The sequence below is a fragment of the Enterobacter sp. fkY84-1 genome (assembly GCF_052974705.1).
On sequence record NZ_CP169393.1, the window covers coordinates 1,996,738 to 2,110,602 of the forward strand.

Annotated in this window: 111 protein-coding genes and 1 pseudogene (1 of these 112 only partly in view); 40 read left to right on the forward strand and 72 right to left on the reverse strand. The window is 57.0% G+C overall.

Translation table 11 applies throughout. The annotated features are described in order from the left end of the window. Positions 1-25: 25 nt before the first annotated feature. The 10 genes from nth to blr all read right to left on the reverse strand — a co-directional run bounded on the left by nth (position 26) and on the right by blr (position 7,380). On the reverse strand, positions 26-661 hold the full coding sequence (gene nth / locus ACEPLT_RS09540) for an endonuclease III (protein WP_008500570.1): 636 nt from the start codon (positions 659-661) through the stop codon (positions 26-28). Next, on the reverse strand, positions 658-1,344 hold the full coding sequence (locus ACEPLT_RS09545; protein ID WP_008500569.1) for an electron transport complex subunit E: 687 nt from the start codon (positions 1,342-1,344) through the stop codon (positions 658-660). Before ACEPLT_RS09545 ends, nth begins: the two co-directional genes overlap by 4 nt. Positions 1,345-1,346: 2 nt before the next feature. Then, positions 1,347-1,967 (reverse strand): electron transport complex subunit RsxG, encoded by a 621-nt coding sequence (gene rsxG / locus ACEPLT_RS09550; protein WP_008500568.1) that lies wholly within the window; start codon positions 1,965-1,967, stop codon positions 1,347-1,349. 10 nt (positions 1,968-1,977) lie between these two features. Continuing rightward, on the reverse strand, positions 1,978-3,030 hold the full coding sequence (gene rsxD, locus ACEPLT_RS09555) for an electron transport complex subunit RsxD (RefSeq protein WP_008500567.1): 1,053 nt from the start codon (positions 3,028-3,030) through the stop codon (positions 1,978-1,980). Continuing rightward, positions 3,031-5,052, reverse strand: a complete 2,022-nt coding sequence (gene rsxC / locus ACEPLT_RS09560; protein ID WP_447088371.1) for an electron transport complex subunit RsxC — start codon at positions 5,050-5,052, stop codon at positions 3,031-3,033. Beyond that, positions 5,045-5,623 (reverse strand): electron transport complex subunit RsxB, encoded by a 579-nt coding sequence (rsxB, locus tag ACEPLT_RS09565; protein WP_008500565.1) that lies wholly within the window; start codon positions 5,621-5,623, stop codon positions 5,045-5,047. Before rsxB ends, rsxC begins: the two co-directional genes overlap by 8 nt. Next, complete coding sequence (gene rsxA / locus ACEPLT_RS09570; protein ID WP_063616302.1) at positions 5,623-6,204, reverse strand: electron transport complex subunit RsxA; 582 nt, start codon at positions 6,202-6,204, stop codon at positions 5,623-5,625. Before rsxA ends, rsxB begins: the two co-directional genes overlap by 1 nt. Before the next feature lie 76 nt (positions 6,205-6,280). Beyond that, on the reverse strand, positions 6,281-6,721 hold the full coding sequence (locus ACEPLT_RS09575; protein WP_008500563.1) for a DUF2569 domain-containing protein: 441 nt from the start codon (positions 6,719-6,721) through the stop codon (positions 6,281-6,283). A gap of 86 nt (positions 6,722-6,807) precedes the next feature. Then, positions 6,808-7,023 (reverse strand): transcription modulator YdgT, encoded by a 216-nt coding sequence (gene ydgT / locus ACEPLT_RS09580; protein ID WP_006174966.1) that lies wholly within the window; start codon positions 7,021-7,023, stop codon positions 6,808-6,810. Between the two features lie 231 nt (positions 7,024-7,254). Continuing rightward, positions 7,255-7,380, reverse strand: coding sequence for a division septum protein Blr (gene blr, locus ACEPLT_RS09585; protein ID WP_168112406.1), 126 nt, complete (start codon positions 7,378-7,380; stop codon positions 7,255-7,257). Positions 7,381-7,623: 243 nt separating this feature from the next. On the opposite strand from blr, the gene ACEPLT_RS09590 reads away from it, so the two are divergent. Beyond that, a complete protein-coding gene (locus ACEPLT_RS09590) occupies positions 7,624-8,664 on the forward strand; it encodes an oxidoreductase (RefSeq protein WP_032651618.1) in 1,041 nt (346 codons plus the stop codon). A gap of 53 nt (positions 8,665-8,717) precedes the next feature. Here ACEPLT_RS09590 and add read toward each other — a convergent pair whose 3' ends face one another. The 3 genes from add to malX all read right to left on the reverse strand — a co-directional run bounded on the left by add (position 8,718) and on the right by malX (position 12,629). Continuing rightward, on the reverse strand, positions 8,718-9,719 hold the full coding sequence (add, locus tag ACEPLT_RS09595; RefSeq protein ID WP_023327220.1) for an adenosine deaminase: 1,002 nt from the start codon (positions 9,717-9,719) through the stop codon (positions 8,718-8,720). A 96-nt stretch (positions 9,720-9,815) separates the two neighbouring features. Beyond that, complete coding sequence (locus ACEPLT_RS09600) at positions 9,816-10,988, reverse strand: MalY/PatB family protein (RefSeq protein ID WP_232928787.1); 1,173 nt, start codon at positions 10,986-10,988, stop codon at positions 9,816-9,818. A gap of 48 nt (positions 10,989-11,036) precedes the next feature. Continuing rightward, positions 11,037-12,629, reverse strand: a complete 1,593-nt coding sequence (gene malX / locus ACEPLT_RS09605; RefSeq protein WP_023343984.1) for a maltose/glucose-specific PTS transporter subunit IIBC — start codon at positions 12,627-12,629, stop codon at positions 11,037-11,039. Positions 12,630-12,808: 179 nt separating this feature from the next. Here malX and ACEPLT_RS09610 point away from each other — a divergent pair, with 179 nt between their 5' ends. Further along, a complete protein-coding gene (locus tag ACEPLT_RS09610) occupies positions 12,809-13,837 on the forward strand; it encodes a Mal regulon transcriptional regulator MalI (RefSeq protein WP_021241148.1) in 1,029 nt (342 codons plus the stop codon). Between the two features lie 114 nt (positions 13,838-13,951). Here ACEPLT_RS09610 and ACEPLT_RS09615 read toward each other — a convergent pair whose 3' ends face one another. Beyond that, positions 13,952-15,484 (reverse strand): YdgA family protein, encoded by a 1,533-nt coding sequence (locus tag ACEPLT_RS09615; protein ID WP_008500557.1) that lies wholly within the window; start codon positions 15,482-15,484, stop codon positions 13,952-13,954. Positions 15,485-15,583: 99 nt separating this feature from the next. Further along, the gene (gene manA / locus ACEPLT_RS09620; protein WP_248213820.1) at positions 15,584-16,759 is read right to left on the reverse strand and encodes a mannose-6-phosphate isomerase; all 1,176 of its coding nucleotides are present in this window, start codon (positions 16,757-16,759) and stop codon (positions 15,584-15,586) included. A gap of 199 nt (positions 16,760-16,958) precedes the next feature. Between manA and fumA the strand changes: the two genes are divergently transcribed. After that, complete coding sequence (fumA, locus tag ACEPLT_RS09625) at positions 16,959-18,605, forward strand: class I fumarate hydratase FumA (protein ID WP_025911544.1); 1,647 nt, start codon at positions 16,959-16,961, stop codon at positions 18,603-18,605. Positions 18,606-18,788: 183 nt separating this feature from the next. Continuing rightward, positions 18,789-20,183: a class II fumarate hydratase gene (gene fumC / locus ACEPLT_RS09630; RefSeq protein WP_025911542.1), complete on the forward strand. Its 1,395-nt coding sequence runs from the start codon at positions 18,789-18,791 to the stop codon at positions 20,181-20,183. On the opposite strand, the gene tus is transcribed toward fumC, so the two are convergent. The 4 genes from tus to rstA all read right to left on the reverse strand — a co-directional run bounded on the left by tus (position 20,184) and on the right by rstA (position 23,781). Further along, positions 20,184-21,113, reverse strand: a complete 930-nt coding sequence (tus, locus tag ACEPLT_RS09635) for a DNA replication terminus site-binding protein (RefSeq protein ID WP_232928791.1) — start codon at positions 21,111-21,113, stop codon at positions 20,184-20,186. Between the two features lie 72 nt (positions 21,114-21,185). Next, a complete protein-coding gene (gene rstB, locus ACEPLT_RS09640) occupies positions 21,186-22,484 on the reverse strand; it encodes a two-component system sensor histidine kinase RstB (protein WP_447088372.1) in 1,299 nt (432 codons plus the stop codon). A 75-nt stretch (positions 22,485-22,559) separates the two neighbouring features. Beyond that, positions 22,560-22,820 (reverse strand): hypothetical protein, encoded by a 261-nt coding sequence (locus ACEPLT_RS09645; RefSeq protein WP_008500551.1) that lies wholly within the window; start codon positions 22,818-22,820, stop codon positions 22,560-22,562. Between the two features lie 244 nt (positions 22,821-23,064). Beyond that, positions 23,065-23,781: a two-component system response regulator RstA gene (gene rstA, locus ACEPLT_RS09650; RefSeq protein ID WP_021241154.1), complete on the reverse strand. Its 717-nt coding sequence runs from the start codon at positions 23,779-23,781 to the stop codon at positions 23,065-23,067. Between the two features lie 128 nt (positions 23,782-23,909). On the opposite strand from rstA, the gene ACEPLT_RS09655 reads away from it, so the two are divergent. Beyond that, positions 23,910-24,245 carry a GlpM family protein gene (locus ACEPLT_RS09655; protein WP_021241155.1) on the forward strand — a complete coding sequence of 112 codons (336 nt, stop codon included), beginning with the start codon at positions 23,910-23,912 and terminating at the stop codon, positions 24,243-24,245. Here the strand turns inward: ACEPLT_RS09655 and folM are convergent. The 3 genes from folM to ydgH all read right to left on the reverse strand — a co-directional run bounded on the left by folM (position 24,242) and on the right by ydgH (position 27,515). After that, positions 24,242-24,964: a dihydromonapterin reductase gene (folM, locus tag ACEPLT_RS09660; protein ID WP_032674641.1), complete on the reverse strand. Its 723-nt coding sequence runs from the start codon at positions 24,962-24,964 to the stop codon at positions 24,242-24,244. The genes ACEPLT_RS09655 and folM overlap by 4 nt on opposite strands. Positions 24,965-25,003: 39 nt before the next feature. Continuing rightward, positions 25,004-26,386, reverse strand: coding sequence for an amino acid permease (locus ACEPLT_RS09665; RefSeq protein WP_023292612.1), 1,383 nt, complete (start codon positions 26,384-26,386; stop codon positions 25,004-25,006). Between the two features lie 184 nt (positions 26,387-26,570). Then, positions 26,571-27,515 (reverse strand): DUF1471 family protein YdgH, encoded by a 945-nt coding sequence (gene ydgH / locus ACEPLT_RS09670; RefSeq protein WP_213375068.1) that lies wholly within the window; start codon positions 27,513-27,515, stop codon positions 26,571-26,573. Between the two features lie 535 nt (positions 27,516-28,050). On the opposite strand from ydgH, the gene pntA reads away from it, so the two are divergent. Further along, entirely contained in the window at positions 28,051-29,580 is a 1,530-nt protein-coding gene (pntA, locus tag ACEPLT_RS09675; protein ID WP_021241157.1) for a Re/Si-specific NAD(P)(+) transhydrogenase subunit alpha, read from the forward strand. Between the two features lie 10 nt (positions 29,581-29,590). After that, positions 29,591-30,979, forward strand: coding sequence for a Re/Si-specific NAD(P)(+) transhydrogenase subunit beta (gene pntB, locus ACEPLT_RS09680; RefSeq protein ID WP_021241158.1), 1,389 nt, complete (start codon positions 29,591-29,593; stop codon positions 30,977-30,979). A gap of 121 nt (positions 30,980-31,100) precedes the next feature. Here pntB and uspE read toward each other — a convergent pair whose 3' ends face one another. The 7 genes from uspE to ACEPLT_RS09715 all read right to left on the reverse strand — a co-directional run bounded on the left by uspE (position 31,101) and on the right by ACEPLT_RS09715 (position 38,276). After that, the gene (uspE, locus tag ACEPLT_RS09685; RefSeq protein WP_008500542.1) at positions 31,101-32,051 is read right to left on the reverse strand and encodes a universal stress protein UspE; all 951 of its coding nucleotides are present in this window, start codon (positions 32,049-32,051) and stop codon (positions 31,101-31,103) included. A 109-nt stretch (positions 32,052-32,160) separates the two neighbouring features. Beyond that, a complete protein-coding gene (locus ACEPLT_RS09690; protein WP_014883604.1) occupies positions 32,161-32,343 on the reverse strand; it encodes a hypothetical protein in 183 nt (60 codons plus the stop codon). Positions 32,344-32,490: 147 nt separating this feature from the next. After that, positions 32,491-33,243 carry a fumarate/nitrate reduction transcriptional regulator Fnr gene (fnr, locus tag ACEPLT_RS09695; protein WP_006174991.1) on the reverse strand — a complete coding sequence of 251 codons (753 nt, stop codon included), beginning with the start codon at positions 33,241-33,243 and terminating at the stop codon, positions 32,491-32,493. A 183-nt stretch (positions 33,244-33,426) separates the two neighbouring features. Next, the gene (ogt, locus tag ACEPLT_RS09700; RefSeq protein ID WP_248213824.1) at positions 33,427-33,942 is read right to left on the reverse strand and encodes a methylated-DNA--[protein]-cysteine S-methyltransferase; all 516 of its coding nucleotides are present in this window, start codon (positions 33,940-33,942) and stop codon (positions 33,427-33,429) included. A gap of 10 nt (positions 33,943-33,952) precedes the next feature. Next, on the reverse strand, positions 33,953-35,479 hold the full coding sequence (gene abgT, locus ACEPLT_RS09705) for a p-aminobenzoyl-glutamate transporter (RefSeq protein WP_063436437.1): 1,527 nt from the start codon (positions 35,477-35,479) through the stop codon (positions 33,953-33,955). 41 nt (positions 35,480-35,520) lie between these two features. Then, positions 35,521-36,966 (reverse strand): M20 family metallopeptidase, encoded by a 1,446-nt coding sequence (locus tag ACEPLT_RS09710; RefSeq protein WP_045372886.1) that lies wholly within the window; start codon positions 36,964-36,966, stop codon positions 35,521-35,523. Beyond that, on the reverse strand, positions 36,966-38,276 hold the full coding sequence (locus ACEPLT_RS09715) for a M20 family metallo-hydrolase (protein ID WP_123922510.1): 1,311 nt from the start codon (positions 38,274-38,276) through the stop codon (positions 36,966-36,968). The genes ACEPLT_RS09710 and ACEPLT_RS09715 overlap by 1 nt, the downstream gene beginning before the upstream one ends. A gap of 175 nt (positions 38,277-38,451) precedes the next feature. On the opposite strand from ACEPLT_RS09715, the gene ACEPLT_RS09720 reads away from it, so the two are divergent. Continuing rightward, the gene (locus tag ACEPLT_RS09720; protein WP_008500536.1) at positions 38,452-39,363 is read left to right on the forward strand and encodes a LysR family transcriptional regulator; all 912 of its coding nucleotides are present in this window, start codon (positions 38,452-38,454) and stop codon (positions 39,361-39,363) included. Positions 39,364-39,719: 356 nt separating this feature from the next. Beyond that, on the forward strand, positions 39,720-40,283 hold the full coding sequence (gene smrA / locus ACEPLT_RS09725; RefSeq protein ID WP_032651637.1) for a DNA endonuclease SmrA: 564 nt from the start codon (positions 39,720-39,722) through the stop codon (positions 40,281-40,283). Between the two features lie 27 nt (positions 40,284-40,310). Here smrA and tcp read toward each other — a convergent pair whose 3' ends face one another. Beyond that, positions 40,311-41,972 carry a methyl-accepting chemotaxis citrate transducer gene (gene tcp / locus ACEPLT_RS09730; RefSeq protein ID WP_025911512.1) on the reverse strand — a complete coding sequence of 554 codons (1,662 nt, stop codon included), beginning with the start codon at positions 41,970-41,972 and terminating at the stop codon, positions 40,311-40,313. Between the two features lie 143 nt (positions 41,973-42,115). Here tcp and ACEPLT_RS09735 point away from each other — a divergent pair, with 143 nt between their 5' ends. From ACEPLT_RS09735 to umuC, 3 genes are all read left to right on the forward strand, one after another. Further along, complete coding sequence (locus ACEPLT_RS09735; protein WP_021241164.1) at positions 42,116-42,982, forward strand: aldo/keto reductase family oxidoreductase; 867 nt, start codon at positions 42,116-42,118, stop codon at positions 42,980-42,982. 159 nt (positions 42,983-43,141) lie between these two features. Further along, entirely contained in the window at positions 43,142-43,576 is a 435-nt protein-coding gene (gene umuD / locus ACEPLT_RS09740) for a translesion error-prone DNA polymerase V autoproteolytic subunit (RefSeq protein ID WP_008500532.1), read from the forward strand. After that, positions 43,560-44,822: a translesion error-prone DNA polymerase V subunit UmuC gene (umuC, locus tag ACEPLT_RS09745; protein WP_008500531.1), complete on the forward strand. Its 1,263-nt coding sequence runs from the start codon at positions 43,560-43,562 to the stop codon at positions 44,820-44,822. Before umuD ends, umuC begins: the two co-directional genes overlap by 17 nt. A 7-nt stretch (positions 44,823-44,829) precedes the next feature. On the opposite strand, the gene ACEPLT_RS09750 is transcribed toward umuC, so the two are convergent. Next, positions 44,830-45,726, reverse strand: a complete 897-nt coding sequence (locus ACEPLT_RS09750) for a LysR family transcriptional regulator (RefSeq protein ID WP_232928806.1) — start codon at positions 45,724-45,726, stop codon at positions 44,830-44,832. A 97-nt stretch (positions 45,727-45,823) separates the two neighbouring features. Here ACEPLT_RS09750 and ACEPLT_RS09755 point away from each other — a divergent pair, with 97 nt between their 5' ends. Beyond that, positions 45,824-46,879 (forward strand): SDR family oxidoreductase, encoded by a 1,056-nt coding sequence (locus ACEPLT_RS09755; protein WP_232928812.1) that lies wholly within the window; start codon positions 45,824-45,826, stop codon positions 46,877-46,879. Between the two features lie 75 nt (positions 46,880-46,954). Then, a complete protein-coding gene (locus ACEPLT_RS09760) occupies positions 46,955-47,401 on the forward strand; it encodes a hypothetical protein (protein ID WP_008500528.1) in 447 nt (148 codons plus the stop codon). A gap of 66 nt (positions 47,402-47,467) precedes the next feature. Here ACEPLT_RS09760 and ACEPLT_RS09765 read toward each other — a convergent pair whose 3' ends face one another. Then, positions 47,468-48,448 carry an NAD(P)H-dependent flavin oxidoreductase gene (locus ACEPLT_RS09765; RefSeq protein ID WP_126306802.1) on the reverse strand — a complete coding sequence of 327 codons (981 nt, stop codon included), beginning with the start codon at positions 48,446-48,448 and terminating at the stop codon, positions 47,468-47,470. 134 nt (positions 48,449-48,582) lie between these two features. On the opposite strand from ACEPLT_RS09765, the gene ACEPLT_RS09770 reads away from it, so the two are divergent. Then, positions 48,583-49,467 (forward strand): LysR family transcriptional regulator, encoded by an 885-nt coding sequence (locus tag ACEPLT_RS09770; protein ID WP_023327303.1) that lies wholly within the window; start codon positions 48,583-48,585, stop codon positions 49,465-49,467. On the opposite strand, the gene ACEPLT_RS09775 is transcribed toward ACEPLT_RS09770, so the two are convergent. After that, positions 49,439-50,884 (reverse strand): aminotransferase-like domain-containing protein, encoded by a 1,446-nt coding sequence (locus ACEPLT_RS09775; protein WP_232928814.1) that lies wholly within the window; start codon positions 50,882-50,884, stop codon positions 49,439-49,441. The genes ACEPLT_RS09770 and ACEPLT_RS09775 overlap by 29 nt on opposite strands. Positions 50,885-50,980: 96 nt before the next feature. Here ACEPLT_RS09775 and ACEPLT_RS09780 point away from each other — a divergent pair, with 96 nt between their 5' ends. Beyond that, positions 50,981-51,748, forward strand: a complete 768-nt coding sequence (locus ACEPLT_RS09780; RefSeq protein WP_232928816.1) for an arylamine N-acetyltransferase family protein — start codon at positions 50,981-50,983, stop codon at positions 51,746-51,748. A gap of 18 nt (positions 51,749-51,766) precedes the next feature. Here ACEPLT_RS09780 and ACEPLT_RS09785 read toward each other — a convergent pair whose 3' ends face one another. The 4 genes from ACEPLT_RS09785 to ACEPLT_RS09800 all read right to left on the reverse strand — a co-directional run bounded on the left by ACEPLT_RS09785 (position 51,767) and on the right by ACEPLT_RS09800 (position 57,956). Next, the gene (locus ACEPLT_RS09785; RefSeq protein WP_232928818.1) at positions 51,767-54,844 is read right to left on the reverse strand and encodes an efflux RND transporter permease subunit; all 3,078 of its coding nucleotides are present in this window, start codon (positions 54,842-54,844) and stop codon (positions 51,767-51,769) included. Further along, a complete protein-coding gene (locus tag ACEPLT_RS09790; protein WP_232928820.1) occupies positions 54,841-55,989 on the reverse strand; it encodes an efflux RND transporter periplasmic adaptor subunit in 1,149 nt (382 codons plus the stop codon). Before ACEPLT_RS09790 ends, ACEPLT_RS09785 begins: the two co-directional genes overlap by 4 nt. A 78-nt stretch (positions 55,990-56,067) precedes the next feature. After that, complete coding sequence (locus ACEPLT_RS09795; RefSeq protein ID WP_232928822.1) at positions 56,068-57,264, reverse strand: sensor histidine kinase; 1,197 nt, start codon at positions 57,262-57,264, stop codon at positions 56,068-56,070. Beyond that, the gene (locus ACEPLT_RS09800) at positions 57,261-57,956 is read right to left on the reverse strand and encodes a response regulator (protein ID WP_008500520.1); all 696 of its coding nucleotides are present in this window, start codon (positions 57,954-57,956) and stop codon (positions 57,261-57,263) included. Before ACEPLT_RS09800 ends, ACEPLT_RS09795 begins: the two co-directional genes overlap by 4 nt. 124 nt (positions 57,957-58,080) lie before the next feature. Here ACEPLT_RS09800 and ACEPLT_RS09805 point away from each other — a divergent pair, with 124 nt between their 5' ends. Then, positions 58,081-58,866 carry a MipA/OmpV family protein gene (locus tag ACEPLT_RS09805; RefSeq protein ID WP_232928824.1) on the forward strand — a complete coding sequence of 262 codons (786 nt, stop codon included), beginning with the start codon at positions 58,081-58,083 and terminating at the stop codon, positions 58,864-58,866. Positions 58,867-58,903: 37 nt separating this feature from the next. On the opposite strand, the gene yajD is transcribed toward ACEPLT_RS09805, so the two are convergent. Then, complete coding sequence (gene yajD / locus ACEPLT_RS09810; protein WP_003857471.1) at positions 58,904-59,251, reverse strand: HNH nuclease YajD; 348 nt, start codon at positions 59,249-59,251, stop codon at positions 58,904-58,906. A gap of 178 nt (positions 59,252-59,429) precedes the next feature. Between yajD and ACEPLT_RS09815 the strand changes: the two genes are divergently transcribed. Together ACEPLT_RS09815 and ACEPLT_RS09820 are read left to right on the forward strand one after the other, a co-directional pair. Next, a complete protein-coding gene (locus ACEPLT_RS09815) occupies positions 59,430-60,455 on the forward strand; it encodes an LLM class flavin-dependent oxidoreductase (RefSeq protein WP_008500518.1) in 1,026 nt (341 codons plus the stop codon). Between the two features lie 25 nt (positions 60,456-60,480). Beyond that, positions 60,481-61,428 (forward strand): zinc-dependent alcohol dehydrogenase family protein, encoded by a 948-nt coding sequence (locus ACEPLT_RS09820; RefSeq protein WP_232928826.1) that lies wholly within the window; start codon positions 60,481-60,483, stop codon positions 61,426-61,428. 3 nt (positions 61,429-61,431) lie between these two features. Here the strand turns inward: ACEPLT_RS09820 and ACEPLT_RS09825 are convergent, their stop codons facing one another. After that, a complete protein-coding gene (locus ACEPLT_RS09825) occupies positions 61,432-62,466 on the reverse strand; it encodes an AI-2E family transporter (RefSeq protein ID WP_032674659.1) in 1,035 nt (344 codons plus the stop codon). Positions 62,467-62,599: 133 nt separating this feature from the next. On the opposite strand from ACEPLT_RS09825, the gene ACEPLT_RS09830 reads away from it, so the two are divergent. The 5 genes and pseudogenes from ACEPLT_RS09830 to ACEPLT_RS09850 all read left to right on the forward strand — a co-directional run bounded on the left by ACEPLT_RS09830 (position 62,600) and on the right by ACEPLT_RS09850 (position 64,672). Then, positions 62,600-62,770: a protein YdgV gene (locus tag ACEPLT_RS09830; protein ID WP_085930315.1), complete on the forward strand. Its 171-nt coding sequence runs from the start codon at positions 62,600-62,602 to the stop codon at positions 62,768-62,770. A gap of 117 nt (positions 62,771-62,887) precedes the next feature. After that, positions 62,888-63,250 (forward strand): multidrug/spermidine efflux SMR transporter subunit MdtJ, encoded by a 363-nt coding sequence (gene mdtJ / locus ACEPLT_RS09835; protein ID WP_008502463.1) that lies wholly within the window; start codon positions 62,888-62,890, stop codon positions 63,248-63,250. Then, positions 63,237-63,566, forward strand: coding sequence for a multidrug/spermidine efflux SMR transporter subunit MdtI (gene mdtI / locus ACEPLT_RS09840; RefSeq protein WP_008502462.1), 330 nt, complete (start codon positions 63,237-63,239; stop codon positions 63,564-63,566). Before mdtJ ends, mdtI begins: the two co-directional genes overlap by 14 nt. 84 nt (positions 63,567-63,650) lie before the next feature. Next, positions 63,651-64,496: pseudogene (locus tag ACEPLT_RS09845) on the forward strand (CHASE4 domain-containing protein); the annotation flags it as partial. 68 nt (positions 64,497-64,564) lie between these two features. Continuing rightward, a complete protein-coding gene (locus ACEPLT_RS09850) occupies positions 64,565-64,672 on the forward strand; it encodes a hypothetical protein (protein ID WP_337059555.1) in 108 nt (35 codons plus the stop codon). Position 64,673: 1 nt separating this feature from the next. On the opposite strand, the gene ACEPLT_RS09855 is transcribed toward ACEPLT_RS09850, so the two are convergent. The 9 genes from ACEPLT_RS09855 to puuD form a co-directional block, all read right to left on the reverse strand. Next, positions 64,674-65,495 (reverse strand): trypsin-like serine peptidase, encoded by an 822-nt coding sequence (locus ACEPLT_RS09855; RefSeq protein ID WP_008502460.1) that lies wholly within the window; start codon positions 65,493-65,495, stop codon positions 64,674-64,676. 280 nt (positions 65,496-65,775) lie between these two features. Then, positions 65,776-66,150 (reverse strand): acid resistance repetitive basic protein Asr, encoded by a 375-nt coding sequence (gene asr / locus ACEPLT_RS09860; RefSeq protein ID WP_021241183.1) that lies wholly within the window; start codon positions 66,148-66,150, stop codon positions 65,776-65,778. 174 nt (positions 66,151-66,324) lie between these two features. Beyond that, on the reverse strand, positions 66,325-66,864 hold the full coding sequence (locus ACEPLT_RS09865; RefSeq protein WP_008502459.1) for a thioredoxin fold domain-containing protein: 540 nt from the start codon (positions 66,862-66,864) through the stop codon (positions 66,325-66,327). 156 nt (positions 66,865-67,020) lie between these two features. Continuing rightward, positions 67,021-68,508 (reverse strand): carboxypeptidase M32, encoded by a 1,488-nt coding sequence (locus tag ACEPLT_RS09870; protein ID WP_232928828.1) that lies wholly within the window; start codon positions 68,506-68,508, stop codon positions 67,021-67,023. Positions 68,509-68,658: 150 nt separating this feature from the next. After that, positions 68,659-69,930, reverse strand: coding sequence for a 4-aminobutyrate transaminase (gene puuE, locus ACEPLT_RS09875; RefSeq protein ID WP_021241186.1), 1,272 nt, complete (start codon positions 69,928-69,930; stop codon positions 68,659-68,661). Positions 69,931-69,955: 25 nt separating this feature from the next. Then, positions 69,956-71,236, reverse strand: a complete 1,281-nt coding sequence (locus tag ACEPLT_RS09880; protein ID WP_025911468.1) for an NAD(P)/FAD-dependent oxidoreductase — start codon at positions 71,234-71,236, stop codon at positions 69,956-69,958. Next, positions 71,233-72,726, reverse strand: a complete 1,494-nt coding sequence (puuC, locus tag ACEPLT_RS09885) for an aldehyde dehydrogenase PuuC (RefSeq protein ID WP_232928830.1) — start codon at positions 72,724-72,726, stop codon at positions 71,233-71,235. The genes ACEPLT_RS09880 and puuC overlap by 4 nt, the downstream gene beginning before the upstream one ends. Before the next feature lie 157 nt (positions 72,727-72,883). Continuing rightward, positions 72,884-73,441, reverse strand: a complete 558-nt coding sequence (gene puuR / locus ACEPLT_RS09890; RefSeq protein WP_008502454.1) for an HTH-type transcriptional regulator PuuR — start codon at positions 73,439-73,441, stop codon at positions 72,884-72,886. A 25-nt stretch (positions 73,442-73,466) separates the two neighbouring features. Further along, positions 73,467-74,231 (reverse strand): gamma-glutamyl-gamma-aminobutyrate hydrolase, encoded by a 765-nt coding sequence (gene puuD, locus ACEPLT_RS09895; protein WP_232928832.1) that lies wholly within the window; start codon positions 74,229-74,231, stop codon positions 73,467-73,469. Positions 74,232-74,445: 214 nt separating this feature from the next. Between puuD and ACEPLT_RS09900 the strand changes: the two genes are divergently transcribed. The 3 genes from ACEPLT_RS09900 to ACEPLT_RS09910 all read left to right on the forward strand — a co-directional run bounded on the left by ACEPLT_RS09900 (position 74,446) and on the right by ACEPLT_RS09910 (position 77,612). Then, complete coding sequence (locus ACEPLT_RS09900) at positions 74,446-75,864, forward strand: glutamine synthetase family protein (protein WP_047075214.1); 1,419 nt, start codon at positions 74,446-74,448, stop codon at positions 75,862-75,864. 181 nt (positions 75,865-76,045) lie between these two features. After that, positions 76,046-76,231: a YmjE family protein gene (locus tag ACEPLT_RS09905; protein WP_418251760.1), complete on the forward strand. Its 186-nt coding sequence runs from the start codon at positions 76,046-76,048 to the stop codon at positions 76,229-76,231. Continuing rightward, on the forward strand, positions 76,221-77,612 hold the full coding sequence (locus ACEPLT_RS09910; protein WP_008502450.1) for an APC family permease: 1,392 nt from the start codon (positions 76,221-76,223) through the stop codon (positions 77,610-77,612). Before ACEPLT_RS09905 ends, ACEPLT_RS09910 begins: the two co-directional genes overlap by 11 nt. 64 nt (positions 77,613-77,676) lie before the next feature. Here ACEPLT_RS09910 and ACEPLT_RS09915 read toward each other — a convergent pair whose 3' ends face one another. After that, the gene (locus ACEPLT_RS09915) at positions 77,677-78,930 is read right to left on the reverse strand and encodes an MFS transporter (protein WP_232928834.1); all 1,254 of its coding nucleotides are present in this window, start codon (positions 78,928-78,930) and stop codon (positions 77,677-77,679) included. A 121-nt stretch (positions 78,931-79,051) separates the two neighbouring features. Between ACEPLT_RS09915 and ACEPLT_RS09920 the strand changes: the two genes are divergently transcribed. From ACEPLT_RS09920 to bioD, 3 genes are all read left to right on the forward strand, one after another. Further along, positions 79,052-79,984: a LysR family transcriptional regulator gene (locus tag ACEPLT_RS09920; RefSeq protein WP_023292581.1), complete on the forward strand. Its 933-nt coding sequence runs from the start codon at positions 79,052-79,054 to the stop codon at positions 79,982-79,984. 94 nt (positions 79,985-80,078) lie between these two features. Next, positions 80,079-81,299, forward strand: coding sequence for a sugar metabolism global transcriptional regulator Mlc (gene mlc, locus ACEPLT_RS09925; RefSeq protein WP_008502447.1), 1,221 nt, complete (start codon positions 80,079-80,081; stop codon positions 81,297-81,299). Positions 81,300-81,429: 130 nt separating this feature from the next. Beyond that, positions 81,430-82,125, forward strand: a complete 696-nt coding sequence (gene bioD, locus ACEPLT_RS09930) for a dethiobiotin synthase (protein ID WP_008502446.1) — start codon at positions 81,430-81,432, stop codon at positions 82,123-82,125. Here the strand turns inward: bioD and clcB are convergent. The 9 genes from clcB to ACEPLT_RS09975 all read right to left on the reverse strand — a co-directional run bounded on the left by clcB (position 82,060) and on the right by ACEPLT_RS09975 (position 91,148). Next, positions 82,060-83,370: a voltage-gated ClC-type chloride channel ClcB gene (gene clcB / locus ACEPLT_RS09935; RefSeq protein WP_063453369.1), complete on the reverse strand. Its 1,311-nt coding sequence runs from the start codon at positions 83,368-83,370 to the stop codon at positions 82,060-82,062. The two genes, bioD and clcB, sit on opposite strands and share 66 nt — an antisense overlap. 102 nt (positions 83,371-83,472) lie before the next feature. Continuing rightward, positions 83,473-84,621, reverse strand: coding sequence for an osmoprotectant ABC transporter ATP-binding protein OsmV (osmV, locus tag ACEPLT_RS09940; protein ID WP_008502444.1), 1,149 nt, complete (start codon positions 84,619-84,621; stop codon positions 83,473-83,475). Next, positions 84,621-85,268, reverse strand: a complete 648-nt coding sequence (gene osmW / locus ACEPLT_RS09945) for an osmoprotectant ABC transporter permease OsmW (protein WP_115465581.1) — start codon at positions 85,266-85,268, stop codon at positions 84,621-84,623. Before osmW ends, osmV begins: the two co-directional genes overlap by 1 nt. An 8-nt stretch (positions 85,269-85,276) precedes the next feature. After that, positions 85,277-86,176 carry a glycine betaine ABC transporter substrate-binding protein gene (gene osmX, locus ACEPLT_RS09950; RefSeq protein WP_232928836.1) on the reverse strand — a complete coding sequence of 300 codons (900 nt, stop codon included), beginning with the start codon at positions 86,174-86,176 and terminating at the stop codon, positions 85,277-85,279. Positions 86,177-86,194: 18 nt separating this feature from the next. Then, positions 86,195-86,905 (reverse strand): osmoprotectant ABC transporter permease OsmY, encoded by a 711-nt coding sequence (osmY, locus tag ACEPLT_RS09955; protein ID WP_232928838.1) that lies wholly within the window; start codon positions 86,903-86,905, stop codon positions 86,195-86,197. 276 nt (positions 86,906-87,181) lie between these two features. After that, a complete protein-coding gene (locus ACEPLT_RS09960) occupies positions 87,182-87,919 on the reverse strand; it encodes a YoaK family protein (protein ID WP_032651667.1) in 738 nt (245 codons plus the stop codon). Positions 87,920-88,078: 159 nt separating this feature from the next. Continuing rightward, positions 88,079-88,702, reverse strand: a complete 624-nt coding sequence (locus tag ACEPLT_RS09965) for a glutathione S-transferase family protein (protein WP_232928840.1) — start codon at positions 88,700-88,702, stop codon at positions 88,079-88,081. Between the two features lie 84 nt (positions 88,703-88,786). Continuing rightward, positions 88,787-89,971, reverse strand: coding sequence for an MFS transporter (locus tag ACEPLT_RS09970; protein ID WP_044596706.1), 1,185 nt, complete (start codon positions 89,969-89,971; stop codon positions 88,787-88,789). A gap of 49 nt (positions 89,972-90,020) precedes the next feature. Then, the gene (locus ACEPLT_RS09975) at positions 90,021-91,148 is read right to left on the reverse strand and encodes an alpha/beta hydrolase (protein WP_032637711.1); all 1,128 of its coding nucleotides are present in this window, start codon (positions 91,146-91,148) and stop codon (positions 90,021-90,023) included. A gap of 114 nt (positions 91,149-91,262) precedes the next feature. On the opposite strand from ACEPLT_RS09975, the gene ACEPLT_RS09980 reads away from it, so the two are divergent. Next, complete coding sequence (locus ACEPLT_RS09980; RefSeq protein ID WP_032663615.1) at positions 91,263-92,147, forward strand: LysR family transcriptional regulator; 885 nt, start codon at positions 91,263-91,265, stop codon at positions 92,145-92,147. A 65-nt stretch (positions 92,148-92,212) separates the two neighbouring features. On the opposite strand, the gene ACEPLT_RS09985 is transcribed toward ACEPLT_RS09980, so the two are convergent. Then, positions 92,213-92,449, reverse strand: a complete 237-nt coding sequence (locus ACEPLT_RS09985; RefSeq protein ID WP_021241201.1) for a tautomerase family protein — start codon at positions 92,447-92,449, stop codon at positions 92,213-92,215. Between the two features lie 61 nt (positions 92,450-92,510). On the opposite strand from ACEPLT_RS09985, the gene ACEPLT_RS09990 reads away from it, so the two are divergent. Both ACEPLT_RS09990 and ACEPLT_RS09995 read left to right on the forward strand, forming a co-directional pair. After that, the gene (locus tag ACEPLT_RS09990; protein ID WP_023292571.1) at positions 92,511-93,014 is read left to right on the forward strand and encodes a winged helix-turn-helix transcriptional regulator; all 504 of its coding nucleotides are present in this window, start codon (positions 92,511-92,513) and stop codon (positions 93,012-93,014) included. 398 nt (positions 93,015-93,412) lie between these two features. Then, on the forward strand, positions 93,413-93,868 hold the full coding sequence (locus ACEPLT_RS09995; RefSeq protein ID WP_232928842.1) for a hypothetical protein: 456 nt from the start codon (positions 93,413-93,415) through the stop codon (positions 93,866-93,868). A 43-nt stretch (positions 93,869-93,911) separates the two neighbouring features. Here the strand turns inward: ACEPLT_RS09995 and ACEPLT_RS10000 are convergent, their stop codons facing one another. Beyond that, entirely contained in the window at positions 93,912-94,322 is a 411-nt protein-coding gene (locus tag ACEPLT_RS10000) for a YybH family protein (protein ID WP_248213830.1), read from the reverse strand. A 249-nt stretch (positions 94,323-94,571) separates the two neighbouring features. Here ACEPLT_RS10000 and ACEPLT_RS10005 point away from each other — a divergent pair, with 249 nt between their 5' ends. Then, positions 94,572-94,943, forward strand: a complete 372-nt coding sequence (locus ACEPLT_RS10005) for a hypothetical protein (protein ID WP_248255518.1) — start codon at positions 94,572-94,574, stop codon at positions 94,941-94,943. A 138-nt stretch (positions 94,944-95,081) separates the two neighbouring features. Continuing rightward, entirely contained in the window at positions 95,082-95,792 is a 711-nt protein-coding gene (locus ACEPLT_RS10010) for a YnfC family lipoprotein (protein WP_008502431.1), read from the forward strand. Between the two features lie 199 nt (positions 95,793-95,991). Here ACEPLT_RS10010 and ACEPLT_RS10015 read toward each other — a convergent pair whose 3' ends face one another. After that, positions 95,992-96,303: a YebG family protein gene (locus tag ACEPLT_RS10015; RefSeq protein ID WP_232928848.1), complete on the reverse strand. Its 312-nt coding sequence runs from the start codon at positions 96,301-96,303 to the stop codon at positions 95,992-95,994. 70 nt (positions 96,304-96,373) lie between these two features. Beyond that, a complete protein-coding gene (locus tag ACEPLT_RS10020) occupies positions 96,374-96,727 on the reverse strand; it encodes a helix-turn-helix domain-containing protein (RefSeq protein ID WP_028015790.1) in 354 nt (117 codons plus the stop codon). Between the two features lie 337 nt (positions 96,728-97,064). Here ACEPLT_RS10020 and ACEPLT_RS10025 point away from each other — a divergent pair, with 337 nt between their 5' ends. Together ACEPLT_RS10025 and oqxB are read left to right on the forward strand one after the other, a co-directional pair. After that, a complete protein-coding gene (locus ACEPLT_RS10025; RefSeq protein ID WP_248248824.1) occupies positions 97,065-98,240 on the forward strand; it encodes an efflux RND transporter periplasmic adaptor subunit in 1,176 nt (391 codons plus the stop codon). A gap of 24 nt (positions 98,241-98,264) precedes the next feature. Then, the gene (gene oqxB / locus ACEPLT_RS10030) at positions 98,265-101,420 is read left to right on the forward strand and encodes a multidrug efflux RND transporter permease subunit OqxB (protein ID WP_023344024.1); all 3,156 of its coding nucleotides are present in this window, start codon (positions 98,265-98,267) and stop codon (positions 101,418-101,420) included. 66 nt (positions 101,421-101,486) lie between these two features. Here the strand turns inward: oqxB and ACEPLT_RS10035 are convergent, their stop codons facing one another. From ACEPLT_RS10035 to ACEPLT_RS10045, 3 genes are all read right to left on the reverse strand, one after another. Further along, a complete protein-coding gene (locus ACEPLT_RS10035) occupies positions 101,487-101,966 on the reverse strand; it encodes an RrF2 family transcriptional regulator (RefSeq protein ID WP_008502426.1) in 480 nt (159 codons plus the stop codon). Positions 101,967-102,104: 138 nt separating this feature from the next. Then, the gene (locus tag ACEPLT_RS10040; protein WP_447088373.1) at positions 102,105-103,493 is read right to left on the reverse strand and encodes a sensor histidine kinase; all 1,389 of its coding nucleotides are present in this window, start codon (positions 103,491-103,493) and stop codon (positions 102,105-102,107) included. After that, positions 103,493-104,170 (reverse strand): response regulator, encoded by a 678-nt coding sequence (locus tag ACEPLT_RS10045; protein WP_021241213.1) that lies wholly within the window; start codon positions 104,168-104,170, stop codon positions 103,493-103,495. The genes ACEPLT_RS10040 and ACEPLT_RS10045 overlap by 1 nt, the downstream gene beginning before the upstream one ends. 203 nt (positions 104,171-104,373) lie before the next feature. Here ACEPLT_RS10045 and ACEPLT_RS10050 point away from each other — a divergent pair, with 203 nt between their 5' ends. Further along, positions 104,374-105,210 carry a MipA/OmpV family protein gene (locus tag ACEPLT_RS10050; protein ID WP_232928854.1) on the forward strand — a complete coding sequence of 279 codons (837 nt, stop codon included), beginning with the start codon at positions 104,374-104,376 and terminating at the stop codon, positions 105,208-105,210. A gap of 392 nt (positions 105,211-105,602) precedes the next feature. Beyond that, complete coding sequence (locus tag ACEPLT_RS10055; RefSeq protein ID WP_032674681.1) at positions 105,603-107,324, forward strand: SulP family inorganic anion transporter; 1,722 nt, start codon at positions 105,603-105,605, stop codon at positions 107,322-107,324. Between the two features lie 134 nt (positions 107,325-107,458). Here ACEPLT_RS10055 and ACEPLT_RS10060 read toward each other — a convergent pair whose 3' ends face one another. The 5 genes from ACEPLT_RS10060 to ACEPLT_RS10080 form a co-directional block, all read right to left on the reverse strand. Next, complete coding sequence (locus tag ACEPLT_RS10060) at positions 107,459-107,683, reverse strand: hypothetical protein (protein WP_032674682.1); 225 nt, start codon at positions 107,681-107,683, stop codon at positions 107,459-107,461. A 248-nt stretch (positions 107,684-107,931) separates the two neighbouring features. Next, positions 107,932-108,501, reverse strand: a complete 570-nt coding sequence (locus tag ACEPLT_RS10065) for a hypothetical protein (RefSeq protein ID WP_032651686.1) — start codon at positions 108,499-108,501, stop codon at positions 107,932-107,934. 154 nt (positions 108,502-108,655) lie between these two features. Further along, positions 108,656-109,270, reverse strand: coding sequence for a Tat proofreading chaperone DmsD (dmsD, locus tag ACEPLT_RS10070; protein WP_008502419.1), 615 nt, complete (start codon positions 109,268-109,270; stop codon positions 108,656-108,658). Between the two features lie 93 nt (positions 109,271-109,363). Next, on the reverse strand, positions 109,364-111,805 hold the full coding sequence (gene ynfE, locus ACEPLT_RS10075) for a selenate/tellurate reductase subunit YnfE (RefSeq protein ID WP_232928857.1): 2,442 nt from the start codon (positions 111,803-111,805) through the stop codon (positions 109,364-109,366). Between the two features lie 131 nt (positions 111,806-111,936). Beyond that, a complete protein-coding gene (locus ACEPLT_RS10080) occupies positions 111,937-112,206 on the reverse strand; it encodes a DUF1161 domain-containing protein (protein ID WP_021241220.1) in 270 nt (89 codons plus the stop codon). Positions 112,207-112,304: 98 nt separating this feature from the next. On the opposite strand from ACEPLT_RS10080, the gene ACEPLT_RS10085 reads away from it, so the two are divergent. Next, positions 112,305-113,021 (forward strand): YnfC family lipoprotein, encoded by a 717-nt coding sequence (locus tag ACEPLT_RS10085; protein ID WP_008502416.1) that lies wholly within the window; start codon positions 112,305-112,307, stop codon positions 113,019-113,021. A gap of 143 nt (positions 113,022-113,164) precedes the next feature. Here the strand turns inward: ACEPLT_RS10085 and speG are convergent, their stop codons facing one another. Continuing rightward, on the reverse strand, positions 113,165-113,725 hold the full coding sequence (gene speG / locus ACEPLT_RS10090; protein WP_008502415.1) for a spermidine N1-acetyltransferase: 561 nt from the start codon (positions 113,723-113,725) through the stop codon (positions 113,165-113,167). Next, a protein-coding gene (locus tag ACEPLT_RS10095) for a DUF1283 family protein (protein WP_008502414.1) crosses the window boundary here: on the reverse strand, positions 113,725-113,865 show its 3' portion. Its footprint extends 198 nt past the window's final position; 141 of the gene's 339 nt are visible here — the last part of the coding sequence; its start codon lies off the right edge, out of view; it ends in the stop codon at positions 113,725-113,727. Before ACEPLT_RS10095 ends, speG begins: the two co-directional genes overlap by 1 nt.

Consider the following 113,865-nt stretch of genomic DNA (forward strand, 5'->3'; position numbering starts at 1 on the left):
TCTTTAATCAGGGGATTGAGATGCCTCAGGGATATACTTTTTCTTTGTATTCGCAGAGATCTTCAATAATGCAGGAGCCGCAGCGAGGCTTACGGGCAATACACGTGTAACGACCGTGCAGAATCAGCCAGTGATGGCAGTCAACCTTAAATTCCGCCGGAACCACTTTCAGCAGCTTCTCTTCGACCTGCTCGACATTTTTCCCCGGCGCGAAGTTGGTCCGGTTAGACACGCGAAAGATATGCGTATCGACGGCGATAGTGGGCCAGCCAAACGCGGTATTGAGCACCACGTTCGCCGTTTTACGCCCCACGCCCGGCAAGGCTTCCAGCGCGGCACGGTCTTCCGGCACTTCGCCTCCGTGCTGCTCCAGCAGGATCCGGCAGGTCTTGATGACGTTCTCGGCTTTGCTGTTAAACAGGCCGATGGTTTTGATATAGGACTTCACGCCTTCCACGCCCAGCTCCAGCATGGCCTTCGGCGTATTGGCGACCGGATAGAGCAGGGCGGTGGCTTTATTGACGCTCACGTCGGTAGCCTGCGCAGAGAGCAACACGGCGATCAGCAGCTCAAACGGGGAGGTAAAATTCAGCTCCGTCGTCGGGTGCGGGTTCTCGTCCCGCAGACGGGTCAGGATCGCAATGCGCTTTTCTTTATTCATGAGGCCTTCTCGGGTGTCCCTTCCAGAACGCTGCGCTCAGCCGCGCGGCGCTTACGTTTCTCGTCAATCAGGTATTTTATCGCCAGCATCATGCCAAGACCAATAAACGCGCCGGGCGGCAGCATCGCCAGCAGGAATGGCGTATCGGTGTGGAACACTTCAATACGCAGCGCTTTAGCCCAGCCGCCCAGCAGCGCATCAGCGCCGTCGAACAGCGTACCGTTGCCGAGGATCTCGCGCAGCGAGCCCAGCACGAACATGGCGCAGGTGGCACCCATGCCAATAGAAAAACCGTCCAGCGCCGACATGGCCGGACTGTTTTTCACCGCAAAGGCTTCCGCACGCCCGACCACGATACAGTTGGTGACGATAAGGGGAATGAAGATCCCGAGCGACTGGTACAGACCAAACGCGTAGGCGTTAATCAGCATCTGAACAATACTGACCACCGACGCAATGATCATGACGTAAATAGGAATACGAATTTCCGACGGCGTCCAGCGGCGCAGGGCAGAGATGGAGAGGTTGGTCAGGGTCAATACCAGCGTGGTTGCCAGACCCAGACCGAGCGCGTTGGTGGCGGTGGATGTCACCGCCAGCAGTGGGCACATGCCCAGAAGCTGAACCAGCGCGGAGTTGTTTTTCCACAACCCCTGGACAATAACCTCTTTAACCTGGCTCATGATTACTCCTCACAGGCCGGAAGATTGTTGATTTGCGCGGGCAGCGTTTCAGCGTACAGCCCGGCTCGTTTTACGGCATTCACCACCGCACGTGGGGTGATGGTCGCCCCGGTGAACTGGTCAAACTCGCCGCCATCTTTCTTCACCGCAAACGCGGTGTCATCTTCACCATGGATCACTTTACCGGCAAAGTGCAAAATCCAGTCGCTCAGACGGGTTTCAATTTTATCGCCAAGACCCGGCGTTTCATGGTGTTCCGTCACGCGGGTGCCCAGTATGGTGCCGGAGAAATCGCTGCCCACAAGCAGTTGAATGGCACCGGAATAGCCGTCAGGCGCCGTCGCTTCCATCACCGCGCCGACCGGTTTATCCCCTTTGCGGGCAATAAAGAGGCGGTGCGGCCCTTTCCCAAGCTGCGGCGCGTCTACCACAAAGCAGCTTTTTTGCAGGTCGTTATCGTAGAATTCCGCCGGGATCACCTGATCGAACAGCGCCTTTTGCTGCTTCGAGGCCTGCTCTTCGATGGTCGTTTTGGTCAGCGCATTAACCAGCGCCGTCAGCCCTGTCAGGACCGCGGCGAAGACAGCCAGCGTGACGCCGTGTTTTTGCATCGTTTTGAACATGGCGAGACCCTTAGCGATGACCGTACACGCGCGGACGCGTGTAATAGTCGATGAGCGGAACGGTAATGTTGGCAAGCAGGACGGCAAAAGCCACGCCGTCCGGGTACCCGCCAAAGCTGCGGATGAGCCAGACCAGCAGGCCTGCCAGCGCGCCGAAGATCAGGCGCCCGCGGTTAGTCGTTGAGGCCGTCACCGGATCCGTCAGGATAAAGAAGGCACCCAGCATGGTCGCGCCGGAGAGCAGGTGCAGCTGCGGGCTGGCCAGTGATTCAGGAGAGAATACCCAGCCCAGCGTGGCGCAGACCGCCAGCGTCACGAGGAAGCTGACCGGAATATGCCAGCGGATGGCTTTCTGCTGCAGCAGGAACAGGCCGCCCAGCAGATACGCCAGGTTGACCCACTGCCAGCCAGCTCCCGCCAGTACGCCGCTGTAGATGGCGGATTTCATGATCTGCTCAACGCTGTGCCCGGCATGCAGGGACGTTTTAAAGGTATCAAGCGGCGTCGCCTGGCTGATCCCGTCCACGCCCATGCGCAGCGCGTTCATATCGGCACCGAGTGCCGTATGGCCGGTAAAGATCACGTGCAGAGCATCCATGAAGCCCGGAACTGTGGCCGCAATCTCGTGCGGTGGCAGCCAGCTGGTCATCTGTACCGGGAAGGAGATCAGCAGCACCACGTAGCCAATCATCGCCGGGTTAAACGGGTTATGGCCCAGTCCACCATACAGCTGTTTGGCAATGATCACCGCAAACACGGTGCCGAGGACCACCATCCACCATGGGGCAAACGGCGGGATACTGATCGCCAGCAGCAGCCCGGTCAGCAGCGCGGAGTTATCGGCCAGAATGCGGGAGACCGCCGCCTTGCGCAGCTTAAGGACAAGGGCTTCCGCCGCTAAGGCGCTGGCACAGCCCAGGATTATCTGGAACAGGGTTCCCCAGCCGAAAAACCAGCACTGAACGGCAATGCCCGGCAGCGCCGCCAGGCAGACCAGCATCATGATGCGCGATGTCTGGCGCTGATTGTGGGTGTAAGGGGAGCTTGCGATTCTGAAAACCATTTAATCCTCGTTAACTGCTTGCTGTGCGGCTTTCTTTGCCTGAACGCGCGCAATGGCGGCGGCGACGGCGGCTTTGCGCGGGTCATCGTTGGCGGCCTGCGGCTGCTCATCCTGCTGCGCCGCTTTGCGGGCTTTAGCGCGGGCAATCGCCGCTTCAACGGCGGCTTTACGCGGATCGACCGGCGCGTCGGGTTCTGCGGTTGGCGTCTGCTGCGCCGCTTTGCGGGCTTTAGCACGGGCAATCGCTGCCTCTACGGCCGCTTTGCGAGGGTCGACCGCTTCCTGCTCAACCACCACGCTTTGCTCACCGGCTTTGCGGGCTTTAGCGCGGGCTATCGCCGCCTCAACGGCGGCTTTACGCGGGTCGATCCCCGTCTCTGCCTGGACCGTTTGCGCTTTATCAGCCTGACGGGCGCGTGCCTGAGCTTTACGCGCTTCACGCGCCGCAATCGCTTCGCTGTTGTCCGGCTTCTCGCCGGCTGGGATCACCACAGGCTGCGCCGCGGTCGCTTTTTTCTCGCGAACGCGGGCCAGTGCGGCGTTAATCGCATCCTGATCTTTCTCGCCGGGCTGAACGGCGGCCTGCTTATGGCGCTCCTGACGGGCGATCTTCTCGCGTTCCAGTCGCGCCTGGCGCGCTTCAAAGCGTGCCTTGGCTTCCGCCGCGCGTTTTTCTTCCATGGAGATGGCATAAATTTCCGCCTTCTCCTGGCGGAAATACTGCACCAGAGGAATGTTGCTAGGGCAGACCCAGGCGCAGGCGCCGCATTCGATGCAGTCGGCCAGGTTATGGGCTGTCGCCTTGTCGTGCAGCTGGCCTTTGCTGTACCAGTACAGCTGCTGTGGGAGCAGATCCGCCGGGCAGGCGTCGGCACAGGCGCTGCAGCGAATACAGCCTTTTTCTTCCTGCTCTTCACCCATCTCGGTCGGGGAAGGGGCGAGCATGCAGTTGGTGATTTTGACTACCGGCACATCGAGCCACGGCAGAGTAAAGCCCATCAGCGGGCCGCCCATGATCACCATCTGGTCGCTTGACGGGCAAAACTCAGCCTGCTCCAGCAGGTGACGCACCGGCGTACCCAGACGCGCCCAGACGTTGCCCGGACGAGAGACCGCTTCCCCGGTCAGCGTTACCACGCGTTCGGTCAGCGGCTCGCCGTCGATCACCGCGCGCTTCACGGCGTACGCGGTCCCGACGTTCTGCATCAGCACGCCGATATCTGAAGAGCGTCCGCCGTGCGGAACCTGCTTGCCGGTGAGAATTTGCGTCAGCTGTTTAGCACCGCCAGAGGGGTATTTGGTCGGGATAACGCGCAGGCTAATATCGTGATTGCCCGCCAGCACGGCGCGCAGCATTGAGATAGCCTGCGGTTTATTGTCTTCGATACCAATCAGCACTTCTCGCGGCTGCAGAATGTGCGCGAGGATGCGGATGCCTTCCACCACCTGGGCGGCGCAGTCCTGCATCAGACGATCGTCGGCGGTGATGTACGGCTCGCATTCGGCGGCGTTGATAATCAGCGTCTGAATGTTATCGCCACCGCCGCGCAGCTTGACGCCGGTCGGGAAGCCTGCGCCGCCGAGGCCAGCAACGCCGAACTGATGAATGCGCTCGATAAGCGCCTCGCGGCTGCGGGAGCGGTAGTCGCTCCAGCCATCGCGGTCGATCCAGCGGTCTTCGCCGTCGGCTTCAATAATCACGCTCAGCTCTGCGAGCGCTGACGGATGCGCCACCGTATGAGGCGCGATAGCGACCACCTTACCGGAGGTGGGGGCGTGCACCGGCAGCATACGTCCGCGACCAAAGGTCAGCGGCTGACCGCGAAGAACCGTATCGCCTTCTTTCACGCACAGCTCACCCTCAGCGCCAATGTGCTGCTTGAGCGGCATGACGAAACGGGTCGCCAGCGGTATTTGACGCAGCGGCGTGCCGTTAGACTGGGTTTTCATCTCCGGTGGGTGAATACCGCCGTCAAAGTCCCAAATCTTCTCTTTTCTGAAAGCAGAAAATAACTTAAGCATGTTGTTCCACAGGAATATTGCGAACCGGAATGGTTTGAAGATCCCATTTCCAGCTTTCGGTAGTCGTTTCAACCGGGCGCAGCTCGATACATTGCGTCGGGCAGGGGGCTACGCAGAGGTTACAGCCGGTGCACAGGTCCGCCACCACGGTGTGCATGGCGCGCGTGGCGCCAACAATGGCGTCGACCGGGCAGGCCTGAATACATTTGGTACAGCCGATGCAGTTCGCTTCGTCGATCACGGCCAGCGCGCGGACCGGCTCCTGCACGTCCGCGTCGCCATCAACCGGCTGCGGATCAACGTTAAGCAGGGCGGCAATTTTCAGCATGACTGCTTCGCCGCCGGGGGCGCAGCGGTTAATTTTTTCGCCCTGGATGCCTACCGCTTCAGCGTAAGGGCGGCAGCCCGGGTAGCCACACTGCCCGCACTGGCTTTGCGGCAGAAGCTCATCAATTTTCTCAACAACGGGATCGTCCTCTACCGCGAAACGGCGGGAGGCGTAACCCAGGATAAGGCCAAACACCAACCCCAGGACGCTGATAGAGGCGATGGCAATCCAGATAGCATTCATTACAACTTCACCAGACCACTAAAGCCCATAAAGGCCAGAGACATTAAACCGGCGGTGACCAGCGCAATCGCGTTACCGCGGAAGGGCGCAGGAATATCCGCTGCTGCCAGGCGCTCGCGAATAGAGGCAAACAGAACCATGACCAGAGAGAAACCGACAGCCGCAGAAAAACCATACAGCGCCGATTGCATAAAGTTATGACCCATGTTGATGTTCAGCAGCGCCACGCCGAGAACGGCGCAGTTAGTGGTGATCAGCGGCAGGAAGATGCCCAGCAGGCGATAGAGCGCCGGGCTGGTTTTGCGCACCACCATTTCGGTAAACTGCACCACCACCGCGATAACCAGAATAAAGGCCAGCGTACGGAGATAGGTTAACCCCAGCGGGATGAGGATCCAGGTATCAATCCACCACGCGCAGATGGACGCCAGCGTCATGACGAAGGTCGTCGCCAGCCCCATACCCATTGCCGTTTCCAGCTTTTTGGAAACGCCCATAAACGGGCACAGGCCAAGGAACTTCACCAGAACGAAGTTGTTAACCAGCACGGTGCCGACAAAGAGCAGTAAGTAATCGGTCATTATTTAGCCTGAAATAAAAAAGCCGCCTATTATCGGACAAACCCAGGCAGGCGACAACAGGTTATCTGTAGGGTTATTACGGGTTCACGAAGGTGTTTTTCACCCGCGTCGAACGCTTGAAGTAGGGCACCAGCAGCGCCGCGGCCAGCAACGGGAAAAGCAGCTGACGAACGGCCAGCGCGTCTGAAACGGGCGAAAAAGCAAACGCCTTCACCGCCAGCAGGACCGAAACCAGCAGCCAGATAATGTAGTGCTTAGGCACATTCTTACGGCGCTTAAAGAAGGCGATGGTCAGCCACAGCGTGTAGTACCACATCCCGATCGCGAAAACGAACGACACAAACCACAAAGCAATATTAGGCACGCTTTGCGACAACAGAGTCTGAATGGCGTGAGGGGTAATCAGTGCGGTGGTATAAAGCAGCAGCGCAAGTGATGCGCTTAATAAGGCAACCAGCAGCCATGCCAGTGGGGCGATTAACCAGCCTCCAATGCGTTCTCCAGGCGTTGCGGTCATGAACTCTCCCATAATCTGCGCGAAATGTTGTACAGCCAGTTGGCAGGGCGGAGAGTATATAACATTTCGCGCGGATGGCTACTTTCTTATAAAACGTAACGCCACACGGACTTTGGCACTTCGCCGACGTTGAACAAACGGCCACCGGAGACCAGCTCCGCACGGCGATGGTCAGCGGCGCGATACATATTAATGATTTCCTGATTATCCGACAGGGTGTAGTTCAGATGGTCAAACAGTTTTTCCAGGCTCTCAAGCGAATTGATCTTGCGAAATTTTAATAAATAGTCCTGAACTGTCATATTAATAAGTTTCCATATAAAAGTGAGTAATACCAGTTAAGGTAATTCGTTCGAATAATAAACGGATTAATAAAGACGTAAACAGCCCACTCAGGTAACGCGACGAAATTAGGAGTTTTCTTTGCTGAAATTCAGGCATCAGACGATGCCTGGAAGAGAAGGTTAACCGTGTTCACCAGGGCTGGCAATAAGTAACTGACATATTATGTCACTCTTTATTGCAGTAACCGGTTACTTAGGTTGAGCGACGGTGACAGGCTCCGGCGGCTGGTAGTTATCGATATGGCTGGCAACGCCCAGCAAAATGACCGACACCCCAAGGACAATCCATCCCGCTAATTCAATGATTCGATTAATAATTGACGTCATGATGTGTAATTGTACTTTATCCATAAAGACAGGGCGCAAATGTTACAGCGACGTTTCTCTGACGGCAAGGGCTTTGGGAACGGTTCCCTTAAACAAAATCAGTAGGTTAATACTATGTAACAAAAACAATCCGTATAACCTGCTATTTTACGTCATACGGCACATTATTAATCCGTGATAATGCCAGACTAGCCAGTGTGAAATAAGAACGACTTAAAAGAGGATGACACTATGAGTGATAATATCCGCGTTGGGCTTATTGGTTACGGGTACGCGAGCAAAACGTTTCATGCGCCTCTGATAGCCGGGACGCCGGGGATGGCGCTGGCGGCGGTATCCAGCAGCGACGCTGCTAAAGTCCATGCAGACTGGCCTTCTGTGCCGGTTGTCTCCGAGCCAAAACATCTTTTCAACGATCCAAACATTGATTTAATCGTCATTCCCACGCCGAACGATACCCACTTTCCGCTGGCAAAGGCCGCGCTGGAAGCCGGGAAGCATGTGGTTGTCGATAAACCCTTTACCGTGACATTGTCACAGGCTCGCGAGCTGGATGCGCTGGCAAAGAGTCTGGGCAGGCTGCTGTCGGTGTTCCATAACCGACGCTGGGACAGCGATTTTCTGACGGTAAAACGGCTTCTCAGTGAAGGTACGTTAGGGGAGATCCTCTTTTTTGAGTCTCACTTTGACCGCTTTCGCCCGCAGGTACGAAACCGCTGGCGCGAGCAGGCCGGTCCTGGCAGCGGTATCTGGTATGATTTAGCCCCGCATCTGCTGGATCAGGCCGTCAATCTCTTTGGCCTGCCGGTGAGCATGACGGTCGATCTGGCCCAGCTCAGGCCCGGTGCGCAGACGACCGATTACTTCCACGCGGTGCTCAGTTACCCGCAGCGGCGAATTGTGCTGCACGGGACGATGGTCGCGGCGGCAGAATCTGCCCGTTACATTATTCACGGCACGCGCGGCAGCTACGTGAAGTTTGGTCTCGATCCGCAGGAAGACAGGCTGAAAAACGGTGAGCGTCTGCCGCAGGAAGACTGGGGCTATGATATGCGCGACGGCGTCGTCACGCGGGTGGAAGGCGAGGAGCTGGTCGAGGAGACCTTGCTGACGATACCGGGTAACTATCCGGCGTATTATGCCGCTATCCGCGATGCGCTGAACGGCACGGGAGAGAATCCGGTTCCGGCCAGCCAGGCGATACAGATTATGGAGCTGATTGAGCTGGGGATCGAATCTGCCAAACATCGCGCGACGCTCTGTCTGGCATAGATTTTTTAATATTTTGTAGGCCGGGTAAGCGTCAGCGCCACCCGGCAACGGTGTTAACCGCGAGCCACTTTATCTTTCAGCGCCTGCTTCTCTGCAGGCGTCAGGAAGGCGATCTCCAGCCCGTTGATCTGCGCCTGACGGATCTGCTCGCGGCTCAGACCCGCCTGCGGTGCGGCGATGTTGTACTCGTGGATGATATCCACGCCCTGAACCGCCGGATCGTCCGTATTCAGCGAGGCCAGCACGCCGTGTTCAAGGAACGTTTTCAGCGGGTGCTGCGACAGTGATGCTACGGTGCTGGTCTGAATGTTAGACGTCAGGCACGACTCAATCCCGATACGCTGCTCCGCTAGGAAATCCATCAGGGCGCGGTCTTCTACCGCCTTCACGCCGTGACCGATACGTTCGGCGCCCAGCTCGCGGATGGCCTGCCAGATGCTTTCCGGGCCAGCCGCTTCACCCGCGTGCACGGTAATGTGCCAGCCGGCATCGCGCGCGCGGTTGAAGTGGGAGAGGAACAAGCTGCCCGGGAAGCCCAGCTCGTCACCGGCGAGATCGACGGCGGTGATGGCATCACGATGGGCCAGCAGCGCTTCCAGCTCCTGCAGGCAGGCGGCTTCACCGAAGGTACGGCTCATGATGCCGATCAGGCGAGCCTGAACGTCGAAGGTTTTACACCCTTCGCGGACGCCTTCAATGACGGCTTCCACGACGCCTGCAACGGGCAGGTTGTGGGTCATCGCCATGTAGCCCGGCGAGAAGCGCAGCTCGACGTAGTGCAGGCCGTTGCGGGCGGCATCTTCGATGTTCTCAAACGCCACGCGGCGGCAGGCATCCAGCGACGCCAGCATTTTCACGCCCCAGTCGAGTTTGCTCAGGAAGCTGACCAGGTCCGGTTCATTAGAGGTCACCTGTACGTGAGGGATCAGGGACTCAAGGGTCTGAGCAGGAAGCGTTAAATTGAACTGGCGGCCAAGATCGAGGATGGTTTGGGCACGAATGTTACCGTCAAGGTGACGATGAATATCAGTTAAAGGCAGGCGTGTATCAATCATGGTCGCACTCTTTTCTGGTTAAAGTGCGCCATATTATAAAAACAAAACGGGATAAAAAGCTATTTGCGCAAGGGAATATTCCCTTGCGCAAATTGATTACAGAAGCGTATTAATGCCGGCAATCAGGCGTTGAACCCCTTGCTCCAGCTTGCTGCGCGGGCAGCCCGCATTCAGGCGTACGAAGCCATTTCCCTCTTTTCCATAGGTATATCCCGGCATGATGGCGACCTTTTGCTGCTCGATCAGCACTTTTTGCAGCGCCCGATCGTCAATGTTCAGCGGACGCAGATCGATCCAGGCAAGATAGGTCGCTTCCGGCGGCTGCCAGTTGAGTTTCGGAAAAGCGCGGTTTACTTCCTGAGCGATATACAACAGATTCTCTTCCAGATAACCCCGCAGGGCATCCAGCCACGGCCCCCCTTGCTGATAGGCGGCGATATGCGCCGTTAGCGCCAGCACGGAAGGGGAAGAGAGCCCGTCCCGACCTTTTAACGCGCTGAGATAGCCGTTACGGCTCTCTTCATCGCCGATCAGGCCATAAGCCCCCGTCAGCGCCGGAATGTTAAAGCTTTTCGAGCCGGAGGTCAGAAGCGCCCATTTGCTCCGCGCCACTGCGGTCCACGGCGTGTGACGATGTTCTCCCCACACCATGTCCATATGGATTTCATCGCTGATAACCGCCACGTCATAGCGCTCGCAGAGTTCCGCTATCTGCGTCAATTCATCCCGCGTCCAGACCTTGCCGGTCGGATTCTGCGGGCTGCACAGCAGCATAATTTTGTTTTCCGGTTTCGCCAGCGCCGCTTCCAGGGCTGCCATATTGCCCTGCCAGCCAGCGGCCTGTTTTTCCATTTCAACCGCCACAACACGACGCCCGTTACCCTCTATGGCTTTGTAAAAGGCATCGTATGCCGGGGTGTGAACCACCACGCCGTCGTCGGGTTTTGACCAGAGGCGAATCAGTTCCGAGACCATGTAGATGACGGAGGGGCCATAAACCACGCTTTCGGTATCAATTCGGGTGTTAAAGCGCTGCTGGAACCAGTGTGCGACGGCGGCGAGAAACTCGTCGTTTTTCCAGCGGCTATAGCCAAACACGCCGTGATGAATGCGCTGTTGCAGCGCGTCGGTTATGCAGGGGGCGGTGGCGAAATCCATATCCGAGATGGTGAAGGGCAGCAGATCCGCCGCGCCAAAGCGGTCGGCGACATAGTCCCACTGCGTACACCAGGTGCCGTGTCGATCCACGACGGTTGAGAAATCAAACATGCTTTAATCCTTAACGTAAAACCCCCTCATGGTGAGGGGGCTGAGGCATCAGGCTTCTACTGTTCGCATCAGGGTCGCCAGCTCATCTTTCACTGACTGTACCTGCGGGCCGATAACCACCTGCAAATTGTGCTGGTTTAACTGTACCACGCCGATGGCCCGGTTGGCCTTGAGGGCGTTGGTATCCACTTTTGACATATCCGCCACCGACAAACGCAGGCGGGTAATGCAGTTATCCAGCGAGGTGATGTTATCCGCACCGCCCAGCGCCGCCAGAATGGCAGGGGTGTTATAGCCGGATTTGCCCACGGTACCGGCAACCGCCTGTTCAACGCTGGTGGCCGTATCAATATCGCGTCCTGGCGTTTTCAGGTTAAAGCGGGTGATGGCGAAGCGGAAGATCCCGTAGTACACCGCAAACCAGATTGCCGCCACGACAGGGACCAGATACCACTTAGTCGACAGGCCGTGCAGGATACCGAACACCACGAAGTCGATCACGTTACCGTCAGTGTTGCCGATGGTGACGCCCAGCACCGCCATCACGGTGAAGCCCAGACCGGTCAGCACCGCGTGAATCAGATACAGCACCGGCGCGACGAACAGGAACAGGAACTCGATAGGCTCGGTGGTACCGCCCACGACGCAGGCGATCACGCCGGAAATCAGCAGGCCTTTAATTTTATGACGGTTTTCCGGGCGCGCGCAGTGGTACATTGCCAGCGCAGCACCCGGCAGGCCGCCGAGGAAGGCAGGCATTTTACCCTGAGACAGGAAGCGGGTTGCGCTTTCGGAGAAGCCGTGTGTCGTCGGGCAGCTCAGCTGCGCCTGGAAGATAGTCAGCGCGCCGCTCACGTCGTGACCGCACACCTCCATGGTGCCGCCCGCTTCGGTGAAGCGAATCAGGGCCACCAGGATATGCTGCAGGCCAAACGGCAGCAGCAGACGCTCGCCGGTGCCGAAGATCATCGGACCAAAATCTCCCGCGCCGTTAATGATGCGGCCAATGCCGTTGATGCCCATAGCGAAAACTGGCCAAATCAGCGGAATAATCAGACCAAACAGTCCCATTACCACCAGGGTCACAATTGGGACAAAGCGGGTGCCGCCGAAGAAGGCCAGGGCATCCGGCAGGCGGATATTGTGGAAGCGCTCGTGCAGCATCCAGATAATTACCCCGGCGATCACCGCCCCGAGGATCCCGGTGTCGATGGACTGAATACCAATCACGCTCTGAATGTTGTTGGCCTTCAGCACGGCGGCGTCGGTGGTCGGCAGTATGCCTTTTGCGGTCAGCCAGAAGTTAACCGCCAGGTTCATCACCGCGTAGCCCACAAAACCGGCAAACGCCGCGACGCCTTTGTTCTCGCGGGCCAGGCCCAGCGGGATTGCAATACAGAACATCACGGGCAGGAAACTGAAGGCAAAGGAGCCGACTTTACTCATCCAGATAAAGATCGCCTGCAGCACGGGCGCGCCGAGGAAGGGGATCAGCGTGATGACGTCTTTACTGCTGAGCGAACTGCCGATCCCGAGCATGATCCCGCAGAACGAGAGAAGCGCCACGGGCAGCATAAAGGTTTTACCCAGTTGCTGGAAAAATTCCCACAGCGATATTTTTTGTGCTGCTTTCGCCGTCATAAAACGACTCCTTTATTGTTAAAATCAGTTTGTCTGCTTCAATGCTGCGAGAAGATAAAACGTTTTATCAAAGTTTAGTGCGCGCTAAATCACATTCTCAGGCTTTGACTGGTAGTATAAAGATAACGTATTGATAAAACGTTTTACCGATCTCATTTTTCAGGGAGTCACGCCAACACATGGCTGTAGCGAAAAAAGTCACCATCAACGACGTCGCGCTGGCGGCGGGGGTTTCCGTCAGCACCGTTTCTCTGGTACTGAGCGGAAAAGGACGCATCTCTCCCGCGACCGGTCAGCGGGTGAACGAGGCGGTTGAGCAGTTGGGCTTTGTGCGAAACCGCCAGGCGTCGGCGCTGCGCGGCGGGCAAAGCGGGGTGATTGGCCTGATTGTCCGTGACCTGACGTCACCTTTCTATGCGGAGCTGACCGCCGGCTTAACCGAAGCGCTTGAAGCGCAGGGGCGGATGGTCTTTCTGCTTCACGGCGGTCGCGAGGCCGATCAGCTGCTTTCCCGGCTCGATATGCTGCTGAATCAGGGGGTGGACGGGGTGATCGTCGCCGGGGCGTCGGGCGTGGGCAGCGAGCTGTGCGAGCGCGCCGCTGAAAAAGGCGTGCCGCTGGTGTTTGCTTCACGCGCCAGCTACCTCGATGAAGCCGATACGCTGCGCCCGGATAACATGCAGGCTGCGCAAATGCTGACCGAGCATCTTATTCGTCGCGGCCATCAGCGCATTGCCTGGCTGGGCGGCAAAAGCTCATCCCTGACCCGCGCTGAACGGGTCGGCGGCTACTGCGCGACGCTAATTAAATACGGCCTGCCGTTCCACAGCGAGTGGGTTGTTGAGTGTGAGTCCAGCCAGAAGATGGCGGCGGAAGCGATAGGCGCGCTGCTGCGCAGCAGTCCGACCATCAGCGCCGTCATTTGCTATAACGATGTGATCGCCATGGGCGCCTGGTTTGGCCTGATCCGCGCCGGGCGTCAGAGCGGCGAGGGCGGGGTGGAAACCTTCTTCGGCCACCAGGTGGCGCTGGGGGCGTTCGCCGACGTCGGTGAAAACGCGCTCGACGATCTGCCGATCGTCTGGGCCACGACCCCAGCGCGGGAGATGGGCTACACGCTGGCGGACAGGATCATGCAGCGCATCGACAATACGGACGTTCAGGCCGGGCACCAGATTGTGGCGGCGCGGTTAGTGACGGTGAAATAATACCGCCCGGCGGCGCTGCGCTTGCACGGGCCTACAACGGCCTGGAATCGTAGGCCGGGTAAGCGTCAGCGCCACCCGGCAATAAAAAACCCCTCATGCGAGGGGTTTTGACGTTTACTGCTGCGGTGCCGCCGGTTCGGCTGGCGCTGCCGGTTCAGCCGGTTCCGGCATCCCCAGAGCAGGCATGCCAAACATGCCGACAAAATCCTCCAGCGGCATTTTGTCGCCGTTGAGCGTGACCTGGCCGTTGGCGTACTGCAGGCTGGTGGAAATCGTGTTGTTGTCCACCTTCGTGATGCGGAACATCTGGCCCATGGCCGCCAGACCTTTCACCTGCTGGTTCGCCAGCTTGCCGGCATCTTCATCGCCGTAGCCTTCCAGCTTCGCAATCTGGGTCATAAACTCGGTCGCCATATCCATCGGGATGGTCAGCTTGCTGTCGAGCGACTTCACGCTGCGATCCACTTCCTGCGCCAGCGTCTGCGGTTCACCCGTGGCGGTGGCCGGATCCTTCAGGAACAGAGACAGGTTAAAGCTGGTTTCACCTTTGCTGTTTTTCCAGCTCAGCGGCGCAACGGTGATCACCGGCTCGCCTTTCAGCAGGATCGGCAGGTTGTTGAACAGCACTGCCATCGCCTGCTGCTGGTACACTTCCGGGTTCTGCTGCAGCGCGGCATCGGTCAGCAGCGCCTGGCTCTCTTTGCTGTATTTCTGGCTAAATTCGTGCCACGCCTGGCCGTCGATATTGCCGATCTTCAGCGACAGTTTGCCGGTGCCCAGATCCTGATTCTGCACTTTCAGGCTCTTCAGCGTGTAATCCAGCTGGGTATTGATGCTCTTACCGTCTTTGGACACGTCGGATTTGCCGTTGACGTCCATGCCTTCCAGCACGGCCATCTCTTTGCCTTCAACCGCAATGGCGACTTTATCGAGAGACAGTTTCTGATCGCCGATACGCTCTTTAAAATCGGTCATGCGGCTGTTGCCGTCGGCCTTCAGGTTGTTGAAGGTGAGCTGAACTTTTTGATTGTATTCGTTCACGGCGTTGACCAGGCCACTTTCCGCTTCACCCGTCAGGGAGAACACGTTCCCGTCGCGGTCCGCGTCAAGTTTGAAGTGACCACCGCTAAAGGCGACTTTCTCATTCTCTTTCTCGTAGTTCAGCGCTTTCAGCGCGATATCGGAACTGGTGTCACCGGCATAGCTGATGCGGGTGTCGATTTCGAAAGGTGAGGTATTTTTTGCGAGGTCGAACAGCGGTTTGGTGACGTCGTTATTCACCAGGACCGTGTGAACGGACGCCATTGACGGGATCAGGTTAAACGACTTTAGCTGCGCCAGCGGGAAGGGACCGTGGCTCACCACTTCATCCAGCACCACGCTCTGACCTGGTTTCAGCCAGCCGTTCTCCGTACCGGCAACCGGCTTCACCACTACCTGCATACGGCTGGTAAACACGCCGCGCTCATAATTTTGATAGCTCAGCTCAAGGCCCGCTTCCGGCGCGCTGCGCTTAATCTCTCCGTTAGCCTGCGCCACCATCTCAGCCAGGCGTCCTTCCAGCTGTTTCCCGGTAAACCAGGAGGCACCCGTCCAGACTACGCCTAACGCTACAATCACTCCTACCGCTACGACCGATTTTTTCATTGCGACTATCCCTAAAATGAAACCAGGCGGTAAAAACCGCCTGGAGATATTAAGCCTGCAACTAGCTTAGCAAGAGTTGTTAAAAAATTCAGTAAGTGCTTAAAGCTTATTGAAAACGCGCGCCAGTCGACCGGTGCCGCTTACGCTAACCGGAGACTCATTGGCTGCAACGAATGCTGATTCACCGGGCTTAAGCACCAGACGCTGTTCGCCTTTGTGCAGCGTCGCTTCGCCTTCCACGCAGAACAGGATCGCCGCACTTTCCTGTGCGATGGTCGTTTCTGTCTGGCTCAGGTCGTGCAGGGAGAAAGCAAAATCCTCAACCGGAATCGGGAAGTCCAGCTCTGCGCCGTTTTTCACCGGCTGAGTCAGCAGCTCCGCGGCGGGTTTCGCCACGAACTTGACGTTGGCAACCAGCTCGGGGATGTCGATGTATTTCGGCGTCAGGCCCGCGCGCAGCACGTTGTCAGAGTTGGCCATCACCTCCAGCGCCACGCCCTGCAGATAGGCGTGCGGGGTTTCCGCGAACAGGAACATTGCTTCACCCGGATTCAGCTTCACCACGTTCAGCAGCAGAGGGGAGAACAGGCCGCTGTCGTCCGGATAGAACTGCGCAATAAGACGGATGGTCTCCCACGGTTCACCTTGCTGACTCTCCAGGGCGGCTTTCAGCACCGCCAGGGCGTGGGATTTCTCTTCACCCTGCATGTTCAGCAGGCTGGCAAACAGCTGGCTTAGCGCCTCGGCATTCGGGTTTTCAAGGAAATGCGCGATAGCGTTACTGGCACCCGCGACCGGTTGCAGCAGGGAGATAATCTCTGAAAACTCGCGGAACGCGTTCATCGCCAGGAACGGCGTCAGCGCGAACACCAGCTCCGGCTTGTGGTTAGGATCTTTGTAGTTACGCTCGGCGGCGTCTAACGGAATACCCGCCGCGTTCTCTTTCGCAAAGCCGATTTCAGACGCTTGCTTGTTCGGATGAACCTGGATGGAGAGCGGCTGGTCAGCGCACAGCACTTTAAACAGGAACGGCAGTTCGCCAAAGCGCTGAGCCACCTTGTCGCCCAGCAGCACGGCTTTATCGGCGTCAATTACGTCACGCAGGCTGCGTGCCTGGCCGCTGGCGTCTTCAATTTTTGAGCTGCTCTTCGGGTGCGCCCCCATCCACAGTTCTGCCATCGGCAGGTTGTTTGGGTTCGCGATACCGTAGAGATCCGTTAACGCAGTTTTACTTCCCCAGGCGTAGTTTTGCACTGAGTTGATGAGTTTTTGCATTATCAAGCCCTGATTCAAATGTGGAATAAACTCCGGGTATTAAAGCAATAAACCACCTGGAAGTAACCTGTGGATGTAAAAAGTCGTACTAGTCTCAGTTTTTGTTAAAAAATTGTGTAGGATAAGCTGACTCGCTTTTAAGCCGGGCAGCGGAACATCTGCCCTGAATAAACAGACCGAAGCAGTAAGTGAGAGACCAATGTCGAATAAACCCTTCCATTATCAGGATCCTTTCCCCCTCAGTAAGGATCAGACCGAGTATTACCTGTTAACCCGCGATCACGTCTCCGTCTCTGAGTTTGAAGGACAAGAGATCCTCAAGGTGGATCCGCAGGCGCTGACGCTGCTGGCGCAGCACGCTTTCCACGACGCCTCGTTTATGCTCCGTCCTGCACACCAGCAGCAGGTGGCCGATATTCTGAGCGACCCGGAAGCCAGCGAAAACGACAAGTACGTTGCCCTGCAGTTCCTGCGTAACTCCGATATCGCGGCGAAAGGCATTCTGCCTACCTGCCAGGATACCGGCACGGCGATCATCGTCGGTAAAAAAGGCCAGCGCGTCTGGACCGGCGGCGGCGATGAAGCGGCGCTGGCGCACGGCGTATATAACACCTACACCGAAGACAACCTGCGCTATTCGCAAAACGCGGCGCTGGACATGTACAAAGAGGTCAACACCGGTACCAACCTGCCTGCACAGATTGACATCTACAGCGTCGACGGGGATGAGTACAAATTCCTCTGCATCGCCAAAGGCGGCGGTTCGGCCAACAAAACCTATCTCTATCAGGAGACCAAAGCGCTGCTCACCCCGGGCAAGCTGAAGAACTACCTGGTTGAGAAGATGCGCACCCTCGGCACCGCGGCGTGCCCGCCGTACCATATCGCGTTTGTGATTGGCGGTACCTCGGCGGAAAGCACGCTGAAGACCGTGAAGCTGGCCTCAACTAAATACTACGATGGCCTGCCAACCGAAGGTAACGAGCACGGCCAGGCGTTCCGCGACGTGCAGCTTGAGCAGGAGCTGCTGGAAGAAGCGCGCAATCTGGGCCTCGGCGCGCAGTTTGGCGGCAAATACTTCGCCCACGACGTGCGCGTGATCCGTCTGCCGCGTCACGGTGCATCCTGTCCGGTCGGGATGGGCGTCTCCTGCTCTGCGGATCGCAACATCAAGGCCAAGATCAACCGCGAAGGCGTGTGGATCGAAAAACTGGAAAACAACCCGGGTAAATACATTCCGGAAGCGCTGCGCAAAGCGGGCGAGGGGGAAGCGGTTCGCGTTGACCTGAACCGTCCGATGAAAGAGATCCTGGCGCAGCTGTCTCAGTATCCGGTCTCGACCCGTCTCTCCCTGAACGGCACGATTATCGTGGGCCGCGACATTGCGCACGCGAAGCTGAAAGAGCGTCTGGACAACGGCGAAGGGCTGCCGCAGTACATTAAAGATCACCCAATCTACTACGCGGGACCGGCGAAAACGCCTGAAGGTTATGCCTCTGGTTCATTAGGCCCAACCACGGCGGGCCGTATGGACTCGTACGTCGACCAGCTGCAGGCTAACGGCGGCAGCATGATCATGCTGGCGAAAGGCAACCGCAGCCAGCAGGTAACGGACGCCTGCCACAAGCACGGCGGCTTCTACCTCGGCAGCATCGGCGGCCCGGCTGCGGTGCTGGCGCAGGGCAGCATCAAGAGCCTGGAGTGCGTGGAATACCCGGAACTGGGCATGGAAGCGATCTGGAAAATTGAGGTGGAAGACTTCCCGGCGTTTATCCTCGTGGATGACAAAGGCAACGACTTCTTCAAACAGATCCAGTCTTCTCAGTGTTCGGCGTGTGTGAAGTAGTCTGAAGAAAATGCCGGGTGGCGCTGACGCTTACCCGGCCTACATTCTCGTAGGTCGGGTAAGGCGAAGCCGCCACCCGACACCAAAAAGAGCGCACAAAGCGCCATACCGTTTCTCAGAAGTCATCAATACTTATCCCTTAAGCATGTGAGCAATCCCGACAGTGTTATCAAGGAGAAAGTAATGACCACGGTACGCCATGAGAAAGACTCGATGGGCGCCATCGACGTCCCGGCCGACAAGCTATGGGGCGCGCAAACCCAGCGTTCGCTGGAGCATTTCCGTATCTCGACTGAAAAAATGCCCGTTTCGCTGATTCAGGCGCTGGCGCTCACCAAACGCGCAGCCGCGAAGGTAAACCAGGATTTGGGCCTGCTGGCGGCAGACAAGGCCACCGCCATCATAAATGCCGCTGACGAAGTGCTGGCGGGCAAGCATCCCGACGAATTTCCCCTCGCCATCTGGCAGACCGGTTCCGGCACCCAGAGCAACATGAACATGAACGAAGTGCTGGCGAACCGGGCCAGCGAACTGCTGGGCGGCGTGCGCGGCATGGAGCGCAAGGTCCACCCGAACGATGACGTCAACAAGAGCCAGAGTTCTAACGACGTCTTCCCCACGGCCATGCACGTGGCGGCGGTGATTGCTATCCGCGAGCAGCTTATCCCCCAGCTCAACGTCCTCAAATCCACGCTCAACGAGAAAGCGCAGGCCTTCCGCGACATCGTCAAAATTGGCCGTACGCACCTGCAGGACGCCACGCCGCTGACGCTCGGCCAGGAGATTTCCGGCTGGGTGGCGATGCTGGAACACAACCTGAAGCATATTGAAAACAGCCTGCCGCACCTGGCGGAGCTGGCGCTCGGCGGCACGGCGGTCGGCACCGGGTTAAACACCCATCCGGAGTATGCAGTGCGCGTGGCGGAGGAGCTTGCGGCCATAACCGGACAGCCGTTCGTCACGGCGCCCAACAAGTTCGAAGCGCTGGCGACCTGCGATGCGCTGGTCCACACCCACGGCGCGCTGAAAGGGCTGGCGGCGTCGCTAATGAAAATCGCCAACGACGTGCGCTGGCTGGCCTCGGGCCCGCGCTGCGGCATCGGTGAAATCAGCATTCCGGAAAACGAGCCGGGCAGCTCCATCATGCCGGGTAAAGTCAACCCGACCCAGTGCGAAGCCATGACTATGCTCTGCTGTCAGGTACTGGGCAACGACGTGGCCGTCAACCTGGGCGGTGCATCCGGCAACTTCGAGCTGAACGTCTATCGCCCGATGGTGATCCACAACGTTCTGCAATCGATTCGTCTGCTGGCGGACGGCATGGAGAGCTTTAACGAACACTGCGCGGTGGGGATCGAGCCAAACCGCGAGCGCATCAGCCAGCTGCTGAACGAGTCGCTGATGTTGGTGACCGCGCTCAATACCCATATCGGCTACGATAAAGCCGCCGAGATCGCCAAAAAAGCGCATAAGGAGGGGCTGACGCTGAAAGCCTCCGCCCTGGCGCTTGGCTATCTGACGGAGGCGGAGTTTGATGCCTGGGTGCGCCCTGAGGCGATGGTTGGCAGTCTGAAATAATCAACTCGCCACGTACAGGTGCAGCCGCGGAATAATGAGCTGAAGCGGCTGCGCCTGAGGTCGGTAACGGTGCTGGACATTTTCAGCATCGTAATTCAGCAACTCACCAATATCCGGCACGATAGCCCCCTGATCGGCATCATAAAGCGCAATCAGCGGCGTTGGACAGGCATACTGCACCTGTTTTTGCTGGCCGGAATACCAGACGCGGGCGATAGGCTGCACCTTCACCGGGCGCTTAATTTTGAGGCGCGTATCCGCTGGCAGCGAGGCGATGCTGTGGTACTCCTGCTCCAGGCGCTCGATCCACTGCTCACGCGACCACGGCGCGACGGTGCGCGGCGTCTTCAGGCTCTTTTCCAGCTGCGCCAGAATTTCATCCCGGGTGAAGTTTTTAATGATGTGCTTATTCGCCCAGCCGAAGCGCAGCGTGGCGGGATGGCGCAGAACCGTCAGCGTGCGATAGGCATTCAGGGTAATTAACCCCGGAAGCTGACGGTGCACCCACTCAAACCGGGCGGCGGGAGCCAGGCCCGACTCTTCGGTAACGATCTTCTCAAATGCCGCTTTCAGACTGTTGATATGGGCAATCTGGCTTTCCAGCGCCTCGCGCGCTACTGCATCGGTTTGCAGACAGATCACGCCCGGCAGCCGTACGGCCGCCTTGCTGCTGCGCTGTTCAGACTGCTGCTGGATAAAAAGATGGCGATAGTGCTTCATCGCCAGTTCCAGTGCGGCCTTGCCGATGTGCTGCTTCACGTCGATGGTGTCCAGCGGATCGTGCTCGGCCCCTTTGACTACCTCTGGCAGGGTAAAGACGCGCGCGGCCAGCAGGCGGCAGGTCTGCAAACGTTCTGTCAGGGTCAGCAGCTCGTGTTCTATTTCCCGAAACGTGCTGTTCAGCCGTTCGATAAGATCGTAGGTCGCCATAAGCCCCTCATTAGTTACAACATACTTATCATATAGCACAGCACGCCGGGTCAGGCCAGCGTGCGGTTGAAGTCAGGCAGGGACGGGAAGGGCGATGTTATGGTACACCGGCCAGCTAAAGCAGAAGCGCGCGCCGCCGAGCTCGCTCTCTTCGCAATGCACCGTGCCGCCCATCGCCTGCGCGATTGAGTAGACAATCGCCAGCCCCAGACCGCATCCGCCTGTGGCGCGATCGCGGCTGGGATCGAGGCGGACAAACGGTTCAAACACGGTTTCGCGTGCTTCCGGGGCAATCCCCGGTCCGTCATCCTCTACCGTCAGGCGGGCCTGATTGCCCTGCAGATCCAGCCCAATCTGCAGCGTACTTTCGCTGTAGCGCATGGCGTTGTTCATCAGATTGTCCAGCACGCGCTCCATCAGGCGCATATCGAGCGCGCCGTAGTCACCCGGCGTGACGCGCGTTAACAGCGTGCGCTGCGGGTTCACGCTCTGAACGTCGTCAATGTGGGTTTGCAGCCAGGCGGGCAGATCCGGCGTGATGAGGTTCAGCTCGTTTTGCGGGCGATCGAGGCGCGCGTAGGTCAGCAGCTCCTCAATCAGCGCCTCAAGCTGGCCAATGTCGCGGTTAAGCGCCTGAGACTCTGCTTCCGTCAGATTCTCGCTCATCTCCAGACGATAGCGCAGGCGTACCAGCGGCGTGCGCAGCTCGTGCGCAATTCCGTCGATCAGCTGCTTCTTGCTGGCGATAAGGGCATTGATGTTATCGGCCATCTGGTTAAAGGCCACGCCCAGACGTTCAAAGCTGGAACCGCTGTCGAAGTGAATACGCTCTGTAAAATGCCCCTCGCCAAAACGCTGCGCGGCGGATTCGAGTTTCAGCATGTCCTGCCAGTGCGGGCGCATCCAGATAAAAACCGGAAACGCGAGTGAAATGGCGATAAAGGCCATCAGCGCCATGTCCAGCAGGCGCATCTGATGCAGATAATAGAGATAGGGCACCGGCCCGACGGCCAGCACGTAATGGCTGCGCGGAATTCGCTGGATAAAGGTGTATTTCTCATCCAGCGCGACGATATCCCCGTCGCGCAGACGCTGCATGGCGGGCGGGTCCAGATCGAAATCTTTCAACGGCTCGATGCGTAAATCGAATGACAGATTGAGATCCAGCTCTTTCAGGGTTTTCGCCCAGTCGTGTGGCGGGATCTCTCTCAGCTCGCTGCGCATCAGATAGAGCGAGCTTTTCATCAGGTCATCCAGAGACTGCCTGCCCGCGCGTTCGGCGGTAAATTTATAGACCAGGCCGACCAGCATGGTCATCACCAGGAAGCAGACAAACAGTAAAAGATAAAACTGCACAAACAGCTTTTTCATTGGATCTCACCGCAAAAACGCTATGTGCAGAATATACATGAAAACCCTTCGAGTTTTTCACGTCTGTCGAGCGTGTTAGACGGCTTTCGCGCTGTTTTTTACCTTGGCGATGAATTTTTCCGTCACGGCCAGGCCTTCTGCAATGTGCGTATCAATCACATCCGTTCCGTATTCGCTGATGAGATCCAGCAGTATTTCGTAAGACTGGATGAGTTCCAGCAGGTCAAAGAGCGCTTTTTGATCGGTGCGTGAGGGGGAGGCGTGGTTCAGGGTTGCCTGATTAACAATCCACTCAAGATTGGTTTTTATCGCTTCTACCTGACCGTAGCTATACATAATTCATGAGCTTAAATCCTCATTTCAAGATTTATTGGAGAGATGTCGTGAAAGCTTCACGGCGAAAATGAGTAAAACAATCGCAAGAGCGGGGCGAGCTGAAGAAAGGAGAGTCGAGAAGGTAATTATGGAATAGTTTGCGTGCTTAGCAAGTTAATTGTTGCGCAAACGTAAAAATAAACGCGCGAAAGAAGGGCATTCTCGCGTAATGCCTTTATTTCGCGCAGGTTATCCTGTCCGGCGATCAGGTTTCCCACGCATGTGGGGCAAACAGATAGCCCTTGTTACGCACGGTTTTAATGCGGTAGGGCTCGGTGGCGTTATCCTGCAGTTTTTTGCGCAGACGCGAAATCGCCACGTCCACGCTGCGGTCCATTCCGTCATAGCTTACGCCACGCAGGTTTTTCAGCAGCGCGTCACGATCCATGATCTGCCCGGCATGCGTTGCCAGCTCCCACAGCAGGTCAAAATCTGCGGTGGAAAGGGCGATAAGCTCGCCAGAGAGCAGCACCTGACGGTTAATCGGATCAATAGACAGCGTACCGAAGCGCATCGCTTTGTGCGGCGTCAGAGACGGCGCCGGTGCTTCGCGTTCGATGCTGGCGTGCTGGCGTAAATGGAGGCGCAGGCGAGCGAGCAGGACGGCAGGCGGTGTGGTTTTCAGAATGTAATCATTGGCACCCATCTCCAGCGACAAAATATGGTTCATATCGCTGTCCAGTGAGGTGAGCAGGACGATAGGGCCCTCCCACCGGGCGCGCAGGTCGCGGCAGAGCGTCATGCCGTCTTTGCCCGGCAACATGATATCCAGCAGCACCAGATCCGGGTTTTCACGGACGACCACCTCTTCGGCACGATCGCCACGAGGTTCAACAATGACGTCCATATCATGTTTACCCAGATAGGCGGCGATCAGCTGCCCGACTTCGGGTTCGTCTTCAACATAAACAATCTTATTCATACAGCGTCTGTTTTCGTGAAAAAAGCCAACATACACCGCGAAACCTTAACCTTCCATTAATCTTTCAAAATTAACGCCGGTTCCGTTATTCTGGCCCATAGGGTGAGTTGATTATTATAAGGAAAACGATGGCTCTGGTGATCAAAGCCGCGCTGGGTGCGCTGGTGGTGTTGCTGATTGGCATTCTGGCAAAAACGAAAAACTACTATATTGCCGGGCTGATCCCTCTCTTCCCGACCTTTGCACTCATTGCCCACTATATTGTGGCGTCTGAACGCGGCACGGAAGCGTTACGCACGACCATCGTGTTTGGCATGTGGTCAATCATCCCGTATTTTCTCTACCTGCTTTCGCTGTGGTATTTCACCGGTTTTCTGCGTCTTCCCCTGGCGCTGGGCGGGGCGGTGGTCTGCTGGGGGCTCAGCGCCTGGGTGTTAATTTTCTTCTGGAGCCGCTTTCACTAGCGCAGCGGTCGGCCGCCGTCCACGGCAAAGGTTCTGCCGGTGACGTAGCAACTGGTGAGCAGGTAATCCACGAGGTCGATGACCTCTTTCTCGCCCGGGGCAATTTTCATCAGCGATTTATTCAGCGCCTGCTGGCGATACTCCGCATCATCGCTTTCGTTGAATAAGATCATTGCCGGGGCGATGGCGTTCACCTTCACCTCGGGGGCGAGCTTGCGGGCAAACGAGCGGGTCATATTATCCAGCGCGGCTTTACTGGCCGCATAGGCAATGTGCTTGTCGCTGCCGCGCTCCACCACATAATCCGTGAAGTGAATGATGTCGCCCGCAGCATGCCCGTGGCCGCGGAGCAGATCCTGCAGAGCGTGGTTAAGCAGATAAGGGGCATTGACGTGGATCTGCAGCATGGCGGAGAGCGTTTCGCTGAGTGACGTACCCGGCTTTTCGGCCTGCCATGCGCTGGCGTTATGGAGCACGGCGCGCAGCCCCGTTGTGGTGGATTTCACCTTTTCCGCAAAGGCCAGAATGCCTTCATCGGTTGAAAAATCAGCCTGAATGCAGACCGCCCCGGCTTTGCGCAGCCCTTCAATCGACGGGTATTCCGTGCGGTAGCTGACAATGACCGGATGGCGAAGGTTGAGAAAATGATGGGCGAGGGCGAGGCCGATACGGCGGCCTCCGCCGGTGATCAGTATGGGGCGAAGCGGTGCATTTCCCATCGTATTCTCCTTTACAGTTCAACAATGGGAAAGGCGATGCTATCCCACTAACATCCAGGTTGCCGGCACGGCAGCAACCAGTAACAGTCCAATTAAGGCCATCTCACGGCGTTTCAGCGCGTTCTCCAGCTGATGCGTGCGGCGGGCGTAGATGAACACCAGCAGACCCGGTGCGTACAGCACCACCGACAGCAGCAGATGCATAGGTCCGGAAGCATACAACAACCACAGGCCGTAAATACAGGCTCCGACACCCACGACATAATGCGCCGGGCGTGTGGCAATTTTTAACAGATACGCACCCACTAAGAAATAGGGTACCAGAATCATCTCCGAGGCGATGGTCAGCAGCGTGTTATAGTCTGAACCTGTGAGCCAGATCAGCACCAGACAGATCTGAACGCTGATGTTGGTCAGCCAGAGTGAGGCAGACGGCGCGCTGTTTTGGTTTTGACGCGCAAACAGGCGTGGAAACGCCTTGTGCGTCGCGGCCAGGAAAGGCACTTCAGCCGCCATGATGGTCCAGCTCAGGTAGGCTCCGCAGACGGAGATGATAAGACCCGCCGCAATCACCACATCGCCCCAGGGGCCGAGCATTTTCACCATCAGGCCCGCCATTGACGGGTTACGCATTTCAGCCAGCTCAGGACGCGCCACCACGCCCAGCGACAGCAGCGTCACCAGCAGATAGACCCCGAGCGCAGCCAGTACCGCCAGCAGCGTGGCGCGGCCCACATCGCGTTTATTTCGGGCCCGGGCGGAAACCACAACCGCGCCTTCAACACCGATGAACACCCACAGGGTAATCAGCATCGTGTTTTTCACCTGCTCCCAGACGGGGACGCCCAGCGCAACGCCGCTGAAATCGAGCGTGAACACGTCCATACGGAACGCAATGAAGGCCAGAACGATAAACAGGCCGAGCGGAACCAGTTTCGCGAGCGTCGCCACCAGGTTAATGCTGGCGGCCGTTTGTACACCACGCAGCACCAGCCAGTGGACGAACCACAGTAACACCGAGGCGCCCACAATAGACTGCCAGGTATTCCCGTCGCCAAACAGGCGCAGCTCAGGCGTATCGGTAAAGAAACTGAGGGCCGAGAAAACGATCACCAGATAGGAGACGTTGGCGATCACCGCACACAGCCAGTATCCCCAGGCGGAGCAGAAGCCAATCAGCTCGCCGAAACCTTCCCGGGCATAGGTGAAAATGCCGCCGTCCAGATCCGGGCGAATGCGCGTCAGCAGCAGCATGGCGAAGGCCAGCAGCAATATTCCGACACCCGTAATGCCCCAGCCAATGATGAGGGCAGACGGGCTGGCGACGGCCGCCATATTTTGCGGCAAACTGAATACGCCTGCACCCAGCATTGAGCTTAAAACGAGTGCAGTCAGAGCACTCAGGCCAAGTTTCTTTTCCATTGGCTTCCTGTTATGAAAGGTCAAAATCCAGAATAATTATTTCGCTCAGGCGCATAAAAATGGTGGATCACACTAAGGCGCGGGATTTTACGGAGTGTAACGAAAGCATGCAATGACGTGTGGCAGAAATTCAAAAAAAGTAACAAAAAAGGCGGCATTGCGCCGCCTTTTTTAAACGATTTTGTTACTTGTACAGGTCGGCGCTGATGGTCACGTTGTTTCCACGTTCCTGCCACTGGCGGGTGATGTGGTAGAACTTCGCCCCTTTCTTCGCCGCACGCTTCGCGACCTGGTAAGAGACTTCCGTCATGTTGCCGTAGTTGCCGGTAAATTTGATGCTGTCGAACGGCACCATCTGCGCGGCAGTGGCGTTGTTCAACTCTTCAATTTTGGTACCGTCTGGCAGCGTAACCGAATAACGGCCACCTTTCGTGGACTGCGTTTCAAAGAAACGGCCCACTTCAGCGCTTGGCGTAGCCGTCGTTGCGACGCCTGGGATTTCCACTTTCTTCGCTTCTTCGCCGCCTTTCGCTATCGCCGCGCGACCGGCTTCTGAGTTTGCCGGAATCGCATCCGGGCTCTGCAGAACACGTTTCTTCGCATCTTCTTTATAGATGAACGCGGTAATACGCTGGTTGCCGCCCTGGTTAGCATCGACCTGACGCACGATGTAGAAAGCGTAGGCCCCTTTCTCTTTCGCGGCTTTGGTGATGGCATCGTTCACTTCAGGCTGGCTGCGGTAAAAGCCCTGAACGGTGACGGTGTCGTACGGTTCCAGCGCAATTGCCTGATCTTTCGGCAGTTCAACAACACCGTTAATCACGCGGTTTTTCGGTGCGTCAGCTTTTGGCGCGTTGTCCTTATACAGCGCAATGGTCACGCGCTGGTTACCGCTGTTGCCGTTATCAGACTGGTCAACAACATAAAACGAGGCTGCCCCGTTTTTATCAGCGGCCTTTGATGCAGCGGCGACGGCGTCGCCAATAGAATTATAACGACCCACAATGACCTTATGGTCAAAAGGTTTTAACGCTGCCGCTTGCTCCGGCGTTAACTCTGTTGCGGCATTCGCAGACAGGGCGGTCGCGGAGAGAAGTGCGGACGCCAGGAGTGTGTTCTTAAGCTTCATAAAAATGATCCTTCGCCTTGCGCAAACCATGTACTGGTATTGTTGTTAATTTGAGACGGTCCCGATTATGGCATTTAAAACCCGTCGCTGTCTGCGCCATTTTTCACTGCCTGTGCTCACTGAATCACCTTATTCGATAACATTTAGTGATATGTTGAAAAAACACGCGTTTGACAAGTAAAACTGATAAAGCTTATGACTTTTACAAGTTAATTTAATGTTAATAAGTTGTTCTCTTATGGCGCTATATCATGTTTTTACCGCTTCGCTTGCGCGAATTATCGGTTCTGGCGATGAATTTAAGGTAAATATCACTGTCAGTGACGCCGATCGCTTATTTTTCACAGATAAAGTAAGAAATAGTGTTTTCTGGCGGTAGATCACGGCCGCTATTTTCAGTAGGTTATAGACAGTTTGTTACTGTTTTATTTTCCGGGGTTAATTGTGTCTCATTGCTTGCGTGATGGCGAAAAATGATACAAACCGCGGGCACTTATCGTTAAACCATCATCAAAAACCGATGGAAGGGAAAACTATGCGTATTGGGGTACCAAAAGAACGGTTAGCCAATGAAACCCGCGTAGCGGCAACACCGAAAACGGTGGAGCAACTGCTTAAGCTGGGTTTTACCGTTGCAGTTGAAAGCGGCGCGGGCAAACTGGCGAGTTTCGATGACGAGGCCTTTATTCAGGCTGGCGCGGAAGTGGTGGACAGTGCCGACGTGTGGCAGTCGCCGGTTATTCTGAAGGTCAACGCACCGGAAGAGAGTGAGATTGCGCTGCTGAATCCGGGCACCACGCTGGTGAGCTTTATCTGGCCTGCGCAAAATCCTGAGCTGATGGAAAAACTGGCCGCGCGCGGCGTCACCGTGATGGCGATGGACTCCGTGCCGCGTATTTCGCGCGCCCAGTCGCTGGACGCCTTAAGTTCGATGGCAAACATTGCGGGCTACCGCGCCATTGTTGAAGCGGCCCACGAATTTGGTCGCTTCTTTACCGGTCAGATCACCGCGGCGGGTAAAGTCCCTCCGGCGAAGGTGATGGTGATTGGCGCGGGCGTGGCGGGACTTGCAGCCATCGGTGCGGCAAACAGCCTGGGCGCTATCGTTCGCGCGTTTGATACCCGTCCTGAAGTGAAGGAACAGGTCCAGAGTATGGGGGCCGAATTCCTTGAGCTGGACTTCAAGGAAGAAGCGGGCAGCGGTGATGGTTATGCGAAGGTGATGTCCGAAGCCTTTATCAAAGCCGAAATGGAACTCTTCGCCGCGCAGGCGAAAGATGTCGACATCATTGTGACCACCGCGCTTATCCCGGGTAAACCGGCGCCGAAGCTGATTACCCGTGAGATGGTGGACTCCATGAAGCCGGGCAGCGTGATTGTCGACCTGGCCGCGCAAAACGGCGGCAACTGCGAATATACCGTAGCGAATCAGGTGACCACGACCGCAAACGGCGTGAAGGTGATCGGCTATACCGATCTGCCGGGTCGCCTGCCGACGCAATCGTCTCAGCTGTACGGCACCAACCTCGTCAACCTGCTGAAGCTGCTTTGCAAAGAAAAAGACGGCAACATCACCGTCGATTTTGACGACGTGGTGGTGCGCGGTGTGACCGTGGTGCGTGAAGGTGAAATTACCTGGCCTGCGCCACCGATTCAGGTTTCGGCCCAGCCTCAGGCAGCGCCTAAAGCGGCGCCTGAACCAAAAGAACCTGCCAAACCGGCTTCCCCGTGGCGCAAATACGCGATCATGGCGCTGGTGATTATTCTGTTCGGCTGGCTGGCTGACGTCGCGCCGAAAGAGTTCCTCGGCCATTTTACCGTCTTCGCGCTCTCCTGCGTCGTGGGCTACTACGTGGTGTGGAACGTCTCCCATGCGCTGCATACGCCGCTGATGTCGGTGACCAACGCCATCTCCGGGATCATCGTGGTGGGGGCGTTACTGCAGATTGGCCACGGCGGCTGGATCAGCTTCCTGAGCTTTATCGCGGTGCTGATCGCCAGTATCAATATTTTCGGTGGTTTCACCGTGACTCAGCGCATGCTGAAAATGTTTCGTAAAGGCTAAGGGGTAGCATATGTCTGGAGGATTAGTGACAGCCGCATACATTGTTGCTGCAATCCTGTTTATTTTCAGTCTGGCGGGGCTTTCCAAACACGAAACGTCTCAGCAGGGGAATAACTTTGGTATCGCCGGGATGGCGATTGCGCTGATTGCCACCATCTTCGGGCCGGACACCGGCAACGTGGCGTGGATCCTGGTGGCGATGATCATCGGCGGTGCGATTGGTATTCGCCTGGCGAAACGCGTTGAAATGACCGAGATGCCGGAGCTGGTGGCGATTCTGCACAGCTTTGTGGGTCTGGCCGCAGTGCTGGTGGGCTTCAACAGCTACCTGTACCACACGCCAGGTCTAGAACCGATTCTGGTGAATATTCACCTGACGGAAGTGTTCCTCGGTATCTTCATCGGTGCGGTCACCTTCACCGGTTCCATTGTCGCGTTCGGCAAGCTGCGCGGGAAGATTTCCTCTAAGCCGCTGATGCTGCCAAACCGTCATAAGCTGAACCTGGCGGCGCTGGTGGTATCGTTTGTGCTGCTGGTGGTCTTCGTGCGTACCGAAAGCGTCGGTCTGCAGGTGCTGGCGTTGCTGGTGATGACTATCATCGCGCTGGCCTTCGGCTGGCATCTGGTGGCGTCCATCGGTGGTGCGGATATGCCAGTGGTGGTCTCCATGCTGAACTCCTACTCCGGTTGGGCGGCGGCGGCGGCGGGCTTTATGCTGAGCAACGACCTGCTGATCGTCACCGGTGCGCTGGTGGGTTCTTCGGGTGCGATCCTGTCTTACATCATGTGTAAGGCGATGAACCGCTCGTTCATCAGCGTCATCGCCGGTGGCTTTGGTTCTGACGGCTCGTCTACCGGCTCCGATGAGGAAGTGGGTGAGCACCGTGAGATCAGCGCGGAAGATACCGCCGAGATGCTCAAAAACTCGCACTCGGTCATTATCACCCCGGGCTACGGCATGGCGGTGGCACAGGCGCAGTATCCGGTCGCGGAAATCACCGAGAAGCTGCGCGCGCGCGGCATCAAGGTGCGTTTTGGTATTCATCCGGTGGCGGGGCGTCTGCCAGGCCACATGAACGTGCTGCTGGCGGAAGCGAAAGTGCCTTACGACATCGTGCTGGAGATGGACGAGATCAACGATGATTTCGCCGACACCGATACCGTGCTGGTCATTGGGGCTAACGACACCGTTAACCCGGCGGCGCAGGACGATCCGCGTAGCCCAATCGCCGGGATGCCGGTTCTGGAAGTGTGGAAGGCGCAGAACGTGATCGTGTTTAAGCGCTCAATGAATACCGGCTATGCCGGGGTGCAGAACCCGCTGTTCTTCAAAGAGAACACCCACATGCTGTTTGGCGATGCCAAAGCCAGCGTGGATGCGATTCTGAAAGCGCTCTGACAGGGTAAAGCCCGGTGGCGCAAGCTTACCGGGCCTACCAAACCCGTAGGCCGGGTAAGGCGTAGCCGCCACCCGGCAAAAAAAACCGCCGGTTCGCCGACGGTTTTTTTTATCTTGCGGGTCAATCGTCTTCCGGATCGTCAAGCTCAACCGGCGTCTGGTACTCATCCGGCTTGATAACCAGCAGGTCGCAGCGCAGATGGTCGATCACCTGCTCGGCGGTGTTGCCGAGGAAGGCGGCAGAAATACCGGTACGTCCAATGGTACCCAGCACGACAATCCCCGCCTGCAGGTGTTCAGCCAGGTCCGGGATCACCTCTTCAGGCAGCCCTTTTTCCACGTGGGTCATTTTCTCATCGATGCTGAATTTCTGGCGCAGCGCTTTCATGGCCAGCAGGTGCTGACCGCGGATGGCGTCGTTATACACGCTCGGGTCAAATTCCGGCAGCTCAATGGCGATGTTAATCGGGGTAACCGGATAGGCACCTACCAGATGCACTTCGGTGTGGTTGACCTGGTCGGCAAGCTGGAGGGTCTCCTTCACCAGCTTCTCGTTCAGCGAGTTATGGTAATCCTCTTCGCTGGCGAGGTTTACCGCCACAACGGCTTTCCCGCCTTCAGGCCACGGCTGGTCTTTCACCATCCAGACCGGGCAAGGGCATTTACGCAGCAAGTGCCAGTCGGTCGGGGTGAAGATCACGGATTCCAGCTTGTCGTGCTGGTGCGCCATCTTCAGCAGCAGATCGTGCCCACCGGCAACGACTTCCTGAATGATGGCTTCGAAAGGTCGATTGTGCCAGACCACTTTGATATCAATGGGCACGCCCGCTTCCAGGTAATACTTCGCCTGTTCGCGGATCCACGCGGTACGCTGGCTGATGACGCCCTGACGCATAGCGGTGCGCTCGTCAGGCGACAGAAGGGTGGTCATCTCATACGAGAAGTCATAGATCGGCAAAAACGCTTTGATTTTGCCACCAATCCGTTGATGTAAATACACAGCACGTCGTAATGCCGGCTGATCGTCCTGATTCGGATCGATTGCTACCAGCATGTTTTGATACTTGGCCATACAGGTCTCCTTACTACTGTCACCACAGTCTGTAATTAAAAGAGTAACCTATATATCCTGAATGAAACAGAGGAGAGCTTTTGCCAGATCAATAATTCATGAAAATTTATCAGAGGAAAAGCACCGTGGTCGTTACCGCGATAAACGCAATAAACAGCAGCACCATCACCGCTATCGCAAAGGTCGTGGAGTCCTGAACGTAGGTTTTTTCCTCCCCCTTCATTGGGCCGACAAGCATGATCCAGATGAAGATAAAGGTCACTGAGGCAATCACGACTGAAACGAAAAACAAACTTTCTCTCAATTCATAACCTCAACGAGACCCTTTTGGGTGCTGTGTGGGGACGTGCTACGGTGAAAAGGGCAGATATAAGACGGGGTAACAGGCCAGACCCATAAATCAGGAGAATTTATCGGTCTGGCAGTATACGTATGGCGTTTACGCCACGTTGCGGGCGTGCCCGGCAAGAACGGCCAGCGCTTCACCGTTTTCGATAGTGATGTATTTACCCTTAACGGCCAGCATCCCGCTTTTCTGGAAACGACCCAGCAGACGGCTGATGGTTTCCACGGTCAGACCCAGGTAGTTACCGATATCGCCACGCGTCATCGTCAGACGGAATTCACGCGGCGAGAAGCCACGCTCGGCGAAGCGGCGGGAGAGGTTGTAGATAAACGCGGCCAGACGCTCTTCTGCATTCTTTTTGGAAAGCAGCAGAATCATGTCCTGATCGCCTTTGATCTCACCGCTCATCAGACGCATCATCTGCTGACGCAGGTTAGGCATCTTGCCGGACAGATCGTCCAGGGTTTCAAACGGAATTTCGCAAACCATCGAGGTTTCGAGTGCCTGAGCAAAGCTCGGGTGGTGGCCCGTACCGATGGCATCAAAGCCTACCAGGTCACCCGCCAGATGGAAGCCGGTGATCTGCTCATCGCCCTGTTCGGTAATGGTGTAGCTCTTGATGGTGCCAGAACGGATAGCATAGAGCGATTTCAGTTCGTCTCCCGCTTTAAACAGCGTCTGCCCTTTCTGAATAGGCTTTTTACGCTCGATAATATTATCAAGCTGATCGAGTTCATGCTCATTCAGGGTAAACGGGATACAGAGCTGGCTGATGCTGCAATCCTGGCAATGGATAGCACAACCGCCAGACTGAATGCGTCGTATAATTCGCTTTTCCGGGATCATAGGTTTGCTCAAGCCTTAATTGATATTGGTCAATTTTAACATCTTTTTGGTAAGTACGTAAGCCTGACAAACCCTCAATAAGGACAAGAGACGGCAATGTGTCGCCATCTTCTTGAAATTCCACAGCTTGATTATGGATTTTTAGCCTAACCGGAAGAAAATTAAGCACAAAAAGCCTGGGAACTAGAGTAAGAGATACCCTTCGTGACGCAGCAACCACTCTTTTCGCTGCACGCCACCGGCATAGCCGGTCAGGGTGCCGTTGCGGCCAATAACGCGATGGCAGGGCACCACGATGCTGACCGGATTAGAGCCGTTCGCGGCACCTACGGCGCGTGCGGCCCCAGCGCGACCTAACTGCTCCGCGAGCTGGCCGTAATGCATCACCTGCCCGCAGGGAATGGCCCGCAGCGCCTGCCACACTTCGCGCTGAAAAGGGGTGCCCGCCGTGGCGGTGGGCAGCGTGTCGATGATGCTGAGATCGCCTTCGAAGTACGCTGCAAGCTTGCCGCTCAGTCCACCCGGATTGGTGGCGCGGATACGTTCATACCCCTGGGCGCGGTAGTGAATCGCAAGCAGTTCTTCCATGCGGTCGCTGTGCTCTTCCCACTCAACGGCGCGCAGGCAAAACTGCTCGTCCGCGATCACCCACAGCGGCCCAAGCGGCGTCGCAATCTTGTCTTCGAGTAATCTCAGCATCCTCATTCCCTTAGTTCAGCCTCGGGTAGATCCCCGGCCCAATCGGCAGGCCGACAAGATACCACGCCACCAGCATCACCAGCCATACCCCTAAAAAGATAAGCGGGTAGGGTAAAACCAGCGAATAGTAGGTACCCAGTTTGGCCTCGGGTTTATAGCGCTGCAGGAAGCCTAAAAACAGCGGAACAAACGGCGAAACCGGCGCCAGCGGGATAACTGAGGAGTCCGCGATGCGGAACAGGATTTGCGCGAAAGCCGGGTGGAACCCCAGCATCATAAACATCGGCACGAAGATCGGGGCCAGAATCGACCAGATGGCGGAGCCGCTGGCGATAAACATGCACAGCAGGGATGACAGCAGCGCCAGACCGACAAACGCCGGTACGCCGCTTAGCCCGGCAGCCTCCAGCGCGTCGGTGAGGCCCACGGCCATAAACTTGCCCATGTTGCTCCAGTTAAACATCGCCACAAACTGGGCCAGCGGGAACACCATCACGATAAAGCCCGCCATCTCCTTCATCGGCTCGATCATCAGCTGCGGCAGGTCACCCTGGCGGCGGATTTTGCCGGTGGCGATACCGTAGGCGAGCGAAACAACAAAGAAGAAGAGGATAATCAGCGGCACGATGCCCTGAATAAACGGCGAGGGCAGGACCGTATGTTTAACCGGATCGCGCAATATGCCGTTTTCCGGCACCACCATCAGCGCCACCGCGGCGATAAACGCCAGCGAGACAATCCCCGCCACGCGCAGGCCGAAGTGCTGCGCTTCGCTCAGCGTCTCCAGCTTTTCATCGTTACGGCCTTCCCATTTGCCCAGGCGCGGCTCGACGATCTTATCGGTAATCAGCCCGCCGACAATCGTCAGGACAATGACCGAGCTTGCCATAAAGTACCAGTTGTCGATCACGCTGACGTGCATGGCCGCATCAATGGTTTTCGCCGCCTCCGTACTGATGCCCGAGAGCAGCACGTCGGTGGTGACGATCAGCAGGTTAGCGGTAAAACCGCAGCCCACCCCCGCAATCGCGGACAGCAGACCCGCCACGGGATGGCGCCCGACGGCGAGGAAGATCAGCGCCCCCATCGGCGGCATGATCACCAGCGCGGCGTCGGAGGAGATATGGCTGAAGAAGGCGATAAACAGCACCATGTAGCTCGCGTAGCGCGCGCTGACGTGAGAAGCCATCTTCACCATCAATGCGGGCAACAGGCCGACGCGTTCAGCCAGCCCGGCGCCCAGCACCAGCGCCAGAATGGCGCCGAGCGGGGCGAATCCGCTGAAGTTTTTAATCACGTTGGGTAAAAACCAGTGCAGCCCTTCAATGCTCAGCAGGTTTTTCACCGCCACCAGGCTGCCGTCGGCCGGGCTGCGCACGCTGACGTCAAAGGCGGAGAGCACGGCGGTGGCGACCATCAAAATCACAATCAGATAGATAAAAAGCAGGAAAGGGTGCGGCACTTTATTGCCGATCCTTTCAACCCAGCCATAGAGCTTACCGGATGGGGAATGCGAAGGTATGGATGACATACTCATGGGCGTTCCTCGGGAGTGTTGTGTTGTTGTGTTGTGTTTTTTTATTTTAAAGGTGACGGTGTCACGCCCGGTGGGATCGGACACGCGTACGGTTTTTCTTCTAGTTGTTGTTCGAACTCTTCACGGCATTTTTTCAGCAGCGCCGCGTCCTGCAGCAGATTGAGCGCGGTCGCGCCCATCACTTTCCCGGCCAGCAGCATGCCCTTGTGGGCAATAGAGGTTCGCCCCTGAGACACCAGTTGCCAGGTATGCAGCGGCGTGCCGACGGTAAAGCAGGGGCTGAAGCACTGGGCGACCGGCATTTTCCAGCTGACGTCACCCACGTCGGTTGAACCTGCCAGCACGTTGTCGGTGACGGCATAAGGCGCGACTTCATCCACCAGCAGCGTCGCCTGATGACGACGGGCAAAGGCTTTACCCGCTTCACCACCCGTGGCGGCAATATTTTTCAGGCTGTTTTGCAGATCGTTGGGCGTCAGCGTGGCGCGGATCTCGCGGGCAAACTCTCGCTCTTCGTCGGTCCACTCCGGCGTGCCGTAGTGCTGCAGGGCGCGATACATCGCCGCCTCAAGCGTGCGGTTCGGCAGGTAGCTGGAGCAGGCTTTATCAAAGCGGCACTCGACGGTCGTTTCGGTCATCATCGCCGCGCCCTGGGCGATTTTCTCGATGCGCTCGTAGATCTGCTGCGCATCCGCCATCTCCGGGGCGCGGATCAGGTACAGCACCTCGGCCTGCGCCTGCACCACGTTGGGCGAAATCCCGCCGGTGTCGGTAATGGCGTAATGGACGCGCGCTTTCTCGATGATGTGTTCGTTAAGGAAGTTGGTGCCGGTGGTCATCAGCGTCACGGCGTCCAGGGCGCTGCGTCCCAGGTGAGGAGAGTTGGCCGCGTGCGCCGCCACGCCGTGAAAACGCCAGGCGGCCTGAATATTCGCCAGCGTGCTGACGTTAAACATCCCGGCAAAGGCTTCCGGGTGCCAGGTGACGGCGGCATCGACGTCATCAAACAGCCCTTCGCGCACCATAAAGGTTTTCCCAGAGCCGCCTTCTTCACCGGGACAGCCGTAAAAACGCACCGTTCCGCTGCCGCCGTGCTGCTCCAGCCAGCTTTTCACCGCCACCGCGCCCGCAAGCGCTGCGGTGCCTAAGAGATTATGTCCGCAGCCGTGGCCGTTAGCCCCCGGCGTGGCGGTTTGCGCCGTCGCGCAGTGTGCCTGCTGGCTTAACCCGGCCAGCGCGTCGTACTCGCCCAGCAGGGCGATAACCGGTTTTCCGCTGCCGAAGCTGGCGATAAAGGCATTGGGAATACCGCCTGCCTCGCGGGTCAGCGTGAAGCCTTCTGCTTCCAGCTCGCTGGCCAGCCGTTCGGCGGACCAGAACTCTTCAAAGCGGGTTTCGGGACGATCCCAGATCGCGTCGGCAATATCGGTTAACGTCCGACATCGCGTGTCGATCGCATCGGCAATAAAAGCGTAGTTCTCCTGCATTACACACCTCGCGTCCACGGGAAATTGAGCGCAGTTCGCGCCAGCGTTTCGATGGCGATAGTCATGACCTGCTCATCGAAGTCGAATTTTTCGTTGTGATGTCCGGCGCTCAAATCCGTGCCAAACACCATATAGGACGCCATGCCGCCGTTCTGCTGTACGCGGGCCATCATCAGCGTGGCGTCTTCGGAACCCGCTGGCGCTTTCACCTTATCGATGGCATGAACAACCCCGGAAACCTGGCTCGCCTGCTCGCGCAGATAATCCACCCAGGCCGGCGTCGGCGCGCTGGAGGTGGCAGCCCCCATCAGGCGCACCTCGGCGCTCACGCCGTAGAGCGCCGCCGCGCCGGTAATGACCGCCTGCGCGCGTTCAAAGACGTACTGATTAATCGCTTCGCTTTCGCCGCGGGTTTCAACTTTGATCAGGGCATTCGCGGGCACCACGTTGCGCCCGCTGCCCGCCTGCATCACGCCGACGTTCACCCGGGATGCGCCGTCGCTGTGCGGGGCGATGCTGTGCAGGGCGAGGGCGGCCTGCGCGGCGGCGAGCAGGGCGTTACGCCCGTCCTCCGGCTTACCGCCCGCGTGTGCGGCCACGCCGGTGAAGCTCACGTCGAACTTGGTGGTGGCCATAAAGTTATCGCTGCCGCAGATCACCGTACCGGCAGGGACGCCGGTACCAATATGAATGGCCGTGAAATAGTTCACGTCATCCAGCGCCCCGGCGGCAACCATGGCGCGCGCGCCGCGCGTGCCTTCTTCAGCAGGCTGGAAGATCAGCTTAATGGTGCCGTTGAGCCGGGCTGCATTCTGCTTAAGCACCTGTGCCAGTCCCAGACCAATGGTGGTGTGGCCGTCGTGCGCGCAGGCGTGCATCATACCCGGATTGCAGGAGGCAAACCCGTCGCGGAACGGGCGATGGCTGTCGTCGAGCGCTTCGCTTAAATCAAGGGCGTCCATGTCCACGCGAAACGCCAGGGTTGGGCCAGGGCGGCCGGTATTCAGGCTGGCGACAATGCCGGTAAAGCCGCCTTCAAACGGCGCCAGCCATTTCTCAGGCGCGCCTTGCGCCCGCGCGCGGGCAAACTCTCGCGCCAGGGTTGCCTCATCGGGCAGCCCCATCCGGCTTTCGGCATCGACCACGTCACGGCCCATCGCCAGTTCGTAACCCAGCGAGTCCAGGGTCTCCGCAACTTTCGCGGCGGTACGAAACTCTACCCAGCCGGATTCCGCAAAATGGTGAAAATCGCGACGCCACGCGCTCAGCTGCGGGGTTAACGTCTGGATGTACTGCGCCAGTGTGTCCATATCTGTTCCTGTCATCATGAAAATATGTGAACTGCTTCACGCTGTGATAGTTTTTACTTATCACTAACCGATTTTTCACAGTTTTAACCGTTCAGGAATTACCCTCGCACATCCCTTTCCAGTAAAGTAGATGACAGTTTCTTTACTCTGATAAACAACGGTTATCGGTCGGGCTATGTCATTTCAGGTTAAATTCCATCATCTCCGGGCGTTTGTTGAAGTCGCTCGTCAGGGCAGCATTCGCGGTGCCAGCAGGACGCTGAATCTTTCGCAGCCGGCGCTGACCAAATCCATCAAAGAGCTGGAGGAGGGCATGGCGGCGCAGCTTTTCGTGCGCAGGAGTAAGGGCGTCGCGTTGACCGAATGCGGTGAGGGCTTTTACCAGCGCGCCCGGTTAATTCTGGAAGAGCTGCGCGCGGCGCAGGATGACATTCGTCAGCGGCAGGGGGAACAGGCCGGGCAGATCAACATCGGGATGGGGGCCAGCGTTTCGCGCAGCCTGATGCCCGCCGTTATCACCCGCTTTCATGCCCAACATCCGCAGGTCAAAGTGCGGATAATGGAAGGGCAGCTGGTGTCGATGATCAACGAATTACGGCAGGGAGAGCTGGATTTCACCATCAATACTTATTATCAGGGACCTTACGACCAGGAATTTACGTTTGAAAAACTCTTTGAGAAGCCATTTGCGGTATTTTGTCGCGAAGGGCATCCGGCAACGGGGGCAACGTCGATTAACGAACTCCTGCATTATAACTGGACAATGCCGACGCCGCGGGGAAGTTATTATAAGCAGCTAGAAGAGGTATTTAGCCATCGCTCGCAAATACCGCGAATTGGTGTGGTCTGCGAAACCTTTTCCTCCTGTATTAGCCTGGTCGCGCAAAGTGATTTTCTAAGCATATTGCCGCAGGAGTTAGGCTGTGACCCGCTGCTGGCGCACCGTCTGGTCATGCTGCCGGTTGTCGAATCGCTTCCAAAAGCAGCATATTATTTAATTCAGCGCCGTGATTCACGTCAGACGCCCCTGGCTGAATCATTAATTACGCAGTTCAGACGGGAAGCGAGAAAAATAATCGCGGCGTGAAAGTAAGATAATAAAAAAACAGGATCTGCCCGACATCAGACAGATCCTCCAGTACACACAGCAGTGCGTCCTTTCGCCAATCCTGAATATTATATCCATGAAGCAGGTATATTTAGGTATAACACCTTTTCCGCAAAAAGAAAGGATGTCGAGTGTTTGATTTTACGAAAATTTAACACAAATCACTTATTTCATCTTTGCTGAAGTTTTAGTTAACTCGTATTTAAATCCATTTTATAAATACTATATATATTCATCAGGTTAATATTTGCGGCGCATGAGGGCCTGTAACGGTGATTGAGGCCAGTCTCAGGCGCAGGTATAGTACCGTCCTCAGTTGTAGCCGGAGGATATCCATGAACCCTGACGACAAATCCTTTTTTCTTGACGCCATGGAAGATGTCCAGCCGCTGAAGCGTGGCCCGGATATTCACTGGCAGCCCAGCCGCAATACGCGGGCGCGCCAGGAGGTGGATTGTGAACAGCTGGATAACTTCCTGACGCTGGATTTTCTTGACCTTCTTCCCCTGGAAGAACCGCTGGCGTTCCAGCGCGAAGGGGTGCAGCAGGGCGTTATCGAGAAGCTGCGCTCGGGTAAATATGCCCGCCAGGCCAGCTTAAACCTCCTGCGTCAGCCCGCCGAACGCTGCCGTCAGATGCTCTATTCTTTTATTCGCCAGGCCGGACGTGACGGGTTACGCAATCTGATTATCATTCACGGAAAAGGGCGCGAGCAGAACTCGCATCCTAATGTGGTGCGCAGCTATCTGGCGCGCTGGTTAACGGAGTTCGAGGAAGTGCAGGCCTTCTGCGTGGCGCTGCCGCATCACGGCGGCAGCGGGGCATGCTACGTTTCACTGCGTAAATCCGATGAAGCAAAACAGGAGAACTGGGAGCGGCACGCCAAGCGCAGCCGCTAGCGGGCGATTTCCTCGCCCGCCGGTGATTCAGAAGGTTTCCCAGTTGCTGTCGGTGGCGGCGTTTGCGGTTGCCGGGCGCAACAGCTGAGGCGTTTTCACGCTGGCCGGACGTGGAGCTACCGCTTTTTCTTTGCCGTTCAGACGAAACGCGGCCACCGCCTGGCGCAGCTGTTCGGACTGATCTTCCAGCGCCGCTGCCGCCGTGGCGGACTCCTGCACCAGCGCGGCGTTTTGCTGCGTCACGCTGTCCATCTGCGAAACGGCCAGGCTCACCTGTTCAATGCCGCGGCTCTGCTCGTCAGAGGCAGAGGAAATCTCGCCCATGATATCGGTCACGCGGGTCACGGCGGCGACGATTTCCTTCATGGTGGTGCCTGCCTCGCTAACCTGCTCAGAACCGGTATTCACGCGGCTGACGGAGTTCTCGATAAGCCCTTTGATCTCTTTCGCCGCCTGCGCGCTGCGGCTCGCCAGGGTCCGGACTTCACCTGCAACAACCGCAAAACCACGCCCCTGTTCCCCGGCGCGTGCCGCTTCCACCGCGGCGTTAAGCGCCAGAATGTTCGTCTGGAACGCGATGCTGTCAATCACGCTGGTAATATGCGCAATTTGCTGCGAACTGTCGGCGATCTCGTTCATGGTGCGAACCACGTTATCCACGACGTGACCGCCGCGCGCGGCCGTTTCAGAGGCGTTTTTCGCCAGCAGCGTGGCCTGACGGGCGTTATCGGAGTTCTGTTTAACCGTCGCGGTCAGCTCTTCCATGCTGGCGGCGGTCTCCTCGAGCGAGGCGGCCTGCTGCTCGGTGCGGGCGGAAAGATCGTTGCTTCCTGCGGCAATTTCGCCTGCGCCGGTGTAGATGGAATCGGTACTTCCGCGTACGGCGCTGACGGTGGTCACCAGCGACTGCTGCATCTCATGCAGGCCGGCGGCCAGCTGACCCATCTCATTGCGGCCCGAGATAGCGATCTCCTGCGTCAGGTCGCCCCCTGCAATGGCGCGAATATGGTCCATAATGGAGTGGAGTGGTTTTAACAGCAGGTGCTGTAAACCCTGCCAGATGACCACCAGAACCGCGATAACGGCCAGCAGAATTGCCGCCAGCGTCCACTGCATCTGCGTGAAGCTGCTCTGATTCTCTTCGGTTGCGGCCTTCAGCAGGGTGTTGTTTTCGGCGCGCCAGCGGTTATAGACCGCTTCCATATCGTCCTGCGCCTGCTGCGCATCCAGATCGCCATAGGCCTGATAGTTGTCGGCGCGCAGATACTCAATCGATAAACGCATGACTTCGTGCATCTGGTTCCAGGATTTCTGCATCTCGTCGGTCAATGCCGCCTCCTGGCCCTTAACCTGCGGCAGTTTCTGCCACTCTTTGTTATAGGCTTCGGCTTTTGCCAGCGAGTCGCCTGCGGTGCCCAGCAGTTTATTGATCGCCGCCAGGGAAGCCGGGTCACGCTGGTTTTTCAGGTAGCGGATCGCCACGCGGGTGACGGTGACGCGCGTTTTCACCAGCGTGTTCACGCTGTCGCTCAGGCTTTCCTGCTGGGCATTGAGCACGCCGGAGTTCTGGAAGTTATGGCGATCGTTACTGACGGCAGAGTAGAACAACCCTCCCGTGACAACTTGCAGCAGGCAGAATATGGTGAGGGCAAAGATAATACCGGTAATCACGTGCAGATTTTTCAGCATAGCGGTCGTCCGTTAGAGAAGATGCAGGGTTACTTCATTACTATCGTCGTAGAGAATGTAAACTTTAATTAACTCGCGCTTAACTAAGGGGCCCTTTTGGGAACCTGTTGTAAATCCGGATCATTTTTATGAGGAAGGTCAACATGAGCAGCATTGATAAAAGCGGGACATACGCGCTCGGGACGCGGACGGTGAAACGGCTGGGCTACGGCGCGATGCAGCTGGCCGGGCCGGGCGTCTTTGGGCCGCCGAAGGATAAGCAGGCCGCGCTGGACGTGTTACGCGAGGCCGTGGCGGCGGGAGTGAACCACATTGATACCAGTGATTTTTATGGTCCTCATGTCACCAACCAGCTGATCCGCGAGGCGCTTCATCCTTACCGGGACGATCTGACGATCGTCACCAAGATTGGCGCCCGTCGCAACGACAAAGGCGCCTGGCTGCCGGCCTTTTCCGCGCAGGAGCTGACGCAGGCGGTGCATGACAACCTGCGTAATCTGCAGCTGGACGTGCTGGACGTGGTGAACCTGCGGATCATGTTTAGCGCGCACGGGCCAGCGGAAGGGTCGATTGCTGAACCGCTCTCCACCCTGGCAGAATTACAGCAGCAGGGGCTGGTGCGGCATATTGGTTTGAGCAACGTCACGGCCACCCAGGTCGCGGAAGCGCAGAAGATGGTGCAGGTGGTGTGCGTGCAGAACATGTACAACATTGTGAACCGGGGTGACGATGCGCTGGTGGATCTGCTTGCGCAGCAGGGGATTGCGTATGTGCCGTTCTTCCCACTGGGCGGCTTTACGCCGCTGCAATCGTCCGGGCTGAAGGCTGTCGCGGATTCACTGGGCGTCACGGCAATGCAGGTTGCGCTGGCATGGCTGCTGCAGCGTTCTCCGAATATCCTGCTGATCCCGGGCACCTCTTCCGTGGCGCATCTGCGGCAAAACCTCGCGGCGGGAGAACTGCAGCTTCCGCCTGACGCACTGGAAACATTGAATACGCTGATGGACTGATCGTCACAGGCGCAAAGCCCGACATGTGCTTCCGGGCTTTGCGCGTTTTAAATCTTCTGACACTTCAACGCGTTTGGGTTCGCTTCCGGAAATGACCTTGATCCCTGACCATAATCCGTAATACTGTATTTATATACAGTATATGGCGAGAAAGGCATCATGGACACTCTCTTTTCTTATCAACCAAAACAAATCATTGAACTACCTTTGTTTTTAGAACGTGTTGCCTGTGGGTTTCCCAGCCCGGCGCAGGATTATGTGGAGGATCGTCTCGATCTTAACCGGCTGGCAGTGAGGCACCCCAGTGCGACCTATTTTATCAAGGTGAGTGGAGACTCCATGATTGGCGCGGGGATTGGCGACGGCGATCTGCTGGTGGTTGACCGCTCGTTAAATGCCGAACATGGGGATATCGTCGTGGCGTCGGTCGCCGGTGAGTTTACGGTGAAAGAGCTACAGACGCGCCCGGTTCTGAGGCTGTTGCCACATAACGCCCGCTATCAGCCGATTACCTTTCAGTCCGAAGAGGAGTTGCAGATCTTCGGCGTCGTCACCCACACGCTTAAAACGCATAAACATGTTCGCGCTGGTTGATGTGAACAGCTTCTATGCCTCCTGCGAGAAGGTATTCCGCCCCGATCTGGAGGGGAAGCCCATCGTGGTGGTGTCCAACAACGACGGCTGCATAATTTCACTCTCGCGGGAAGCAAAGCAGTTCGGCATAAAAATGGGTGAGCCCTATTTTAAATTCAAAGAGAAGCTTTTTCCGGCGAGGGTTTACGTCTTCAGTTCGAACTATGCGCTGTATGCCGACCTCAGCAGTCGGGTGATGCAGACGCTGACGGATCTGGCTCCGGCCATAGAAATTTACTCGATTGACGAGGCGTTCGTGAACGTTTCAGGGATCGGTAACTGCATGTCGCTGGACGCGTTCGGACACCAGATGCGCACGCAGGTCTTTAAAAACACGGGCTTAACCGTTGGCGTCGGCATTGCCCCGACAAAAACGCTGGCGAAGCTGGCCAACTATGCGGCGAAACGCTGGGCCAGTACCGGCGGCGTGGTCGATCTGTCAGGCCGGGAGCGGCAGCGTAAACTGCTGGCAAAGGTTCCGGTAGAGGAGGTATGGGGCGTAGGGCGGCGCATCACGAAAAAACTGAACGCGATGGGGATTACCACGGCGCTGGAGCTGGCGGAGGCCTCCTCGTGGGTCATTCGCAAACATTTTAACGTGGTGCTGGAGCGTACGGCGCGCGAGCTTCGCGGCGAGCCCTGCCTTGACCTGGAAGAGTACACCCCCACGAAGCAGCAAATCATCTGTAGCCGTTCGTTTGGTCATCGCATTACGCAATATGAAGAGATGCACCAGGCGATTTGCGCCTACGCGGAACGCGCCGCAGAGAAACTGCGCGGCGAGCATCAATACTGTCGCTTTATCAGCGTGTTTGTGCGCACCAGCCCGCATGCGGACAACGAAATTTATTACGGTAATCAGGCTTCGGTCACCCTGATGACGCCCACCAATGACTCGCGGGATATCATCCGTGCCGCCACGGAGGCGCTGGGGCGGATATGGCTCGACGGGTATCGCTATATGAAGGCCGGGGTCATGCTGGCGGACTTTTTCAGCAGCGGTGTCGCTCAGCTTAATCTGTTTGACGACAATCGCCTGCGCGCCAACAGCGCGGCGCTGATGGAGATGATCGACAGCGTCAATCACTCCGGCAAAGGGAAGATATGGTTCGCCGGGCAGGGGATTGAGAAACCGTGGGCCATGAAGCGGGAAATGTTGTCACCGGCCTATACGACGCGGTACGCGGATTTACCGGTGGCGAGGTAAAAGGCGGTTATTTTGTGGCGTTGTGGGTCGCGATCTCAGGCAGTAATTGCTCAATCACGCTGACGACCTTTCTGACGCGCTGCGGAATAAAGCGGGCATCAGGATAAACGGCATAGAGGAAGCGATCGGGTAACCGCCAGTCGGGCAGCACCGGTACCAGCGTGCCCGCCTGCAGAGCCCTGGCCACGAGCGGTCGCTGCATGCCGCCGATACCCATGCCGGATTCCAGCGCCTGCAGCAGCGCGTCGCTTGTGTTGGCACGGAAAACGGTATTCACGTTGACCTCGACCGTCTCCGCGTCAGACATCAGGCGCAGGGGAGCATCCAGCGGAATGCCGCTGAACCGCACGTGTGGGAGCGTCGCCAGTTCGCTGACCGCGTGTACCGCCTGAAAGCCGGGAGCGGCAAACAGTGCAGCTTCAATACGCCCCAGCACGCGAGCCGCGTGCGCCTGCGGAGGCTCGCTGCTCAGCCGTATCGCGACATCCACGCCCTCCGCCACCAGATCGGCAAGGCGGTCATCCAGGGAAAGCATCAGCTGCAGTTCGGGATGCAGGCGCTGTAGCGCCAGCAGATGCGGCAAAATGATCTGCCCCAGGCCGCTCGGCAACTGGACATGGACGCGTCCCTGAACGCTATGATCGACAGGATGTAAACGCCTCTCCGCTTCCCCCATGGCGTCCAGCACGAGCTGCATATCACGCCGGTAGCGTTCCCCTTGTTCGGTCAGCTTCATCGTACGCGTCGTACGGTGCAGCAGTACCACACCCAGCGATTCCTCAAGCGCCGCGATCTGTTGACTGACGGCGGACTGCTTAATACCGGTCTGACGGGCAGCCGCTGAAAACGAGCCCGCTTCAGCGACGCGCAGAAAGGTAGAAATGGCATTGAGCTTATTATTCATTTAATGATTTTGCTTATAAGTGCCATCGGTTTCATGGGATATCTCCAGAAAAAATAATATATCACACTGCGTCTGTCACCCTTTCCGGAGAAATACCATGAATAATAGGCAGCAACACAACGTCGCCCTGGTCGCGGGCGCCAGCGGCATTGTCGGCAGACAGATGATCAACACGCTCCTGCACCATCAGTGGCAGGTGATCGGCCTTAGCCGCCATGCCGGGTCGCATCCTGACGGCATTCCGATGGTCAAGATCGATTTACTGGATGAAAAGGACAGCGCCCGGGCGCTGCGCTCCCTGGACGGTACCACCCATCTCTTTTACAGCGCCTGGGCGAACGCGGCGAACTGGGAAGACATGGTTGAGCCGAACGTCACCATGCTGCGTAATCTGGTCAGCATCCTCGAAAAAACGGCACCTTTGCAGACGGTAAGCCTGATGCAGGGGTACAAGGTCTACGGCGCGCATCTGGGACCGTTTAAAACCCCGGCGCGCGAAAGCGATCCCGGCGTACCGGGTGCCGAATTTAACGCCGCGCAGCTTGCGTGGCTCAGCCAGTTTCAGCGGGGAAAGCGCTGGCACTGGAATGCCATCAGGCCGGGCGTGGTAGGGAGTGCGGTACCGGGCAATGCCATGAACCTTGCGCTGAGCATTGCCCTGTACGCCTCCCTGTGCAAGGCGCTGGGTTTACCGTTGCGTTTTCCCGGTTCGGAACAGACCTGGCACAGTATCGTTGACCATACAGACGCCGGGCTGCTGGCCGACGCCACTCTGTGGGCCGCCGCGTCACCTGCGGCACAGAATCAGGCGTTCAACGTGAATAATGGCGATATCTGGCGCTGGAGCGAGCTCTGGCCGCGCATCGCACGCTGGTTTGACCTGGACTCTGCACCGCCGGTGAGGCTGTCATTTCATCAGCTGTTTACGGACTATCGCGGCGTATGGCGCGAGCTTGCCGGAGAGCGGCTGGTGGAAGCGGATATTCTGCAGCTGAGCGACGGGCGGTTTGCCGATTTTGTCTTTAGCTGGAATTACGACATGTTTGGTGACGGGAGCAAGCTGCGCAGGGCGGGCTTTACGCAAATGCAGGCGACGGATGAGATGTTTTTCCACCTGTTCGCGCAGTTGAGAGCCGCGCGGATTATTCCCTGACCGTAAGGGTTGTTGTCATCAACGATCGGCGCGTTATACTCACGCGTTAAAATGAATGTATTGTGGGGCAGGGATATGCACGAAAGTCTAAAAATGATATCAGTCGCTCTGCCCCTCATTGCGCTTCTCATTCTGTTAAGCTTTTTGGTCAGACGCATTCGCCAGGCAAAACGTATCATTTCAGACCGTAACGGGATGAAAAAGATCTCTGCCAGTCCCTCAATATTTGGCGGAAATGCAGGTAAAACCTGGTTTTATGATGACCAGTTTTTATATGAAGTTAAAAACAACGCCACCCGTAAAATTGCGCTGGCTAACATCATTAAAATCAGACCGGGGAATACCGAGATAAACAGCAGACGGGTCTGGATTGTTATTTACCGCGACGGTGTTAATGAAAAACAGGTGCAGTTTTATAACAATCTTACCCTCTGGAATCATAACTTCACGGCTTTTCTGGTAGCGGTAAAACGTGCCAATCCTGACGCTGTGGTTAAAGAACGCGCAATCCTCAATGTGTGAAAAAGAACCGCAGACGGTTTGCGGACGCTGCTCCTGTGCAGCGTCCATAGCATCAGGGTTAAGGGCTTACTCAACCGTTAACGCATCGACAACCTCGGCCACGCTTTTCACGCTGCGGATATTCCCGATCCCCGTGCCGAGCGCGATATACCCTTCATCGGTATTATTTTCCAGCATGCCCAGGCGCAGGCCCCGTAATCCGCCCATCGCCTTGCCCAGCGCTTCGTTGCTTGCGCCCGCTTTATCCATCGCCGCCAGTTTTTCCGCCAGTTTGCCGGGAAGAGAACGATAGTAGTGGGGGACTGTGCGGAAAAGCAGCAGGTCCAGGCCGTTGGCGGCAACAATTTTCTCTTTGACCCCCTGCGGCACGCGGCTTTCTTCGGTACTGATAAAGACCGAACCGGCAAACACGCCTTCCGCCCCCAATGCATGCGCCGCTCTGGCGGTGCGATTATCGGTAATACCGCCCGCGGCCATCACCGGGACGTGCTTCACGGCGTCGGCAATCAGCGGCACGATGGAAAAGGTCCCCAGCGCCGTCGCGGGTAGCGTCCCACCCTCGTCAAAACCGGTGGCGACGATGATGTCTGCACCCATCTCTTCAGCAAGAAGGGTGTTTTCCGGCGTGGGATTGATGTCGCGGTAGATAATGGCAATACCCGCCTCTTTTAACTCACTAAACAGCGCGGGAATAATGCTGCCTTCCCCATAGCCCGTGTACACCACGGCCCTGACGCCTTCCTCTTTTACCACCTTAAGAATTGGCCCGGTCCAGACGTCATTAACGGCGGTGGGGATCAGGTTCACGCCGAAGGGTTTTTCGGTCAGCCGTTTGGTTTTCCGAATTTCTTCCCGCATTTTTTCGGCGGTCTCTTCCGGCGTGGAGACCGCGGTATCGGCGGTTAAACCGGCGTTGGGGCCCAGCACGCCGAGTCCTCCGGCATTGCTGACCGCGGCCACTAAACGGGCATCAGTAAGCCAGGATAACGGTCCCTGAATAACGGGCTTTTCGATACCCAGGATCTGACAGATACGGTTATTTTTCATAGCAGACTCTCCCTTACGTTTGAATGAGGGAGAGTGTAGAGAGGAAGATTGTTAGGAAAAATAGCCAAAAACATTCATCACTGTTATAAAATTAATAACAATCATTTTCTCCCGCTCGCGGCAAGACATCCCTTATGCAAATAAACCTCTTTGAATCTATTCGGATTTTTATTGAAATTGTCGACTCGGGGAGCCTTACCCAGGCGGCGGAAAATCTGCGGGTCCATCGACCGGCAGTGACCAAAGCGCTGCAGCTTCTGGAACAACACAGCGGCACGCGGCTCCTGCAGCGCACCACGCGTCGGATTAGCCTGACGCCGGATGGGGAAGCCTTTTATCGCCGCAGTAAACCCCTGCTGGCGCAGGCGGACGAATTACTGGAGTCGTTTGGCGCCGATCGGCCGATACACGGCCAGCTGCGTGTGGATATGCCCATCTCTTTTGCGGCGCTGCGGGTGATACCCAACCTGCCTGATTTTTATCGTCAGCATCCTGATATCGACATCATCCTGAGCAGCTCTGACCGCCGTCGGGATATGCTGCGGGACGGTCTGGACTGCGTGCTGCGGGTGGGCGAGCTGGACGACGGCGACTATATCGCGCGTAAAATCGGGAACATTAAAATCACGACCTGCGCCAGCCCGGCCTGGCTGGCTGAACACGGTACGCCAGAAACGCTGGAGGATTTACGCAAGCATCAGGCGATTAACTGGATTAACAACAGCAGCAGGCACGTTCAGCCGTGGACGTTTACCACGCCAGAGGGTGTCGCGGAGATCGCGCTACCCGGTAAGCTCGTGGTGGATAACTCCGAGGCCTACATCGCGGCAGGCCTGGCCGGGCTGGGGGTAATGCAGGGAATGAATCTCTTTCTCCAGCCTTACATTGACCGCGGCCTGCTGGTTGAGGTCCTGCCTGAATATCGTTCGCCGGACCGCAAACTGTCACTGCTCTACCCACACCGTCATCTCTCCCGCAAAGTGCGGGTATTTACCGAGTGGCTGGAGAGTCTGGTGTGAAAGCGGCCAGCTCATGGCATAGCGCACCAATCTGCTCCACGGCAGTGAGCAGGCGGGGCGTCGGTTCGTTTGCACAGTTTAGCCGCAGAAAGTGCGTAAGTTCTGCGCCAGGGGAAAACAGGGGGCCGGGGCTGACGCCAATACCCCGCGCCAGCGCGCGGCGATGCACCTCCAGCGCGTTGACCTGCGGAGGAAGTTCGACCCACAGCAGAAAGCCAGCTGCGGGGACGTTTACGCGGGTACCGGGGGGAAAACTGGCCCCGACCTGCGCCACGACGGCGTCTATTCCCTCTGCGATCCGCCGCTTTAGCCGCCGCAGGTGACGGTCGTAGTCGCCGCTTGCCAGCATCTCGCTCGTCGCGGCTTCCAGCAGCGGCGCACCTGCCCACTCTCCGGCCATGCGGGCCTGCAAGACCTGCGGGTAATAGCGTCCGGCGGCAATCCAGCCGATTCGCCACCCCGGTGCAAGCGTTTTTGACAGGGAGCTGCAGTAAATCACATTCCCGCTCTGGTCGAAGGCTTTGCAGGCCGGAGGACGTTGCCCGTCACCGACCAGGTCACCGTAAACGTCGTCCTCAATCAGAGGAATACCGGCTTCTTCAAGCAGAGCAACCAGTTCCTGCTTGCGCGCGACGGGCATGCTGGCACCCAATGGGTTTTGCACGGTGGGCGAGGCCAGAACGGCCGCGGGACGGTGGCAGCGGATGGCGTCAGCCAGCGGTTCCAGTAACAGACCTTCAGCAGGATCGGTGGGGATTTCTAACGCCTTCAGGCCTAAATCCTCCAGCAGCAGGAGCGTGCCAAAGTAGGCGGGCTGCTCCACCGCCACCACATCACCTGGCTGACACACGGCCCGCAGGGCCAGGCGCAGCGCCTGCGTCGCGCCTGCGGTAATAATCAGATCGTCCGCGCCGAAACGGGCTCCCCACTGTGCAGCACGCGCCGCAATCTTGCTTCGTAAATCACGCCTTCCCGGCGGCAGGCTGTAGCTCTGCCCATGCGCGTCCAGACGACGGCCCACGGAGTGTAACGCCCGCTGTAGGGCCTCCCCGGGCAGCCACGCGGGATCGGGCAGGGCGGCGCCCAGCGGGATCAGCCGAGCTTCTGCACTGCTGAACAGCGACCGGGCCACGGCGGACATAGTCACGGGCACCGGGCCCGGCGTGGAACGCGCGGGCTCCGCGCGCGGAGGGAGGCTGATCTGGCGGATGTAATAACCTGAACGCGGTCGCGCAACGATCAGCCCTTCAGCCTCAAGGCAGCGAAGGGCCTCCAGCGCCGTCGGAAGGCTCACGTGCTCGCGTTCGGCCAGTTTACGCGCGGAGATCATCCGGTCACCGACTCGCAATGCGCCTGAAGAGAGCGTGAGGCGCAGACGCTCAGCAATCCGGCGATAGTGTGGGGAGGGGGCAGACATGGGTATCTGTTCAGGCTAATTTTCGATAAAACTGACTATACAGCCAATGATGTGCGCCAACTATAGTGTCCGGCATGTTCAGGACAAGGAGGCATTATGCACAGCGATAATTTCGACATTTCCTCGTATTTCAAACGCATAAACTACACCGGACCGGCGGCGGCCGATACGACCACCCTGCATGCGCTGATGCGTCATCAGCTCTTTTCCGTTCCCTTTGAAAATCTGGACGTGCAGGCGGGGAAAATTGTCTCGCTGGCACCAGACGACATTGCCGAGAAGGTGTTAAAGAAAGGGCGCGGCGGCTACTGCTATGAGGTGAACGGGCTTTTTGCCATGGTGCTGGAGGCGTTAGGGATACCTTACCGTTTTGTGGCGGCGCGCCCGATGTTCTACCCCGCGCGGCGTCCGAAAACCCATATGGCGCTCATCGCCGAGGTGGAGAGCCGCCAGTGGCTTTGCGATCTCGGGTTCGGCAGCTACGGCATCCGCGCGCCAATGGCGCTGGACACGCTTGACGTGGATATCACCCAGGATTTCGACACGTTTCGCCTGAGCCGCAGCGCGGAGGGCGAGTATCTGCTCGAGGCGAAGGTGGAAGGCGAATGGGCCCGACAATACGGCTTCGATCTCACGCCTCAGGAGTGGATTGATTTCGTCCCGGCCAACTACCTGAACTCCACGCACCCGGATGCGATCTTTGTGCAGAAGCGGGTGGTGGTGCAGCACAGCCCGGAAGGACGCCAGATTTTACTGGGCGATATGCTGAAAACCATCACGGCGAACGGCACTGAAACGCGGCAGCTGGCGGAGGATGAAATCCGCCATGTCCTGAAAGACCGTTTTGCGCTGACCGCCGCGTAATCGGAGAACGATGGGGACTCAGCCCGGCCCGTCGGCTGCGGCTTTGCGCTGAGCCCCCCACTGTAACAGCAGGCTAAACGACGCGGGTAACACGGTCAGCGTCACCAGCGTCGCAGCCAGCAGCCCGCCGATGATGGCATAGGCCATTGGGCCCCAGAAGACCTGGTGAGAGATGGGGATCATCCCCAGAATGGCGGCACAGGCGGTCAGACAGATGGGTCTGGCCCGGTGCTCCGCGGCCGCCATAATCGCGGCATCATTTGCCATCCCCTGAGCTAGATTGCTGTCAACCTCGCTAATCAATATTACCGCGTTACGTACGATCATCCCCGCCAGGGCGATGACGCCCAGCAGCGCAACAAACCCCATCGGCGTTCCGCCGGGCAGCATAGCCAGCACGATCCCTGGTAAACCAAACGGGGCCATCAGGAGCGCCAGCAGCATCCGGGAATATCGCCGCAGCTGAAGCATCAGTAGCAACAGCATGATGACCAGCGTGACCGGAAGAACGGTAAAGACGGAGCTGTTCCCCTTATCCGATTCGGCAACCGCGCCGCCCTCTTCAATGCTGTAACCTGCGGGCAGGCTCGCGCGCAGTTTATCCACCGCCGGACGCAGCGCGGCGGATACCGCTTCAGCCCTCAGCCCCGGGGCGAGGTCGGTTTGCACCGTGATAAAGGGCACGCGCTGGCGGCGCCAGATGACCGGATCGTCCACGCCCCAGACCGGCGTTGCGACGGCGCTGAGCGGAATTTTTTTACCGTCATTCCCCTGAATCGTGAGTGAGGAGAGGGTGGCGGTGCTCTGGCGCGCGCTGTCCTCGGCCCTGAGCACCACGTCGACAAGGCGGTCATTATCTCTGATGGACGTGACAACGCTGCCGGACCAGACGGTATTGAGCGTGCGGGCGAGGCTTTCTGACGATATTCCCGCCGCTCTGGCCGCCGTCTGATTCACCTTAAGGGTGATGACCCTCTCCGGCTCTCCGGCCGTCTGGTTAACGTCGCGTGAGAACGGGGAGCGGCCAATCGCGTCCGTGAGACGGTTCGCAAGCGCCCGGACCTGCAGATAATCCGGCCCGCTCACCCGGTATTTGATGGGCCAGCCGACGGGAGGCCCCAGCTCAAGGGGCGACACGCGGGTGATGATGTCGCTAAATTGCGTCGCCAGGATCGTGTTGAGCTGTGCGTGCAGACGATCCCGCGCCGCAAGATCCTTCGCGACCACAACCATCTGGGCGATATTTTCATTTTCCAGCAGCACGTCCATCGGCAGGTAAAAACGGACGGCGCCTGAGCCAACGTACGTCGAAAAGCGATCGATATTGCTGTTGTCGGCCAGCGCTTTTTCCAGCTTTTCCACCTCTCTGAGCGTTTCCGGCTGCGACGCGTTGGCCGGAAGCGTCAGGCTGACCAGCAACTCGGGCCGGTCCGAGGCGGGGAAAAACTCGCCCTGCATAAACGTCGTGCCGTACGCTGACAGCCCCAGCGCGGCAAGCGCAATCAGTACGGTAGCGAGCCGGTGGCGGAGCGCCAGGCGTAAAAGCCGTCCATACCCGCGCGCGATCCGTCCCGGTCCTGCCGCGTGATGTCTGACTTTTTCCGGCAGCAGCCACGTGCCCGTTAGCGGCGAAAACAGGATCGCGACGGCCCAGGAGCAGAGCAGGGCGATGAGCACCACCGCAAACAGGGAGAAGCAGTATTCACCGGCGCTGGAGGCCGCAAAACCAACGGGAATAAAACCGGCAATCATGACCAGAGTACCGGTGAGCATCGGGAAGGCCGTCGTTTTGAATGCATAGGTGGCCGCGAGTCGGCGGGAATCCCCCGCTTCCAGTCGGGAGACCATCGTTTCGACGGCGATCATGGCGTCATCCACCAGCAGGCCCAGGGCAATGATCAGCGCCCCGAGCGAGATACGCTGAAGGCCAATACCGGCGAGCATCATGCCGACAAACGTCATGGCAAGCACCAGCGGAATGGCCGTCGCCACCACCAGTCCGGCCCGCAAACCCAGCGAGACAAATGAAACCGCCAGCACGATAACAACGGCTTCGATAAGTACCCGGATAAACCCGCTTACCGCTTCACTCACCACCGCTGACTGATCGGCGACTTTCACCATCTCAATACCGTGCGGCAGCCCGGCGCTGAGGGCCGCCATTTTTGCGTTCAGCGCAGCACCGAAACGCAGCATGTTGCCTGTCGGTGCCATCGACACCGCCAGCCCGATAGCCGGTTTGCCGTTCACCCGGTAGGCCGGGGCCGGTGGCTCTGCGATTTCCCGGGTGACGGTGGCAATGTCGGTCAGCGGAATATAGCGATTGTTAACGTGCAGCGTGACGGCGCGTAAACTCTCTTCGGTGGTGAGCGCCCCGCTGACCTTTATCGCCATGTTCTCCTGCCCGGTACGCATCGTTCCTGCCGGGACAACGGCGTTTTGCGCCCGGAGGGCGTCGGCAACGTCCTGAATATCCAGCCCCATACCGGCCAGGCGCGCCGGAGAAAAGGCGAGAACCCACTGCTCCTGCTGTTCGCCCAGCAGGGTGGTTTTGCCCATATCCGGCAGGGACATGAGCTCGCGCCGTATTGTCTCTGCGCTATCCCGCACCTCCCGCAGCGTGAAGCCTTCGGGAATAAAGGCGTAAATTGTGCCGAACGTGTCGTCAAACTCGTCATCCACGGCAGGACCCTGCACCCCTTCGGGCAGGGACGGCGCGATGTCCTGCATTTTTTTGCGAACCTGATACCAGATATCGGGCACGCGTTGCGGGGGCGTATCGTCACGGAGGTTGACGTGGATAACGGTGCGTCCGGCACGGGTTTCACTTTCGAGATAGTCCAGCCAGGGCGTTTCCTGCAGCTTTTTTTCAAGCGTATCGGTCAGCAGGCGGGTGGTATCCGTCACGGAGGCTCCCGGCCACTGTGCGGAGACGACGGCCGTTTTAATGGTGAATGCCGGATCTTCGTTACGCGGCAGCTTTTCATAGCAGAACACGCCCATCGCAATCACCAGCAGCATGAAAAAGCTGACCATCTGCTGGTTCTTCAGCGCCCAGGCGGAGAGGTTAAATTGGGCTTCCGATCCTGTGTTCATGGCTGAACCTCTCCGGCCATCACCGGCTCGCCGGATCGTAATGTGCTCACGCCCGCCGTAATCACCCTGTCGCCGGGCTCAAGGCCGGAGGCAATCATGACGGAGGTGGCCGTATAGCCGACGGGCACCACCACGCGCAGCTGCGCCCGCGACTGCGGGGTAATCACAAAAACCGCCGGTTTGTCGCCGGCACGGGTCAGCGCGGATGCGGGAAGGGTGTACCCGTGCGGGGCTGACGATGGCAACGTGACGGTAACACTGGCACCCAGCGCCATGGCCGACGGCGGGTTTTGCAGGGTGGCTCTGACGCGCCAGGTGCGGGTCTGAGGATCGGCCTGCGGGGTCATATCCCGAAGCACGGCAGACGCCTGCACCGACGGGTCGCTGAGCAGGGAAACCCGCAACACCGACTTATCCAGAGGCGGGATCGCATCGGGCGCGGCAATATCAAACGCCACGTCGCGGGCTTCCCCGGTCGCCAGCGTCAGCACGGACTGGCCGTCGCTGACAACCTGTCCTGCAGAGGCGCTCACGGCCGTGATGACGCCCGCTTGTGGAGCGATCAGTCGCGTCCAGCCGAGGGTTTCGCGGGCATTTCGCCATGCGGCCTCGCTGCTTTTTAAGCGCGCGCGGGCGACAAGCCAGTCAGCCCGGGCGCTGTCGAGCTGCGTGCGGGCTATCGCGCCCGTTGGCATAAGCTTTTGCATGCGACTGACGTTAAGCGCGGCGACCTGGGCAGAGGCTTTGGCGCCTTCATAGTCGGCCGCTGCGCTGTCCAGCTGGTTTTGCCCGGTCGTATTATCAAGCGTGGCCAGCAGCTGTCCGGCAGTGACCCGGTCGCCAATATCAACGCTACGCGTCAGTATCCGGCCTCCGGTGCGAAAGCTCAGGGTCGTTTCATCGTGGGCATGGATCTCACCGGTTCTTTCCAGCGCGGGAAGGGATTGGGCGGAGCCAACGACGACGTAGCGTACCTTACGCACTGGGTCAGGTTTGTTTTCGTGTTTATCACCGCAGCCGGCCAGCGGAAAAATCGCCAGCGCAAGCAGGGCCAGGGGAAGAAAATGCAGCCAGGAAAAGGTGCGCGCCACGCCGTACAAATGATGCAGGCAGTGGCGGAGGGAGAGAAAAAATTCGTCTGACATAACGCCGCTCCATAAAGGGAATGGCGTTATTAAATACGCGCTACGTCGAGAAAGATTCGATGTTCTGTCAAGGCTTTATCAAGAGGGGAGATTTTCATTATCGGACGGCTGCCAGGGCAACAAAATGCGCACCGCAAGGCCGCCGGTTTCCGGTAATGACGCGCTAATCTCACCCCCATGCGCCTCGCAAATCGCCCGGGCGATGGACAAACCGAGGCCGCTGCCGCCGGAATGCCGCGCGCGGGACTGCTCCTCGCGGCTAAAGCGTTTAAACATTTCCGGCAAGAACTGGGGCGACACGCCCGGCCCGTCATCGGTGAATTCGAGGATGTAATGCCCGCTGGCGTAATGCAGCGCCACCTCAAGGTGGCCGCCTTCGCGTCCGTAACGTAGCGCATTTTCCATGAGGATGGTAACGACCTGCCCCATACGGAATGCATCGCCCCGGAAGGGGCTGGTGTGCGGGTTACGCAGCGTTATCCTGAAATGATGCGCATCCGCCTGGGGCATGATCCAGGCAGCCCGCTCGTGAATCAGCTCATCCAGACAGAACGGCTGGTCCTCCAGCACAAGGTTACCCGCGTCTGCCAAAGAGAGAAGGTGGAGCTCATCGGTGAGGCGGTTGAGGTGCTGGAGCTGTTTCATCACCATGCCCAGCTGCGCCGGGCTGGCATCAAACACGCCGTCTAGCATGCCCTGCAGACGCCCGATGGCGGCCGTCAGGGGCGAGCGCAGCTCGTGCGCCATCGCGACGTGCGAGGCGCGGAGCTCTTTCTCATAGCGGGCCAGTTGCCCCGTCATGGAGTTAAAGTCCGCCGCAAAGCTGACCATTTCTGCCGGTGCATCCTTGATCAGCTCTGCCTGACGGCCAAACTGCCCTTCGGCGACATCCTTTGCCGCATCGCGAAGGCGGCTGAACTGCAGCGCCAGCGGGCGGGCGTGTTTGAGCCCCATCACCACAATAAACGGGATCATCACCAGCACCAGCAGGGCCACCGTGACCCAGTCCGCTGAGGCGATGGACGGCGTGGAATAGCTCAGGCCCCACCAGGTATCCACAATCGTGTGGAAGCGGGCCGGATTGGCCTGCGGGTTCTGGCTGAGCGTAAGAAACTCCTGACGGACTGCCGGCGGCATCCTGCCCATGATCCAGTAGTTCTGGACCGCATAGCGCAGCCACATGCAGGTGGCAATGACGATCACGCTGCCGATAGCCAGCGCCAGGATGCGCGCGCAAATCCAGCGCCACAGAGAGACGTGCCGGTTTTTTATCATGGCTGTCTGAACCTGTAACCCACGCCGCGCACGTTGATCAGCACGCCGGAAATACCCACAGCTTCGAGTTTTTTACGCAGGTTATAAATATGGGTGTCGACAACGCGCTCCAGCGCCTCGCTTTCCGGCAAACAGTGTTCCAGTAAATACTGGCGGGAAAACGGGTGCGCAGGCGAGCGCAGCAGCGTTGCCAGAAGCGAGAATTCCGTTGGCGTAAGATCGAGCATCACAGGCGCGTCGTCGCCGTTGTCCACGCACGCCACAATGGCGGCGACATCCACCGCCAGCGTTTGCCAGCGAAGGATCTTTTCCTCTGTCTCTTTTTTACTGCTGCGCCGCAGCACCGCCTGCACCCGCGCTACCACTTCGCCCGGATGATAAGGCTTCACAACGTAATCATCGGCACCGTAACGCAGGGCGCCAATGCGATCGGGAGTATCCCCCATGGCCGTGACCATGATCACCGGCACATCGCTTTTACGACGCAGGCCCGCCAGCACCTCGGTGCCGTTAAGTCCCGGCAGCATCACGTCCAGCAGGATGAGGTCGGGCTTCCACCGCTGCGCCATATCCAGCCCGGAAAGACCGTCTCCGGTAATGGTCACGTCGTAATTTTCACGCCGTAAATAGGCTTCGAGCACGCCAGCCGCGTCGGCGTCATCTTCAATAATCAGCACTCTTCTGGATAACATCCGTTCACCTTGACCATTTCTTAACACTATCCCGACGATTCATTGATTCAGCCAAATCATACTGCGCCAACATTGTGTGGCTGTTCCTGTCTCAGGAGACGCCAGCGTCTGTAAGGAGAGCAGTATGATAGCGATAAAAAAAGTCCTGTATATGTCCGTCCCGCTTCTGATGGTCGTGGCATCCGCCGCGCAGGCGGATGATGACACCGCGTCCGATTCCTTAACCGTCGGGCTGGGAGGGCAATATGCCCCGCGTTACTCAGGCTCAGACAAGCAGGTGTGGCAGGTGGTTCCTGTGCTGCAGGGACGCAAAGGCGCTTTCTTTGTTGATGCACAAAAAGGGGTGGGATATGACCTGCAAAACGACAGCGGCTGGTATTTCGAACACACGCTGGGCTACGATCCCGGAAGGGCTGATAAAAATTCTGGCTGGCGCGAGGGGGCAAACATCCTGAAAGGGATGGGGGATATTGATGCCACCCTGAATACCGGCCTTGCCGTGGGCTGGCAGGCTGCGCCATGGCTGAGCATGGAAGGCAAAGCGACGCTGCCGTTAACGGACAGTCAGGGGGCAGGCTATCAGGCCTCCATTACGCTGATCCCGGTACAAAATAACCAGGACACGATAGCCTTTCAGTCTGCGGCCCTGTTTGGCGACAGCCGTTACCTGAATACCTGGTATGGGGTCAGTGAGCAGCAGAGCCGCCGCACCGGCTATCGCCGCTATGCTGCGCCGGGTGGATTTTACGGCGTCGACACCAGCCTGACCTGGAGCCATCAGTTCGATGCTCACTGGGGAACTGTCCTCAGCGCGGACTATACCTGGCTTGGCGACCATGCCAATCAAAGCCCGATCGTGATGCGGCGTAATGAGGGGTCTGCAACCGCCGCTATCACCTGGACATTCTAAATTCGCGGATCATGATGTGAGCGAGGGGGCGAGAGGATTACTTCTTCTTATCCATCATCGCCTTTAAATCGGCAAACGGGTTAAACGTGGCGACGCCCACGTCTTTTTGCGCGTCTTCCCCGGCCACCACGGTGGTGCCGTACTGATCCGCTTCGGTATATTTCGAATGCTCGTGATCGTGGCAAAACAGGCACAACAGCTCCCAGTTGCTGCCATCTTCCGGGTTGTTGGTATGGTCGTGATCGATATGGTGAACCGTGAGTTCACGCAGATTGGAATAGACAAACTCGCGCGAGCAGCGTCCACACACCCATGGATAAATTTTTAATGCTTTTTCGCGATAGCCGCTTTCCAGCCGCGCGTAGTTTTTGGGGATCAAAGCCATTGCCGGTTTTACCTGCCATGAAAAAAGTGGGGAAGAGTATATCCCATAACGTTGCGTCGTGACGAACCCGTCAGTTATGTCAATTTATTTGAACCATTCCGTTAAATAAACGGCATTTATTCTTACCGGGTAATGCGTAAAGTGGACAGAACGCAACGCATTATCAGGACACAGGGTTATGAAAAAGATCGGATTTTTATCCTTTGGCCACTGGACGCCTTCACCGCAGTCCGGCACGCGCTCGGCGGCCGATACGCTGCTGCAGTCCATCGATTTAGCCGTGGCGGCTGAAGAGCTGGGGGCAGACGGCGCCTATTTCCGCGTGCACCACTTCGCCCGACAGCTTAGCTCGCCGTTCCCTCTGCTGGCCGCCATTGGCGCAAAAACGAAGACCATCGAAATCGGTACCGGCGTGATCGATATGCGCTATGAAAATCCGATGTACATGGCCGAAGATGCGGGCGCGGCGGATCTGATTTCCGGCGGTCGCCTGCAGCTGGGCATCAGCCGGGGCTCACCGGAGCAGGTTATTGATGGCTGGCGGCATTTCGGCTATGTCCCGCAGGAAGGGGAAAACGAGTCGGATATGGCGCGTCGTCATACCGAGGTGCTGCTTGAGGTGCTGCGTGGGGAAGGGTTTGCCAAACCGAACCCACAGCCAATGTTCCCCAATCCACCGGGGTTGCTGCGTCTGGAGCCTTATTCAGAAGGGCTGCGCGAGCGTATCTGGTGGGGCGCGGGTTCTAATGCGACGGCGGTATGGGCGGCAAAACTGGGCATGAACCTGCAAAGCTCAACGCTGAAGGACGATGAAACCGGCGAGCCGTTCCACATTCAGCAGGCAAAACAGATCCGCGCGTACCGTCAGGCCTGGAAAGACGCAGGGCATACGCGCGAGCCGCGCGTGTCGGTTAGCCGCAGTATTTTTGCGCTGATGGACGACCGTGACCGGATGTATTTCGGTGCCAGCCGCAACGACAGCGATAGCGTGGGTTATCTTGATGAGAAAACGCGCGCCATCTTCGGGCGCAGCTATGCCGCGGAGCCGGACAAGCTGGTTGAACAGCTGAAAAAAGACGAGGCGATTGCCGAGGCGGATACGCTCTTACTGACCGTACCGAACCAGCTGGGGGTGGATTATAATGCGCACGTGATTGAGTCTATTCTCAAACATGTCGCACCGGCAATGGGCTGGCGCGAGTAGTTCCGCTATCAGCCTTGAGATCGTAATGGAAAACCTGGCCCTCTGGTATCGCCGGTTTGGCGAGCCAGAATCTGTTCTGCAACCTGAAACCGCGCCGCTGGGCGCGCTTGCGCCCGGACAGCTCCGCGTGCGGATGCTGTTTTCTCCGGTCAACGCGTCCGATCTTATCCCCATCACCGGCGCCTATCGCCACAGAACACCCTTACCGGCGGTCGCGGGGTATGAAGGTGTCGGGGTTGTCACCGGGGCGCCCGCCTCGTTTAAGCATCTGGTGGGTAAGCGCGTCCTGCCGCTGCGCGGTCAGGGCACCTGGCAGCGCTATGTGGACTGTCCGGCAGAGTATGCGATACCCGTTCCGGACGTTGTCGACTCGCGCCTGGCCGCGCGGGCCTACATCAACCCGCTGGCGGCGCAGATGATGCTGACCCGCTACCCGCCGCGCGGAAAGCGGGTCTTGCTCACGGCTGCAGGATCCGATTGCGCCATCCTGCTGGGGCAGTGGGCGCGTCAGGCGGGGGCGGAAGCGGTGTTCGGCATTCACCGTTCCGCCGTGCATGCTGAACGGCTGGAGGCGATGGGGATCGCGCCTGTCGCGCAGCATGACGCGCACAGAATCGGCGCCGTCGCCGCCCGTAGCGATATCGTCTACGATGCCACCGGCGGGCCGCTTGCGGAAACGATCCTCAGCGTGATGCCCGAGCAGGGCATGTTTGTCTGCTACGGGCTGCTCTCCGGGCAAGCCTTCACACAGCGGCGGCCTGCGCCGCGCGTGGCGTGGTTCCATATCCGAAACGGTCTGGATGCGCTCAGCGTTGAGGCGTGGCGCGCGGAGTTCGATCGCATCTGGCTGAGGTTGGCCGACAGTGAGTACAGCGACGTTACGGTGTACCCGCTGGCGGAGTGGCGAAGGGCGCTCAGCGCTTATCGTGAAGGTGGAAGGACCCGCAAGCCCCTCCTGTCGATGGCGGAATGACGGCTATTTATGACTCATATCGCTCAGCAGCACGGCGATACTTTGCCCGCCCGCCGTCTGCTCCAGACCAATCTTGACGATGATGGTGAGCGGAACGGAGAGCAGCATCCCAACGGGCCCGAGCAGCCAGCCCCAGAATATCAGGGACAAAAAGACCACCAGCGTGGACAGCCCCAGGCCCCGGCCCATCATGCGCGGTTCCAGTATGTTACCGAACACCAGATTGATGACCAGGTATCCGGCCAGCAGGATCAGCGCGTCATAAAGCCCGCTGAAAACCAGCACCTGAAGGATAGGGGGGATCGCCGCCAGCACGGAGCCGATGTTGGGAATGTAGTTAAGCGCAAACGCCAGTAACCCCCAGACGAACGCAAAGCGGACGTCCAGCGCCAGAAGCATCACCCAGACGATAACGCCCGTCACCAGGCTAATGGCCGTTTTCAGCACCAGATAGCGGGAGACGCTGTCCAGCGCGCGTTGGATCGCCCCCATTCCTTCAACCGGACGGACCATGATCTGCTGCAGCTTTGCCGGCAGCTGGGGCACCTCCAGCAGCATAAATACCACCGTTAAGAACAGCAGGAAAATAGAGGTCATGGCGTTGGAAAGCTGCGTCAGCAGGCTGGTGACGATCGTCATCGCCGCATTGGGGTCGATATATTTCAGGAGTTCCTCAACCGAGATTTCGATCCCCGCGCGCTGCAGCCAGGGCTCCAGCTGCAGCAGGGGGATCGCCAGCGAAGAGCGATATTTCGGCAGCGTTCGCGCCAGTTCATTGAGCGAGGTGCCCAGATAAGCGACCAGCAGCACCATCGCCACAATAATGATGCTGATAAGCAGCGTGATGGCCAGCACGCGCGGGACGCGCAGCCGCGTCATGCGCTGCACCAGCGGGTTGAGGATCACCGCAATAAACAGGGCCAGAATAAAGGGCACAATAATGTCGGCGGCAAAGCGCACGCCTGTCAATATGATCACCAGCATGCCCAGCATGATGACAATCTTTAACCCGTTCAGGGTAATGATGGGTTTAGCCATGGTGACTCCGCAATTTTCGTTATTTTTATAATAAAGGCGAAAGGCGTTGCAATAAACTAACCAAAATCAAACGGGGTGGGTAAAGAATTGCAAAGACTTTGAGTAAAATCCTGGCTTATGGTACAAATTCGGTGTGTTTAACTACCGAGGACAATTTTCATCCGCAAAGACGAGAAGCAACAACGCGGATAATTGTAATTTTATGGACAATATGTTCAGGACGTACTCTTCAAACAATACTGCTGTATACTCCACCTCTTTCTGCCTGCTTTCTGGTGAGCAACACTGGCGCACCGCACTCTAGTCATTTCTTCTGCCTGAGCTGGCGCTAAGCGCTTAGCTGACTGATTTCAATTCGTATTTTTGGGTTTGCTGCACGCAGCGGGCCACGATGGATTATATTCTCAAGCAGGAGAAAAACATGTTTTACTGGATTTTATTAGCACTGGCTATTATTGCTGAAATTACCGGCACGCTGTCGATGAAGTGGGCAAGCGTCAGCGATGGCAATACTGGTTTTATTTTGATGCTGGTGATGATTTCGCTTTCTTATATTTTCCTCTCATTTGCGGTGAAAAAAATTGCGCTGGGCGTCGCGTATGCCCTGTGGGAAGGGATCGGTATTTTGTTGATTACGCTGTTCAGCGTTCTGATATTTGACGAAACATTAACAACAATGAAGGTCGCCGGATTAACGACGCTGGTCGCGGGTATTGTGCTGATTAAATCAGGTACCCGTAAGCCGTCTAAAGTGCAGAAGGAGCAGAACCATGCAACAGTTTGAGTGGGTTCATGCGGCCTGGCTGGGGTTCGCCATCGTGCTGGAAATTCTGGCGAACGTTCTGCTGAAATTCTCCGATGGTTTTCGCCGTAAGCTCTACGGCCTGATGTCGATTGCCGCGGTTCTGGGCGCGTTCAGCGCGCTGTCCCAGGCGGTAAAAGGGATTGACCTGTCGGTGGCCTATGCGCTGTGGGGCGGTTTTGGTATCGCCGCCACGCTGGCCGCAGGCTGGGTGCTCTTCGGTCAGCGTTTAAATAACAAGGGCTGGATGGGACTCATCTTGCTGCTTGCCGGTATGATTATGATAAAACTCGCCTGACGCTCATAAAGCCATCCTTTACAGGCAGCGAAATTCGCTGCCTGTATTACGCTTAGAAAAGCAAAACCCTGAAGAGGATGGCGGATGTATCGCACATTAAGCTGGCGCAATATTCCCACCGCGAGAACGTTGTTTGCCATGGTCTTTATGGCGGGCATCGGCTTAATCATCTCCGTCGTCGCACTCCTCTATCTTTCCCTGCATCTTATCAGCACCAAAACCAATGAAATTGATGAACATCGCGCGGCGCTTTCCGTGCAGGGGGCCATTCAGACATCGGTCAACCGCGTCTCCTCGCTGGTGCTGGATAACGCCGTCTGGGACGATGCGGTGCGGGAGGCCTACCGTCCCACGCTCGATACCAACTGGTTGTATAACACCTGGGGCGCCGGCTTTAAAATCAACAACCTCTATGATGGCACCTTCGTGCTTGATGAGCATTTCAACGTCATCTGGGGATCGTTTCAAAGTCAGCCATTTCAGGAGACGAATCTCGATTTTTTCGGCAAGGGGCTGAAAGCCCTGATTGCTCAGCACGCGCGCGCCTTATCAGGCGATAAAAATATCTATGCCGGGATCAGCAAAACGCGAAGCGGCGTCGCCTTTGTGGGCATTGGGCTGATTCGCCCGATGGTCGGAAGATTACAGGTTACCGACGGAACGCGCCGCTATCTGGTAATCACCCGTCATCTGAACGCCAGAATTTTATCCGACCTGGGGTCGACCTTTCAGATCGATAACCTGCACTTTACGCCGGATAAAATTAACGAGCTGAGTATGCCGCTGCGCAGCTCGGCAGGGGAGCTGCTGGGCTATCTTAACTGGCAGGCACGGCTTCCGGGAGCGCAGGCCGCCCGGGCGGCATCCTCTGATATCACCCAGATTGTCGTGCTGGCATCGGCCCTGATCCTGCTCTTTATTCTGGTGAGCGGCACGGTGCGGATCGCCAACGCGCTGGGATGGCGGTGGTCGCCGAAGGGGTCGAAACCGAAAGACAAATGAAACTGCTGCGGCTGGCTGGCTGCGATCAACTGCAGGGTTTCTGGTTCAGCCAGCCGATGCCGATTGAGTCAATCAGGGCATTACATCAGGTCAGACGATGCTGATTTACTGCTGCGCCAGCGCTTCCAGCTTGTCGCGAAAGCCGGTCACGGACAAGGCCCGGTTATCGGCCCGCCAGCGATCTTTCGCCGCCGGTGCAGAGCTCTGCACGCCAATCAACTGCCAGCCGTTATCTGTTTTCAGCATCAGCGGTGAACCACTGTCGCCCGGCAACGTATCACACTGGTGCGAGAGTACGCTGGTTTGCGCCCAGCCCGTCACAATACAGTCGGTGTGGGTGTAAAGGGTATCCAGATGGTCGACAGGATAGCCGGACTGCGTCACCTTCCGGTCGGCGGCTTTCAGCGCGGCGGTGAGTGCGTCTTTATCGCCGTCAAATAATGGCAGCGGCGTAATGCCGGAAGGGGGGTAGCGTAAAACGATCAGGCCAAAGTCCCATGAGGCGGCCGCCGGTGGCACGATCCAGCCGTCACCATCCGGTTTCAGCCGTTTGCCGAGAGACGGATCGACCCGGCCTTCAATGCCGTGGATTTCATAGCGCCAGGTCCCTTTTTGCGACACAAACCGCAAGGCCACCGCTTTATCCGGCTTGCCGTTTGGCGGCGTTAACAGACAGTGGCCTGCCGTCAGGGCAAGCTGAGGGGTGATCAACGTCGCAGTACATAAGTTACCGCTGGCGGTTTCCAGTTGACCTATAGCATCCCAGGGCGCCTGGGTGGGATCGGCGACGCGCGTACGGTCGTCATGATTGAAAAAAAGCGTCTTTAGCTCTTTCGCGCTAATGGTGTCATCACCGCCATCATCCGCATGTGAGAATCCAGAAAAAAGACCAAACGTTCCCAGTAACAACACAACAGATTTACGCATATCTCACTCTGGTGGGGGTAATTATGATTATTAAAAGTGAACCCTATGAAAATACTATAGACGGGACAGCGCTAAAGTGGGAGTAAAATCAGCGTGCTACATTCAGGAAAGATAAAAATGGCTGGCGATGAGCGCGCATAAAATAAGCAGGATCAGAATCAGCTCAAACCGATAGCGCCGCAGCATACGCCCTCCGGGGAAAAAAAAACGGCGCGGAACCTGTTCCGGTTCAGCGCCGGTTTACCAACGTGCCCCGAAGGGCACGGTTTAGCTTGTACTCTTACGCAGCTGGCTGTGCAGCTGGTTTAGCAGCTTCGTGTTTTACTGCTTTTTTGTGATGCTTTTTAGCAGCCTGGGCTTTCTGCTCTACAGCCGGTTTGGTCGCTTTTTTGTGGTGCTTTTTAGCAGCCTGGGCTTTCTGCTCTGCAGCTGGTTTGGTCGCTTTTTTGTGGTGCTTTTTAGCGGCCTGGGCTTTTTGCTCTGCAGCCGGTTTAGCGGCTTTATGATGTTTCTTGTGATGGACAGTTTTTGCTGGCGCCGCGGTGGTCGTTGCAGCAGGTGCCGCAGCAGCCGGTGCAGCAGTGGTTTCAGCAGCGAACGCAGCAGAAGACAGACCCATAGCAGCGGCAACAACCAGAGCTAATACTTTTTTCATGTTCATACCCTCGAATTTGGTTTTTCATTTAACCCCACTGCGGGGCCGTTGAAATAACTATATCCCTGTAAATTCTGGGTTTCCGTGAGTGATTGGTATCGGCGTGTAACGGAATGTACAGAGGGGAGAAAAGTGTACGAACAGACCAAACGCCGCTGCTCGTACAGGTCTCTGTTATCTTTTCAGTGTGGCCAGAATAGCCGCCGGAGACTGACTGCCTATAATCGACCGTGATTCAGGCTCAATAACCACCATTACCGGGGTGACGCTAATGCCCAAACGTTCTGCCAGTGCAGATTGCCGCGCGATCAGATCGGAGCACGCTGTCGTGGTGTCGTTATTCGGTAAAAATCCCGCCATCGCTTGTTGCAGGCTTTTGACCTTATCGGCTGAACACCAGACGCGCCCCATATCTTCAATTACCGAGTCGCGAATGGCGCTGGGCGCAACGGTCAGAAACGACATCGTCAAACCGGCATCCGTATATTGCTTAACGTTTTTCACTACATTGCTGCAGTAAATGCACTGATTATCAATAAACACCAGCAGCTTATATTTTTCAGCGGGAGCCTGAAACGTGATGGGCTGGAGGTCTGCAAGAGAGCGGGTAATATCGTTGAACGCGTCTTGCGGGGTATTATCCGTGGCTGCGAAAGTACTTAAACTGGTCGCACACAGAATCGCTAACACCGTTTTCATTATGCCTTTCATCATTGATCCCTTTATTTTTTTAATCCTGGCCTGATAGCAGTCTAATTGTGTCGGAAGGACACGCATTCATACACCCGGCGCAATCATGGCAATATGTGCTAAATCATATTCTTATTGAAAAGGGTGAGAAGAGTGCCGGAGCAGGCTCCGGCAGAGGGATTAAAGATAACGGGAGGTCAGATGCTCGCGGAAGTAACGGATATTCAGATCTTCACCCGTCGCCTGGGTGATTAACTGCGACGTGCTGAAGCGACTGCCGTGCTGCCAGATGTTCTGACGCAGCCACTCAAAGAGTGCGGAAAAATCGCCCTCAGCGATGGAGGCCTGCAGACCCGGAAGCGCCGTTTTCGCGGCGTGGAACAGCTGTGCGGCATACATGGCCCCCAGCGTATAGGACGGGAAGTAGCCAAAACCGCCGTCGGTCCAGTGGATATCTTGCATACAGCCGTTGCGGTAGTTGTCTTTGGTGGATAACCCGAGCCAGGCCTGCATTTTCTCGTCCCACAGGGCAGGGATATCGTCCACTTCGATCTCGCCGTTGATCAGCGCGCGCTCAATCTCATAGCGCAGCACCACGTGTGCCGGGTAGCTCACTTCGTCCGCATCGACGCGGATATAGCCCGGCTTCACGCGCTGGTTCCAGGCAATAAAATTCTTTTCGCTGAACGCCGCCTGGCTGCCAAAGCGGGCGTGCACCGCAGGGAGAAGATGCTTGAGGAAGGCTTCACTGCGTCCCAGCTGCATCTCAAAGAACAGGCTCTGGGATTCGTGGATCGCGGTTGAGCGGGCGAGGGCAATCGGCTGTCCTGCCCACGCGCGCGGCAGGTTTTGTTCGTAGCGCGCGTGTCCGGTTTCGTGGATCACGCCAAACAGCGCGCTGAGCAGTTCATCCTCGTCGTAGCGCGTGGTGATGCGCACGTCTTCCGGTACGCCGCCGCAGAACGGGTGCGCACTCACGTCGAGGCGACCGCCGTTAAAATCGAAGCCGAGCATCTTCATGGCTTCCAGGCCCAGTTCACGCTGTGTTGCCGTCGGGAAAGGCCCCTGAGGAGGAACAAACGATCGCTGAGCCTGCTTTTCCACGACGTTTGCCAGCAGGTCCGGCAGCCAGGACTTCATGTCGCCGAACAGCACGTCCAGACGGGCGCTGGTCATGTCGGGCTCAAAAATATCCAGCAGCGCGTCGTACGGTGTGCAGCCTTTGGCTTCCGCCCGCAGGCGTGCCTCTTCACGGCTGAGTTTGACCACCTCTTTCAGGTTGGCGGAAAAGCCCTGCCAGTCGTTGGCGGGACGCTGCGTGCGCCAGGCGTGCTCGCACCTGCTGCCCGCCAGGGATTTGGCTTCCACCAGCGATTCCGGCAGCAGGGTCGCCTGCTGGTAGTGGCGCGTCATTTCGCGCAGGTTGGCCTGTTCGACGTCATTCAGATCTTCACCTGCCGCCGCCGCTAAAAGGTCGCCGACTTTTTTATCGGTCAGGATCTGGTGCTGCAGGACGCTCATCTCCGCCAGCGCCTCGCCGCGCGCGGCGCTGCCGCCGGGCGGCATCATGGTAAACATGTCCCAGCTGGCGATGGAGGTAAGGTGCGAGAAGCGGGAGAGACGCTGGAAGGTTTTCACAAGTGACTGATAGGCTGATGTTTTTTGCAATTCTTATTTCCTCATGCCGGGGATGTGTTTCAGGGAGCATACAATGAAACGGACCCAATTCCCCAACATTTCCCACGCGGAGGAAATCTGTGCCGATCTCCTCCGTTGAAACCGTCCCCGGCATTCCGGGAGACGGTTTTAGGTGGGCACTCAGGACTTATCGCGCATAACCTGTTGCAGGATCGCCAGCGCCTGGTTGAACTGGCCATCCGGAATGGTCAGCGGATAAAGGAAGCGGATCACGTTGCCGTACTGGCCGCAGATCAATAACAGCAGGCCCTGGGCGAGCGCCTTTTGCTGGATCGCCTGCGCGATGGCGGCCGACGGTTCACGGCTCTCGGGGTCAAAAAACTCCGCCGCAATCATCGATCCTCTTCCCCTTATCGCCACGAGCGCGGGGAAGGTGCCCTGAATCTCCTCCAGCGTGGCTTTCAGCCGATCGCCCAGCTGACGGGCGCGCGCGCACAGCGACTCGTTGTCGATAATCTTCAGCACCGCGTGCGCGGCGGCCACGGCAAGCGGGTTGCCTGCATAGGTGCCCCCCAGGCCGCCGGGAGCCGGCGCGTCCATGATTTCGGCGCGGCCCACCACGCCGGACAGCGGCATTCCGCCTGCCAGGCTTTTAGCCATCGTCATCAGGTCGGGTTTGTCCGCGTAGTGTTCCATCGCAAACAGTTTCCCCGTACGGGCGAAGCCGCTCTGCACTTCGTCGGCAATCATCACGATCCCGTGCTCATCACAGATACGGCGGATGGCGGCCACCAGCTCTGGCGGGGCGACGTTGAATCCGCCTTCACCCTGAATGGGTTCAAAAATAATCGCCGCCACCTGTTTCGCCTCAATATCTGCTTTGAACAGGCGTTCTATCGCCGTGATGGCATCCTGCGTCGTGATGCCGTGCAGCTCGGAGGGATACGGCACGTGGTAAACCGACCCCGGGAAGGGGCCAAATCCCAGCTTATAAGGCGCGACCTTGCCGGTTAAGGCCATGGTCATATAGGTTCGGCCGTGAAAGCCTCCCCCGAAGGCAATCACACCCGGTCTGCCGGTGTGGGCCCGGGCGATTTTAATGGCATTTTCCACCGCTTCCGCGCCCGTTGTGAAGAACGCCGTTTTGGCCGGGCTCTGCACCGGGGCCAGCTCGTTAAGTTTTTCGGCCAATGAAACGTAGCTTTCATACGGCACAATCTGGTAGGCCGTGTGGGTGAACTGGTGAAGCTGTTTTTCCACTGCGGCCACCAGTTCAGGATGACGATGGCCGGTATTCAGTACCGCGATCCCGGCGGCGAAATCAATATAGTCGTTGCCTTCCACGTCGGTGAGCGTGGCATTCTCCGCCGAGCGGGCAAAGAAATTACACATTACGCCAACGCCGCGCGGGGTGGCAGAAAGTCTGCGCTGATGAAATTCCTGGTTACTCATGTCAGATACCCTTTAGTCGAAACGATCATACGCCAAGACGATCGCGCAGGCTGTAGTACGCCGCGCCCATCGCCGTAAATGGAATCCGCAGGCTGCGGCCGCCCGGGAAGGGGTAGTGCGGGAGGTTGGCAAACGCATCAAAGCGCTCAGCGTCACCGCGCAACAGTTCCGAGATCAGCCGTCCGGCCAGGTGGGTGCAGGTCACGCCGTGGCCGCTGTAGCCCTGCATGTAATAGATGTTTTTATCCAGACGACCAAACTGCGGCATACGGGACAGGGTCAGCAGGAAGTTGCCCGTCCAGCGGTAGTCGATTTTGACGCCTGCCAGCTGAGGGAAAGTTTTCAGCAGCTTTGGCATCACCAGGCGCTCGACATCGTCCGGATCGCGCGCGCCATACACGACGCCACCGCCGTACAGCAGGCGGTTGTCGGCGGTGAGACGGTAGTAATCCAGCAGGTAGTTACAATCTTCCACGCAGTAGTTATTGGGGATCAGCGTGCGGGCGAGCTCTTCCGGCAGCGGAGCGGTGGTCACCACCTGGGTGCCGCAGGGCATGCTGCGTTTTGCCAGCTCCGGTTCGATCTTATCGCCCAGATAGGCATTCCCGGCGACGATCACGTAGCGGGCCGTCACCTGACCATGCTGCGTGCTCACCACGGCCGGGCTGGTGTGCTGAATGGCAGTCACCGGGGACTGTTCATACACCCGCCCACCGTTCAGGCGAATGGCGTCCGCTTCGCCGATCGCCAGGTTCAGCGGATGAATGTGCCCCCCGCTGCGATCCAGCAGCGCGCCGGTATAGCGTTCGCTGTCGACTTCCCGGCGGATGGCGCTGGCGTCCAGCAACTCCAGCTGCGTGTTGCCGTAGCGTTCCCAGTTGGCCTTTTGCTCCTCCAGCGTCTCCAGCTGCTTGTGGTTTAGCGCCACAAACAGCCCGCCGGGACGATAGTCGCACTGGATCTGATAGCGCTGGATTCGCTCCCGAATGATTTCCCCGCCTTCAAACATCATGCTCCCGAGGGCTCTGGCAGCATCGGGGCCGTAGTTTTTCTCAATCACGTCGATGTCGCGGCTGTAGGAGTTAACCAGCTGGCCGCCGTTGCGTCCGCTGGCGCCGAAGCCGATGCGCGCGCCTTCAAGGAGCACCACGTCGTAGCCCATTTCAGCGAGATGCAGCGCGGAGGAGAGGCCGGTATAGCCGCCGCCCACCACGCACACGTCACAGCTGATCGACTCGTTAAGCGTCGGGAAGGGTTCGTAAGCGTTCGCGCTGGCCGCGTAGTAGCTGGTGGTATGTTCGGTCATGATTGAGGCTCCAGGGCAATCCAGATGGTTTTCAGTTCGGTAAATTTTTCCAGCGCGTGCAGGGACTTATCGCGACCGTTGCCGCTCTGCTTATAGCCGCCAAAGGGGACGGTCATATCACCGTCGTTATAGTTATTGACGAAGACCGAGCCTGCCTTCAGGCGGCGGCTCATGCGGTGCGCGCGGGAGAGATCGCGGGTCCATACCGCCGCGCCAAGCCCGTATTCACTGTCGTTGGCCAGCGTTAAGGCTTCCTCTTCGGTTTTAAAACGGGTGACGACCAGCACCGGCCCGAAAATCTCTTCCCGGCACAGCGGGGAGGCAGGGTCGATGTCGACGAAAATGGTTGGACCGACTGCGGAAGGCCACGATTGTTCCCGCCCGTCCAGCAGCAGCGTACCTTTCCGGGTTCCCTCGCGAATAAACGTGTGGACGGTATCGGCGTGCGCGGCGTCGATGAGCATCCCCATCGTGCTGTCGGGGTCGAGCGGATCGCCCGGCTGCCAGTGGCGGGCCTGCGCCTTCAGCCTTGCCAGGAAGTCATCAGCGATGCTGTCTTCGAGCAGCAGGCGGGTGCCGGCGATACAGACTTGCCCCTGGTTATAAAAAATCCCGGCGGCGGTCGCGCTCACGGCCTTGTCCAGGTCCGGACAGTCGGTAAAGATAATGTTGGCGCTTTTGCCGCCCGCCTCCAGCCAGACGCGCTTCATGTTGCTTTCTCCCGCGTCCTTCAACAGCTGCTTGCCGGTACGGGTAGAGCCGGTAAACGTCAGCACCTCAACCTCCGGATGCAGTGCCAGCGCCTGGCCCGCTTCGTGGCCGTAACCGCTTATCACGTTCAGCACGCCGTCAGGCAGGCCCGCCTCTTTCGCCAGTCCGGCCAGCCGCAGGGCGGTGAGCGGTGATTTCTCCGATGGTTTCAATACCACGCTGTTGCCCGCGATCAGCGCCGGTCCCAGCTTCCAGCAGGCCAGCAGCAGCGGGAAGTTCCAGGGGACGATGGCCGCGACAACCCCGATGGGCTCGCGCACGATCATCGCCAGCTCGCCCGGACCCGTAGGCGCCACTTCGCCGTAGACTTTATCCGCCGCTTCGGCGTACCAGCGAATGGCGCGCGCCGCGCCGGGAATATCGTCGCGCAGGCTGTGGCGGATGGGTTTACCGGTGTCCAGCGTTTCCAGTAAGGCCAGCTCTTCGCTATGGCGTTCCATTAAATCGGCGAGCGTATTGAGCACGGCCTTGCGCTGCGCCGGAGACGCCTGCGACCAGTCACCGCGCTCAAATACCGCACGCGCGGCCTGAACCGCGCGGTCCACGTCCGCCTGCTTGCCCCGTGCGACGTTCGCCAGCGTCTGCTGGGTCGCGGGATTGACGGTGTCAAACGTGGCATTATCGGCGGCGTCACAATAGGCGCCGTTAATAAATAACCGGGTCTCAATGGCGCTATTTTTTGCTTTATCCTGCCAGTAAGTCAGGTGCTGAAAATGCATATTCACTCCTTTCTTTCGCAATCAGATAAATAAAGGCATGGCCGTTTCAGGCAATACGAAGCCGTGGGGCATCCCGGGAATTAACCCGTTAAATGCCGACAGCGATCGTTTTTATATTTCCCGGCGTAAGCGCGCTTACGCCGGGACTGAGTGGTAATTAGAACGTGGTAGGGGTGTGGGCACTGATAATGCGGCAGATGCCTGCCGAGGTGTTGCTGAAGCTGTGCGGTATGCCGGTATTGATGGCATAGCTCTGCCCCGCAACCAGGTGATATTGCTGGCCATTAATGGTCAACAATATTTCACCTTCCAGTATCGTACCGATCTCCTCACCCTGGTGTTTGATCCTCTCTCCGGTCGTGGTTCCAGGCTGGTAAGTTTCAAAAATCATCGCCAGCGTACGGTTCGGATTTCCGTTATGAACCAGCTTCATCGAAACCCCCTGACTGCCTATTTCGATAAGGTCTTCCTGATTAATAACCACCTGCGGTTCATCAGGTTTTTCCGGTTCCGAAAAGAATTCCGAGAGCGACAGCCCATAAACTTTCAGCAGCTTTTGCAGCGTACTGATAGCAGGACTGACTTTGTCCTGCTCAATGGTGCTGATGGCACTGTGTGTTAACCCAGACAGTTCGGCGGCACGCCGCTGCGAGAGACCCAGCTGCTGGCGGATCTCAGACAGACGTTTCCCTGGCGCCAGTCCGTCATCGCTCATAGTTGCATTTCCTTTACGGTAGTGGTCAAAGCCGCTGCTTCTCGGCAATGTGGCTTTGACAGGCGGTGATAAAACCTTCAAACAACATACGGGACAGGGCGTACTCGCTGCTGTTCCATTCGGGGTGCCATTGCACGCCGAGGGCAAAAGGGTGGTCATGAACGCTGACCGCCTCGACCAGCCCATCCGTCGAGCGGGCCTCCACGCGAAGCCGTGGTCCTAACGTCCGTGCACCTTGCCCGTGTAACGAGTTTACCCAAAATGTGTTACAGCCTGGTATTAATTGAGACAGCAGTCCTCCCTCCTGAACCTGAACTTCATGAGACGGGGCGTATTGTAGCTCAACCGGCAGTTCAGGATCTTCCCGGTGCTCGAGCAGGTCGTTCTGCTCGAACAGGCGGCGATACAGCGTCCCCCCCGTTGCAACAACGAGTTCCTGCAGCCCCCGGCAGATGGCGAAAATGGGGATGCGCCTTTCGAGCGCGGCGGCAATCAGCGCCATACTCAGAAGATCTCGCCCGGGATCGGCGTCAGGCTCATCGCCGTTTTCACCATAAAGGTGCGGCTGCACGTTACTTGGGCTGCCCGGCAGGTAAATTCCGTCAAGCGTTGGCAGCAGAGCGGTGAGCAGCTCTGGCTCTGCCAGCGCATGCGGTAAGGCAACTGGTAAACCCCCCGCGTTAATAATGGCATTCAGGTACTTTTCTTGCAGGGTCTGGGTCTCATGACCCTTAAGCCTGTTTCTACACATCACCACGCCAATAACTGGCTTGTTCATTATATTTTCCATGATCGCCCTCACAATGTGGACTAAATTTAGGCCATTTTCGCCTGATAAACGGCCTTTTCGTTCAATATTTTCTCAATTTAGCAACGGGATCTGCCTTTTGCAAACTTAATTTAACATTTGACAAACAATTTATTTGCATACAGATTCGATAGGGTGGACATTATATTTGACAGTCCAGAGCAGCGAACGCAAATCCCAAAAACGGTGGTAAATCATGGAAACCAATATCGTAGAAGTTGAGAACTTTGTGCAGCACACGGATGAGAGGCGGGGCAGCGCCTTTACGCAGGAAGTGAAGCGCTATTTAGAAAAGTATCCTGACACCCAGTTTATTGATGTCCTCCTGACCGACCTGAACGGCTGTTTTCGCGGCAAGCGCATCCCGGTTGCCGGACTGAGCAAGCTTGAAAAAGGCTGCTATTTCCCGGCATCGGTTTTCGCCATGGACATTTTAGGTAACGTCGTGGAAGAGGCGGGTCTGGGGCAGGAGCTCGGCGAGCCGGACTGTATCTGCGTGCCGGTGCCGGGCACCCTGACGCCGTCCGCCGCCGACCCGGAATACATTGGTCAGGTGCAGCTCACCATGGTCGATGAAGATGGCGCTCCCTTTGACGTTGAGCCGCGGAATGTACTCAACCGACTCTGGCAGCAGCTGCGCCAGCGCGGCCTGTTCCCCGTGGTAGCGGTAGAGCTGGAGTTCTATTTACTTGACCGTAAACGCGATGCCGACGGCTATCTGCAGCCCCCCTGCGCGCCGGGCACCGACGTGCGTAACACGCAGAGTCAGGTCTACTCGGTTGATAATCTTAACCATTTTGCTGACGTGCTGAACGACATTGACGAACTGGCGCAGCTGCAGCTGATCCCCGCCGACGGGGCCGTGGCTGAGGCCTCCCCGGGCCAGTTTGAGATAAACCTGCACCATACGGAAAACGTGCTTGATGCCTGCGATGATGCGCTGGCGCTTAAGCGTCTCGTCAGGCAGATGGCAGAAAAACATAAGATGCACGCCACGTTTATGGCAAAGCCGTATGAAGAGCATGCGGGCAGCGGGATGCATATCCACATCAGCATGCAAAACAACCGAGGCGAAAACGTGCTCGCAGACGCCAGCGGCGAGGATTCCGCGCTGCTGAAACGCGCGCTGGCCGGGATGATCGACCTGATGCCTGCGTCCATGGCGCTGCTGGCACCGAACGTCAACTCCTACCGCCGTTTCCAGCCGGGGATGTACGTGCCGACGCAGGCGTCATGGGGACACAATAATCGCACCGTTGCCCTGCGTATCCCCTGCGGCGATCGCCATAACCATCGGGTCGAGTACCGGGTGGCGGGCGCTGACGCGAACCCGTATCTGGTGATGGCGGCGATTTTTGCCGGCATTCTACACGGGCTGGATAACGATTTACCCCTGCAGGAAGAAGTGGAAGGCAATGGTCTGGAGCAGGACGGGCTGCCGTTCCCGATTCGTCAGAGCGATGCGCTGTGGGAATTTATGCAAAACGATAGCCTTCGCGAGCGGCTGGGCGAACGTTTCTGCCACGTCTATCACGCCTGCAAAAATGATGAATTACTGCAGTTTGAACGCCTGATTACCGAAACGGAAATTGAGTGGATGCTGAAAAACGCCTGATGACGTGCCCCGGTAAGGGGCCGCTTTATTTCATCTGACACGTATCACCAAACGGCCTGCGCGGAGCCTGGCCTAACTGTTCGCTGGCACGCCAGCTTTCTCCCGGGAGTCGCGTTATGGAGCGCAGGCGGCACAGGGATTTTCTTAACGACACTGTGTGACGAGGTAGGAAATGATGCAGATGTTCAACTATCCGCAGGGCGAAGGGGGCCAGTCAGGCGCCTGCTGTGAGTGCGAGCCAGAGACGGTGCGCTGGTACGATCGCGTGTGTTCTTTACAACTTCCCCCTTTGCTAAGCAGGTTTGCGTTAAGGACAGCGCGATTGCAAACCACGGTAAGCATGGGGGGGACGGTTTATGGCGACTAACACCTCTCTTGACTCGCCGCGCATGGCCGGCAGAACCCGGCTGCGCAGTTCCCTCAAGCTCTGGCAGGTGGTCATGATGGGGCTGGCTTATCTGACCCCCATGACCGTGTTTGATACCTTCGGTATCGTGTCCGGTATCAGCAACGGCCACGTGCCCGCCTCGTATCTCCTGGCGCTGGCGGGCGTTATGTTTACCGCCATCAGCTACGGCAAACTGGTACGACAGTTCCCGGAAGCGGGCTCCGCGTACACCTACACGCAGAAATCGATCGGCCCCCATTTAGGTTTTATGGTCGGCTGGTCATCGCTGCTGGATTATCTCTTCCTGCCGATGATCAACGTGCTGCTGGCGAAGATCTACCTTTCCGCGCTGTTCCCTGAAGTCCCGCCGTGGGTCTGGGTGGTGGGGTTTGTGACGATTCTGACGCTGGCGAACCTGAAGAGTGTGAATCTGGTCGCCAACTTTAACACCCTGTTTGTGCTGGTGCAGATCGCCATCATGGTGGTGTTTGTCATACTGGTGGTGCACGGTCTGCATAAGGGGGAGGGCGTCGGCACCGTCTGGTCGCTCCAGCCGTTTATCAGCGAGAACGCACACCTGATCCCGATTATTACCGGCGCGACTATCGTCTGCTTCTCTTTCCTCGGCTTTGACGCGGTCACCACGCTGTCGGAAGAGACGCCAAACGCGGCGCGGGTGATCCCCAAAGCCATCTTCCTCACCGCTTTGTATGGCGGGCTGATATTTATTGTCGCCTCGTTTTTCATGCAGCTCTTTTTCCCGACGATCGCGCGCTTCAAAAACCCGGACGCTGCGCTGCCGGAAATCGCGCTGTACGTGGGCGGCAAGCTCTTCCAGTCGGTGTTTCTGTGTACCACGTTTGTGAATACGCTCGCTTCAGGCCTGGCCTCGCACGCCAGCGTCTCTCGCTTACTGTATGTGATGGGGCGTGACAACGTGTTTCCGGAGCGGGTGTTTGGCTACGTGCATCCGAAATGGCGTACGCCAGCCCTGAACGTCATTATGGTTGGGATAGTGGCGCTGTCGGCCCTGTACTTTGATCTCGTGACCGCGACGGCGCTGATCAACTTTGGCGCGCTGGTGGCGTTTACGTTTGTTAATCTCTCGGTGTACAACCATTTCTGGCGGCGCAAGGGGCTGAACAAAACGTGGAAAGATCGGTTCCACTATCTTCTGCTGCCGCTCATTGGTGCCGTCACGGTCGGCGTGCTGTGGATAAACCTCGAAGCGACGTCCCTGACGCTTGGCCTCATCTGGGCGGCGCTGGGGATCCTTTACCTGACATGGCTCACGCGCCGTTTCCGAAAACCGCCTCCGCAGTTTGAAGCCGGTAAGATAGAACAGGCCTGGGATTCCTGAACGAAAAACGGCACCAGTATGCTGGTGCCGTTTTTCGGGAAACGGACGTCCGCCCGCGAGCATATTATCTCAGACGTTTATGCAGGCTTCCCCCCACGAGCAACGCCGCGCACAGCATCAGCGCAATAAACCCGCCCACGCCGTTCCAGCCGTAGCTATGCCAGAACACGCCGCCGAGCGTCCCGGCGATGCTGGACCCCAGGTAATAGCTAAACAGATACAGCGAGGATGCCTGGCCCTTGGCGCGACGCGCGCGTGGGCCAATCCAGCTGCTGGCGACCGAGTGGGCGGCGAAGAAACCCGCGGAGAAGAGCAGCATGCCGGCAAAAATCAGCCACAGGGAGGAGAAGAGCGTCAGCAGCAGGCCGACCAGCATCACCGATGTGAAGAACAGCATGACCGGGCCGCGGCCATAGCGGGCGGTCATTGCCCCGGCCTTCGGTGAACTCCACGTTCCGGTCAAATACGCAACCGAGAGTAAACCGACAAGAGCCTGGCTCAGATGCCACGGCGAGAGCATCAGGCGATAGCCAATATAGTTAAACAGCGTGACGAACGAGCCCATCAGCAGGAAGCCGGTCAGGAACAGGCGCGGCAGCCCCTTGTCGCGCCAGTGCAGGCGGAAGTTGATAAACAGCGTTTTCGGGCGCAGCGATGTCGGGCGGAAATGACGCGACTCCGGCAGAATTTTCCAGAACATCAGGGCGGATGCCAGCGCGAAACAGCCGATGACCGCCAGCGCAATACGCCAGCTAAAGAAGTCCGTGAATACCCCGCTCAGCAGACGCCCGCTCATCCCGCCAATCGAGTTCCCGCTGATGTATAGCCCCATAGAGAAGGCAACAAAGCTCGGGTGGATCTCCTCGCTGAGGTAGGTCATCCCGACTGCCGCCACGCCGCTGAGCGAGAGCCCAATCAGCGCGCGCATCACCAGAATGCCGTGCCAGCTGGTCATCATGGTCGAGAGTAGCGTACAAACCGAGGCCAGCATCAGCGCGGTTACCATCACCTGTTTACGGCCGATGGCGTCGGACAGCGGCCCGGTAAAGAGCAGGCCAATCGCCAGCATCCCGGTTGAAATAGAGAGGGATACGCTGCTGCTGGCGGGTGAAACGCCAAACTCATGGGAGAGCACGGGCAGGATCGGCTGAACGCAATAGAGCAGGGCGAAGGTCGCCAGACCGGCGGAGAAGAGCGCCAGCGTGACGCGCATAAATTGGGGGGTACCACGTTTAATGAACTGAACCGGCTGCGATGCTGCAGGTAAATCATTGATATCGCTTGCCGGATCGATACCAATCGTAGTTGTACGACTCACACAGTTTCCTTGCTTAAACATCCCCGTGATTTCTGGTGACGGGTATGACCACACCTTCAGGGTAGGAAAATGTAAATATTCTGTCTAATATATTAATAATCTCAAATGATACTTTAAAAATATGAATATCGAGCTGCGTCATCTCCGCTACTTTGTCGCCGTCGCCGAAGAGCTGCATTTTGGCCGCGCGGCGGCGCGGCTGAACATCTCTCAGCCGCCCTTAAGCCAGCAGATTCAGATCCTGGAGCAGCAGGTCGGGGCGCGCCTTCTGGCCCGCACCAACCGCAGCGTGAGCCTGACGGCGGCGGGTAAGCAGTTTCTCATCGACAGCCGACAAATTCTGAGCATGGTCGAGGACGCCGCCGCCCGGGCAGAACGGCTCTATCTCGGGGAGGCCGGAGAGTTGCGCATCGGGTTTACCTCGTCCGCACCGTTTATCAGCGCCGTCTCGGAAACCCTGTCGTCATTCCGTCGCCATTTCCCGGATGTTCATATTCAAACGCGCGAGATCAATACCCGCGAGCAGATCGCGCCGCTCAATGAAGGTTCGCTGGATCTGGGGCTGATGCGTAATACCCAGCTGCCGGACTCGCTGGCGTGGGAGGTGATCCTGCGCGAGCCGCTGATGGCCATGATCCCGCACGATCACCCGCTGGCGTCGCGTCCGGCGGTTTCGCTGGCAGAGCTGGCAAACGAGCCGTTTGTCTTTTTTGACCCGCAGGTCGGAACGGGTCTGTATGACGATATCCTGGGGCTGATGCGCCGCTACGATCTTGCCCCGGTCATCACCCAGGAAGTCGGGGAAGCGATGACCATTATCGGCCTGGTCGCCGCCGGGCTGGGGGTGTCTATTCTTCCGGCCTCCTTTAAACGGGTACAACTGCGCGAAATGCGCTGGGTGACCATCGCCGAAGAGGATGCCGTTTCAGAGATGTGGCTGGTCTGGGCAAAACATCGCGAACAGAGCCATGCCGCACAGCGCTTCAAACAGCAGTTGATGAACGCCTCCGCCGGGCGGCATTTTCAGGGAAAAGTGGGCAAAAATGTGCAGTAAATCACATGGCTAAGTAAATATTTGACGGCAGCCCTGCAAGTGCTTCACCATAGCCAACAGTTTATTTCGAAGCTCGAAAATAAGGGAGTACGAGGTGGTCGCTGATAGTCAGCCAGGGCATATTGATCAGATTAAGCAGACCAACGCTGGCGCGGTGTATCGCCTGATTGATCAGCTTGGTCCGGTTTCGCGTATCGATCTTTCGCGCCTGGCACAGCTGGCACCCGCCAGTATTACCAAGATTGTCCGCGAGATGCTGGAAGCGCACCTGGTTCAGGAGACGGAAATTCAGGAGCCGGGCAGCCGTGGCCGTCCGGCAGTCGGGCTGGTGGTGGAGACGGAGGCCTGGCACTACCTGTCGCTGCGCATCAGCCGGGGGGAGATCTTCCTTGCGCTGCGCGATCTCAGCAGCAAGCTGGTGGTGGAAGACCGTCTTGATCTGCCGCTCAACGCTGAGGAACCGCTCCTCGACGCGATTGTTTCGCATATCGATCGCTTCTTTATTCGTCACCAGCAGAAGCTTGAACGCTTAACGGCTATTGCCATCACCATGCCGGGTATTATTGATACCGAAAATGGCATTGTTCACCGCATGCCGTTTTACGACGATGTTAAAGAGATGCCGCTGGGCGAAGTGCTGAAAAACCATACCGGCGTGCCGGTCTATATTCAGCATGACATCAGCGCCTGGACCATGGCGGAGGCGCTGTTCGGCGCGTCACGCGGGGCGAGGGATGTGATTCAGGTGGTTATCGATCATAACGTCGGGGCAGGCGTCATTACCGACGGACGTCTTCTCCACGCCGGAAGCAGCAGTCTGGTGGAAATTGGCCATACCCAGGTCGACCCATACGGCAAGCGCTGCTACTGCGGGAACCACGGCTGTCTGGAGACCATTGCCAGCGTGGAAAGCGTGCTGGAGCTGGCGCAGGTCAGGCTCAGCCAGTCCATGAGCTCCTCGCTGCACGGACAACCCCTCACGGTGGATTCTCTCTGCGCCGCGGCGCGTCAGGGCGATCTGCTGGCGAAAGACATCATTACCGGGGTGGGGAATAACGTTGGCCGCATTCTGGCGATTATGGTGAACCTCTTCAACCCGCAAAAAATCCTTATTGGCTCACCGCTGAGCCAGGCGGCGGAGATCCTCTTCCCGGCGATTACGGCCTGTATTCAGCAGCAGTCGCTTCCCGCCTACAGCCGGAACATTGCGGTAGAAAGTACCCAGTTTTCCAATCAGGGCACGATGGCCGGCGCGGCGCTGGTCAAAGATGCCATGTATAACGGCTCGCTGTTGATCCGCCTGTTACAGGGTTAACTCTTTTTTGCAGATGTAAGAAAAATTGCGCTATCTCAAGCCGGATAGCGCACGCATCCCGTAGACTTCCTCCACTGAATTATTTACCTGGTTTATATTTTCGAAGCATACCCAAGAGGTGGAGTGAGTCATGCTTAAGCGTTTCTTTGTTACTGGTACAGATACCTCTGTCGGCAAGACCGTTGTATCCCGCGCATTGCTGCAGGCGCTGGCAGCAAGCGGTAAACGCGTGGCAGGGTACAAACCGGTCGCAAAAGGGAGTAAAGAGACGCCAGAGGGATTGCGTAATAAAGACGCCCTGGTACTGCAAAGCGTCTCGTCACTGGAACTGCCTTATCACGCGATCAATCCTATTGCGTTAAGCGAAGAGGAGAGCAGCGTGGCGCATAGCGGCCTGATTAATTACCCTCTGCTGTCCAACGGTCTGGCGAGCCTGTGCGAGAAGGTCGATCACGTGGTGGTGGAAGGCACGGGCGGCTGGCGCAGCCTGATGAACGATCTGCGCCCGCTGTCGGAATGGGTGGTGCAGGAACAGCTTCCGGTGGTGATGGTGGTGGGGATCCAGGAAGGGTGCATTAACCATGCGCTGCTGACGGCGCAGGCGATTGCCAATGACGGCCTGCCGCTGGTTGGCTGGGTGGCCAACCGCATCAACCCTGGTCTGGCGCACTATGCGGAGATCATCGACGTGCTGAGCACCAAACTACCCGGACCACTGGTGGGTGAACTGCCTTATCTGCCTCGCGCCGAGCAGCGCGAGCTAGCGCAGTACATCGATCTCTCTGCCCTCAGTGGCGTGTTGACCGTAGATCGAGTCGTGGCGTAACGTCCGCGACAGCACGGACGCCAGCACGCAGGCGACCAGCAAACCGGGCAGTAAAAAATATTGCCCGGTCATTTCACAGACCATCAGCGCCGACATAATGGGCGCATGCGTGGTCGCGGCGAGTAGCGTCGCCATCCCCGCCAGCCCAAGCAGAATCGCCGTCTCAGCGCCCGGCAGCCACAGCGCGAAAAGCTGTGCAAACAGCATGCCCGTCGCCATACCGACAAACAGCGTGGGCGTGAATACCCCGCCCGGCGCGCCCGATCCGCTGCTCGCCAGCACCGCCAGCAGTTTACAGATAAAGACGCCTGCAACGATCGACAGCAGCGGTGGGGCGAGCAGAAAAGCCTGCACCACGCTATAGCCGTTCCCCCACACCTTCGGCGTCAGAAGAGACAGCAGCCCTACGATCGCACCGCCGAGCGCCAGCTGCCACGGCGGCGAAAGCTTAAGGCGCAGGAACAGCCCGTGGCTGAACGCCATCAGCCACATCAGCAGCGGTCCGCAAAGACCCGCCAGCAGCCCCATGGCGACCAGCAGGGCATAATCAGTTGCGGTGAGTGTGCCGCTCAAATGGACCGCGTAGAGCGTGCCGGTTCCCGGCGCCAGGAGCTGCGTGGTGAGAAGCGCCACTACCGCCGCGATAACCACGGGCCCGAGCGAGGCCAGCATCAGGGTGCCAAACAGAATCTCCGCAATGAACAGGCTTCCGGCTAACGGAGCATGGTAGGCGCTGGCCATCCCGGCCGCGGCACCGCAGGCGATCCATAACTTCCATTCGGATTTGGGCGTAAAGCGCCGGGCAAAAAAGGAGGCGGCGAGGGCGGCAAGCAGGATCATCGCCCCTTCACGCCCGATGGCGCTTCCGCTGGCCACGACAAGCAGAGAGGCAAGGGATTTCACCAGGCTGGCGCCGTAATCAAACTGACCGTCGCCGGTCTCCAGCGCTTCCATATAATCGGTGGGGGCATGAGGCCGCTGGGCGGTCAGCCGTTGCCATCCCCATAGTAACAGTCCCGCAGCCAGCCCGCCCAGCGCGGGCGTCAGCGCGCGCCGCCAGGGTGAGAGCGACGCGGCGGCATTCACCAGGCTGCCGCTGTCGTTGCTGAGAAGCAGCCACTCCAGCAGATACATGCTGTGGCGGAACACCGCCACGGCCAGCGCGGCCAGCACGCCGGTGACGGTAGCAATCAGCAGTCGACGAAACATCGCGCGGATGTCGGGGTACGTATGAAGACGTTGCATGGGTCGCGAGTAAACGGGAAAGATACAATATTGTGGCGGGAAATCGCGGGGTTAGCAAAAGGTATGCGTGCGGAAAAGCCGGGCGATGCCCGGCCGGAAAGATTAGCTCTCGCTATGTATATTCAACGCCCGACGCGTACGACCTGAACTGAGATACTCGGCTATATAGTCCTGAGAAATCTCGCCGTTGTAGCGCCCGTCCTCATCCACGATCGGCATCCAGCTGGTGTTGCTCTCATACAGGCGTGACAGCACCACGCGCAGGTTGTCTTCGGCTTTGCCGGTCATGCGGAACGGATGCAGGATGTCGGCGCAGGTCCCGCTGGCGTTACGCGCTTCGCGACGCTTCACAAAGCCCAGCGGCTTGCCGTGCTCGTCAACCACGGTAATCGCGCGAATATCGTTATCATCCATGGTGGCAAAGGCTTCTGGCAGCGGCGTCGAACCCCGCACCGTAATGGTCGGCTGCTGGTCGGTGACGTCGCCCGCCGAGACTAGCAGCAGGCGCTTCAGCGTGCGGTCCTGACCGACAAACGAGCCGACAAACTCGTTCGCCGGTTTCGCCAGCAGTTCGTCTGGGCTGGCGCACTGGACGATTTTCCCCTGACGGAACACCGCAATACGGTCGCCAAGCTTCAGGGCTTCGTCGATATCGTGGCTGACCAGCATGACGGTTTTTTTCAGCTTGCGCTGCATCTCGAGGAACTGGTTCTGGATCACCTCGCGGTTGATCGGGTCCACCGCGCCGAAGGGCTCATCCATCAGCAGCACCGGAGGATCCGCCGCCAGGGCGCGGATCACGCCGATGCGCTGCTGTTGGCCGCCGGACATCTCGCGCGGATAGCGATTCAGGAACTTATGCGGATCCAGCGCCACCATATCCATCAGCTCTTCGGCGCGGGTTTTGCAGCGCGCTTTATCCCAGCCCAGCATGCGCGGTACGACGGTAATGTTCTCTTCGATGGTCATGTTCGGGAACAGGCCAATCTGCTGGATCACGTAGCCGATGTTGCGGCGCAGGGTGACGGTGTCCATCCCGCTGGTGTCTTCGCCGTTGATCAGGATCGTCCCGCTGCTCGGCGTAATGAGGCGGTTAATCATCTTCAGGGTGGTGGTCTTCCCGCAGCCGGACGGGCCGAGCAGGACGCACATTTCCCCTTCGGGCACGTTCAGGTTGACGTTGTCGACGGCCTTAAAGGTCTGGCCGTGCTTCTGTGAAAAGTGTTTGGTGAGGTTTTCCAGTTTTATCATTATCGAATCCCCTTCGGAGTCAGAACCACCTGCAGACGGTGCAGCAGCCAGTCGAGCACAATCGCTAAAAGACAAATCATCAACGCGCCCGCAATCAGCATGCGGATATCGCTTCCGCCGATGCCGTTGAGCAGCAGCAGACCCAGACCGCCCGCGCCGATCACCGCGGCAATCGCCATCACGCCGATGTTCATCACCACGGCGGTGCGGATCCCGCCGAAAATCACCGGCAGCGCCATCGGAATTTCGACCCAGCGCAGGCGCTGCCAGAAGGTCATGCCGATGCCGCGTCCGGCTTCACGCAGGCCCGGCGGCAGGCTGTGGAGCGCCGTATGGGTGTTACGCACAATCGGCAGCAGCGAGTAGAGAAACACCGCTGTGATCGCGGGCAGGGCGCCAATCCCCTGACCGATCAGCGAAAAGAGCGGGATCATCAGGCCAAACAGCGCAATGGACGGAATGGTCAGCACGATGGTGGCAATCCCCAGCACCGGCGTCGCCAGCCACTTGTGGCGAACAATCAGAATGCCGAGCGGTACGCCGATGAGAATGGCTAAGCCCACGGCCAGCGCCACCAGCCACAGATGCTGCAGCGTGAGGGTTAACAGGTAGTCCCAGTTGTCCAGAATGTAGTGAATCGTCTCCATAGCGCCTCCTACAGCAGCTGTTTGCTACGCAGGAAATCACGGGCGACCTGCTGCGGTGACTGATGGTCGATATCCACCTTCTTGTTCAGTTCGGTGATAACGTCGTTGTTGAGTTGGGCCGAGAGGGTGTTGAGCGCCTCTTCCAGGCCCGGATTGGCCTCCAGCGTGTCCTTACGCACCACCGGGGTGACGGCATAGCTCGGGAAGAAGCCTTTATCATCTTCCAGCACCTTGAGGTCGAAGCCCTTCACGCGCCCGTCGGTGGTATAAATCAGCCCGGCGTCGACTAAGCCGTCGCGCACCGCGTTATAGACCAGACCGGGGTCCATCTGACGGATCTGCGGGCGGTCCAGGTCCATCTTATAGGCGGCCTGAAGCGGCTTCATGCCGTCGCTGCGCCCGGCAAATTCCAGGTCTAGGCCCAGCAGCCAGTTTTTGTCCGGGTTGGTTTTACGGATCTGCTCAATCTTCGCCACCATGTCCGACATGGTGTTGATATGTTCCGCCTCGGCGCGCTTGCGCTGCATCGCGAACGCATAGGTGTTGTTCATGTCGGCGGGCTTGAGCCAGACCAGACCGTGCTTCGCGTCCAGACGTTTCACCGTCTCGTAAGACTCCTGGGGCGACATGCGCTTGTTGATATGGTTAAAGATGATTAATGACGTGCCGGTGTACTCCCAGGTCATGTCAATCTGCTTGTTGATCATCGCGTTGCGGGAAATCACCGTGGCGATATTGGTTTGCGGCTGCACCTGGAATCCTTTCTTCTGCAGGTACTGCACGGTCATCGCCGAGAGAATGTGCTGCTCGGTAAAGCTCTTGGTCGCCAGAATCAGCGGGGCCGCAATGGTCTGGCCGGTGAACAGCGCCGCGGCACACAGCGCCGCCAGGCTGGATATCAGTCTCATAAAAGCTCCTTGTTATTGTTATCGAGCGAGATGGGGACTCATCACGCGACCCAGCGCCGCCAGCAGGGTATCGAGGATCAGGGCGAACAGGGCGGTGGCCGCCGCGCCGAGGATCAGGGTCGGAAAATCGTTAAGGTAAATGCCGGGGAAAATCAGCTCGCCGTAGCTGCTGGCACCGATCAGGAACGCCAGCGGTGCGGTACCGACGTTAATGGCGGTGGCGATGCGGATCCCCGAGAGCATGACCGGCCAGGCGGCAGGCAGCTCAACCTGGCGCAGACGCTGCCATTTGGTCATCCCGATGCCGTTTGCCGCTTCCAGCAGCGACGGCGGGACCGAGCACAGCCCGGCATAGGTGTTGCGCACGATCGGCAGCAGCGAGGCGAGGAACAGGGCGATGATGGCCGGCGTATCGCCAATACCAATCACCACCATCGCCAGCGCCAGCACGGCCAGTGGCGGCAGCGTGTTGCCGACGTTGAAGATTTGCATCACATATTCGGCGATACCCCGCGCGGCCGGGCGGCTCAGCAGAATACTGGCCGGAATACCCACCAGCAGGGCAAAGAACATCGATGAGAAAACCAGAATCATATGCTGTTGCCCGAGATAGATTAGGTCAACCTGACGCGCTCTGAGGGTCTCCAGCCCGATCCCCCAGACGAGGAGGGCGAGAACCACGATAATGGCGCCGACAAACAGCAGCGAACGTTTGAGTAATGGGTGCATTGCGGTGTGTCTCCCTGTGCGCATGCGTTATAGCAACCACCGGTTGCCTGTTGTTATGCCATGTTTCGGCAGGGGTAATTGACCTATAGCAAGCGTTTGGGAAGGGTTCCAGCGAAGGGGGAAAATCAGTAACCCTATGAAACTAGTGGCAACCTGAGGTCAGGCCTTATGGCATAAGGCCTGATTGTGGGGCGGGCAGAATAGTCCTAAAGCGAATCTTTCAATGTGACAGTGTCACATCTAAAGGGCTTTTATGCCGAGTACAGGTCATTACCTTCATAGAGGGGCGCGAACCCGTCGAACCCGCGACGAGACGGTGATTATTGAGACGGTGGCGACAAACGCGAGCATCACGCCTAGCGCCAGCATGGCGTTAAAGCCAATCCATCGGAACAGCAGCAACCCCGCGATGCCGCCCGTAATGAACGAAAACAGGGTGGTTAAGTGGGTTTTTAGCTGGCTTTTTTGCGCCGCCGTATCTTTGGAGTAATCCCTGCGCAGCATCGCCACCATGACGGAGGCCAGGGAAATCCCCGCGTCCGTCAGCGTGCCGGTAATGTGCGTCGATCTTACCCGTCCGCCGGAAAGCTGCGTGGAGGTGGAATTATGAATGCCCATCAGAAAGCAGAGAAAAAGAATAATCTCGCGATTGCTGGTGAGCGCATGGAAATACATTTCGTAGAAGGAAACGCCGGTCAGTAATATCCCCTCGACAAAAAGGATCTGGCAAAAAACCAGCCTGACGTTATGGATAATTCCCCATATGACGATCGTGCGCGCAATAATGGCGCCAGCCACAAAAGAGAGAATTATCGAGCCGAAGAAAATCATATCGCTCAGATCGGTAGAAGAAACTTCGCTGGATAACTGTGAGGTGTTGCCGGTCATGTGTGAGGGGAAAAAGCCAAATGCCCCGAGGGCGATGGCGTTCAGCAAACCTGCTGAGGTCGCCAGCCAGAGAGCAAGCCGGCGATCCTCCTGGTGCGTTCGTTCTTTCTTGAGTTTAATCAGCAAGAATACCTCCGGGTTGAGCTTTGCCTGACTATTCAGGCTAGCAAAGCGGTGCAACGGGCTGTCCAGGATATGGCTTAATTATTATTCCCTCTGACGACAATCAGGGTTTCGTAATTAAATAAAACAGCCTCGTTGCGGTATTCATTCAGGCATTAAGTTTTATATCATGCCGTTATTGCCGTGACGCAAAAATGCCGGACGCTGGTTAAGGCGCTCGAACCAGGCCTCAATGGCGGGGACGTCTGGCTTATCAAACGGCGTCATTTTCCAGCGATTCACCGACAGCCCAAGCACCACGTCCGCGAGGGTAAACGTTTCGCCCGCCGCAAAGGACCCGGTGCGCTGCAGCTGGTTTTCCAGAATGGTGACGCAGTGGTTCCACTCTTTGATTCCTGCCGCAATGCGCTCAGGGTCGTTAAAGTCCGGGTTTTTACGCCCCAGCGCCGGGAAGACATAGCGCCAGGCGTTGTTAAATTCAGTGGCCTGCCAGTCCATCCAGCGCTCAACGTTGGCGCAGGCCTGCGGTTCTGCGGGCAGCAGATCGTGACGTTCGGCCTTGCGCGCCAGATAACGGCAGATGGAATTGGACTCCCACAGCACGAAATCGCCATCTATCAGCACCGGCACCATGGCGTTGGGGTTCAGGGCGCGAAAGGCATCCGTTTCCGTCGAGGCGAAACCGCTGCCGTAATCTTCCTGCTGATAAGTGATGCCCGCTTCTTCGCAGGTCCAGAGCACTTTACGAACGTTGATGGAGGTGGTTTTGCCGAGGATGCTGATCATTGCGCAGGTGTCCTTTAGAGGATGTTATTGTTTAAAAACAATACACGATCGGTGAAGAAAAGCGTCAAAAAATCATCCGGCGCGTTATTTGTGAAGACGCGAAAGCAGAAACGTTAGCGCTGCCGCAAAGAGGAGCACTATGCCACTCAATGCAAACGAGCTCTGCCAGCTATAACGATCGAAGGCTATACCGCCCGCCGTTGAGCCGAGCGCAATGGCGAGCTGGATCACCGCGACCATCAGTCCACCGCCTGCTTCAGCATCCTTCGGCAGCGTTCGCGCAATCCACGTCCACCACCCCGTCGGCGCTGATGTTGCCAGCATCCCCCATAGGCCTGACAGCAGGGCCACAATCCACACGTTATGCCCGGCGAGAATCAACGCGACTGCGATGGCCGCCATCAGTAGAGGGATCGCGATCAGCGTTATGTAAAACGCGGCATTAAGCACCAGGGCAACGAAAAGGGTGCCCACAAAACCTGCAACGCCTATGGTGAGCAAAATTAGCGACAGCCCGGCTCCGCTCACACGGGTGACGGTTTCAAGGAACGGGCGCAGATAGGTAAACAGCGCAAACTGCCCCATAAAGAACAGGCCGCAGGCCAGCAGACCAACGGAAACGGCAGGCTGGCGGAATAACCGAAAAACACTTCCTCGTGATGTACCGTTTTTACGCGCGTTCATGTCAGGCAGGCTTAAACACTGCCAGATGAACGCGACTATCGCCACGGGCACCAGACAAAGAAATGCGCCGCGCCAGCCAATAGTGGCCCCAAGATAGCTGCCAAGCGGGGCGGCCACCACCGTTGCCAGCGCGTTACCGCCGTTGAAAATGGCCAGCGCGCGCGCAACCTTATGCGGCGGAACAAGGCGAATGGCCGTTGCGGCAGACATGGACCAGAACCCGCCTATAGCGATACCGATCAGCGCGCGGCCTGTCATGTAAACCAGATAGTTTGGGGCGAAAGCGATAATCATCCCCGAGAGCGCCATCAGGAGCGTCATGCCCAGAAGAAGGTGTTTGCGGTTTATATTCCCGGCAAGCCGGGAAAGGAAGAGGCTGGTCAGCACCGCCAGCGCGCCGGAAATCGCGATCCCCTGGCCAGCGAGACCCTCCGTAACGCCCAAATCTCTGGCAAGGGGAGTAAGCAGGCTGACGGGCATAAATTCCGAGGCAATCAAGACAAATACGCACAGGGTCATGGCAAAAACGCCACTCCAGTGTGCATGCTCTGTGTTCTGTGATGTGGTGCGGCTCAGTGTAGACATAGTCAGATTTCACAAAGAGCCACCCGTATAGGGCGGGTGGCGTAGAGGTTTATTTCAGGTTGGTTTTGAAGAACTGCTCAAACTGGCCGAACGGGATCTTCCCGGCAGCATTATCGTAGAGATCGACATGGTTTGCGCCCGGAACAATCACCAGTTCCTTCTGCTTGCTGCCGACCGCTTTAAACGCATCTTCCGCAAAGTAGCGGGAGTGTGCCTTTTCACCGGTTACGATAAGCGTTGGGATAGTAATTTCCCTGCCGTAGCTCAGCAGCGGCATATTCATAAATGATAATGGCGTGGTCGCGGTCCACGCGCCGGTGGAGTTGACGGAGCGCGCATGGAAGCCGCGCGGCATACGGTAGTAGTCAAAGAACTCTTTGAGTACCGGATTCGGGTTGTCAGGTAACGCCTCCGGCAGAATACGTTCAGCTGCCGTCACCTTGCCGTTCTCATCGACATAAATGTCATGGCCGCCGTGCGCGAAGGTACCGTTCTCAGCATCTTTCCAGCGCTGTGCGTTCAGATACTGCAGAACGGCACGGCGGTCAGACGTTGAATAGCGATCTTTCCCGTCGCCCACGCCGTGGCCCATCGCCCGGCTCATGTCATACATCACGCTGGTGGCGACCGCCTTCACGCGGGTGTCCATGGATGCTGCGTTGAGCGCCATACCGCCCCAGCCGCAGATGCCGAGAATACCAATGCGGTTACGATCAACCTCTTTCTGCAAACCGAGGAAGTCCACCGCCGCGCTAAAGTCTTCGGTGTTGATATCCGGAGACGCTACGTTGCGCGGCTGGCCACCGCTTTCGCCCGTATAGGACGGATCGAACGCCAGGGTCACAAACCCATTTTCTGCCAGGGTTTGCGCATACAGGCCGCTGGACTGCTCTTTGACCGCGCCAAATGGCCCGCTGACCGCAATCGCCGCCAGCTTGCGGTCGCCGCGGTTTTTGGGAAGATACAGATCGCCTACCAAAGTGATCCCGTATCGGTTCTGGAAGGACACCTTACGGTGATCGACTTTGTCACTTTCGGCAAAGGTTTTATCCCATGTGCTCACCATCGAAACAGGCGCGTTTGGGTTGGTGGTTTCTGCATAACTCATTGTTGTCACTCCACTTAATGATGCACATAGCAGCATCGCAACGGACAGTTTTTGGGTAAATGTTTTCATAGAAATGAACCCTGGGTTGTTGTGTTGCGGTCATTATAGTTAGCAGAAATAGTGCTGATTAGAGGGCGAAAGCTGCTAGGATTCATATCATATTGTTATAAATGGGTGGGGATGATGGCGAAACGGGAAAACTATAATGAGCTGTACCTGTTCATGCAGGTGGTACGGGAGGGGAGCTTCACGGCGGCCGCGCTTCGGCTTGGGCTGGCGCAATCCGGGATCAGCCGCTCGGTTCGCGAGCTGGAAGAGCGATTGGGCGTTCAACTTCTGGTCCGCACCACGCGCAAGCTCTCGCTCACCCATGCCGGGGAACAGCTTTATCAGACCGCCGAGTCTGCATTCGATACGCTCGATACGGGTCTGGCGACCCTGGCACACTATCGTCAGACGCCGTCCGGCACGGTGCGTATTAATGCCAGCCAGCACGCTATCGATAAATGTCTGCTGCCAAAGCTCGCCATTTTTAAACAGCGTTACCCAGACATCAGGCTGGAACTGATTAATGAAAGCCGCTTCGTCGACATTATCGCCGAGCGGTTCGATGCGGGTGTCAGACTGGGGCCGGAAGTGGGGCAGGGAATGATTGCCGTGCGTATCACGCCTGATATGGAAATGGCCGCGGTGGCTGCCCCGGAACACTTCAGACGCTACGGTTTTCCGCAGACGCCAGCCGATTTAGTGGCTCATCCCTGCATTGCCTACCAGTTTGCTGACGGTAGTGACTATCAGTGGGAACTGGTGCAGGACGGGAAAAAAATCACCCATCGGCCAGAGGGGCAATGGGCGCTGTCTGACAGCTACATGGAAGCCGAGGCCGCCCGGCTGGGGCTTGGGCTGGCCTATGTCCCGGTGGAGCTGGTGTCTGACGATCTGGAGCGCGGAACGCTTATCCGGGTGTTACAGCGCTATAGCCTGCGCATGGACGGGTTGTATCTCTATTATCCGCACCGCAACGTGTCGCCTGCCCTGAGGGCTGTGATCGATACGCTGAAAATTTAGGGCGGCATAACATCACGAGAGCGGACATTCAAACTGCCCGCCGGTGAGCTATGACTAAAAATAAATCAGGACCGCTGTGGTGAGGCAAATTTTGCAGCAATCATTTCAGATGTGGGCTGTATTCCCCCAAGACTCCACTGTTCCGGTTCATGCTCGTCAATACGGATCCATACTGAGCGCCGGAATTCAGGATCGCCGTTTCCCTCAATTTCAACAATAAGATCAGTCATACGACGTAGCAGTTCTTTTTTTTGCTCCGAATTCATCATTCCTTTAATGGTTTGCACATTTACGAAGGGCATTGTATTCTCCTTAAATAACTGAGTCTTTAAATCATACTCAGGTTACGAGGCAAACGAAGAGATGTCAAAAAATAAATCATTACCGTACTTATTACCTGAGCTTTGTGGGTTAGCGGCGGCCGCTGAGCTTCTTGGCGATCAATGGGTTTTGTTGATTCTGAGAGAGGCGTTTTATGGGGTAACACGCTTTGAAACGATACGGGATCATACAAAAATCACCCGGCAGACGCTGGCGAACCGGTTAAAAAAAATGACTGAACTCGGCCTGCTTTGCAAAATCCCTTATCAGGAAGAAGGGGCGCGTGAACGGTATGAGTATGTTCTTACCGCCAAAAGCCGCAGCCTTGCGCCGATTCTTTTCTCTTTGATGGAGTGGGGTCATAAAAACATACTGCACGACGCACCGCATATTGCCTTAACAGACAAAGAAAGTGGAGAAGTGGTGAATAGCGCCTATGTTACCGTCGACGGTAAGTTCGTTGATCCTAAAAACGTTCGGTTAACGTTTCACGACAGCCAATACTCCGCCGCCATGCCCCAGGCGCCTGACCATACTGACGCTTAAAGCTGCGGTTGAAGGAATGCCGGGAGTCAAAGCCCAGCGAGAGCGGTGATTGATACCCTTAAAATTTAGGGCAGCGTTGTCATTCTGGAAGGCGCCTCGCAAACCGAAAAGTAACCTTATGAAATTCAGCGTGATGTCTTTTCCTCTACGGGGCGCGGTCGTAAAGTGCCTGCGTTGCGGCACATCCGCAATCGGGCGTAGGAACCCGCATCTACAGAGCGATATTTATATGTCGCGACAGCGCCGATCTCGTTAAAATTGCGGTGGCGCTGACGGAGCAGCCGCAAGGCTGGCCGTTTTCTCTGTGGGCGGTATTCCTACCTCTGTCAGCGCTACCCCCTCGAGCGTAGGAACTCATCGGGTGGTTCACCCAATTTATACACTGAGGATGCCTTACGATGGCTACTATCCCAACCCTGACTTACCTTCCATCTGACGAAAACGTCATTCTGCAACTTATCTCCCGACCGCTTCCGGCCGATGCCGATCTCTTTGACGTCGCCGACAACTGCGCCGCGCTGGTGAGCGTGCTGGTCGAAACCGATGATGTCGCGAGCCGTACTGCGCTGTGCGAGCGTCTCCTTGAGGCTCTGCGCAGGCTGCGCGCACTCTGCGATGCCGATCTTCCGCCATACCTGATTGAACAGTTGATCATGGGTGAGAAAACCAACTCCTGCGTGCCCGACTGCTGGCAGGACACCTTAACGCAGGTGGACTATGTTCTGGCGCTGACGCAAGCCGTTATGGGGGGAACGCTGCCCGCTTACGTAGTGAAGGAGCTGACGGGCCTGCTGCACGATATGGTGTGGCTGCTGGCTGAGTTTGTGAAGGAGCCGCGCATTACTGCGCATTAAGGGGCTGGCGTGGAGGGGCGGCAGCGCCCCTTTGACAGCGTGATTAACGTGATGCGTTTACCGAATCCAGAAGCGACGTGCCGTAGGAGTTGTCGATAGTACAAAGCCAGCGACCGTCGCTTTCCTGCCGAAAAACATAGGTCGCGCGGCGCGACATTTCCGTTATTCCACCCTGACCATCAGGAAAACGCAGAACGGTTTCCATGATAACGAGGGCATTGTTACCGCCTTCGATCACCTGCATCTCTCCTTGTTCCACAATCAATTGGTCCTGGAAATAATCCGAGATGGCAATAAACGCGTTGCGGATGTTTTCTTTGCCTTTAACCGTCATGCCGGGCTTAACCACCAGAGCCGCGTCTTCGGCGTAGTGTTTCATCAGCGCGTCATAGTTTTTGGTGGTGATGGCGCGATCGCAGGATTCGATTATCTGGCGTAGCGGGTGTGGGGTCATGCGTATTTTCTCAGAGAGGGGGAAAGCGTATTAACTTAACAGTCTGGCGTGTTTGTATAGCTACCAGGTTTTGTGGTTGGAAGGTTTAGCATAGAAGCGGATAGTTTTAAGGTTACGCCTGCTATGGGTGGTGAGCTCAACGGGGCGATTTCTAAACTGATATCGAGTCATTAAAACCTTCATCTGTCAGGTTTTGTGTCAGCAGTCACTACAGCAGGATAATAACTTCCTTGGGTAACTAAAGATTTTTTGCACAAAGTCGATAACTCCCCGGAAGACAGTCATTTGACGAAACAGTATTATCAGGGGAAAAAGAAGTTGAGATTTCTAACATTGTTTATCCTCCTTATTGCTATTACTCTACATGCCGAAGAACATGATTATGGCCAACCTGTCTCTGTATGCCTGAACAAACATACCATTCCCTATATCAACACGATGATTCCAGCTGAAAATATTGTTAATGACGCTTATCTGACATGCCAGGGTGTCGTTGATGAATGGAATCGTGAGAGAGAATCCTTGCCCAAAGAAATGGTCATCAAGCAGAATAAGGAGTTGCGTGATATGTATATCAGGATGATTGAGATCCGTCGGAAAGCGAGTGCACACAAAAAATGAGGGACCCTTGTATCGATTGATTAGAACAAAAAGCAGACACTTAACGTTTGTCATGGAAACGCTTCGATTATTCGTAAAATATGAGAGCGCGAATTCACATCATCGTTGAATGCTATTTTATTAATAAAGGGATGACTTATGAAAGCAGGTGTTTTTTTAAATCTATTATTATTGACGTTATCATTTGATGTCGCGGCATTTACTCAATTCAAACCGGCGGTCTTAAATGCTGCTCTTTTATTCGATCATGATGCAACAACCGGGAACGTAAAACATAGCCTCCAGTGGATGCGGGATGTTACAGGTAAACTTCAGGTTATGACAGAAGTTAGATATGATCGCAGCGGATGCTTTACGAGTATCAACATGGTTGACAAGGCAAATGATCGAGAGTTTCATTTGGTCAATAAAGATGGCTTACTGACGTCACTTAAAGGCCAGCGTATTACCGGAAAAATAAATGAGCGCTGCGAAATTACTGAGCTTGAGAATGAAAAAGGTAATTACTTACTCAGTTATAATATACGTGGCTTGCTGGAAAAAATAATGGACAAAGATACGGGCGAAGTTGTAGAGCGATATGAATATCACAACAGCCAATTCCCCGTTCGCATAATAAACTACAAAGATCCAAAAGATGAACGCATCGTTTACCCATCCGGGAGTGCGCAATTCCTTGACTCAGAATTAGTGTCGAAAAGAGAGGACATCACTTTCATGGTGAAGCAAAGCTGTGCTTACACCGCTGATGGTAATGCAGATAAATGCTCGCTGATAGCATCCACTAACGACGACTATCGTGACTCAAGCCTCGTATGGATTTCTAATCACAAAAATGAATATTTCTAAATTATATTAAAAGGACTGAACCCACGTCACCTTCCCGAAAGGTTGATTAACGTCCTATTTTTTTATGTCAGTGCATCATCTCCTGCTTTGAAACGATGATATCGTTAACATCAATCAGCAGGAGAGTACTACAGACAGCCAAAAAGCCGTAAGCAGTTATCTGCTTACGGCTTCCAGAACGGTGATGATTTTCTGACAATCAGGCCGCTTTCACAGCCCTGATTTTTTTCGTGTCAGCCGCATCGGATTCTGTTTTATCAGCAGCAGCAGTGAGATCGGGAAGCTTGCTGGTACGCAGAATATGCAGCACGGTCTCTTTCTGCTCGGCGAGATACAGGCCAAGATTTTCAGCCTGCGTTTCATCCATCTGCATTCCGCTTTGCAACAGCCAGTCGGTGAACGCATCTGCCATATCGAGCAGCTTGTCGTGAGCGTCAGCCTCTTTCTTACTGGCAAATGTCATTTTCTCTTCACCTTTTCTTACGACAACAAATTTTGTTTCAACAGCCATCGTGCACCTCGTTATACTGTATTTATATACAGTATAACAGCAACAAATCGACGTTGCAGCAAAATATGCATTACTGGCGAAGCTGCTGTGTTTCCGGGCCAACCATACTGCGTCGCCATGCCCCAGGCGCCTGACCATACTGGCGCTTAAAGCTGCGGTTGAAGGACTGCTGGGAGTCAAAGCCCAGCGCGATCGCCACGTTCAGAATCGGTTCATCGCTGTGGGATAACCGCTCAACCGATTTTTGCAGCTTTTGCGCGCGAATATACCCGGCGAGGGGATAGCCCGTATGCTCTTTGAACAGGCGCTGGAGGTGCCATTTCGAGTAGCCGGAACGCCTGGCGACGGTCTCAATGTCCAGGCGGCTGTCCAGGTTGTTGTCGATCCAGTCGAGTAAATCATGCATAAATGCGCCAGTGTTCATCTGGTTACCCCCACGCAGCGGATGAAAAAGTATCTTTGTCTGTTGCATTTAAAGGTGGCGCGTTTTTGCAGTAATTGCAAGTTTTATTGTTGCATTTAAATCCCTGACCGAAACGGGTCTTTTCACATCCACTCAAATAGCACATAAAGTGCAACAATTATTCTTGCACTTAGTTAAGCGCCTTCCTACAATCGCCGCGAATAGTGTATTCGCAACTGTTACAGTTTTGTGGCGATGAACGACACAAATGGCCTTAAGACAGCCCCCGGACAAAGGAAGTGGCGCGGTGCCTCCTGCTGCGTCTTGCCCGGTGGCGACAATTATCGGAATAAAAATAATGAGCCTGCAAAAAACCTGGGGTAATTCTCATCTGAGCGCGCTGGGGGCAATGTTGCTCTCCGTGCTGCTCGTCGGATGCGATAACAGCGTCGCGCAAAATGCCGCGCCACCTGCGCCTGCCGTGAGTGCCGCTGACGTGGTGGTGAAATCGATTAGCCAGTGGGATAGCTTTAACGGCCGGATTGAAGCGGTGGAGAGCGTTCAGCTGCGCCCGCGCGTGTCCGGCTACATTGATAAGGTGAATTACACCGACGGCCAGGAAGTGAAGAAGGGCGAGGTGCTGTTCACCATTGATGACCGTACCTATCGCGCCGCGCTGGAACAGGCGCAGGCGAACCTGGCGCGGGCCAAAACGCAGGCCAGCCTGGCGCAAAGTGAGGCTAACCGTACCGATAAGCTGATCAATACCCATCTGGTCTCACGGGAAGAGTGGGAGCAGCGTCGCTCGGCTGCCGTTCAGGCGCAGGCCGATATTCGCGCCGCGCAGGCGGCGGTTGACGCAGCCCAGCTCAACCTGGACTTCACCAAAGTGACCGCGCCTATCGATGGTCGCGCCAGCCGGGCGCTGATCACCAGCGGGAACCTGGTGACTGCGGGCGATTCCGCCAGCGTCCTCACCACGCTGGTCTCGCAGAAGACGGTGTACGTCTACTTTGACGTGGACGAGTCAACCTACCTTCACTATCAAAACCTGGCCCGCAGCGGGCAGGGGGCGTCCAGCAATCACACGGCGCTGCCGGTTGAGATTGGCCTGACGGGCGAGGAGGGCTATCCCCATCAGGGCAAAGTGGATTTCCTGGATAACCAGCTCACGCCGAGCACCGGGACCATCCGCATGCGCGCGCTGCTGGATAACTCACAGCGTCAGTTCACGCCGGGACTGTTTGCCCGCGTACGCCTGCCGGGCAGCGCGGAGTTCAAAGCCACGCTTATCGACGACAAGGCGGTGCTGACCGATCAGGATCGTAAATACGTCTATATCGTCGATAAAGAGGGGAAAGCGCAGCGTCGCGACATTACGCCGGGTCGTCTGGCAGACGGTTTACGCATCGTGCGGCAGGGGCTGAACCCAGGTGACAAAGTCATCGTCGAGGGTTTACAGAAAGTGTTTATGCCGGGTATGCCGGTAAACGCCAAAACCGTTGCCATGACCGCCAGCGCCGCCCTCAACTGATCCCTTGACCTGAGAATCCAACCCATGGACTTTTCCCGCTTTTTTATCGACAGGCCGATCTTTGCTGCCGTCCTGTCGATTCTGATTTTTATCACAGGGTTAATCGCCATCCCGTTGCTGCCGGTGAGCGAATACCCTGACGTCGTGCCGCCAAGCGTGCAGGTGCGCGCGGAGTACCCGGGCGCCAACCCGAAAGTGATTGCCGAGACCGTGGCGACGCCGCTGGAAGAGGCGATCAACGGCGTTGAGAACATGATGTACATGAAATCCGTCGCGGGCTCGGACGGCGTGCTGGTGACCACCGTGACCTTCCGTCCGGGGACTGACCCGGATCAGGCGCAGGTTCAGGTGCAGAACCGCGTCGCGCAGGCCGAAGCGCGTCTGCCGGAGGACGTGCGGCGTCTGGGCATTACCACCCAGAAGCAGTCGCCCACGCTGACGCTGGTGGTGCATCTGTTTTCGCCAAACGGTAAGTACGATTCGCTGTATATGCGCAACTACGCCACGCTGAAGGTGAAGGATGAGCTGGCGCGCCTGCCCGGCGTCGGCCAGATCCAGATTTTCGGCTCCGGTGAGTACGCGATGCGCGTCTGGCTGGACCCTAATAAAGTGGCGGCGCGCGGGCTGACCGCCTCGGACGTGGTCACGGCGATGCAGGAGCAAAACGTACAGGTCTCCGCCGGTCAGCTTGGCGCCGAGCCGCTGCCGAAAGAGAGCGACTTTCTGATCTCCATTAACGCCCAGGGCCGCCTGCATACCGAAGAAGAGTTTGGCAATATTGTCCTGAAAACAACGCAGGATGGTACGGTCGTCCGCCTGCGCGACGTGGCGCGGATTGAAATGGGGTCCGGGAGCTATGCCCTGCGTTCCCAGCTGAACAATAAAGACGCGGTCGGGATTGGTATCTTCCAGTCTCCTGGAGCGAACGCCATCGATCTGTCTAACGCGGTGCGCGCGAAAATGGACGAACTGTCGACGCGCTTCCCGGCGGACATGAAGTGGGCGGCACCTTACGATCCGACGGTCTTCGTGCGCGATTCGATCCGTGCGGTGGTGCAAACCCTGCTGGAAGCGGTGGTGCTGGTCGTGCTGGTGGTGATTCTGTTCCTGCAAACCTGGCGCGCGTCGATCATTCCGCTGATCGCGGTGCCGGTGTCGGTGGTGGGTACTTTCAGCATTCTCTACCTGCTGGGCTTCTCGCTGAATACCCTCAGCCTGTTCGGCTTGGTGCTGGCCATCGGTATCGTGGTGGACGACGCCATCGTGGTGGTGGAAAACGTCGAGCGAAATATCGAAGAGGGGCTTGCGCCGCTTGCGGCCGCGCACCAGGCGATGCGTGAAGTGTCCGGGCCGATTATCGCGATTGCGCTGGTGCTGTGCGCGGTGTTTGTGCCGATGGCGTTTCTCTCGGGCGTTACCGGTCAGTTCTACAAGCAGTTTGCGGTGACGATCGCGATATCGACGGTGATTTCAGCGATTAACTCGCTGACGCTCTCTCCGGCGCTGGCGGCACTGCTGTTAAAGCCCCACGGCGCGCCGAAAGATTTCCCGACCCGGCTTATCGATCGTCTGTTCGGCTGGATTTTCCGTCCGTTTAACCGCTTTTTCCTCCGCAGCTCAAACGGCTATCAGGGGCTGGTGGGCAAAACGCTGGGACGGCGCGGTGCGGTATTCGTGGTTTATCTGCTGCTGCTCTGTGCCGCAGGCGTCATGTTTAAAGCGGTGCCCGGCGGGTTTATTCCGACGCAGGACAAGCTGTACCTGATCGGCGGCGTGAAAATGCCGGAAGGCTCTTCGCTGGCCCGCACCGATGCGGTGATCCGCAAAATGAGCGAAATCGGGATGAATACCGAAGGCGTGGACTATGCGGTCGCGTTTCCGGGGCTGAATGCGCTGCAGTTCACCAACACGCCGAATACCGGGACGGTCTTCTTCGGTCTGAAGCCGTTCGACCAGCGTAAACATTCCGCGGCGGAAATTAACGCAGAGATTAACGCGAAAATCGCGCAAATCCAGCAGGGCTTTGGTTTCTCCATCCTGCCGCCGCCGATTTTAGGGCTGGGTCAGGGGTCGGGCTATTCCCTGTACATCCAGGACCGCGGTGGTCTGGGCTATGGCGCGCTGCAAAACGCGGTGAACACCATGTCCGGTGCGATTATGCAGACGCCGGGGATGCATTTCCCGATCTCAACCTACCAGGCTAACGTGCCGCAGCTGGACGTGCAGGTAGACCGCGATAAGGCGAAAGCGCAGGGCGTGTCGCTGACCGATCTCTTCGGGACGCTGCAAACCTATCTGGGCTCGTCGTACGTCAATGATTTCAACCAGTTCGGGCGTACCTGGCGCGTGATGGCGCAGGCCGACGGGCAGTTCCGCGACAGCGTGGAAGATATTGCGAATCTGCGCACCCGTAACAGCCAGGGCGAAATGGTGCCGATTGGCAGTATGGTGAACATCACGACCACCTACGGGCCGGATCCGGTGATCCGTTACAACGGCTACCCGGCGGCGGACCTGATTGGCGATGCCGACCCGCGCGTGCTCTCATCAGCGCAGGCGATGACGCAGCTGGACGCGATGTCTAAGCAGATCCTGCCGAACGGGATGAACATCGAATGGACGGACCTGAGCTTCCAGCAGGCCACCCAGGGCAACACGGCGCTGATCGTCTTCCCGGTCGCGGTACTGCTGGCGTTCCTGGTGCTGGCGGCGCTGTATGAAAGCTGGACGCTGCCGCTGGCGGTGATCCTTATCGTGCCGATGACCCTGCTCTCTGCGCTGTTTGGCGTCTGGCTGACCGGGGGTGATAACAACGTCTTCGTGCAGGTGGGGCTGGTGGTGCTGATGGGGCTGGCCTGTAAAAATGCCATTCTTATCGTGGAGTTTGCCCGCGAGCTGGAAATTCAGGGTAAAGGCATTATGGAAGCCGCGCTGGAGGCGTGCCGCCTGCGTTTACGCCCGATTGTGATGACCTCCATCGCCTTTATTGCCGGGACCATTCCGCTGATCCTCGGCCACGGCGCGGGTGCGGAAGTACGTGGCGTCACCGGGATCACGGTGTTCTCCGGTATGCTGGGGGTGACGCTGTTTGGTCTGTTCCTGACGCCGGTGTTCTACGTGACGCTGCGTAAGTTCGTCACGCGCGGCAAAAAAGAGGAAAGGGACGTGCTGCCCGCGTAGGGACGTTGCTGATAATAAAAAACCGCCTTCACAGTGAAGGCGGTTTTTTTTCGCATCAGGTAAACGTTATGACGTTTTTTGATACTGGGCAATGAGGTCGGGGAGCGGATCCCATCCGCTGCTGTCGGCGTTTTTAACCGCTTCCAGGGCGCTAGCCACGGTATGGCGCTCCAGTACCGCTAACGACGCCTGCTCAGCCTCTTCGGAAATCGATTTAAAGTACCAGCAGGCGTTAGCGCTGACCACGCAGCGGGCCGGTACGTCAGGGCGCGACGCCCACAGTTTTTTATCTTCGATAACCGAAAGGTAGATGTCGCGCAGGGTGATCTCTTCCGGCGGGCGACCAAGATGAATGGAGCCGTTACGGCCAAGCGTTGAGACGATAATGCCGTCTCGCGTCAGCGGAACCATCAATTTGCGGATGAAGCTCGGGTTTGCTTCCAGACCGTAGGCCAGAATCGCGCTCGTCGAACGTTCACCCAATTGCTCCGCCATCGCTACGCTGAGAACCATCTGCAAAGCTGTCGGGAAGCGGTAATCTAACATTTCTCTGTCCTGGGTTGCGGTGAATCTTGTTCTTTTTGGCACCGCAGAGGTGAATAAGCAATAAACAACAATATAACAAATACGGTAATTATTTTGAAGCAATCTGCGGCATTTGCGATCAAACCCCCCTGTTCTGCTTTAGCTAAACGTGCGGTTCGGGAAGTCAACCGTGACCAGGAGGCCACCTTCTGCAGATGAACCCAGATCTACGCTGCTATTGTGCTGCTGCGCCACCGCTTTGACGATGGCAAGCCCCAGCCCGCTGCCGCTCTGCACCTGATTGGGATCGCGGAAAAAGCGGTCGAACACGCGCTCCTGCAGCTCATCCGGAATACCCGGGCCCGCATCGGAGACGCGCAGCTGAACGACGCGATCGCAGGCGCTCACGTCGACCTGAATCCTCCCGCCCTCGGGGCTGTACTTCACGGCGTTCTCAATGAGATTATCAATCAGCGACACCAGGCGTTCCCTGACGCCGTGGATCCAGACGTCATCCTCGGCAAAGAATTCCAGCTCAATTTTGCGCGCAGACGCTAGCGGTTCCAGCTCGGCCATTCGTTCCTGAATAAGCGTTGTCAGCGGCACGGGTTCTATAGCCCTATCAATGCGCGCTTCACTGTGCATCATCAGCAGCAGCTGATTGACGAGGCGTGCGGCGCGGCTGTTGCTGCGAATCACGCCCGCAAGCAGCTCCTTCTGGCTCTCGCTGATGACCCAGGACTGCAGCGCCTCCACGTTGATGCGCATCGCCGCGAGGGGGGTACGCAGCTCGTGCGCGGCATCCGCGATGAAAATCCGCTCCCTTTCCGCGCTTTCACGCACCCTGGCAAGGAAGTCGTTGATCGCGTCCACCATCTGTCGAAGCTCCCGGTGCTTCGGTACGGCTCTTAAAGGAGAGAGGTCGTCCGGCGTGCGTAACGTAATTTCATTGACCACCTTATTCCATGGACGCATCGCAATGCGGATTGAGAGCCACGCGGGAAACAGCAGAAACGGGAAGCAGACCAGCAGTGGCAGGATGTAGTACCCGCGAGAGTTCAGATAGATAAAGAAGTTCCAGCCGCTGGCTGGCGTGAAGAGGGTGACCTCCACGTCAGAGTGAGGGGATTTAAGGGTGCGGCTGGTCCAGGTACGATCTCCACTCTGAACGTGCTCCAGTTCTCCGAACCGGGTGTTTGTTATCCCCGCGGGCGCACCGTCGGAGGCAAAAATAACGGCATTATTCTTGCGAACGATGAGGTTAATCGACAGCACGGGATCTTCCCCTCCGCCGTAACCTTCCCGCAGGGCTTGGCTAAAGGCTTCCAGCACGGCGGTACGATCCTGCGGACGTCCGTCCATACGCTCAACCAGGGTAAAAACGGTTTCGTATGTTTTACTGCCCGTGAGGATGGGAGGGCTGCGCAGGTCCTCCCACAGAATGAAGGTTAGAAAAAGACACCACAGCAGGGTAAGCAGCAGCATCTGGGCGATGATAATTCGGCGCACCAGCGTCGGGCGCCTCAGGTGATACCAGACGTTTTGCATTAACCGCTCACCTTTTGAATGGAGACGGTATCAATGACGTACCCGACGCCCCGGACCGTTCGCACATAGCCGTCGCCGATTTTCCGCCGCAAATTTCCCATATGCACGTCGAGCGCGTTGCTGAGGTTCTCTTTGTTGCCGAATATCCTTTCTTCCAGAAACCGCCGTGTCAGCACGCGGTCCGCGCGCAGCATCAACGTTTCCAGCAGCGCGTATTCACTGGCCGTTAAATCGATATGGCGCGCACTCACCGTCACGCGACGCGTTGGGACATGAAGAGAGAGCCCGCGAATTTCTATCGCCTCATTTTCAAAACCGTAGCTGCGCCGTGCAAGGGCTCGCACTCTCGCCAGCAGCTCGGCGAGAATAAAGGGTTTGACGAGATAGTCGTCCGCGCCGGCATCCAGCCCGCACAGGCGATCCTGCAATGTCCCTCGCGCCGTCAGGATGATGACGGGGATCCCCTTGAGCTGCTGGCGCAAACGCGTCATCAGGCTCATGCCATCGCCGTCGGGCAGCCCCAGGTCGAGCAAAATAAGTTCCGGCACGCAGACGTCAAGCTGATGCAGCGCATCCTCTTTACGGCGAACCCATATGACGTCAAACCCTTGATCTGAGAGGGCGATACGTACGCCATTGCCGAGATCCAGGTCGTCTTCGATAAGTAGAATTTTCACATTGGTAACGGTATCAACCGTGAATGAAGAATTTCTTAAGAAAAAAACGGTAGCAGGAAATCTGTCCGGATGACAGCGCCCGCGCGCGCTTCAGTCTTTCTTCATTTTCGGCTCATAAGAACCTTAGGGTCACGCTTCAAAATGGGCGTTCCGGCGTTTAACCGCCTGCATCGTCATCATTTGCATCCATAAGGACTTCCTTAATGAGAAATATCGAACTGCGTCATACGTTCCCTCATTTACTTTCGGGCCGCTGCCTGAAAACCCTCGTGCCGGGCGTCGTTCTGGCGTTACTGGCTACGCCTGTACTGGCGGAAGAACAGCGCCAGGGTAACGTCTTAACCCTGGGGGGCGGCGTGGATGTGGGGCCGCGCTACTCGGGTTCAGAGAAAACCCGCGTCTCAGCGGCTCAGGTAGTGGATTATTCCATGGCAAATGGCTTCTTCATCGGCACCACGCGTGGGATCGGTTATGGTAACAATGTTGGCAACCTGGATTACAGCGCAGCGCTGAGCTATCGAACGGGCCGTAAAGATAAAGACGTGAGCAGCGATTCGATCAGCTCTGGCAGCGACGAGTTGAGAGGGATGGGAGAGATTAAAGGCTCGGCAATCATCGTGCCCGGGCTGGGGTACAAGGTGACCGACTGGCTGAATCTGCAGCTGCAGGCTGAGGTTCCGGTGTCTGAGAGAGACAACGGTGAAGCGGTACATTTCGGCATTTCCAGCCCGTTCTACACCTCACCCAAAAATGAGGTGACGATGGAGGTGACCGGCAGTTGGGGATCCGACAAGTATATGCAGACGTACTATGGGGTCAGCGCCGCCCAGTCGGCCGCATCGGGCTTTGCCCGACATGACGCCGGGGCCGGGATTTATGCCTGGTCGATGAACCTTGACTGGACCCACAAGCTCACCTCGCGCTGGAGCGTGCTTGCCTCTGCGGGCGTGACGCAGCTGACGGGGGATGCGGGCGATAGCCCGATTGTGCATCGTAAAACGTCGCCGACGGGGAGTTTGAAGGTGACATACAGTTTTTGAGCATGTGATAACGACGTATATAAGCCGCTCCGGTTAAGATGGCGGGGCGGTACTGCTGGGTGACGGGAAGAGTGATGGACTGTCTCAATCTCAGGGTGTGTTACAACCTGCTATCTATGCCAAAATGATTCAACATTAGCGATTAACGAGACTTACTGATAATGACCATTGTATTTATTCCATCACTTGCTTTCATCATGGCATCCGGCACGACCAACCCCGGTTAAGCCGCAGTATCTGAACTACGTTTAACATCAGTCAGAATAATAAAAGAGTTAACGTTTTATTAGATTCGCAACAGTGTCGGCCTCCGTCCGGAGCATTTGAAAACCAGAACCTCACTAAGAAATGTGCCAACATGACGCGAGTAATATCCCTGTCCGGAGAATAATGTGTTCGGAAAACTGTTGTTAAACTACATGCCAGGGCTACAAAATTTGTTGGCCTACGATAAAAGCTGGCTAAAACATGATGTTAAAGCGGGGTTATCCGTTGCGGCCGTAGCGCTACCTGTTGCGATTGCTTACGCTGAGCTGGCGGGGGTGGGGGCAATTGTAGGGCTCTATTCCTGCGTTTTACCGATGATAGCTTACGCACTGTTTGGCTCTTCACGCCAGCTTATTGTGGGCCCAGATGCCACAACCTGCGCGGTGATTGCGGCCGTCGTATTTCCGCTTTCTGCAGGAAACCCCGAACTGCACTGGCAGCTGACGATCATCATGACATTGATGATGGGCGGGTGGTGTTTGCTTGCCAGTAAATTTCGGCTGGGCGCGCTCGCCGATCTGCTGTCTCATCCCATTCTTACCGGTTTACTTAATGGCGTAGCCGTGACGATTATCGTCGGGCAATTAGGCAAGGTGTTGGGGATTAAGCTTGATGAAGCGCAGGTTATTGAAAAAATAATCGCCTTGCCAGGTCGACTTTCAGATAGCCATTTATTAACCGTAGGAATATCCCTTTTTACGTTAATTATTTTAATGGTGATCAAAACGTATCGCAGCCAGTGGCCAGCACCTTTAATCGCCATTGTAATAACAACGGCACTGATATGGGTGACCTCTGCACAACAGTATGGGATTGCCACGATTGGGGGAGAGGGCTTCCAGCCTGGTTTACCGGTCGTTCACTGGGGGGCGTTCCAGCCGGGGCCGATGCGTGATTTGGTGATCCCTGCGCTGAACCTGGCGTTGGTCAGTTTTGTCAGTCTGATGCTGACCGCCCGCAGTTTCGCCGCAAAAAATGGCTACGAAATTAATGCGGATGCAGAGTTCCGGGCTTTGGGTATTGCGAACATTATGTCGGGGTTATCTCAGGGGTTTGCTATCAGTGGCGCCGATTCCCGGACCGCGGTGAATGATTCGGTTGGGGGGAAAAGTCAGTTGGTTTCCGTGGTCGCCGCCTTGATCATCGGTATCGTCGTAGTATTTTTCACCCAGCCATTACAATTCATTCCGGTATCTGCGTTAGGGATTGTTCTAATGTATGCATCGTGGTCATTGATTGATTTACGTGGACTATGGAACCTGAGGCGCAGAAATAAACAGGCCTTTCGCCTGGCCTTCTTCACGTTTGGCTGTGTGTTAATTATCGGCGTTATCCAGGGGATCGGCCTTGCAGTGTTGCTTGGCCTGTTGCAGTTCCTTCGTACGGTATTTCGCCCCTCTGAGCACCTGCTGGGCACTGACGAAGAGGGAATGATTCACTCGTTAGGGAATACCACCGATATAAAAATGGTCCCGGGCGTACTGATGTATCGATTTAACTCACCGTTGACCTATTTTAATGTGGCTTATTTTAAACGTCGGGTATTGAACCTGGTTGATGGAGCAGCCATACAGCCTAAATGGGTGGTCATTGATGCCGTTGCCTGCTTCACCTATTCAGACATCAGTGTCCTGGCAACCATTAATGAGTTAAAGCGCGATCTGAAAGGTCGACAGATTAAATTAATTCTTGCGGGCAGGAAAACGGAGTTAACACGCTGGTTTAAAGACAGTCGGCCAACAATGAATGATGATGACATGATTCTGGCGCCAGACCTCTACCTGGCACTTCGGTTCATTCAGAGCAAAGAGAGTGCGAGTGAGGGGGAATCAGTCGGTGATACATAACCAAATAGTGGTGAAAGGCTCGTAACGCATGCTACTGGCAGGCAGGGAACACTCACAATTTCTACCACCGAGCCTCAGCTACTGTTGGCCTGGACAGTGAGATGTTCCTTGCCTGCCTTACTTTCTTCTGCCATCTATCTCAGTAAAACCTGAATCAGCTGAACAAAGATATACACTGCCGCCGCCACGCGTATTGCCTGCCAGCCCCATCTGAGATAGCGCCATTCATAGCGTTCTCTGGCATTAGCCTCTGCTATAGCGGAGTCATAACGCTTTTTTTTCTTTCTCCTGACTCCGTCTATTACCCACAGGATGAGAATAAAGATAATGATGGTTTTCTGAAGTATGGGATTATCCACTAAAAATGACTCCGACTTGCTCGCTGAAAAAGCAGAATAGAGGAACAGTCGTCACGTATCCACCACTAAATGTGGGGGTATGAATGAAATTTACCCTGATTCGATTTTGAGATGACCCTGCCCGTAGCCGGTTTCTCCGCTGTGAATGCGCAATCTCTGGTGCGACGGATCAGGCTGACGGCTATAAGCAAGGAGCGGACCTTGAGTACCATTCATTTTCGCCAGAACAAAAATAGATAGGGTAGTGCCTACAAATAAATAAACTCATAACTCACAATGTAACTTCCAATATTATTCACACGGGCCGTTACCCACACCCCAGTCATTCCCTGCTTACGGTGGCTGTGCAGATATTCTTTGTTTGTACAAAGCTGAATCCATCTGTTGGTGTTCTGATCTTTTAACCAGAGACCCGCTTCACAATGGCCATGCTTACCTCTCGAAGGCCCCGGAAAGACAACCTCATATTCAGATTCATAGCCAATTATTTTGTCCGGGAAGAGATAGACATAAATATCATAACCATTTAAGCTCAATACAAACCCAAGGCAAAAACCGCATAAGAAAGTATTGGCAAAGTATTTTAAAGTTTGGTTAAAAGCGTGCACAAAAAAAGCGCGTATAACCAAAAGCGCGCCAATCGCTACTCCAACAGAAATATACGTGGTCAATTCAGGAACCGATTCTTGCAAAATGGTATAATTGGAGATGCTTGTTGTCCATGACATATACCAGATCCATGCACCTAAAATGGTAAATGTTATGGCTGTTATAAGTAGCCTTTTAAAATTATTTACGGAAGGGTGTTTTCCAGTCATTTTTTTATTTTGTATGTATCAACAGATAGCATCATTTTTTTAGGAAAGGCCATTATATATCATCAATCTTAACATGACTCATGTTTCGATATGAATTTTTAAACGCTATCTTCTGAGTGCTGCTTGCCCGCTACCCGCGAGCAAGCCACACCCCTTAGCGATACAGCGTCTTTTCCGCAACCGGAATAAGGAGCCCGGATCGCCAGTCCGCGAGCGTCAGCTGCGCAAGCTTACCCAGCGCGGTATAAAACGGATGCCCGGCGTTGTCGACAAACACGGACAGGAAGCGGGTGCTCCACGGCAGCAGGTGCCACGCCAGAAGTTGAGCACACTCCTCATCGCGGCCGTTCTCGGCCAGCCATGCCGCCAGCAGTAGCAAAGTCCCGAAGTGATCTTCCGGTTCATTCTGCTGCATCTCAAACGCGATAGCGTTCTCCCGCATCCACTGGCGCAGCGCGAGGGTCGAGTCGCCGAACAGCACGGATTCGCGGTCCAGCCAGACGGAGCCCCACGGTGGCGCGGGCAGGGCGTAAGGGCCAATAAACAACCGTTGCCAGGCGTCCCTCAGCGGCTCATCGGCAGACGCGGCAAAGGTGTCAGCGACTGGCTGCAGCGTTCCTGGCGGCAGGGGCCAGTCCTGAACCCATTCGCCTGCGGTGAGAGCCTGCACCAGCGGCGCGGCCTGCTCGCTGTCCGGCGCGAAATAAAACAGCGCACCCAGCACCCGGGCGCTGAACGCGAACGATTCACGATGTGAGACATCTTTCATTACATCTTCCTTGCTCGCGCGGAGGGGGTCCGCGCGACTGAGTTAACCGATAATACAAACCATAGAATAAACCACGGTCACGCCATTCACCCGTTACACCTTCTCGATCTGTACCAGATTGGTGTGCTGCGGGTTGCCTTTGGCCAGCGGTGACGGGCGGTGCGTGGTCAGGGTGTTGATGCATGAGCCGTGGTCGACACGATCGCCACTCATATTGGCGTCGTGCCAGGCCCCCTGGCCCATGGCGCTGACGCCGGGCATGATGCGCGGCGTCACTTTCGCTTCAATTCTTACCTCACCGCGGGCGTTAAAGACGCGCACCGTATCGCCGTTCTTAATGCCGCGTTTTTCGGCATCGACGGGATTAAGCCAGACCTCCTGGCGGCAGGCGGCTTTCAGCACGTCCACGTTACCGTAGCTCGAGTGGGTACGGGCCTTAAAGTGGAAGCCAAACAGCTGCAGCGGGAACCGCGCGCGCTCGGGCGCGTCCCAGCCGTCGAAGGTTGACGCGTAGACGGGCAGCGGGCTGATGGTCTCATCTTTTTCCAGCTCCCAGGTGGCCGCAATCTCCGCCAGCTTGCTGGAGTAAATTTCAATCTTACCCGATGGGGTTTTCAGCGGATTGGCTTCCGGGTTTTCACGGAATTTTTTATAGGCCACAAAATGGCCGTTCGGATCTTTGCGCTTGTAAATGCCCCTTTTTTTCAGCTCGTCATAGGACGGCAGTTTGGGATCTTTTTCGAGCATTTTGGCATACAGATACTGCAGCCACTGTTCCTGCGTCCGTCCTTCGGTGAATTTCTGGTGGATATCCGGCCCGAGGCGTTTCGCCACTTCGCTCATGATCCAGTAGATGGGCTTGCGCTCAAACTTCGGCGCGGTCACGGGCTGAAGGAATATCAGGTAGCCCATGTTGCCCGCATAATCGTTTGGAATGATGTCTTCCTGCTCGACGGTCATCAGGTCCGGCAACACGATATCGGCATACTTCGCTGACGACGTCATGAAGTTATCGATGACCACAATCATTTCGCACTTGCTTTCATCCTGCAGGATATCGTGGGTTTTATTGATATCGGAGTGCTGGTTGATGAGGGTGTTGCCCGCGTAGTTCCAGATGAACTTAATCGGCACGTCCAGCTTATCCTTGCCGCGCACGCCGTCGCGCAGTGCGGTCATCTCCGGCCCACGGGCGATGGCGTCCGTCCAGCTGAAGCAGGAAATTTGCGTTTTGACCGGGTTATCCGGCAGCGGCATACGTTCGATGGTGATGGTGTAGGTGGACTCACGCGCGCCGCTGTTCCCGCCGTTGATTCCGACGTTTCCGGTGAGGATCGGCAACATGGCGATGGCGCGGGAGGTCAGCTCGCCGTTCGCCTGACGCTGAGGTCCCCAGCCCTGACAGATATAAGCCGGTTTAGCGGAGCCGATTTCGCGGGCAAGCTTAACGATGCGATCGGCGGGAATACCGGTGATGCGGGAGGCCCATTCCGGCGTTTTCGCCGTGTGGTCATCGCCCTGGCCGAGAATATACGCTTTGTAGTGACCGTTAGCAGGCGCGCCTTCCGGCAGCGTTTTTTCGTCGTAGCCAACGCAGTATTTGTCGAGGAATGGCTGGTCGACCAGGTTTTCGTCGATTAATACCCAGGCAATACCCGCCACCAGCGCGGCATCGGTTCCCGGACGGATCGGGATCCATTCATCTTCGCGTCCGGCTGCCGTGTCGGTGTAGCGCGGGTCGATAACAATCATGCGCGCATTGGACCGCTCGCGAGCCTGTTCCAGATAGTACGTAATCCCGCCGCCGCTCATGCGCGTTTCCGCCGGGTTATTGCCGAACATGACCACCAGTTTGGTGTTTTCGATGTCCGAGGTACTGTTGCCGTCGTTGCTGCCGTAGGTGTAGGGCATCGCGCAGGCAATTTGCGCCGTGCTGTAGGTGCCGTAGTGGCTCAGGAAGCCGCCGTAGCAGTTCATCAGGCGCGCCACCAGCGAAGCGTAAGGGGAGGAGCGGGTGATATTGCCGCCGACAATCCCGGAAGAGTAGTTGATATACACCGCTTCGTTGCCGTAGTTGGCCACCACGTCTTTCAGGCTGGCGGCGATCGTGTCGAGCGCTTCATCCCAGGTGATGCGTTCGAACTTGCCTTCGCCGCGTTTGCCCACGCGCTTCATCGGGTAGTTCAGACGGTCAGGGTGATTGATGCGGCGGCGAATAGAACGTCCGCGCAGGCAGGCGCGCACCTGGTGATCGCCATACACATCCTCGCCGGTGTTATCCGTTTCGACCCAGTACACTTCGTTGTCGCGGACGTGCAGACGCAGCGCACAGCGGCTGCCGCAGTTGACCGAGCAGGCGCCCCACACCACGGTATCTTCAGGAGGCTGGACGGCGTGCTTCACCGCAGCGGCAGCGCTTTTAAGGCCAAAGGGAAGCGAGAGCCCACCAGCGGCAAGCGCCAGAGAACCTATCGCCGTAGATTTCACGAGAGTTCGACGGCTAATTCCGCCGTCGTAATGTTCAGCATCGGACATGGCTCACCCCATCATTATTATTGCGTATTATTTCTCCCGAAATGATATCCGGGCTAATGATGGGGTGAGTGTTACTTATTTGGGGGTATTAGATCTTAATCCTTGTCAAATCAAAGGGAATTGACGCTCAATTACTGAGGTTCAGCTGCCGCACCGCTGCCTGTGCGGGTGTACAGAATTTTAAAGGTGTCGTTAGCGCAGTGGCCTACAACCTGCGTGCCCGGCTGATCGGCCTGGTCGTTCGGCACAATGTTCAGCGTAAAACCTGACTCAGGCACGCCGTTGTTGACGATCTTCTGCTGAATGTCGCTTTTCACGCGCTCGCAGGAATCCGGTGCCGCCAGCGCGGCCGTTGAGGCACTCATTAACAGCAGGGCGGTAATCCAGGGTAACCGTTTCATCTGTAGCTCCTTTTCTCTGTGTAGAGATTAATTTTAGCAGGCTTCGTGTAAACATCTGTATTTGCTAATATGATTGGGAATAATCTCCCTGTACGGAAATGAATGTGAAGAAATATGCAGCGATAACGCTCCTGGCAGCAACACTGGTGGGGTGCGACAACAGCTCCGCGCCGCTGTCGTTTACGCCCGAGATGGCGAGTTTTTCAAACGAATTTGATTTTGATCCGCTGCGCGGCCCGGTCAAAGACTTTACCCAGACGCTGTTCAACGAGAAGGGCGAAGTGTCTAAACGGGTCACCGGCACCGTCTCGACGGAAGGGTGTTTCGATACGCTGGAGCTACACGACCTGGAGGCCAACACCAGCGTGGCGCTGGTGCTGGATGCCAATTACTATCTTGATGCGGAAACCCAGCAGCGCAAAGTGAAGCTGCAGGGCAAATGCCAGCTGGCCGAACTGCCGTCAGCCGGGGTAACGTGGGATACCGACGACAACGGATTTGTGGTGGCGGCGCACGGTAAAGAGATGGAAGTGAAGTATCGCTACGACGCGGATGGTTACCCGCTGGGCAAAACCACCGTATCAGGGGATCAGCATCTGTCCGTCCAGTCGACGCCGTCGAAAGACCTGCGCAAAAGAATGGATTACTCGGCAGTCAGCATGTTGAATGACAAGCCGCTGGGCAACGTGACGCAGAGCTGCGACTACGATCGCCACAATAACCCGGTGAGCTGCGATCTGACCATCACGGACGACAGCGTCAAACCCGCCGTTGAGCACAAGTACACCATCAAGAACACGATTGAATATTACTGAGCGTAAAGTGCATTTTGTGCGTTTCGCCCGGCGGCGCTACGCTTGCACGGGCCTACAATGAAGCACCCTGTAGGCCGGGTAAGCACAGCGCCACCCGGCAAGAAAGACAGCTCAATGGTTTATGACACGGTTTGTCATCACTCTCACTGCGCGGTAGGTTTCAGCAGGCTGGCGCCTGACGGTTTATGTCCGGCCAGGTGCTGATGCTGGAAAATGCACATGCGGATGGTGTTGCGGTATTCACCGTTGATAAAGAACTCGTGAATCAGCTCGCCTTCCACCATAAAGCCCAGCTTGCGATAGATATGGATCGCTTTTTCGTTCTCTTTGTCCACAATCAGGTAAAGCTTGTAGAGATTCAGAACGTTGAATCCGTAATCCATTGCCAGCCTGGCCGCGCGTGACGCAAGGCCTTTTCCCTGATGCTCAGGGGAGATGATGATCTGGAACTCCGCCCGACGGTGAACGTGGTTGATCTCAACCAGCTCCACCAGCCCGGCTTTTTCACCTTCACACTCCACCACAAAACGACGTTCACTCTGATCGTGAATGTGCTTATCGTAGAGATCGGACAGCTCGACAAAGGCCTCATAAGGCTCTTCGAACCAGTAGCGCATTACGCTGGCATTGTTGTCGAGCTGGTGAACAAAGCGCAGGTCTTCACGCTCCAGCGGACGGAGTTTAACGTCGCAGGGCGCCGACATTATGGGGCTACCGTGCGGCCAGTGCGGCGATCCAGGCAGCGCAGGGTGTTAGGCTCCCAGTAGGCATTGACGTTTGCACTTTGCTGACACTTATCGCGCGCGTCAAAAGCGACATCTTCTTTGTCCCACTCTTTTTCGGC

Coding starts and splice junctions, on each gene's coding strand:
- nth (WP_008500570.1), bottom strand. CDS start 661: ATGAATAAAGAAAAGCGCATTGCGATCCTGACCCGTCTGCGGGACGAG.
- ACEPLT_RS09545 (WP_008500569.1), bottom strand. CDS start 1,344: ATGAGCCAGGTTAAAGAGGTTATTGTCCAGGGGTTGTGGAAAAACAAC.
- rsxG (WP_008500568.1), bottom strand. CDS start 1,967: ATGTTCAAAACGATGCAAAAACACGGCGTCACGCTGGCTGTCTTCGCC.
- rsxD (WP_008500567.1), bottom strand. CDS start 3,030: ATGGTTTTCAGAATCGCAAGCTCCCCTTACACCCACAATCAGCGCCAG.
- rsxC (WP_447088371.1), bottom strand. CDS start 5,052: ATGCTTAAGTTATTTTCTGCTTTCAGAAAAGAGAAGATTTGGGACTTT.
- rsxB (WP_008500565.1), bottom strand. CDS start 5,623: ATGAATGCTATCTGGATTGCCATCGCCTCTATCAGCGTCCTGGGGTTG.
- rsxA (WP_063616302.1), bottom strand. CDS start 6,204: ATGACCGATTACTTACTGCTCTTTGTCGGCACCGTGCTGGTTAACAAC.
- ACEPLT_RS09575 (WP_008500563.1), bottom strand. CDS start 6,721: ATGACCGCAACGCCTGGAGAACGCATTGGAGGCTGGTTAATCGCCCCA.
- ydgT (WP_006174966.1), bottom strand. CDS start 7,023: ATGACAGTTCAGGACTATTTATTAAAATTTCGCAAGATCAATTCGCTT.
- ACEPLT_RS09590 (WP_032651618.1), top strand. CDS start 7,624: ATGAGTGATAATATCCGCGTTGGGCTTATTGGTTACGGGTACGCGAGC.
- add (WP_023327220.1), bottom strand. CDS start 9,719: ATGATTGATACACGCCTGCCTTTAACTGATATTCATCGTCACCTTGAC.
- ACEPLT_RS09600 (WP_232928787.1), bottom strand. CDS start 10,988: ATGTTTGATTTCTCAACCGTCGTGGATCGACACGGCACCTGGTGTACG.
- malX (WP_023343984.1), bottom strand. CDS start 12,629: ATGACGGCGAAAGCAGCACAAAAAATATCGCTGTGGGAATTTTTCCAG.
- ACEPLT_RS09610 (WP_021241148.1), top strand. CDS start 12,809: ATGGCTGTAGCGAAAAAAGTCACCATCAACGACGTCGCGCTGGCGGCG.
- ACEPLT_RS09615 (WP_008500557.1), bottom strand. CDS start 15,484: ATGAAAAAATCGGTCGTAGCGGTAGGAGTGATTGTAGCGTTAGGCGTA.
- manA (WP_248213820.1), bottom strand. CDS start 16,759: ATGCAAAAACTCATCAACTCAGTGCAAAACTACGCCTGGGGAAGTAAA.
- fumA (WP_025911544.1), top strand. CDS start 16,959: ATGTCGAATAAACCCTTCCATTATCAGGATCCTTTCCCCCTCAGTAAG.
- fumC (WP_025911542.1), top strand. CDS start 18,789: ATGACCACGGTACGCCATGAGAAAGACTCGATGGGCGCCATCGACGTC.
- tus (WP_232928791.1), bottom strand. CDS start 21,113: ATGGCGACCTACGATCTTATCGAACGGCTGAACAGCACGTTTCGGGAA.
- rstB (WP_447088372.1), bottom strand. CDS start 22,484: ATGAAAAAGCTGTTTGTGCAGTTTTATCTTTTACTGTTTGTCTGCTTC.
- ACEPLT_RS09645 (WP_008500551.1), bottom strand. CDS start 22,820: ATGTATAGCTACGGTCAGGTAGAAGCGATAAAAACCAATCTTGAGTGG.
- rstA (WP_021241154.1), bottom strand. CDS start 23,781: ATGAATAAGATTGTTTATGTTGAAGACGAACCCGAAGTCGGGCAGCTG.
- ACEPLT_RS09655 (WP_021241155.1), top strand. CDS start 23,910: ATGGCTCTGGTGATCAAAGCCGCGCTGGGTGCGCTGGTGGTGTTGCTG.
- folM (WP_032674641.1), bottom strand. CDS start 24,964: ATGGGAAATGCACCGCTTCGCCCCATACTGATCACCGGCGGAGGCCGC.
- ACEPLT_RS09665 (WP_023292612.1), bottom strand. CDS start 26,386: ATGGAAAAGAAACTTGGCCTGAGTGCTCTGACTGCACTCGTTTTAAGC.
- ydgH (WP_213375068.1), bottom strand. CDS start 27,515: ATGAAGCTTAAGAACACACTCCTGGCGTCCGCACTTCTCTCCGCGACC.
- pntA (WP_021241157.1), top strand. CDS start 28,051: ATGCGTATTGGGGTACCAAAAGAACGGTTAGCCAATGAAACCCGCGTA.
- pntB (WP_021241158.1), top strand. CDS start 29,591: ATGTCTGGAGGATTAGTGACAGCCGCATACATTGTTGCTGCAATCCTG.
- uspE (WP_008500542.1), bottom strand. CDS start 32,051: ATGGCCAAGTATCAAAACATGCTGGTAGCAATCGATCCGAATCAGGAC.
- fnr (WP_006174991.1), bottom strand. CDS start 33,243: ATGATCCCGGAAAAGCGAATTATACGACGCATTCAGTCTGGCGGTTGT.
- ogt (WP_248213824.1), bottom strand. CDS start 33,942: ATGCTGAGATTACTCGAAGACAAGATTGCGACGCCGCTTGGGCCGCTG.
- abgT (WP_063436437.1), bottom strand. CDS start 35,479: ATGAGTATGTCATCCATACCTTCGCATTCCCCATCCGGTAAGCTCTAT.
- ACEPLT_RS09710 (WP_045372886.1), bottom strand. CDS start 36,966: ATGCAGGAGAACTACGCTTTTATTGCCGATGCGATCGACACGCGATGT.
- ACEPLT_RS09715 (WP_123922510.1), bottom strand. CDS start 38,276: ATGGACACACTGGCGCAGTACATCCAGACGTTAACCCCGCAGCTGAGC.
- ACEPLT_RS09720 (WP_008500536.1), top strand. CDS start 38,452: ATGTCATTTCAGGTTAAATTCCATCATCTCCGGGCGTTTGTTGAAGTC.
- smrA (WP_032651637.1), top strand. CDS start 39,720: ATGAACCCTGACGACAAATCCTTTTTTCTTGACGCCATGGAAGATGTC.
- tcp (WP_025911512.1), bottom strand. CDS start 41,972: ATGCTGAAAAATCTGCACGTGATTACCGGTATTATCTTTGCCCTCACC.
- ACEPLT_RS09735 (WP_021241164.1), top strand. CDS start 42,116: ATGAGCAGCATTGATAAAAGCGGGACATACGCGCTCGGGACGCGGACG.
- umuD (WP_008500532.1), top strand. CDS start 43,142: ATGGACACTCTCTTTTCTTATCAACCAAAACAAATCATTGAACTACCT.
- umuC (WP_008500531.1), top strand. CDS start 43,560: ATGTTCGCGCTGGTTGATGTGAACAGCTTCTATGCCTCCTGCGAGAAG.
- ACEPLT_RS09750 (WP_232928806.1), bottom strand. CDS start 45,726: ATGAATAATAAGCTCAATGCCATTTCTACCTTTCTGCGCGTCGCTGAA.
- ACEPLT_RS09755 (WP_232928812.1), top strand. CDS start 45,824: ATGAATAATAGGCAGCAACACAACGTCGCCCTGGTCGCGGGCGCCAGC.
- ACEPLT_RS09760 (WP_008500528.1), top strand. CDS start 46,955: ATGCACGAAAGTCTAAAAATGATATCAGTCGCTCTGCCCCTCATTGCG.
- ACEPLT_RS09765 (WP_126306802.1), bottom strand. CDS start 48,448: ATGAAAAATAACCGTATCTGTCAGATCCTGGGTATCGAAAAGCCCGTT.
- ACEPLT_RS09770 (WP_023327303.1), top strand. CDS start 48,583: ATGCAAATAAACCTCTTTGAATCTATTCGGATTTTTATTGAAATTGTC.
- ACEPLT_RS09775 (WP_232928814.1), bottom strand. CDS start 50,884: ATGTCTGCCCCCTCCCCACACTATCGCCGGATTGCTGAGCGTCTGCGC.
- ACEPLT_RS09780 (WP_232928816.1), top strand. CDS start 50,981: ATGCACAGCGATAATTTCGACATTTCCTCGTATTTCAAACGCATAAAC.
- ACEPLT_RS09785 (WP_232928818.1), bottom strand. CDS start 54,844: ATGAACACAGGATCGGAAGCCCAATTTAACCTCTCCGCCTGGGCGCTG.
- ACEPLT_RS09790 (WP_232928820.1), bottom strand. CDS start 55,989: ATGTCAGACGAATTTTTTCTCTCCCTCCGCCACTGCCTGCATCATTTG.
- ACEPLT_RS09795 (WP_232928822.1), bottom strand. CDS start 57,264: ATGATAAAAAACCGGCACGTCTCTCTGTGGCGCTGGATTTGCGCGCGC.
- ACEPLT_RS09800 (WP_008500520.1), bottom strand. CDS start 57,956: ATGTTATCCAGAAGAGTGCTGATTATTGAAGATGACGCCGACGCGGCT.
- ACEPLT_RS09805 (WP_232928824.1), top strand. CDS start 58,081: ATGATAGCGATAAAAAAAGTCCTGTATATGTCCGTCCCGCTTCTGATG.
- yajD (WP_003857471.1), bottom strand. CDS start 59,251: ATGGCTTTGATCCCCAAAAACTACGCGCGGCTGGAAAGCGGCTATCGC.
- ACEPLT_RS09815 (WP_008500518.1), top strand. CDS start 59,430: ATGAAAAAGATCGGATTTTTATCCTTTGGCCACTGGACGCCTTCACCG.
- ACEPLT_RS09820 (WP_232928826.1), top strand. CDS start 60,481: ATGGAAAACCTGGCCCTCTGGTATCGCCGGTTTGGCGAGCCAGAATCT.
- ACEPLT_RS09825 (WP_032674659.1), bottom strand. CDS start 62,466: ATGGCTAAACCCATCATTACCCTGAACGGGTTAAAGATTGTCATCATG.
- mdtJ (WP_008502463.1), top strand. CDS start 62,888: ATGTTTTACTGGATTTTATTAGCACTGGCTATTATTGCTGAAATTACC.
- mdtI (WP_008502462.1), top strand. CDS start 63,237: ATGCAACAGTTTGAGTGGGTTCATGCGGCCTGGCTGGGGTTCGCCATC.
- ACEPLT_RS09850 (WP_337059555.1), top strand. CDS start 64,565: ATGAAACTGCTGCGGCTGGCTGGCTGCGATCAACTGCAGGGTTTCTGG.
- ACEPLT_RS09855 (WP_008502460.1), bottom strand. CDS start 65,495: ATGCGTAAATCTGTTGTGTTGTTACTGGGAACGTTTGGTCTTTTTTCT.
- asr (WP_021241183.1), bottom strand. CDS start 66,150: ATGAAAAAAGTATTAGCTCTGGTTGTTGCCGCTGCTATGGGTCTGTCT.
- ACEPLT_RS09865 (WP_008502459.1), bottom strand. CDS start 66,864: ATGATGAAAGGCATAATGAAAACGGTGTTAGCGATTCTGTGTGCGACC.
- puuE (WP_021241186.1), bottom strand. CDS start 69,930: ATGAGTAACCAGGAATTTCATCAGCGCAGACTTTCTGCCACCCCGCGC.
- ACEPLT_RS09880 (WP_025911468.1), bottom strand. CDS start 71,236: ATGACCGAACATACCACCAGCTACTACGCGGCCAGCGCGAACGCTTAC.
- puuC (WP_232928830.1), bottom strand. CDS start 72,726: ATGCATTTTCAGCACCTGACTTACTGGCAGGATAAAGCAAAAAATAGC.
- puuR (WP_008502454.1), bottom strand. CDS start 73,441: ATGAGCGATGACGGACTGGCGCCAGGGAAACGTCTGTCTGAGATCCGC.
- puuD (WP_232928832.1), bottom strand. CDS start 74,231: ATGGAAAATATAATGAACAAGCCAGTTATTGGCGTGGTGATGTGTAGA.
- ACEPLT_RS09900 (WP_047075214.1), top strand. CDS start 74,446: ATGGAAACCAATATCGTAGAAGTTGAGAACTTTGTGCAGCACACGGAT.
- ACEPLT_RS09905 (WP_418251760.1), top strand. CDS start 76,046: ATGTTCAACTATCCGCAGGGCGAAGGGGGCCAGTCAGGCGCCTGCTGT.
- ACEPLT_RS09910 (WP_008502450.1), top strand. CDS start 76,221: ATGGCGACTAACACCTCTCTTGACTCGCCGCGCATGGCCGGCAGAACC.
- ACEPLT_RS09920 (WP_023292581.1), top strand. CDS start 79,052: ATGAATATCGAGCTGCGTCATCTCCGCTACTTTGTCGCCGTCGCCGAA.
- bioD (WP_008502446.1), top strand. CDS start 81,430: ATGCTTAAGCGTTTCTTTGTTACTGGTACAGATACCTCTGTCGGCAAG.
- clcB (WP_063453369.1), bottom strand. CDS start 83,370: ATGCAACGTCTTCATACGTACCCCGACATCCGCGCGATGTTTCGTCGA.
- osmV (WP_008502444.1), bottom strand. CDS start 84,621: ATGATAAAACTGGAAAACCTCACCAAACACTTTTCACAGAAGCACGGC.
- osmW (WP_115465581.1), bottom strand. CDS start 85,268: ATGGAGACGATTCACTACATTCTGGACAACTGGGACTACCTGTTAACC.
- osmX (WP_232928836.1), bottom strand. CDS start 86,176: ATGAGACTGATATCCAGCCTGGCGGCGCTGTGTGCCGCGGCGCTGTTC.
- osmY (WP_232928838.1), bottom strand. CDS start 86,905: ATGCACCCATTACTCAAACGTTCGCTGCTGTTTGTCGGCGCCATTATC.
- ACEPLT_RS09965 (WP_232928840.1), bottom strand. CDS start 88,702: ATGATCAGCATCCTCGGCAAAACCACCTCCATCAACGTTCGTAAAGTG.
- ACEPLT_RS09970 (WP_044596706.1), bottom strand. CDS start 89,971: ATGTCTACACTGAGCCGCACCACATCACAGAACACAGAGCATGCACAC.
- ACEPLT_RS09975 (WP_032637711.1), bottom strand. CDS start 91,148: ATGAAAACATTTACCCAAAAACTGTCCGTTGCGATGCTGCTATGTGCA.
- ACEPLT_RS09980 (WP_032663615.1), top strand. CDS start 91,263: ATGGCGAAACGGGAAAACTATAATGAGCTGTACCTGTTCATGCAGGTG.
- ACEPLT_RS09985 (WP_021241201.1), bottom strand. CDS start 92,449: ATGCCCTTCGTAAATGTGCAAACCATTAAAGGAATGATGAATTCGGAG.
- ACEPLT_RS09990 (WP_023292571.1), top strand. CDS start 92,511: ATGTCAAAAAATAAATCATTACCGTACTTATTACCTGAGCTTTGTGGG.
- ACEPLT_RS09995 (WP_232928842.1), top strand. CDS start 93,413: ATGGCTACTATCCCAACCCTGACTTACCTTCCATCTGACGAAAACGTC.
- ACEPLT_RS10000 (WP_248213830.1), bottom strand. CDS start 94,322: ATGACCCCACACCCGCTACGCCAGATAATCGAATCCTGCGATCGCGCC.
- ACEPLT_RS10010 (WP_008502431.1), top strand. CDS start 95,082: ATGAAAGCAGGTGTTTTTTTAAATCTATTATTATTGACGTTATCATTT.
- ACEPLT_RS10015 (WP_232928848.1), bottom strand. CDS start 96,303: ATGGCTGTTGAAACAAAATTTGTTGTCGTAAGAAAAGGTGAAGAGAAA.
- ACEPLT_RS10020 (WP_028015790.1), bottom strand. CDS start 96,727: ATGAACACTGGCGCATTTATGCATGATTTACTCGACTGGATCGACAAC.
- ACEPLT_RS10025 (WP_248248824.1), top strand. CDS start 97,065: ATGAGCCTGCAAAAAACCTGGGGTAATTCTCATCTGAGCGCGCTGGGG.
- oqxB (WP_023344024.1), top strand. CDS start 98,265: ATGGACTTTTCCCGCTTTTTTATCGACAGGCCGATCTTTGCTGCCGTC.
- ACEPLT_RS10035 (WP_008502426.1), bottom strand. CDS start 101,966: ATGTTAGATTACCGCTTCCCGACAGCTTTGCAGATGGTTCTCAGCGTA.
- ACEPLT_RS10040 (WP_447088373.1), bottom strand. CDS start 103,493: ATGCAAAACGTCTGGTATCACCTGAGGCGCCCGACGCTGGTGCGCCGA.
- ACEPLT_RS10050 (WP_232928854.1), top strand. CDS start 104,374: ATGAGAAATATCGAACTGCGTCATACGTTCCCTCATTTACTTTCGGGC.
- ACEPLT_RS10065 (WP_032651686.1), bottom strand. CDS start 108,501: ATGACTGGAAAACACCCTTCCGTAAATAATTTTAAAAGGCTACTTATA.
- dmsD (WP_008502419.1), bottom strand. CDS start 109,270: ATGAAAGATGTCTCACATCGTGAATCGTTCGCGTTCAGCGCCCGGGTG.
- ynfE (WP_232928857.1), bottom strand. CDS start 111,805: ATGTCCGATGCTGAACATTACGACGGCGGAATTAGCCGTCGAACTCTC.
- ACEPLT_RS10080 (WP_021241220.1), bottom strand. CDS start 112,206: ATGAAACGGTTACCCTGGATTACCGCCCTGCTGTTAATGAGTGCCTCA.
- ACEPLT_RS10085 (WP_008502416.1), top strand. CDS start 112,305: ATGAATGTGAAGAAATATGCAGCGATAACGCTCCTGGCAGCAACACTG.
- speG (WP_008502415.1), bottom strand. CDS start 113,725: ATGTCGGCGCCCTGCGACGTTAAACTCCGTCCGCTGGAGCGTGAAGAC.